The organism is Streptomyces sp. CRCS-T-1 (assembly GCF_024442335.1).
GTDB classification, from domain to species: Bacteria; Actinomycetota; Actinomycetes; order Streptomycetales; family Streptomycetaceae; genus Streptomyces; species Streptomyces koelreuteriae.
The window spans coordinates 3,712,212-3,823,805 of sequence record NZ_CP101651.1 but is presented as its reverse complement, the minus strand read 5'-3'; the positions used below and the strand labels follow the sequence as shown (position 1 = coordinate 3,823,805).

The 111,594-nt window shown below is 71.1% G+C and carries 108 protein-coding genes, 1 tRNA gene and 2 pseudogenes (2 of these 111 running past the window's edge); 65 read left to right on the top strand and 46 right to left on the bottom strand.

Translation table 11 applies throughout. The annotated features are described in order from the left end of the window. The 8 genes from lanKC to NNW99_RS17075 form a co-directional block, all read left to right on the top strand. Nucleotides 1-2,067: the 3' portion of a class III lanthionine synthetase LanKC gene (gene lanKC / locus NNW99_RS17110; protein WP_215120016.1), read on the top strand. 444 nt of this gene lie to the left of the window's left edge; 2,067 of the gene's 2,511 nt are visible here — the last part of the coding sequence; the start codon falls outside the window, past its left edge; it ends in the stop codon at nucleotides 2,065-2,067. Then, complete coding sequence (locus tag NNW99_RS17105; protein WP_215120015.1) at nucleotides 2,064-3,404, top strand: YcaO-like family protein; 1,341 nt, start codon at nucleotides 2,064-2,066, stop codon at nucleotides 3,402-3,404. The genes lanKC and NNW99_RS17105 overlap by 4 nt, the downstream gene beginning before the upstream one ends. A 73-nt stretch (nucleotides 3,405-3,477) precedes the next feature. Continuing rightward, nucleotides 3,478-4,362, top strand: a complete 885-nt coding sequence (locus tag NNW99_RS17100; protein WP_215120014.1) for an ABC transporter ATP-binding protein — start codon at nucleotides 3,478-3,480, stop codon at nucleotides 4,360-4,362. Continuing rightward, nucleotides 4,359-5,621, top strand: coding sequence for an ABC transporter permease (locus tag NNW99_RS17095; RefSeq protein WP_215120013.1), 1,263 nt, complete (start codon nucleotides 4,359-4,361; stop codon nucleotides 5,619-5,621). Before NNW99_RS17100 ends, NNW99_RS17095 begins: the two co-directional genes overlap by 4 nt. 77 nt (nucleotides 5,622-5,698) lie before the next feature. Beyond that, nucleotides 5,699-5,878, top strand: a complete 180-nt coding sequence (locus NNW99_RS17090) for a hypothetical protein (protein WP_215120012.1) — start codon at nucleotides 5,699-5,701, stop codon at nucleotides 5,876-5,878. 93 nt (nucleotides 5,879-5,971) lie between these two features. After that, the gene (locus tag NNW99_RS17085) at nucleotides 5,972-6,214 is read left to right on the top strand and encodes a hypothetical protein (protein WP_215120011.1); all 243 of its coding nucleotides are present in this window, start codon (nucleotides 5,972-5,974) and stop codon (nucleotides 6,212-6,214) included. 197 nt (nucleotides 6,215-6,411) lie between these two features. Continuing rightward, a complete protein-coding gene (locus tag NNW99_RS17080) occupies nucleotides 6,412-7,677 on the top strand; it encodes a C40 family peptidase (RefSeq protein WP_251057830.1) in 1,266 nt (421 codons plus the stop codon). Between the two features lie 84 nt (nucleotides 7,678-7,761). After that, a complete protein-coding gene (locus NNW99_RS17075; RefSeq protein WP_215120010.1) occupies nucleotides 7,762-8,463 on the top strand; it encodes a response regulator transcription factor in 702 nt (233 codons plus the stop codon). Here NNW99_RS17075 and NNW99_RS17070 read toward each other — a convergent pair whose 3' ends face one another. Next, the gene (locus tag NNW99_RS17070; protein WP_215120009.1) at nucleotides 8,464-10,110 is read right to left on the bottom strand and encodes a cell wall metabolism sensor histidine kinase WalK; all 1,647 of its coding nucleotides are present in this window, start codon (nucleotides 10,108-10,110) and stop codon (nucleotides 8,464-8,466) included. Between the two features lie 240 nt (nucleotides 10,111-10,350). Between NNW99_RS17070 and NNW99_RS17065 the strand changes: the two genes are divergently transcribed. Further along, the gene (locus NNW99_RS17065) at nucleotides 10,351-10,710 is read left to right on the top strand and encodes an SH3 domain-containing protein (protein ID WP_215120008.1); all 360 of its coding nucleotides are present in this window, start codon (nucleotides 10,351-10,353) and stop codon (nucleotides 10,708-10,710) included. 105 nt (nucleotides 10,711-10,815) lie between these two features. Here NNW99_RS17065 and NNW99_RS17060 read toward each other — a convergent pair whose 3' ends face one another. The 9 genes and pseudogenes from NNW99_RS17060 to NNW99_RS17020 form a co-directional block, all read right to left on the bottom strand. Beyond that, nucleotides 10,816-12,126 (bottom strand): ABC transporter permease, encoded by a 1,311-nt coding sequence (locus NNW99_RS17060; protein WP_251057829.1) that lies wholly within the window; start codon nucleotides 12,124-12,126, stop codon nucleotides 10,816-10,818. Next, nucleotides 12,123-12,884 (bottom strand): ABC transporter ATP-binding protein, encoded by a 762-nt coding sequence (locus NNW99_RS17055; protein WP_215120007.1) that lies wholly within the window; start codon nucleotides 12,882-12,884, stop codon nucleotides 12,123-12,125. Before NNW99_RS17055 ends, NNW99_RS17060 begins: the two co-directional genes overlap by 4 nt. Then, the gene (locus NNW99_RS17050; protein ID WP_215120006.1) at nucleotides 12,881-14,188 is read right to left on the bottom strand and encodes a peptidoglycan-binding protein; all 1,308 of its coding nucleotides are present in this window, start codon (nucleotides 14,186-14,188) and stop codon (nucleotides 12,881-12,883) included. The genes NNW99_RS17055 and NNW99_RS17050 overlap by 4 nt, the downstream gene beginning before the upstream one ends. A gap of 2 nt (nucleotides 14,189-14,190) precedes the next feature. Next, nucleotides 14,191-14,769, bottom strand: coding sequence for a hypothetical protein (locus NNW99_RS17045; protein WP_215120005.1), 579 nt, complete (start codon nucleotides 14,767-14,769; stop codon nucleotides 14,191-14,193). 167 nt (nucleotides 14,770-14,936) lie between these two features. Then, the gene (locus NNW99_RS17040; RefSeq protein ID WP_215120004.1) at nucleotides 14,937-16,133 is read right to left on the bottom strand and encodes a pyridoxal phosphate-dependent aminotransferase; all 1,197 of its coding nucleotides are present in this window, start codon (nucleotides 16,131-16,133) and stop codon (nucleotides 14,937-14,939) included. Between the two features lie 769 nt (nucleotides 16,134-16,902). Then, the gene (locus tag NNW99_RS17035; RefSeq protein WP_215120003.1) at nucleotides 16,903-17,412 is read right to left on the bottom strand and encodes a hypothetical protein; all 510 of its coding nucleotides are present in this window, start codon (nucleotides 17,410-17,412) and stop codon (nucleotides 16,903-16,905) included. A 518-nt stretch (nucleotides 17,413-17,930) separates the two neighbouring features. Then, a complete protein-coding gene (locus NNW99_RS17030; RefSeq protein WP_215120002.1) occupies nucleotides 17,931-18,605 on the bottom strand; it encodes a YdcF family protein in 675 nt (224 codons plus the stop codon). A 5-nt stretch (nucleotides 18,606-18,610) separates the two neighbouring features. Next, nucleotides 18,611-18,856: pseudogene (locus tag NNW99_RS17025) on the bottom strand (GntR family transcriptional regulator); the annotation flags it as partial. 85 nt (nucleotides 18,857-18,941) lie between these two features. Continuing rightward, nucleotides 18,942-19,433 (bottom strand): hypothetical protein, encoded by a 492-nt coding sequence (locus NNW99_RS17020; protein ID WP_215120001.1) that lies wholly within the window; start codon nucleotides 19,431-19,433, stop codon nucleotides 18,942-18,944. Between the two features lie 300 nt (nucleotides 19,434-19,733). On the opposite strand from NNW99_RS17020, the gene NNW99_RS17015 reads away from it, so the two are divergent. The 18 genes from NNW99_RS17015 to NNW99_RS16930 all read left to right on the top strand — a co-directional run bounded on the left by NNW99_RS17015 (nucleotide 19,734) and on the right by NNW99_RS16930 (nucleotide 38,512). Further along, the gene (locus NNW99_RS17015) at nucleotides 19,734-20,012 is read left to right on the top strand and encodes a hypothetical protein (protein ID WP_215120000.1); all 279 of its coding nucleotides are present in this window, start codon (nucleotides 19,734-19,736) and stop codon (nucleotides 20,010-20,012) included. 553 nt (nucleotides 20,013-20,565) lie between these two features. Beyond that, nucleotides 20,566-21,096: a DUF2617 family protein gene (locus NNW99_RS17010; protein WP_215119999.1), complete on the top strand. Its 531-nt coding sequence runs from the start codon at nucleotides 20,566-20,568 to the stop codon at nucleotides 21,094-21,096. Nucleotides 21,097-21,214: 118 nt separating this feature from the next. Continuing rightward, complete coding sequence (locus tag NNW99_RS17005) at nucleotides 21,215-22,870, top strand: polyamine aminopropyltransferase (protein ID WP_215119998.1); 1,656 nt, start codon at nucleotides 21,215-21,217, stop codon at nucleotides 22,868-22,870. A 99-nt stretch (nucleotides 22,871-22,969) separates the two neighbouring features. After that, on the top strand, nucleotides 22,970-23,833 hold the full coding sequence (locus tag NNW99_RS17000; protein ID WP_215119997.1) for an SRPBCC domain-containing protein: 864 nt from the start codon (nucleotides 22,970-22,972) through the stop codon (nucleotides 23,831-23,833). A gap of 51 nt (nucleotides 23,834-23,884) precedes the next feature. After that, nucleotides 23,885-24,673: an aldose 1-epimerase gene (locus NNW99_RS16995; RefSeq protein ID WP_215119996.1), complete on the top strand. Its 789-nt coding sequence runs from the start codon at nucleotides 23,885-23,887 to the stop codon at nucleotides 24,671-24,673. Nucleotides 24,674-24,683: 10 nt separating this feature from the next. Further along, a complete protein-coding gene (pyrE, locus tag NNW99_RS16990; RefSeq protein ID WP_030245666.1) occupies nucleotides 24,684-25,232 on the top strand; it encodes an orotate phosphoribosyltransferase in 549 nt (182 codons plus the stop codon). Nucleotides 25,233-25,399: 167 nt separating this feature from the next. Continuing rightward, a complete protein-coding gene (fbaA, locus tag NNW99_RS16985) occupies nucleotides 25,400-26,431 on the top strand; it encodes a class II fructose-bisphosphate aldolase (protein ID WP_215119995.1) in 1,032 nt (343 codons plus the stop codon). Between the two features lie 77 nt (nucleotides 26,432-26,508). Then, nucleotides 26,509-27,978, top strand: coding sequence for an MFS transporter (locus NNW99_RS16980; protein WP_215119994.1), 1,470 nt, complete (start codon nucleotides 26,509-26,511; stop codon nucleotides 27,976-27,978). Nucleotides 27,979-28,071: 93 nt separating this feature from the next. Beyond that, nucleotides 28,072-28,485 (top strand): DUF3151 domain-containing protein, encoded by a 414-nt coding sequence (locus NNW99_RS16975; RefSeq protein WP_184594398.1) that lies wholly within the window; start codon nucleotides 28,072-28,074, stop codon nucleotides 28,483-28,485. Nucleotides 28,486-28,637: 152 nt separating this feature from the next. Beyond that, the gene (locus NNW99_RS16970; RefSeq protein WP_215119993.1) at nucleotides 28,638-29,468 is read left to right on the top strand and encodes a tryptophan 2,3-dioxygenase family protein; all 831 of its coding nucleotides are present in this window, start codon (nucleotides 28,638-28,640) and stop codon (nucleotides 29,466-29,468) included. Beyond that, a complete protein-coding gene (gene kynU / locus NNW99_RS16965; protein WP_215119992.1) occupies nucleotides 29,461-30,651 on the top strand; it encodes a kynureninase in 1,191 nt (396 codons plus the stop codon). The genes NNW99_RS16970 and kynU overlap by 8 nt, the downstream gene beginning before the upstream one ends. A 311-nt stretch (nucleotides 30,652-30,962) precedes the next feature. Next, the gene (locus NNW99_RS16960) at nucleotides 30,963-31,829 is read left to right on the top strand and encodes an alpha/beta hydrolase (protein WP_215119991.1); all 867 of its coding nucleotides are present in this window, start codon (nucleotides 30,963-30,965) and stop codon (nucleotides 31,827-31,829) included. Nucleotides 31,830-31,992: 163 nt separating this feature from the next. Beyond that, on the top strand, nucleotides 31,993-33,099 hold the full coding sequence (locus NNW99_RS16955) for an alpha/beta hydrolase (RefSeq protein WP_215119990.1): 1,107 nt from the start codon (nucleotides 31,993-31,995) through the stop codon (nucleotides 33,097-33,099). After that, the gene (locus NNW99_RS16950; RefSeq protein WP_215119989.1) at nucleotides 33,092-34,300 is read left to right on the top strand and encodes an acyltransferase; all 1,209 of its coding nucleotides are present in this window, start codon (nucleotides 33,092-33,094) and stop codon (nucleotides 34,298-34,300) included. The genes NNW99_RS16955 and NNW99_RS16950 overlap by 8 nt, the downstream gene beginning before the upstream one ends. Further along, nucleotides 34,293-35,723: a sensor histidine kinase gene (locus tag NNW99_RS16945; protein ID WP_215119987.1), complete on the top strand. Its 1,431-nt coding sequence runs from the start codon at nucleotides 34,293-34,295 to the stop codon at nucleotides 35,721-35,723. The genes NNW99_RS16950 and NNW99_RS16945 overlap by 8 nt, the downstream gene beginning before the upstream one ends. After that, on the top strand, nucleotides 35,720-36,403 hold the full coding sequence (locus NNW99_RS16940; RefSeq protein ID WP_215119985.1) for a response regulator transcription factor: 684 nt from the start codon (nucleotides 35,720-35,722) through the stop codon (nucleotides 36,401-36,403). Before NNW99_RS16945 ends, NNW99_RS16940 begins: the two co-directional genes overlap by 4 nt. Before the next feature lie 106 nt (nucleotides 36,404-36,509). Further along, nucleotides 36,510-37,850 carry a sensor histidine kinase gene (locus NNW99_RS16935; protein WP_215119983.1) on the top strand — a complete coding sequence of 447 codons (1,341 nt, stop codon included), beginning with the start codon at nucleotides 36,510-36,512 and terminating at the stop codon, nucleotides 37,848-37,850. Beyond that, nucleotides 37,847-38,512, top strand: a complete 666-nt coding sequence (locus NNW99_RS16930) for a response regulator transcription factor (RefSeq protein WP_215119982.1) — start codon at nucleotides 37,847-37,849, stop codon at nucleotides 38,510-38,512. The genes NNW99_RS16935 and NNW99_RS16930 overlap by 4 nt, the downstream gene beginning before the upstream one ends. Nucleotides 38,513-38,585: 73 nt before the next feature. Here the strand turns inward: NNW99_RS16930 and NNW99_RS16925 are convergent, their stop codons facing one another. Then, the gene (locus NNW99_RS16925) at nucleotides 38,586-38,789 is read right to left on the bottom strand and encodes an SH3 domain-containing protein (RefSeq protein ID WP_251057828.1); all 204 of its coding nucleotides are present in this window, start codon (nucleotides 38,787-38,789) and stop codon (nucleotides 38,586-38,588) included. 227 nt (nucleotides 38,790-39,016) lie between these two features. Here NNW99_RS16925 and NNW99_RS16920 point away from each other — a divergent pair, with 227 nt between their 5' ends. Together NNW99_RS16920 and NNW99_RS16915 are read left to right on the top strand one after the other, a co-directional pair. Beyond that, nucleotides 39,017-40,090 (top strand): RNA-guided endonuclease TnpB family protein, encoded by a 1,074-nt coding sequence (locus tag NNW99_RS16920; RefSeq protein ID WP_215119981.1) that lies wholly within the window; start codon nucleotides 39,017-39,019, stop codon nucleotides 40,088-40,090. Nucleotides 40,091-40,335: 245 nt separating this feature from the next. Then, nucleotides 40,336-41,553: a cytochrome P450 gene (locus NNW99_RS16915; protein ID WP_215119980.1), complete on the top strand. Its 1,218-nt coding sequence runs from the start codon at nucleotides 40,336-40,338 to the stop codon at nucleotides 41,551-41,553. Here NNW99_RS16915 and NNW99_RS16910 read toward each other — a convergent pair. The 3 genes from NNW99_RS16910 to NNW99_RS16900 are packed head-to-tail and all read right to left on the bottom strand — an operon-like array spanning nucleotide 41,537 to nucleotide 44,323. Continuing rightward, a complete protein-coding gene (locus NNW99_RS16910) occupies nucleotides 41,537-41,761 on the bottom strand; it encodes a hypothetical protein (RefSeq protein ID WP_229873076.1) in 225 nt (74 codons plus the stop codon). The two genes, NNW99_RS16915 and NNW99_RS16910, sit on opposite strands and share 17 nt — an antisense overlap. Nucleotides 41,762-41,807: 46 nt before the next feature. Further along, entirely contained in the window at nucleotides 41,808-43,412 is a 1,605-nt protein-coding gene (locus tag NNW99_RS16905; RefSeq protein ID WP_215119979.1) for an ABC transporter permease, read from the bottom strand. Then, nucleotides 43,409-44,323: an ABC transporter ATP-binding protein gene (locus NNW99_RS16900; protein ID WP_215119978.1), complete on the bottom strand. Its 915-nt coding sequence runs from the start codon at nucleotides 44,321-44,323 to the stop codon at nucleotides 43,409-43,411. The genes NNW99_RS16905 and NNW99_RS16900 overlap by 4 nt, the downstream gene beginning before the upstream one ends. Nucleotides 44,324-44,397: 74 nt before the next feature. On the opposite strand from NNW99_RS16900, the gene NNW99_RS16895 reads away from it, so the two are divergent. Next, nucleotides 44,398-44,895 carry a GbsR/MarR family transcriptional regulator gene (locus NNW99_RS16895; protein WP_215119977.1) on the top strand — a complete coding sequence of 166 codons (498 nt, stop codon included), beginning with the start codon at nucleotides 44,398-44,400 and terminating at the stop codon, nucleotides 44,893-44,895. 53 nt (nucleotides 44,896-44,948) lie between these two features. Next, nucleotides 44,949-45,548, top strand: a complete 600-nt coding sequence (locus NNW99_RS16890; RefSeq protein WP_215119976.1) for a Uma2 family endonuclease — start codon at nucleotides 44,949-44,951, stop codon at nucleotides 45,546-45,548. 1 nt (nucleotide 45,549) lies between these two features. Here the strand turns inward: NNW99_RS16890 and NNW99_RS16885 are convergent, their stop codons facing one another. Beyond that, a complete protein-coding gene (locus NNW99_RS16885; protein WP_215119975.1) occupies nucleotides 45,550-46,416 on the bottom strand; it encodes an acylglycerol kinase family protein in 867 nt (288 codons plus the stop codon). Between the two features lie 185 nt (nucleotides 46,417-46,601). Here NNW99_RS16885 and NNW99_RS16880 point away from each other — a divergent pair, with 185 nt between their 5' ends. Then, a complete protein-coding gene (locus tag NNW99_RS16880; RefSeq protein ID WP_215119974.1) occupies nucleotides 46,602-47,885 on the top strand; it encodes an adenylosuccinate synthase in 1,284 nt (427 codons plus the stop codon). Nucleotides 47,886-47,928: 43 nt separating this feature from the next. On the opposite strand, the gene NNW99_RS16875 is transcribed toward NNW99_RS16880, so the two are convergent. From NNW99_RS16875 to NNW99_RS16860, 4 genes are all read right to left on the bottom strand, one after another. Beyond that, nucleotides 47,929-48,315 (bottom strand): hypothetical protein, encoded by a 387-nt coding sequence (locus NNW99_RS16875; RefSeq protein ID WP_215119973.1) that lies wholly within the window; start codon nucleotides 48,313-48,315, stop codon nucleotides 47,929-47,931. A 33-nt stretch (nucleotides 48,316-48,348) separates the two neighbouring features. Further along, nucleotides 48,349-48,999 (bottom strand): hypothetical protein, encoded by a 651-nt coding sequence (locus NNW99_RS16870; protein WP_215119972.1) that lies wholly within the window; start codon nucleotides 48,997-48,999, stop codon nucleotides 48,349-48,351. A 139-nt stretch (nucleotides 49,000-49,138) separates the two neighbouring features. Then, the gene (locus tag NNW99_RS16865) at nucleotides 49,139-49,837 is read right to left on the bottom strand and encodes a GntR family transcriptional regulator (RefSeq protein WP_215119971.1); all 699 of its coding nucleotides are present in this window, start codon (nucleotides 49,835-49,837) and stop codon (nucleotides 49,139-49,141) included. 137 nt (nucleotides 49,838-49,974) lie between these two features. Further along, complete coding sequence (locus NNW99_RS16860) at nucleotides 49,975-51,330, bottom strand: aspartate aminotransferase family protein (RefSeq protein ID WP_215119970.1); 1,356 nt, start codon at nucleotides 51,328-51,330, stop codon at nucleotides 49,975-49,977. 188 nt (nucleotides 51,331-51,518) lie between these two features. Between NNW99_RS16860 and NNW99_RS16855 the strand changes: the two genes are divergently transcribed. The 4 genes from NNW99_RS16855 to NNW99_RS16840 all read left to right on the top strand — a co-directional run bounded on the left by NNW99_RS16855 (nucleotide 51,519) and on the right by NNW99_RS16840 (nucleotide 56,202). Then, nucleotides 51,519-52,124, top strand: coding sequence for a type 1 glutamine amidotransferase family protein (locus tag NNW99_RS16855; RefSeq protein WP_215119969.1), 606 nt, complete (start codon nucleotides 51,519-51,521; stop codon nucleotides 52,122-52,124). Beyond that, on the top strand, nucleotides 52,121-52,579 hold the full coding sequence (locus NNW99_RS16850) for a MarR family winged helix-turn-helix transcriptional regulator (protein WP_215119968.1): 459 nt from the start codon (nucleotides 52,121-52,123) through the stop codon (nucleotides 52,577-52,579). Before NNW99_RS16855 ends, NNW99_RS16850 begins: the two co-directional genes overlap by 4 nt. A 79-nt stretch (nucleotides 52,580-52,658) precedes the next feature. Further along, the gene (locus NNW99_RS16845; protein ID WP_215119967.1) at nucleotides 52,659-54,527 is read left to right on the top strand and encodes a serine/threonine-protein kinase; all 1,869 of its coding nucleotides are present in this window, start codon (nucleotides 52,659-52,661) and stop codon (nucleotides 54,525-54,527) included. Nucleotides 54,528-54,654: 127 nt separating this feature from the next. Then, nucleotides 54,655-56,202: a substrate-binding domain-containing protein gene (locus NNW99_RS16840; protein ID WP_215119966.1), complete on the top strand. Its 1,548-nt coding sequence runs from the start codon at nucleotides 54,655-54,657 to the stop codon at nucleotides 56,200-56,202. Nucleotides 56,203-56,369: 167 nt separating this feature from the next. On the opposite strand, the gene NNW99_RS16835 is transcribed toward NNW99_RS16840, so the two are convergent. Then, nucleotides 56,370-57,128 (bottom strand): SLATT domain-containing protein, encoded by a 759-nt coding sequence (locus NNW99_RS16835; protein WP_215119965.1) that lies wholly within the window; start codon nucleotides 57,126-57,128, stop codon nucleotides 56,370-56,372. 268 nt (nucleotides 57,129-57,396) lie between these two features. Between NNW99_RS16835 and NNW99_RS16830 the strand changes: the two genes are divergently transcribed. The 3 genes from NNW99_RS16830 (at nucleotide 57,397) to NNW99_RS16820 (ending at nucleotide 59,117) form a co-directional block, all read left to right on the top strand. Beyond that, nucleotides 57,397-57,738 carry a YbaB/EbfC family nucleoid-associated protein gene (locus NNW99_RS16830; protein ID WP_215119964.1) on the top strand — a complete coding sequence of 114 codons (342 nt, stop codon included), beginning with the start codon at nucleotides 57,397-57,399 and terminating at the stop codon, nucleotides 57,736-57,738. A gap of 127 nt (nucleotides 57,739-57,865) precedes the next feature. After that, nucleotides 57,866-58,465: a recombination mediator RecR gene (gene recR / locus NNW99_RS16825; protein ID WP_003991835.1), complete on the top strand. Its 600-nt coding sequence runs from the start codon at nucleotides 57,866-57,868 to the stop codon at nucleotides 58,463-58,465. After that, complete coding sequence (locus NNW99_RS16820) at nucleotides 58,458-59,117, top strand: DUF5063 domain-containing protein (RefSeq protein WP_215119963.1); 660 nt, start codon at nucleotides 58,458-58,460, stop codon at nucleotides 59,115-59,117. The genes recR and NNW99_RS16820 overlap by 8 nt, the downstream gene beginning before the upstream one ends. 9 nt (nucleotides 59,118-59,126) lie before the next feature. Here NNW99_RS16820 and NNW99_RS16815 read toward each other — a convergent pair whose 3' ends face one another. Then, nucleotides 59,127-59,963 (bottom strand): PhzF family phenazine biosynthesis protein, encoded by an 837-nt coding sequence (locus tag NNW99_RS16815; RefSeq protein WP_215119962.1) that lies wholly within the window; start codon nucleotides 59,961-59,963, stop codon nucleotides 59,127-59,129. A gap of 152 nt (nucleotides 59,964-60,115) precedes the next feature. Between NNW99_RS16815 and NNW99_RS16810 the strand changes: the two genes are divergently transcribed. After that, nucleotides 60,116-60,655 carry an SgcJ/EcaC family oxidoreductase gene (locus tag NNW99_RS16810; protein WP_215119961.1) on the top strand — a complete coding sequence of 180 codons (540 nt, stop codon included), beginning with the start codon at nucleotides 60,116-60,118 and terminating at the stop codon, nucleotides 60,653-60,655. A 24-nt stretch (nucleotides 60,656-60,679) separates the two neighbouring features. On the opposite strand, the gene NNW99_RS16805 is transcribed toward NNW99_RS16810, so the two are convergent. Together NNW99_RS16805 and NNW99_RS16800 are read right to left on the bottom strand one after the other, a co-directional pair. Continuing rightward, nucleotides 60,680-62,020, bottom strand: a complete 1,341-nt coding sequence (locus NNW99_RS16805; RefSeq protein WP_215119960.1) for a HAMP domain-containing sensor histidine kinase — start codon at nucleotides 62,018-62,020, stop codon at nucleotides 60,680-60,682. Next, nucleotides 62,017-62,712, bottom strand: a complete 696-nt coding sequence (locus NNW99_RS16800) for a response regulator transcription factor (protein ID WP_215119959.1) — start codon at nucleotides 62,710-62,712, stop codon at nucleotides 62,017-62,019. The genes NNW99_RS16805 and NNW99_RS16800 overlap by 4 nt, the downstream gene beginning before the upstream one ends. A gap of 235 nt (nucleotides 62,713-62,947) precedes the next feature. Between NNW99_RS16800 and NNW99_RS16795 the strand changes: the two genes are divergently transcribed. From NNW99_RS16795 to NNW99_RS16780, 4 genes are all read left to right on the top strand, one after another. After that, entirely contained in the window at nucleotides 62,948-64,240 is a 1,293-nt protein-coding gene (locus NNW99_RS16795; protein WP_215119958.1) for an aspartate kinase, read from the top strand. Continuing rightward, nucleotides 64,240-65,325, top strand: a complete 1,086-nt coding sequence (locus NNW99_RS16790; RefSeq protein ID WP_215119957.1) for an aspartate-semialdehyde dehydrogenase — start codon at nucleotides 64,240-64,242, stop codon at nucleotides 65,323-65,325. Before NNW99_RS16795 ends, NNW99_RS16790 begins: the two co-directional genes overlap by 1 nt. Before the next feature lie 495 nt (nucleotides 65,326-65,820). Then, nucleotides 65,821-66,396: a SigE family RNA polymerase sigma factor gene (locus tag NNW99_RS16785; RefSeq protein WP_215124312.1), complete on the top strand. Its 576-nt coding sequence runs from the start codon at nucleotides 65,821-65,823 to the stop codon at nucleotides 66,394-66,396. A gap of 98 nt (nucleotides 66,397-66,494) precedes the next feature. Further along, nucleotides 66,495-67,532 (top strand): hypothetical protein, encoded by a 1,038-nt coding sequence (locus NNW99_RS16780; protein ID WP_215119956.1) that lies wholly within the window; start codon nucleotides 66,495-66,497, stop codon nucleotides 67,530-67,532. A gap of 43 nt (nucleotides 67,533-67,575) precedes the next feature. On the opposite strand, the gene NNW99_RS16775 is transcribed toward NNW99_RS16780, so the two are convergent. After that, nucleotides 67,576-68,358 carry an SURF1 family protein gene (locus tag NNW99_RS16775; protein ID WP_215119955.1) on the bottom strand — a complete coding sequence of 261 codons (783 nt, stop codon included), beginning with the start codon at nucleotides 68,356-68,358 and terminating at the stop codon, nucleotides 67,576-67,578. Between the two features lie 343 nt (nucleotides 68,359-68,701). Here NNW99_RS16775 and NNW99_RS16770 point away from each other — a divergent pair, with 343 nt between their 5' ends. Then, nucleotides 68,702-70,564, top strand: a complete 1,863-nt coding sequence (locus NNW99_RS16770) for a prolyl oligopeptidase family serine peptidase (protein ID WP_215119954.1) — start codon at nucleotides 68,702-68,704, stop codon at nucleotides 70,562-70,564. Between the two features lie 147 nt (nucleotides 70,565-70,711). On the opposite strand, the gene NNW99_RS16765 is transcribed toward NNW99_RS16770, so the two are convergent. Continuing rightward, nucleotides 70,712-72,619: a TrkA family potassium uptake protein gene (locus tag NNW99_RS16765; protein ID WP_215119953.1), complete on the bottom strand. Its 1,908-nt coding sequence runs from the start codon at nucleotides 72,617-72,619 to the stop codon at nucleotides 70,712-70,714. Between the two features lie 147 nt (nucleotides 72,620-72,766). Between NNW99_RS16765 and NNW99_RS16760 the strand changes: the two genes are divergently transcribed. From NNW99_RS16760 to NNW99_RS16750, 3 genes are all read left to right on the top strand, one after another. Continuing rightward, entirely contained in the window at nucleotides 72,767-73,879 is a 1,113-nt protein-coding gene (locus NNW99_RS16760; protein WP_251057826.1) for a permease, read from the top strand. After that, complete coding sequence (locus NNW99_RS16755) at nucleotides 73,876-74,589, top strand: TIGR03943 family protein (protein ID WP_215119952.1); 714 nt, start codon at nucleotides 73,876-73,878, stop codon at nucleotides 74,587-74,589. The genes NNW99_RS16760 and NNW99_RS16755 overlap by 4 nt, the downstream gene beginning before the upstream one ends. 64 nt (nucleotides 74,590-74,653) lie before the next feature. Continuing rightward, nucleotides 74,654-74,995, top strand: coding sequence for a hypothetical protein (locus NNW99_RS16750; RefSeq protein WP_215119951.1), 342 nt, complete (start codon nucleotides 74,654-74,656; stop codon nucleotides 74,993-74,995). Nucleotides 74,996-75,073: 78 nt separating this feature from the next. On the opposite strand, the gene NNW99_RS16745 is transcribed toward NNW99_RS16750, so the two are convergent. The 4 genes from NNW99_RS16745 to NNW99_RS16730 form a co-directional block, all read right to left on the bottom strand. After that, entirely contained in the window at nucleotides 75,074-75,586 is a 513-nt protein-coding gene (locus tag NNW99_RS16745; RefSeq protein ID WP_215119950.1) for a hypothetical protein, read from the bottom strand. Nucleotides 75,587-75,815: 229 nt separating this feature from the next. Further along, nucleotides 75,816-76,727, bottom strand: a complete 912-nt coding sequence (locus tag NNW99_RS16740; RefSeq protein WP_215119949.1) for a winged helix DNA-binding protein — start codon at nucleotides 76,725-76,727, stop codon at nucleotides 75,816-75,818. 283 nt (nucleotides 76,728-77,010) lie between these two features. Then, nucleotides 77,011-77,145, bottom strand: a complete 135-nt coding sequence (locus NNW99_RS16735; RefSeq protein WP_251058106.1) for a DUF397 domain-containing protein — start codon at nucleotides 77,143-77,145, stop codon at nucleotides 77,011-77,013. Continuing rightward, complete coding sequence (locus NNW99_RS16730; protein WP_215119948.1) at nucleotides 77,105-78,022, bottom strand: helix-turn-helix transcriptional regulator; 918 nt, start codon at nucleotides 78,020-78,022, stop codon at nucleotides 77,105-77,107. Before NNW99_RS16730 ends, NNW99_RS16735 begins: the two co-directional genes overlap by 41 nt. 179 nt (nucleotides 78,023-78,201) lie before the next feature. Between NNW99_RS16730 and NNW99_RS16725 the strand changes: the two genes are divergently transcribed. Beyond that, on the top strand, nucleotides 78,202-78,642 hold the full coding sequence (locus NNW99_RS16725; protein WP_215119947.1) for an ATP-binding protein: 441 nt from the start codon (nucleotides 78,202-78,204) through the stop codon (nucleotides 78,640-78,642). A 47-nt stretch (nucleotides 78,643-78,689) separates the two neighbouring features. Here the strand turns inward: NNW99_RS16725 and NNW99_RS39135 are convergent. The 4 genes and pseudogenes from NNW99_RS39135 to NNW99_RS16710 all read right to left on the bottom strand — a co-directional run. Further along, nucleotides 78,690-78,923, bottom strand: a pseudogene (locus NNW99_RS39135) (hypothetical protein); the annotation flags it as partial. Beyond that, nucleotides 78,924-80,636 (bottom strand): hypothetical protein, encoded by a 1,713-nt coding sequence (locus NNW99_RS16720; RefSeq protein ID WP_255986507.1) that lies wholly within the window; start codon nucleotides 80,634-80,636, stop codon nucleotides 78,924-78,926. Nucleotides 80,637-80,832: 196 nt separating this feature from the next. Further along, nucleotides 80,833-81,687, bottom strand: a complete 855-nt coding sequence (locus tag NNW99_RS16715) for a GNAT family N-acetyltransferase (protein ID WP_370869141.1) — start codon at nucleotides 81,685-81,687, stop codon at nucleotides 80,833-80,835. 517 nt (nucleotides 81,688-82,204) lie between these two features. Further along, a complete protein-coding gene (locus NNW99_RS16710; protein ID WP_215119944.1) occupies nucleotides 82,205-82,495 on the bottom strand; it encodes a hypothetical protein in 291 nt (96 codons plus the stop codon). A 421-nt stretch (nucleotides 82,496-82,916) separates the two neighbouring features. Here NNW99_RS16710 and NNW99_RS39130 point away from each other — a divergent pair, with 421 nt between their 5' ends. The 5 genes from NNW99_RS39130 (at nucleotide 82,917) to xerC (ending at nucleotide 87,576) form a co-directional block, all read left to right on the top strand. Further along, nucleotides 82,917-83,309: a GIY-YIG nuclease family protein gene (locus NNW99_RS39130; RefSeq protein WP_370869202.1), complete on the top strand. Its 393-nt coding sequence runs from the start codon at nucleotides 82,917-82,919 to the stop codon at nucleotides 83,307-83,309. After that, on the top strand, nucleotides 83,306-84,583 hold the full coding sequence (locus NNW99_RS16705) for a DNA sulfur modification protein DndB (RefSeq protein WP_215119942.1): 1,278 nt from the start codon (nucleotides 83,306-83,308) through the stop codon (nucleotides 84,581-84,583). Before NNW99_RS39130 ends, NNW99_RS16705 begins: the two co-directional genes overlap by 4 nt. A 279-nt stretch (nucleotides 84,584-84,862) precedes the next feature. Beyond that, nucleotides 84,863-85,870 (top strand): DUF3631 domain-containing protein, encoded by a 1,008-nt coding sequence (locus NNW99_RS16700; protein ID WP_370869140.1) that lies wholly within the window; start codon nucleotides 84,863-84,865, stop codon nucleotides 85,868-85,870. Nucleotides 85,871-86,086: 216 nt separating this feature from the next. Next, nucleotides 86,087-86,296 carry a helix-turn-helix domain-containing protein gene (locus NNW99_RS16695; protein ID WP_030235725.1) on the top strand — a complete coding sequence of 70 codons (210 nt, stop codon included), beginning with the start codon at nucleotides 86,087-86,089 and terminating at the stop codon, nucleotides 86,294-86,296. Nucleotides 86,297-86,370: 74 nt separating this feature from the next. After that, nucleotides 86,371-87,576: a tyrosine recombinase XerC gene (gene xerC / locus NNW99_RS16690; protein ID WP_215119941.1), complete on the top strand. Its 1,206-nt coding sequence runs from the start codon at nucleotides 86,371-86,373 to the stop codon at nucleotides 87,574-87,576. Between the two features lie 83 nt (nucleotides 87,577-87,659). Here the strand turns inward: xerC and NNW99_RS16685 are convergent. The 3 genes from NNW99_RS16685 to NNW99_RS16675 all read right to left on the bottom strand — a co-directional run bounded on the left by NNW99_RS16685 (nucleotide 87,660) and on the right by NNW99_RS16675 (nucleotide 89,744). Further along, nucleotides 87,660-87,733, bottom strand: a tRNA-Pro gene (locus NNW99_RS16685). A gap of 47 nt (nucleotides 87,734-87,780) precedes the next feature. After that, nucleotides 87,781-88,551: a Pr6Pr family membrane protein gene (locus tag NNW99_RS16680; RefSeq protein ID WP_215119940.1), complete on the bottom strand. Its 771-nt coding sequence runs from the start codon at nucleotides 88,549-88,551 to the stop codon at nucleotides 87,781-87,783. 266 nt (nucleotides 88,552-88,817) lie between these two features. Beyond that, nucleotides 88,818-89,744: a metallophosphoesterase gene (locus NNW99_RS16675; RefSeq protein ID WP_215119939.1), complete on the bottom strand. Its 927-nt coding sequence runs from the start codon at nucleotides 89,742-89,744 to the stop codon at nucleotides 88,818-88,820. Nucleotides 89,745-89,901: 157 nt separating this feature from the next. On the opposite strand from NNW99_RS16675, the gene NNW99_RS16670 reads away from it, so the two are divergent. Further along, nucleotides 89,902-90,366, top strand: a complete 465-nt coding sequence (locus NNW99_RS16670; RefSeq protein WP_215119938.1) for a GatB/YqeY domain-containing protein — start codon at nucleotides 89,902-89,904, stop codon at nucleotides 90,364-90,366. A gap of 79 nt (nucleotides 90,367-90,445) precedes the next feature. Here NNW99_RS16670 and NNW99_RS16665 read toward each other — a convergent pair whose 3' ends face one another. Further along, nucleotides 90,446-92,746 (bottom strand): transglycosylase domain-containing protein, encoded by a 2,301-nt coding sequence (locus NNW99_RS16665; RefSeq protein ID WP_215119937.1) that lies wholly within the window; start codon nucleotides 92,744-92,746, stop codon nucleotides 90,446-90,448. Nucleotides 92,747-93,154: 408 nt separating this feature from the next. On the opposite strand from NNW99_RS16665, the gene wblA reads away from it, so the two are divergent. Further along, nucleotides 93,155-93,493: a transcriptional regulator WblA gene (wblA, locus tag NNW99_RS16660; RefSeq protein ID WP_215119936.1), complete on the top strand. Its 339-nt coding sequence runs from the start codon at nucleotides 93,155-93,157 to the stop codon at nucleotides 93,491-93,493. A gap of 90 nt (nucleotides 93,494-93,583) precedes the next feature. On the opposite strand, the gene NNW99_RS16655 is transcribed toward wblA, so the two are convergent. Both NNW99_RS16655 and NNW99_RS16650 read right to left on the bottom strand, forming a co-directional pair. Then, the gene (locus tag NNW99_RS16655) at nucleotides 93,584-95,032 is read right to left on the bottom strand and encodes an ArsA family ATPase (RefSeq protein WP_215119935.1); all 1,449 of its coding nucleotides are present in this window, start codon (nucleotides 95,030-95,032) and stop codon (nucleotides 93,584-93,586) included. 70 nt (nucleotides 95,033-95,102) lie between these two features. Further along, entirely contained in the window at nucleotides 95,103-96,080 is a 978-nt protein-coding gene (locus NNW99_RS16650) for an ArsA-related P-loop ATPase (RefSeq protein ID WP_215119934.1), read from the bottom strand. A gap of 106 nt (nucleotides 96,081-96,186) precedes the next feature. Here NNW99_RS16650 and NNW99_RS16645 point away from each other — a divergent pair, with 106 nt between their 5' ends. The 4 genes from NNW99_RS16645 (at nucleotide 96,187) to NNW99_RS16630 (ending at nucleotide 98,593) form a co-directional block, all read left to right on the top strand. Next, a complete protein-coding gene (locus NNW99_RS16645) occupies nucleotides 96,187-96,345 on the top strand; it encodes a DUF4177 domain-containing protein (protein ID WP_097218487.1) in 159 nt (52 codons plus the stop codon). After that, nucleotides 96,345-96,806, top strand: coding sequence for a RidA family protein (locus tag NNW99_RS16640; protein ID WP_184594579.1), 462 nt, complete (start codon nucleotides 96,345-96,347; stop codon nucleotides 96,804-96,806). Before NNW99_RS16645 ends, NNW99_RS16640 begins: the two co-directional genes overlap by 1 nt. Before the next feature lie 72 nt (nucleotides 96,807-96,878). Beyond that, nucleotides 96,879-97,766, top strand: coding sequence for an NUDIX hydrolase (locus NNW99_RS16635; RefSeq protein WP_215119933.1), 888 nt, complete (start codon nucleotides 96,879-96,881; stop codon nucleotides 97,764-97,766). Beyond that, a complete protein-coding gene (locus tag NNW99_RS16630) occupies nucleotides 97,763-98,593 on the top strand; it encodes an MBL fold metallo-hydrolase (protein ID WP_215119932.1) in 831 nt (276 codons plus the stop codon). The genes NNW99_RS16635 and NNW99_RS16630 overlap by 4 nt, the downstream gene beginning before the upstream one ends. Before the next feature lie 83 nt (nucleotides 98,594-98,676). Here NNW99_RS16630 and NNW99_RS16625 read toward each other — a convergent pair whose 3' ends face one another. After that, entirely contained in the window at nucleotides 98,677-99,351 is a 675-nt protein-coding gene (locus NNW99_RS16625; protein ID WP_215119931.1) for a Crp/Fnr family transcriptional regulator, read from the bottom strand. A gap of 389 nt (nucleotides 99,352-99,740) precedes the next feature. On the opposite strand from NNW99_RS16625, the gene nth reads away from it, so the two are divergent. The 3 genes from nth (at nucleotide 99,741) to NNW99_RS16610 (ending at nucleotide 102,739) form a co-directional block, all read left to right on the top strand. Next, a complete protein-coding gene (nth, locus tag NNW99_RS16620; protein ID WP_251057825.1) occupies nucleotides 99,741-100,724 on the top strand; it encodes an endonuclease III in 984 nt (327 codons plus the stop codon). A 106-nt stretch (nucleotides 100,725-100,830) separates the two neighbouring features. After that, nucleotides 100,831-101,526: a CoA pyrophosphatase gene (locus NNW99_RS16615; RefSeq protein ID WP_215119929.1), complete on the top strand. Its 696-nt coding sequence runs from the start codon at nucleotides 100,831-100,833 to the stop codon at nucleotides 101,524-101,526. A gap of 13 nt (nucleotides 101,527-101,539) precedes the next feature. Continuing rightward, on the top strand, nucleotides 101,540-102,739 hold the full coding sequence (locus tag NNW99_RS16610) for a MarP family serine protease (protein WP_215119928.1): 1,200 nt from the start codon (nucleotides 101,540-101,542) through the stop codon (nucleotides 102,737-102,739). Nucleotides 102,740-102,804: 65 nt separating this feature from the next. On the opposite strand, the gene NNW99_RS16605 is transcribed toward NNW99_RS16610, so the two are convergent. The 5 genes from NNW99_RS16605 to acs form a co-directional block, all read right to left on the bottom strand. After that, nucleotides 102,805-102,987, bottom strand: coding sequence for a hypothetical protein (locus NNW99_RS16605; RefSeq protein ID WP_251057824.1), 183 nt, complete (start codon nucleotides 102,985-102,987; stop codon nucleotides 102,805-102,807). 127 nt (nucleotides 102,988-103,114) lie between these two features. Next, the gene (locus NNW99_RS16600; RefSeq protein ID WP_215119927.1) at nucleotides 103,115-104,056 is read right to left on the bottom strand and encodes an alpha/beta fold hydrolase; all 942 of its coding nucleotides are present in this window, start codon (nucleotides 104,054-104,056) and stop codon (nucleotides 103,115-103,117) included. Then, nucleotides 104,053-104,541, bottom strand: a complete 489-nt coding sequence (locus NNW99_RS16595) for a phage holin family protein (RefSeq protein WP_215119926.1) — start codon at nucleotides 104,539-104,541, stop codon at nucleotides 104,053-104,055. The genes NNW99_RS16600 and NNW99_RS16595 overlap by 4 nt, the downstream gene beginning before the upstream one ends. Nucleotides 104,542-104,582: 41 nt before the next feature. Next, the gene (gene nhaA, locus NNW99_RS16590) at nucleotides 104,583-106,019 is read right to left on the bottom strand and encodes a Na+/H+ antiporter NhaA (protein WP_215119925.1); all 1,437 of its coding nucleotides are present in this window, start codon (nucleotides 106,017-106,019) and stop codon (nucleotides 104,583-104,585) included. Between the two features lie 190 nt (nucleotides 106,020-106,209). After that, entirely contained in the window at nucleotides 106,210-108,165 is a 1,956-nt protein-coding gene (acs, locus tag NNW99_RS16585) for an acetate--CoA ligase (RefSeq protein ID WP_215119924.1), read from the bottom strand. A 294-nt stretch (nucleotides 108,166-108,459) separates the two neighbouring features. Between acs and NNW99_RS16580 the strand changes: the two genes are divergently transcribed. Together NNW99_RS16580 and NNW99_RS16575 are read left to right on the top strand one after the other, a co-directional pair. After that, nucleotides 108,460-109,074, top strand: a complete 615-nt coding sequence (locus tag NNW99_RS16580) for an RNA polymerase sigma factor (protein ID WP_215119923.1) — start codon at nucleotides 108,460-108,462, stop codon at nucleotides 109,072-109,074. Beyond that, nucleotides 109,071-109,739, top strand: a complete 669-nt coding sequence (locus tag NNW99_RS16575) for a hypothetical protein (protein WP_215119922.1) — start codon at nucleotides 109,071-109,073, stop codon at nucleotides 109,737-109,739. Before NNW99_RS16580 ends, NNW99_RS16575 begins: the two co-directional genes overlap by 4 nt. A gap of 142 nt (nucleotides 109,740-109,881) precedes the next feature. Here the strand turns inward: NNW99_RS16575 and NNW99_RS16570 are convergent, their stop codons facing one another. Continuing rightward, nucleotides 109,882-111,594 carry the 3' portion of a bifunctional SulP family inorganic anion transporter/carbonic anhydrase gene (locus NNW99_RS16570; RefSeq protein WP_215119921.1) on the bottom strand. It continues 654 nt past the right edge of the window, so 1,713 of the gene's 2,367 nt are visible here — the last part of the coding sequence; its start codon lies beyond the right edge, outside the window — the gene reads right to left on this strand; the stop codon is at nucleotides 109,882-109,884.

Here is a 111,594-nt window from a genome sequence, read left to right as displayed (position 1 = left end):
GATCTGCGCTGGCGGGAGGGTCCGCTCCACGTGCGGTACGGGGGCTTCGTACTGAAGACCACCCGGCTCAAGGACGGCACCCTCACCCCCGCGATCACCACCCCCGACGGCGAACTCGTCCCCGACGAGCGGCGCCCCGGGTTCCACACCCCGTCCTGGGTCACCATCCCCTCCTTCCTGCGGGAGGCACTCGCCGAACGGCGCGCCCGCACCCTCGGCGACTTCCCCTTCCGCGTCTACAAGGCCCTGCACTTCTCCAACGGCGGCGGCGTCTACCGCGCCGTCGACAAGCGGGACGGCAGCGAGGTCCTGCTCAAGGAGGCCCGCCCGTTCGCCGGCCTCGACGCGGCCGGCGACGACGCCGTGGCCCGCCTCGACCGCGAGCAGTGGGCGCTGTCCCGGCTCGCCGGGCTTCCGTCCGTCCCCGCGCTGAGGGACGTGCGCAAGGGGAACGAACACCACTTCCTGGCCCGTGACTTCGTCGACGGCACCCCGCTCACGGAACTCGTACGCCTGCGCCACCCCTACGGCACCACCGACAACACGCCGCGGGCCAGGGCGGAGTACGCGGACTGGGCGCTGCGCATCATCGACCAGGTCGCCGAGGCCGTGGCCGCCATGCACGAACGCGGTGTGGTCTTCGGCGACCTGCACCCGGGCAACATCCTCGTGGACTCCGACGACACCGTCGCCTTCATCGACATGGAGACCGCCACCCCCGCCGAGGAGATGCGCGCGCAGGCCATGGGCTCCCTCGGCTTCCGGGCGCCCGACCACCTCCGGGGCCCCGCAGTCGACCTGTTCGCACTGGACGTGCTCCGGCTGACGATGTTCGTCCCCATGCCGCACGTCGTGCCGTGGGGCACCGAGAAGATCCGCACCCTGATCGACACGGCGGTCCGTGACTTTCCCCTCCCCGAGTCCTTCGCCCGGCAGATCGAGCGCGGTCTCGGCGACGATGTCCTGGGCGCGCGGACGGAGTTCGGCGTGCGCTGGCCCGCCGCCGGGGAGGAGACCGGGAACCTGATCGCGAACATCGCCGCGTCCATCGTCGAGGCGGCCACCCCCGAGCGCACCGACCGCCTCTACCCGGGTGACGTCTCGCAGTTCATCGTCGCCGACGGCGGCGTGACCTTCGCGTACGGGGCGGCCGGCGTGCTCTGGGCGCTCCACCGTGCCGGTGCGGAGGTGCCCGCCGAGCACGTCGAGTGGCTGCTCGGCCAGGCCGGGCAGGTCACCGGCGACGGCCCCGGCTTCTTCACCGGCCTCGCCGGCATCGCGTACACCCTGGACGAACTCGGTCACCCCGGTGCCGCCGACGCGGTCATGGAGCGTGCCTTCGCCGGATGCGACGCCAATGTGGCGACGACCCTGGCGACCGGCCTCTCGGGCCTCGGACTGACGGCACTGCACCTGGCCGCCCGGCGGGGGGACGACCAGGGCCTGCGCCAGGCGCTCCAGCTCGCCGACCGGCTGCCCGACGCCCCGGCGCCCCAGCGCATCGGGCTGCTGCACGGCCGCTGCGGCAGCGCCCTCCTGCTGCTGCGCCTGTACGAGAACACCGGAGACGGCGACCTGTTGAAGCGGGCCGTGGCCGAACTCCACGCGGAGCTGGAGCTCATCGAGCGCGCGGACTTCGACGACCGTTTCCTCAGCCCCGGGCTGGAGGGTTCCGCCGGCATCGTGCTCGCGCTGCGGGCCGCGCTCCGGCACACTCCCGACGACGAGCGGATGCGCACCGCGGTGAAGAGGCTCGTCAATCTGCGGCGGGGCGGCTTCGCCACCTCGTGCGGCCTGCTGCACGGACGCGCGGGCGAGATCCTCGCCCTCGAGAACGGCGGCAGCGCGGCGGAGCGGGACGTCCTCGGCTTCCACCTCGAAGCCCTCGGCTGGGAGGCGATCGCCGCCGAACCCGGTCGCGTCGACTTCCTCGGCAACTACGGCTACCGCCTCTCCACGGACCTGGGCACCGGCTCGGCGGGTGTCCTCCTGTCCCTCACCGCCCTGCGGGACGGCATCCCGGCCCTGCCCTTCCTCGCCCCCGCGGTGATCGAGGCCCGGCGGTGATCGACATCCCGGCCACCCTCGCCCCCGCGTCGGGCATCGCCCTGCGCTACGCGGTGACGCCCCCGCACGACGGCGACCCGCTGTGGAGCAGCGCGGTCGAACTCCCCCCGGTGGAGGGCTTCACGGGCACGGTGGGCTCCGCGGGTTCCGGGACTTCGGCCGGGGCCCCGGGCCCGGCGGGGTCTGCCGGCTCCGCCACCGCCGGCCCGGGTGCCGTCCTCCTGGATCTCCCGCTGTCCTCCCGGTTCGCCGGGGCCAGCGGTACCTCCCGGGTCGATGCCCTGCTGCGCGGAGCGGGCGAGGCCGTGGAGCGGCGCGCTCTGCACCCCTCGGCCGCGTACCCCGCCCGCACGGGCACCGCGGCCGGCCTGGACGGCACGACGCTGTACGCGTACCACCCCGGCCACGCCCTGTCCCACCCGGACGCCGAGGCGGCGAGCCTGTCCTGGTACGAGGCCCGCGCCCTGGACTCGGACACTCCCGTCCTGGTCCCCGCGGACCTCGTCGACTGGCCCGCGCGCCGGGCCGACCTGTTCGACCCGAGCCCGTCCGGGGCGGCGGCGGGCGCGAGTCACGAGACCGCTCTCGCCGCCGCGATGACCGAGGTGACGGAGCGGGACGCCCTCACCGTCGCCTGGGACCGGCAGTTGCGCCTGCCCACGTACACCCCGTCGCCCGCCGACACCGGGCTGCGGGCGGTGTGGGAGCGGGCACGCGCGGCGGGGCTCACCCCCGTCCTCGCGCGTATCCCCACCGCCGTACCCGGCCTCTGGTGCATGACCGCCTGCCTGATCGACCCGGAGGGCCCGGGCGCCCTGGCCACCGTCGGCATGAAGGCGTCGACCCGGCCGGCCGAGGCCGCCGCCAAGGCGTTCCAGGAGGCGTGGCAGGTACGGGCCGCGTTGCGGGCGCTGCGTGCGCAGGGCGAGATGGGGCACCTCGGCCCGATCGTGACGGAGCACGACAGGCTCTCCCACATGCTGACCCGGCCCGCCTACGAGGCCGTACGCGACTGGGTCGCGGGATTCCAGGAGCCGGGCACGCTCCCGGCTCCGCCGCCCGCGCGGGACCTGGGCGCGGAGGAGATCCGGCGGGCCCTGACCGCCGACGGCGCGGGCCTCCTCGCCGTCGACCTCACCCCGCGCCTTCCGCAGGCCGTCGCCGCCATGGGCTGGCACGTCGTCAAGGTGCTGGCCCCCGGCTACCAGAACCTGCGGATGGACGAGACGCACCGCTGGAGCCGGCACCTGCCCCGGCTGGCCTCGGCGGCCGAACGGACCGGCTGCCCCGCCCGCCTGGACGACCCGCGGGAAGCGGCCCCGCATCCCTTGCCCTGACCCGGCGGTGGTCCGCCGCCGCTCGTTCCCCCCACCGTGAACCACCGAACAACCGAGCTGAGAGAAGACACAGATGCTGGAACTGGAAGAACTCGTACGAGACTTCGGCGATCACCGTGCCGTCGACCAGGTGTCCTTCCGGGTGTCCAGGGGCCGGTTGACCGGGTTCGTCGGCGGGAACGGCGCGGGCAAGACCACCACCATGCGCATGATCATGGGCGTACTGGCCACGAACCGCGGCGAGATCCGCTGGGACGGCGCCCCCGTCACCGCCGCAGACCGCAGGGACTTCGGGTACATGCCGGAGGAGCGGGGCCTCTACCCCAAGCAGACCGTCCTCGGCCAGCTCGTCTATCTGGCCCGGCTCCGTGGCCAGGGCAACGCCGAAGCCCGCCGTCACACCCTCGAACTGCTCGAACGCCTCGGACTCGCCGAGAAGAGCCAGTCCCGGCTGGAGTCCCTGTCCCTGGGCAACCAGCAGCGCGTGCAGATCGCGGCCGCCCTGCTCGGCTCCCCCAAACTGCTCGTCCTCGACGAGCCCTTCTCCGGACTCGACCCGCACGCCGTCGACACGATGGCCGAGCTGCTGCGCGAGTACGCCGCCGCCGGCATCCCGGTGCTGTTCTCCTCACACCAGCTCGACCTGGTCGAGCGGCTCTGCGACGACCTGGTGATCATGGCCTCCGGCCACGTCGTGGGCAAGGGCACCGCGGACGAACTCCGTCACCGCGACAGGCCCCGGTACCACCTGGTCACCGGCGCGCCCGCCGGCTGGGCCCGCGACGTCCCCGGCGTGACCGACGTCGAGGAACTCCCCGACGGAGCCCGCGTCGAGCTGGCCGCCGACGCCGATCCCGGCGAACTGCTGACCCAGGCCCTCGGCCGGGGAGCCGTGCACGCCTTCACCCCCCTCGTTCCCAGCATCGCCGACGTCTACCGGGAGATGACCTCCGCATGAGCACCGTGACCTCGAACCCCGCACACCGGGCCGAGACGTCGCCCGGCCCGAAGGGCACGCCGACGGCTCCCGGAACCGCGTCCCGTACGGCCACGCAGGCCTCCTGGCGGATCGTCGCCGCCCGCGAGATCTCGGTGAAGCTCACCAACCGCGGCTTCCTGGTGTCGACGCTGGTCACCCTCGCCCTGATCGTGGGCGCGCTCGGGCTCCAGCTCTACCTGGCCGACTCGATGGGGAAGATCACCGTCGCGGTGGCCGACCAGCAGTCCGGCCGGATCGCCGGCCAGGCCGAGGCGCTGGCCGTCCGGGCCGACCAGGACGTCGAGATCACCGTCCGGCAGCAGCCGTCCGCCGGCCAGGTGCGCGAGACCGTACGGTCCGGCGAGGCCGACGCCGGGCTGCTGTTCGAGGGCGGGCGCTGGGTCCTGCTCGGCGACACCGGGCAGAACGACATCGCCGCCACCTGGATCGGCGCCGCGGTGCAGACGAACGCCCTCGACCGGAACGCGCAGGCCGCCGGCACCAGCCTGGGCGCCCTCAGTGAGGGGGCGGAGGTCAAGCACGTCCTGCTCTCGGCCGACAAGACGCCCGAGGGCGCGGTCCGGATGACGACGTACTTCTTCGGCTTCCTCTTCTATCTGGCCGCGGTCCTGCTCGGTGCCGCGCTGGCGACCAGCGTCGTGGAGGAGAAGCAGAACCGCATCGTCGAGCTCATCGCCAGCTCCGTACCGCTGCGGTCCCTGCTCGTCGGCAAGATCGTCGGCTCCACGCTTCTGGCGCTCGCGCAGATGGCGCTGTTCTGCCTGGTCGGCGTCGGCGGCCTGATGTTCACGGGCGAGCAGGAGTTCCTCGCCGACATCAGCTCGGGCCTGGGCTGGTTCCTCGTCTTCTACGTCGTCGGCATCGCGGTCCTGGCCTGCCTGTTCGCCGCCGCGGGCGCGCTCGCCACCCGGAGCGAGGACATCCAGTCCACCACGACGCCGGTGAACGCGATCACCGCGCTCGTGTTCATCCTCGGCGTCACCGTGTCCGGCGGTGTGCGGGAGATCCTCTCGTTCATCCCGTTGACCTCGACCGTCACCATGCCGGCGCGCGTCCTGGCAGGAGAGACCGCCTGGTGGGAGCCGGCCGCCGCGCTCGTCGTGTCGATCGCCGCCGCGGTGTTCATCGTCGGGGTGAGCGGCCGCGTGTACCGCAGGGCGCTCCTGCAGACCGACCGCAAGCTCTCGTTCCGCCAGGCCATGAAGCTGACGGACTGACCCTCCCGCACCAACGGAACCGCCGGTCACACACGCCGGCACAGCCAGAAACCCAACCCCCCACGGAAGGAAAACCCATGACCGCCTCCCGCTCCACCACCACCCTCGCCGCCCTGCTGGCCGTCCTCGCCGGCGCCGAGGTGGCGCTGTTCGCCAGCGACGCCGCCGACGGTGTCCGCTACGGCGTCGGCGCCGCTCTCGCCGTCGGGATCCTCGTGGTGGTCGCCCGGCTCGCCAAGAGCGGCGACTCCCACTGACGGGCCCCCGCCCGTGTCCGGGGCCGGCCGGCCCGCCGTTCAGCCGGCCCCGGACTCCCCTCCCCCCCTTCCCTTCCTCATGCGGAGCCGTCCATGAACTCCCTCCACCAGGTGTCGATCACCGGTCCGTCCGGGGCGCCGCCAGAGACGGCAGCGATCCGTTTCGTATCCCTGCTCCCGGCCGGATGGCATGCCGAGGTCGACGGGTTCCAGGAGAATCTCGCCCGCCTCCACCTCACGGCCCCGCCCGGAACCACCACGTCCGAGGCCACCCGGACCGCCACCGACATCCTGTCCCAGCCCGGCCTCCAGGGCTGGCACCTCGCCGACGAGTGACACCCGGGCCGGTCGGCCCCCAGCACCTGATCTTCACGGAAGGTTCACAAGTTTGCTAAGTTGACCGCTGCGTGCGCGACTTCCACCGATCAGCAGGTGTTCCCGTGCGCTTTCGGACGGAAGGAGCGCCCTTTCCATGGCGTCGGAACGAACCTCGCGCCCCGAAGTGACCGACTTCGCGAACAAGGCCGACTCCGTTGGCGAGTGAGGGTGAGGGCCCGAGCCCTGACGAGGTCCAGCGGTGGGTCAACAAGCTCTACGACCGGGCCGAGAGCGACACGGGCAGATACAACGCGACCCGCGCCGCCTCGATCCCGCGCCGGCGGAGCGCGGTCACGCGTGGCCAGTCCCAGGAGGACGTGGAGCCCGCGGCCGGAACCTTTGCCCGCAAGTGGTTCGACTCCGCCCGTGCAGCGTTGGGCCCGATCGTGCCGGCGAGGCTGCCGGACAGCCGGTTGCCGGCCCGTCCCGAGCGCGCACCCGAGTCCGTGCGACCCGTGCGCCCGGCGGAACGTCCCGCGGAACCCCTCGCCCTCGAAGCACCCAAGCAGCCCGAGCCGCCCAAGCCGCTCACCGGTGTCGCGCGGGAGCTGACCATCGGAACAGCTCAGCCACCCGCCACGGGGTCCCTTCCGGAGATCCCCGCCCAGCGTGTCGCACCGGCTCTGCCGGGCGAGTCCCGCAGGGACGAGAGCGCCTGGCCGGGTGATGTACTGCCGGTCCTCGGCGGCGACGCGGCGGCATGGCCGCTGTACGAACCCGTACCGGCTCCCGTACCGGCTCCCGCCCTGGAGCCCAGCCCCCTGTCCGGGCCGCAGCTCACCATGACGCTGCCCACCGTCCCGGACCCCACCACGGCTCCTCACTACGCCTCCGCTCCACCGGCCGACCTGACCACCACGGCCTACGACGCGGGCCTCCCGGAGTTCTGGACGTCTGCCGTGGCAAGTCCGACTCCGACTCCAACCACGGCTCCCGCTCCGGCAGCCCCCACCGAGCCGGCCGCCGCACCCGCCTCCTCGGCTGGGTTCACCCCCGCCCCCTCCACGACGTTCGCCCCCGGCGCCTACGGCGGACCCTGGCCGTCGCCGGACAGCGGCCACCGCACCCGGGCCGAGCGAGTGATCGCCTTCGCCCGGGCCCAGGCAGGCAGGCCCTGCGTAACGGGCGCGGTCGGGCCGGGATCGTACGACGCCCCCGGCCTCACCCAGGCCGCGTGGAAGGCCGCCGGCGTCACGCTTCCCCGGACCACCCAGGCCCAGTGGGAAGCGGGAACGCAGGTCTCGCTCGCTGACGCCCAGGTCGGAGATCTGGTCTTCTTCCACGACGACCTCGGCCACGTCGGCATCTGGAGCGGCGACGGCATGATGATCCACGCCCCGGGTCCCGGAGCGCTCATCCGTGAGGAGTCGGTGTTCTTCGCCGGCCAGTCGGCGATCAAGGGCGCGATCCGCCCGGCCTAGTCCAGGGACCCGGAGGTGGGAATTCCGGGGGTGCGTTGGTATCAACGGTGATGGAATCGTGCCGGGCCTCGCTGGGGAGAATCGTTGAGCGCGCGCATCCTGGTCGCCGAAGACGACGAAAAACAATCTCGTCTCATCCGGATTTATCTGGAACGGGAAGGCAACGCCGTACAGGTCGTGGCCGACGGCAGGGCGGCGCTGGAACGGGCGCGTTCGACGGCGCTGGATCTCATCGTTCTCGATGTGATGCTGCCCCTCGTCGACGGCCTTGACGTATGCCGCATTCTGCGTGCCGAGGCCTCCGAGGTGCCGATTCTGCTGCTGACCGCCCGCAGTACCGAGGAGGACATGCTTCTCGGCCTCGATCTGGGGGCCGACGACTACCTCACCAAGCCCTACAGTCCCCGCGAACTCACCGCGCGGGTACGGGCGTTGCTGCGGCGCTCCAGGAAAGGCGGCGCGGCCGGGAGCGAGGTGCTGCGGGTCGGCGCGGTCGAACTGGACACCGCACGCTTCGAGGTCCGGGTGGCGGGCCGTCCGGTGGCGCTGACCTCCAAGGAGTTCTCAATCCTGGAGGCTCTGGCCCGCAAGCCGGGGCGGGTGTTCACCCGGGCCCAGATCATCGAGAGCGCCTTCGGCTACGACAGCGATGTACTCGAGCGCACGGTGGACGCCCATGTGCGCAACCTGCGCCGGAAGCTGGGGGACGACCCGGCCCGGCCACGCCATCTGGAGACCGTGTACGGCCGGGGGTACCGCCTGCTGGACGGCTCGGCCCCCAGCTGATCAGTCGGCCTCGGCCTCTGCGTCGGCCCGCGGCCGGGCCGTGGACAGCGCGACGGTGAAGGTCGTGCCGACGCCGACCGTGCTCTCCACGTCGATCGTCCCCTGGTGATCGGTCACGATCTGGCGGGCGATGGACAGCCCCAGGCCACTCCCTCCGGTGGCGCGGCCCCGGGCCGCGTCCGCCCGCCAGAAGCGGTTGAAGAGCTGCGGCAGGTCCTCGGCGGGTATGCCCTTGCCGGTGTCCCGTACCTGAATGATCGCGAGATCGCCGCTCCGGACCAGGGCGAGTGTCACCGTGCCGCCCGGGGCCGTGGCCCGCAGGGCGTTGCCGACCAGATTGCCGACGACCTGACGCACACGGTCGGCGTCGGCGACGACGTACACAGGCTGCGGCGCGTCCAGCCTCAGCGCGACACCCGCCGCGTCGGCCTGGGCGCGGTGGGCCGTGCCGGCGGCTTCGAGGAGCTCGCGCAGGTCGACGCGCGCGCGGTGGTAGGTGAGCGCACCGGCCTCGGCCAGCGCGAGAACCTGCAGGTCGTCCACGATCCGCTGCTGCAGCAGTGCCTCCTCGTGGAGGGAGTCGAGCAGCTCGGGGGTCGGTTCGACGATCCCGTCCCGCAGGGCCTCCAGATAGCCGCGCAGATTGGCCAGCGGGGTGCGCAGCTCGTGGGCGATGTCACCGGTGAGGCGGCGCTGGCGTTCCTCGCCGGCCTGTATGGAGTCCGCCATCCGGTTGAAGGCACGGCCGAGTTGGGCGATCTCGTCCCGGCCGGAGACGGGGACCCGCCGCCCCAGGTCTCCCTCGCCCAGCCCCCCGGCGGCCAGGGTCATGGCACGGACCGGGCGCAGCACGGCCCGGCTCAGGAGCAGGGCGCCGAGCACGGCCGCGAGGGCGACGCCGCCGGCGACGGCCACCGTGGGTGCCGCGGCCAGGGTGGGCGGGGACTCGTCCCGGACGCCGAGACGGATCTCCAGGCGGGGCGGGGCGGCGGAGCCCACGCGCTCGTTGAACACCCGCTGCAGGCAGGCGACGAACTGCCGCTCGGACTCGCATGTCCTGATCGCCTCCAGGTCCCGCGCGGTCCGCGGGTCCGGTTCGCCGGTCGGCTCCTGGCACTGTTCCGGCCGGCGCTCCGTGCGGATCCGCGGCACGCCGGTGTCGTCCGGCCAGGCCGTCACCTCGGCGCCCGCCCGGGTCAGACAGGCCGCGTACGCCGCTTCGGCGCGGTACTGGGCGATCGCTGTCGCCGTCAGCTTCATCGAGGTCCGCGGTAACTGTCCCGCGGGGATCCGCAGGAGGGGACGCGGGTCGACCAGCACCGGCGGCTGGCTGCTCACCGGGCGGGGGGCACGGCCCCGGAGCGCGTCGGAGTCGGCGAGCAGGACGCCGTTCTCGGTGGCGACCCGGATGCGCTGGCCGGTGTCCTCGGCCAGGCGGCTCACCGTCGGCGGGAGGCCCTCCCAGGTGGCGTGCGCGACCCCGTACGCGCGGAGGTCGCCGGTGATCCGGGAGACCTCCTGCCGTCCCGCGGTGACACTCTCCTGGACCTGGCGGTTCGCCTGACGCAGGGTCAGCCAGGCAGTGGCGGCGGTGGCCGTCATCGCGACCAGCATCAGCAGGCCGAGTACCCGGAGCCGGAAGCTCATCGCTTGGCCAAGAAGGCCGCAGCCGCAGAGTGGCGCATTGTCGCTCGTGGCATTTTCGGTCCCCCGTCGACAGAAATCGGACAGTTGTGGGCGGAATTCTTTCTTCAGGATTTTTGTGACTGCGATTGTACTGACGCCATTTGCACACCGATTGATGCAGTGGTGGCTGTTTTGCCCAGGTGCCACACGGTGCCCGGGGAAGCAGTGCCAACAGAAAATGGATTCATTGGGGGTACAGAAATGAAGCGTCGAATCGCGGCTGTCGTACCTGCTCTTGCGGCGGTGGCCATGGCCGTCCCGCTCGCCCTCTCCACCCCGGCCACCGCGGCCGCCTCCTGCGGCAGGACCGCCTCCGACCTGGACAGCAGCGCCTGGAACAGGACGGCCAGCGGCGCCAACGAGAGAAGCGGATCCAGCACCAACTGCGCCAGCAACGGCATCGCCTACAACACCCACCGTCTCGACTACCACTGCTACACGCGCATCGGGAACACCAGCGAGACCTGGACGTACCTCCGTAACGACACCACCGGTACGACCGGCTGGGTCCGCGACGACCTGCTGAGCGACGGCGGCAGCCTCACTTACTGCGGCTTCTAGTACGCCCGCCGGCACTCCCGCGGGAGCGCTGAGCAGGCCGGACTCATAGTGCGTCAGGGGCGGTCTCACCGAGGCCGCCCCTGACCTCTGCGACGGGCGGGCCGCTCAGGAGCCGGACAGGGCCTCCGTCGGTGACAGCCGGCTCGCCCGTACCGCCGGATACAGTCCGGCGATCATGCCGATGACGAGGGTGCAGCCGATCCCCGCCGCACTCGCCCACACCGGGACGACCGTCGGCCACTCGCGGCTGAGGGCGTAGACCGCCGTGATCGCGGTCCCCAGCACCGTCCCCCCGAGGCCGCCGATGAGCGACAGCAGCAGCGACTCCGTCACGAACTGGGTCCTGATCTGGCCGCGGGTCGCCCCCAGCGCCCGGCGCAGGCCGATCTCCGGGCGCCGCTCCAGGACCGAGATGACCATCGTGTTGCCGACCCCCACGCCACCGACGAGCAGGGCCACGCCACCGAGGCCGAGCAGCAGCCCGGTCAGCGCCGACTCGGTGGCCTCGCGGGCGGCGAGCGCGTCGGAGGGCCGGGAGACGCTGACCTGGCCCGGTTTCTCCGGGTACGCCGTGGCCGGCAGCACGGCCCGAACCTCCGCGACCTGGCTGTCCTCGGCGCGGACATAGACCGTGGACGGATGGCCGTCGAAGCGCAGGTACGTCCGGGCAGCCGGCCGGCCGACCAGCGCCGCGCTGTCGAGCTCCGGCGCGAGCGGTACGGGATCGAGGACGCCGACGAGGGAGAACCAGCGGCCGCCGAGCCAGACCCGGGTCCCCGGCGTGTACACGTCGAGCCGCCCGGCGGCCGTGGAGCCGAGCACGACCGCCGGGTACTTCTCGGTCGCGGAGTCCAGCCAGCGGCCTCGGCGGACGTGGCCGCCGACGGCCGGCAGCAGGTCCCTGTCGGCCGCGAGGACCTCGAGGGAGCCGGTGCGGCCGACGGCGATGTGCTCATTGCGGTAGATGTGGGCGGCGGTCGCGCCGGTGGCGGCGACCTGCCGCACGGGCGGGATGCGGCCGATCATCGCGACGGCCTCGTGGGGCAGCTTGGCCTCGGTGCCGTCGAGCGCGTCGCCGGGGGCGACCCGCAGCAGGTTGGTGCCGAGCGCGTCGAGCCGGCGGTCCACCTCCGACCGGCCGGAGCCGGAGATCCCGACCACCGCGATCATGGCGGCGACGCCGATCGCGATCCCGAGCGCGGAGAGGAAGACCCGCAGGGGACGGGTCCGCAGCCCGGTCCCGCCGAGTCGCACGATGTCCTGGGGATGGAGGCGGGCGGCCCGCAGCCCGCCGTCCGTGCCGGCGGCGGCACCGCTCGCCCGTCCGCGGCCCCGTCCGGCGCGCCTGCGAGGGCCGGACGGCGGGGTGGGTGGGGCGTCGTCCATGGGGAGGCCGTTCGTCGTACCGTCGGTCATCGGACCGCCTCGTTCGGCGCGTCCGTGGTCGTGGTGTCCGCCTCACCCCTCGCGTCGGTGGTCGTGGTGTCCGCCACGGTCGTGGTGTCCGCCACCACGCGGCCGTCGCGCATCTCGATACGGCGGGGCAGCCCGGCCGCGATCTCCCGGTCGTGGGTGATGATCACGACGGTGGTCCCGGCGGCGTGCAGCTCGTGCAGCAGACCGAGTACGGCCTCCCCGGAAGCGGAGTCCAGGTTGCCGGTCGGTTCGTCCGCCAGCAGGACCGCCGGTTCGCCGATCACCGCCCGGGCCACCGCCACCCGCTGGCGCTCGCCGCCGGACAGCTGGTGCGGCAGGTGGTGGACGCGGTGACTGAGGCCGACGCGTTCCAGCGCCACCGCCGCCCTGGCCCGGCGGCGGCGCAGCGGTACCCCGGCGTACAGCAGCCCGTCGGCCACGGAGTCCAGGACCGGAACCCCTACGGCCAGATGGAACTGCTGGAAGACGAAGCCGATCCGGGTGGCCCGAAGCGCCGACACCTCACGGTCCGTCAGCTTCGCCACGTCGTGGCCGTCGACCAGCACCCGCCCGGCGGAGGGCCGGTCGAGGCTGCCCATGAGGTTCAGCATGCTGGACTTGCCCGAGCCCGAAGGGCCGACGACCGCGACGAGTTCGCCGCGCCCGATGCGTAAGGTCACGTCCCGTACCGCCGCCACACCACCGGGGTACGTCTTGGAGACCCCGTCGAACTCCACGACCGCCGACGCCGCGCTCACTCGGGGATCCTCACCTTCATGCCCTCGCGCACCGCGCTTCCGCTCACTTCCACCCGGCCGTCCGCGAAGAGCCCGGTCTTCACCGCGACGAACCGGCCGTCCGCGGTCTCCAGGCCGTGGCCGCCCTCGGCCAGGGCGACCAGGGCGGCGACCGGGACGGTGAGGACGTCCGCCCGTTCCCGCCCCACGTACTCGACGGTGACCGGCGCGCTCTCCAGCCTTCCCACGGACTTCTGGTCCTTGACGGTGATGGTCACCGGAACCGTCGGTGCCCCGGAGCCTCCCTCCCCGCCTCCCTCCTCGGGGTCGGTCGCCTTCTTCCCCACCGAGGCCACCTCGCCCTTCACCGATGTCCCGTCGGGCAGCCCGATCGTGACAGCGGCGCCGCGCACGGCCCAGGAGTCCTCCGCCGCCGAGGCGTTGACGACGACCTTCCGGGACGTACCGGTGTACGTGAGGACGTCCTCGGTGACCGCCGAACCGAGCCGGACACCCGCGTGGCCGATCCGCACCTTGCCGGCGGAGTAGACGATGTCCCCGACGCCGACCGTGCCGGTCTGAGGAAGCCCGAGGGATTTCTGCCAGCGCTTGACCGCGCGGGCGGTGACGTCGGTGAACTCCTCGTCGATCGTGAAGCCGGTGTAGCCGAGAGCGGCGAGATTGCTCTCGAACTGCAGGACGTCCATCCCGCGCAGAGTGCTCCTCGCCCCTCCTGTCCCTGCCGTCCCTCCTGCCCCGACGTCGGCCGGCGCCGGGGATCCGGAGGGGGCCGGGGCCTCGGAGGTGCCGTCCGCGCGGCCCTGGGCGTCCCGCGTGCCCTGGGCGTCCCCCTCGTTCCCGGCGTCTTGCCGGGTGCCCGGGGTGCCCTGTCCGGTGCCCGTGGTCAGGCCCAGGTCCCGGTACATAGGCAGGGTCCCGTACAGCAGCACCACCGGCCGGTCGTCGACGCGCAGCAGAGTGCCGCCGCGCTCCACCGTCCTGCCCTCCGTGGGCAGCCAGGTCACGGTGCCCGTCGACTTGACCGGCAGCGGTATCTCAGTGCCATATCCCAACTGGCCGTCCACCGTGGTGCGTTCGGTCAGTGTCGCCCGGGTGACCGGGACGGTGGAGCCTGAGCGGGGCGGGGCGGAGGAGTCGTCCTGCCCCCCGCCTCCGCCGAGGCCCAGCGCACCGACCACGGCGACGGCCGCCACGACGACCAGAGCCGAGGCCACCAGGACCGTACGCCGTCCGTGCCGCCCGCGCGGCGGCGGTGCGGGAGCCGCCCCGCGCTCGTGATCGGTCTGCGTGACCGTCTCCGTCATCGTCAGCCCTTGCCCGCGGGCTGGTCCGCCGGGTCGCCGATGATCGGAGCGCAGACACGGGTGGCACGCTTGGCTCCCGCCGACGTCTGGTCCCACTCGGAGCCCTGCGCGGTCCCGTCGGGGCCGGGATCGGGGAAGTCGGGGGCGCCCTTCTTCTGCATGCAGTCGGCGTATTCCCGCTTGACCTTGATCTGCTCGGGGGTGAGCTTGGGCTGGTTGGCGTTCTCGAGGCTCTCGGGGACGGCCGCCACGAGCGAGGCGCACTTCTCGGAGGCGTTCAGGAACTTCGTGTCCTTCTTCAGCGCCGCGTTGTCGCCGAAGTCGACCTGCCCCTTGGCGTCCGGGTCGGGGGCGTCGACCCCGTTCTTCCGCAGGCACTTCACCCACTCGCGCTGGGCGTTCACGTACGCGGACACGTCGTCGCCACCGCCCGGGGCGGCCGCCTTGCCGGACGCCGAGGACGCCTTGTCGCCGCCGGCGGTCGGGACCTTCGGAGCGTCGCCCTCGCCGCCGCAGCCGGCCAGGGTGATGGCCATGACCGACGCCGTCACCACGGCCATCAGCACCCGGTTCGTCCTCATCGGTTCTCCCGCCTCCTGTCGGGCCCGACCGCGGGCGCGGCGGGCAGCCCGACCGTAGGCCGGAGGTGATGAAGAACCTTTGAAGAACCTGTTACCCGGTCATGCGGCCGCGCTGCGGGCGGGGCTCGACGTCACGGCCGCCGTCGACTCGCTCGGGGAAGGTGATGTCACGAAGCCAGGCCCCGCAGCCGAACGGCGGCCTCCTGGAGAACGTCGTCCTTCTTGCAGAAGGCGAAGCGGACCTGGCCGCGGCCGGCGTCGACGTCGTCGTAGAAGACCGAGTTGGGGATGGCGACGACGCCGCAGCGCTGGGGGAGGGCGCGGCAGAAGGCGTAGGCGTCCTTCTCGCCGAAGGGGGTGATGCCGGTGGTGATGAAGTATGTGCCCTTGGGCTGGTAGACCTTGAACCCGGCCGCCCGCAGGCCGTCTGAGAGCAGGTCACGCTTGCGCCGCAGGTCGGTACGGAGGCCGTCGAAGTACGAGTCCGGCAGCCCGAGCGCCTCGGCGATCGCGTACTGGAACGGGCCCGCCGAGACGTACGTCAGGTACTGCTTCGCCGAGCGCACGGCCGTGACCAGCTCCGGGGCAGCCGTCACCCAGCCGACCTTCCAACCGGTGAACGAGAACGTCTTGCCGCTGCTCGAAATGGTCACCGTGCGCTCGCGCATCCCCGGGAACGTCGCCAGCGGCACGTGCTCGGCCTCGTCGAAGACCAGGTGCTCGTACACCTCGTCCGTCACCACGAGCAGATCCCGCTCCACCGCCAGCTCGGCGATCGCGGCCAGCTCCTCACGGGTGAGGACCGTGCCGGTCGGGTTGTGCGGGGTGTTGATCAGCAGCAGACGGGTGCGGTCGGTGACGGCGTCGCGCAGCTCGTCGAGGTCGAGGCGGAAGCGGCCCTCGTCCTCGTGCGCACGCAGGGTGACCGGCACCCGGCGCCCGCCCGCCATGGCGATGCACGCCGCGTAGGAGTCGTAGTACGGCTCCAGCGCGATCACCTCGTCACCGGGCTCCACCAGCGCCAGCAGCGAGGCCGCGATGGCCTCCGTGGCCCCGGCGGTGACCAGGACCTCGGTGTCGGGGTCGTAGGCCAGGCCGTAGTACCGCTGCTGATGGGCGGCGATCGCGGCACGCAGCTCGGGAACACCGGGACCCGGCGGGTACTGATTCCCGCGCCCGTCCCGCAACGCCCGTACGGCCGCCTCCCTGACCTCCTCGGGCCCGTCGGTGTCGGGAAAACCCTGGCCGAGATTGATGGCGCCGGTGCTCAGAGCCAGGGCGGACATCTCGGCGAAGATCGTCGTCCCGAACTCGGCGAGCCGACGATTGAGGAGGGGGCGCGCACTGGAGGTCATGCCGGCCATCCTGCGCCGAAGCTCTGGACTTCCTCAACCCACCTTCGCCGGTGGCCACCTGCGGCGATGTTCCAGGCACCCTCTCTGACCTGCGGGTGGTCAGTCGACGTCTGTCATCGTCGGTCAACGTCGACCCCCCTCGCACGGCCCAGGGACGGCCCGGGACTCACCCACGAAGGAGGGACTCGGCCCCCGGGAAACCCGTGGTCAGGGAGGCCCCGCCCAGGGGCGGCCGGACGCGGTTGCTCTGGTTGCGGTACTCCGCTGCTGTACAGGAGCGAGGCATCGTCGCCCCTAGTGGAGCCGGAGTGTTGTCACAGCCACTTGTTAGATTGCCTGGTGGATAGAGACCGGTCAGAGAACCTTCGAGGTCCGCGGTCAAGAGGGGCGGGCATAAAGGTCCCCGGGAGCCACCTCGGGACTATGTTGCAGGCCGTAGATCCCCGCCCCTCTCATCCTCCATGAGGCCAGCGGTCGGCCCCCCACTGAACGGCGGTGCCGGGGGAACTCTCCCCAATGTCCCCAGGTGAGCTGCGGCGATCGGCGCTCTCAGCGTGGTTCACGTGCCCGTGGGCGCACCATGCCTGATAAGGGCAAGGTCCGGCCTCATCCTTATCAGGTCGATCGAGGTGGTCTCTCGACCGTGATGAACGTCCGCTGAGCCCTGTCCAGCTGCCGCCGAGGTTCGGCGTTGATCGGCGCCGTACGCCGTTGTTGGTGTCAGACGTTGGTGTCAGACGGCTTGCGCACCCTTGACAGTCTGGCTTTCACCGTCTGCTCACTCCGGGTGTGGCAACTCGTGCGGAAGTTCGCAAGCGTCCTGCTCCAGGTGCAGGTGACGGAGTTCTCGCAGCTCGGCGACGGGGAAGGGGTGCTGCATCCACTTCTTCCGATATCCGTCTTCGCCGTGCAAGCGCAGAACATCTTGCGCCGCTTCCACGACTACGTGAGCGAAGGCTGTGCGCGGCTGCTCTGAGCTCCACAAGAGGACGCCGTCATCGTCCGGCAGGTCGAAGCTCTTGAACATGTCGGGGAATCGGTAGATGCCGATCTCGACCCTTGTCTCACGGCTGCTGAGGACCCACCTCATCTCTGCGGGTTCCAGGTCGAACGAGAACCGCTGAGTAGCGTCAGGGCCGTACAACCCGGCAACGCCAACAAGCAGGTCAGCAAGAGCGTTGGTGCAGTAGCTCGGATCATCCCTGTGCTCCGCCCGACCATCGGTGATTCGGTACGTTGCCCAACCTGCTCCGGTCAGACTCCAACTGAACTGGAGATCACTCGACATCTGGCCCCTCCCCTGATCGTCTGCGGAGACCGTACATACCCTCCCTGACCCACCACTCTCCCCAGCTCCCATCCCGTCCGCCGTCGACCCACACGTCTGTGGAGCGGGCGTGGTTCATGGCGTCCAGGTGGAGCGCGCCACTGTACGAACGACCTGGACGCCATGGGCCGCGTCTGCTCGGCTCTGCCTGGGTCGATGGCGGACGGGACGGGAGCTCCCCGCGCACGCCACTACGGGCCCGCGGCCGGGAACGGTGCCCCCTCCATCCCGGTGCCGGCCGATCCCCCGCCGGAGGCACTGTTCTGACCCGCGGGCGTCATGTGCGGTGATCGACTCATGGCTACCGGCCCTATCCACGTGTGGGCGCGCGTCGGCGCAGCGCGGGCGGAGCGGGCCGAAGGCAGGAGCGGCGCCGGAGCGGAGCCGGGAAGCGCGCCCGGCGGAGCGGAGCGCAGCCGGGGCTTGAAGTAGGGAAAGTGCAGAACGAAGCTCAGGGCGGACTGTTGCCCGCCTTGGCATCACGTGCCAGGGCGGGCAGCAACGTCAGCTGGCATGAGTCGGCCAGTGAAGCCTTCGACGCACAGCCGCTCAAAGGCGGCTACGACGGTGGCTGGTACGTCCTGCTCGATGGCCAGACCCAACCCCGGGAAGACGAGCACTCGTTGCAGGGCGCCCACAATCATGTCGATCACGATGCGAGCGTCGCCGATGGAGCCGGCGTACTCCTCCAAGCCCATCGGTGTGGACGCGCACACCACTTCGACCTCAGGCCAGAGCTTCCGCATCATGCCGTACGAGCGCCGCTCCTCGTAGGGCTTGCTCACGAGCAGGACGGATGAGACCTTGATGCCGGCCTCTGCCAACACCGCCTTCGAGAACTCGATGTTCTCGCCGGTGTTCGTGGCGCGCGGTTCCAGGAGTACCGCGGACTCGGGCACCCCGAGCTGCAAGGCCCGCTCGCGGTAGTGCACAGCCTCACCGCGCGGCATGCGTGCCCGGGTCGTGGGGCTCGTGGCCCCCGTGAAGACGATGACCGGCGCCATGCCCCGGTGGTACAGCTCCGCTGTCACGTCAGCCACGCCGAGGTCGTGGCTGCCCAGTCCCACCGCCGCCGAACACGGCCGTGGGTCATGGTGCATGAAGTGGTAGTCCCACAGGAGTCGAGCATCCGCCCATGCTTGTGCCGAGATCATTCCTGTCACTTCCTGCCCTGTGCCGAGTCGGGAACCTTGAAGTCGTATCTCCCACGCGAAGTGAGAAGCCGAGTGAATGCCCACCGCGAACTCAACCACCGTGCCATCTGCGGGGAGCTGCAGGAGCTGCACCTCGGCCGTTGTCGGGACGCGGGCGAACAGGGCCTCTCTCATGTGGTCGATCTCGTAGCCGGCGTCGTAGAGGACCGGTATCCGCCGCCACGGCCGGCAGGGCCCGGGGTGGGATCTACTTCAAGCGCATCCACGTCCACGGACAGCCGTGCCTCGGACGTCCCGGCTTCATGCGGCGCGAGCGCGCTCGCTGTCAGCGGCTACTCACACGCGGCGTTCAGCCGGTGGCTGTAGGTCGTCTCGCATCAGCCGTTGCAGAGCATCCAGGTTCGCGAAGAACGGTCGTATGGCCTGCTGATACTGAGGTGAAGCGAAGTCCATGCCGTCCTCGGCGAGGATGTCGCGGGCGGCTCGCAGTTGCTCGTACACCGACTCAGCGGCCTGGTGGACGTGGTCAGGCGCAGCCAAGGCCACTTCTCGCAAGACGGACTTCGCATCCGAGTATTGCGGGTCGCTGAGAAAGGCATCGTGGATCGCCTGTCGTCGTGCGGGCCCGGCTTCGCCTCGGGCAGCCGCGACGGTCATACGGCTATGGGCTTGAGCCAGGGCAGTCAAGAACCGCGCATAGGCGGCTCGTTTTGCATCCGCCCACCGTTGATCTCTTTCCCGCCGGGAGCGGAAGACATCGGTGATCAGCGTTGCCCCGATCCCGAATAAAGCACCAGTTGCGGCAACCCCCAGAGTCCCCCACTCCATGTACGCAGAGTACGAGCCCTGTCACCGCGAGTCCAGATGGCCTTAACCAGAGCGACACCGGCCCGCACCCATCGCGACGAAGGATGGCCCGCTCACCTCAGTGAACAGGGTCGCCCTCGTTATTCGCCCCCCTGCGGGTCAACCGCGCCTCTGTACAGGCCAGGAGTCGTTCCCTCGACCGAACCCTCTGAACTTCCTCAACTCTGCTTTGGGGCATCAGAGCGCCGGGCATCCCCTGTTCACGCAAGAGCGAGGCGCCCACGGGGGGTCGCTTCGGGGGAAGGAAAGGAGGGTGACGTCATGGTTATCGGCATCATCCTGGCTGTGATCGCGTTCATCCTGGTCGCCGTGCTGGTGTCCGCGGTCCGCAGGGGCGGATCCGCGCGGTCGGGGCGGCGTGGGTCGTGGGCGTCCTCCGGTTCCGCGAGCAGCAGCGGCGGCGGCAGCTGGTGGGTCGGCGGGGGAGACTCCGGCTCGTCCGGCGGGTCGTCGTGCAGCAGTGGCGGTTCGTCCTGCGGAGGAGGGTCGTCCTGCGGTGGGGGCGGTGGTGGTGGGGGCTGCGGCGGCGGAGGCAGCTGACGGCAGTCGGCTTGCCTTCCGCACGGGAAGGCGCACCAACCGAACGCGGGGTCCGCACCTGAGCGACCCCGCGTTTCCCGTGCGGCGGATCCGTCGAACGTCTGTCGGGTGACTGGGTGAGGTCTCAGGCAACTTCGCATGCCTGTAGGACAAGCGCGTCCATGGGACGGCGTACTCGGGCGTGACTCCGGCAACTGCGCTTGTCAAAAGGGCTTTTCGGGGGGCCCTGCCGGGATCGGGCGCCTGTTCGTCGCGGCTTCGGGCGGGAGTGTCGGCGCACCGGCGCACGCCTCACCGTCACCGGCGCACGCCGTAGTTGAACAATTGAGCTGTAGAGCCCCCTGAGGGATGGAAACCCTACGAACTTGGGTAAAAACGCTGTGACGGCGCCACGGTTCATGATTCCCTCTAACCCACCGACGCAGCTCCTCGGACGCCCTGCGGACACCTCCCTGAAACCGGCCGACTGGGCTGACCCGGGCCGACATCCCCCGGAGCGACCGGGGCGCAGCGGACCCATCTCCCTCTCCTTGTGTGCTTGCGGAGCCGATCCATGCTCACGACCCTGAACACCTCCTACACCGACACGCGCGCGGCCGATCTCGCCTGGGCGCTGGGGCGCGAGCCGCTGCCCGCACTGGCCGCACTGGACCTCGAACTGACCGGCGCCAAAATGCAGTTGAGGCTCCTCGGCGCCTCCCACCAGGTCCTGCTGGAGGAGGAGCGGGGCATCTGCTCGGAGACGGTGGCCTGCATCCCGGGCAGCAGCACCCCGCTTCCGCTGGGCGTCGCCAAGCGGGTGGGCGACTGGGAGTACGAGTTCGCCGCCCGGGTCGAGGTCCTCTCGCCCGGATCCTTCGAGGGCCGCGCCCAGGAGTTGCTGGCCCTCGTCTCCGACCACCCGCACGGCCTCGCGGGCGTCTTCCCCGGCAGCCCGCACGCCTTCACGGCACTGCTGGCCCAGCATCACGAGGGGCAGGTGCACTGGCGGACCTGGCACGCGTACCCGCAGGACGGCCAGTTGGTGGCGACCCGTACGAGAGTCGGCGTACGGACGCCGGCGGCTGCCGCCGCCGCCAACTGAGGGCAGGGGGCGGGGCCGTACGAGGCAAACCCGTCTCGTGCCGACACCGGCCCCCTGTAAACCAGCACCACACGTGTGGGTGACGAACCGCAGTCGAGACGTGACGTAACGTCGCACCGTGATCGAGCCGCACGCGCCCGCCCCGCCCGGTTCCCCGCCGCCCCGGAGCGCCCCGGGCGGCCCCGGCGGCCCGGCGCCGCTGCCCGTCCGGCCGGGCACCGGACGGTTCCTGGTCCTCGCGGGCGTGTTCGTCTGTGCGGCCTGCGGACTCGTGTACGAACTCGAACTCGTCGCCCTCGCCTCCTACTTGATGGGCGACTCCGTCACGCAGGCGTCCGTCGTGCTGTCCGTCATGGTCTTCGCGATGGGCATCGGCTCCCTCGCCGCGAAGCGGCTGCGCGGACTCGCCGCGGCCGGATTCGGCGCCGTCGAGGCCACGCTCGCGCTCGTCGGCGGCTGCAGCGCGATGGCCCTGTACGCCGTGTTCGCCTGGACCGGCGACTGGGGCGGCATGTGGGCGAGCGGCCCCCGCTGCCTCCTGGTCGCCTTCTCCCTCGCCACCGGGCTCCTCATCGGCGCCGAGGTCCCGCTGCTGATGGAGCTGATCCAGCGCATCCGCCGCCAGGACGCGGGCGGGGCGGTGGCCGACCTGTTCGCCGCGGACTACGTCGGTGCCCTCGTCGGCGGCCTCGCCTTCCCCTTCCTCCTGCTGCCGTTCTTCGGCCAGCTCACCGGCGCGCTCCTCACCGGCGCCGTCAACGCGGTCGTCGGCGGGGCGCTGGTGCTCGGGCTGTTCCGCCGGGATCTGACCCGGCGCGCCCGCTGGCTGCTGCTGCTCGCCAACGCGCTCGTGCTCGCGATCCTCGCCTCGGCCGCCGTCCTCGTCGACGACTTCGAGCGGGCCGCCCGGCAGGCGATGTACGGCCATGACGTCCGCGTGGCGCTGCGCACCGGCGTCCAGGAAGTCGTCCTCGCCGGCGGCACACACGGCCGGCCCCTCGCCCTCTTCCTCGACGGCCGGCTCCGGGTCAGCGGACACGACGAACTCCGCTACCACGAGGCCCTCGTCCACCCCGCCATGACCGGGCCGCACGCGCGCGTGCTGATCCTCGGCGGCGGTGACGGACTGGCCGCCCGCGAGGTGCTGCGCCACCCCGGGGTGGACCGGGTCGACATCGTCGAACTCGACGCCGAGGTGGTACGGCTGGCCCGCACCGACCCGGGTCTGTCCGCGCTGAACCGGCACGCCTACGGTGACCCGCGCGTGCACGTGACGATCCAGGACGCCTTCGGCCGGCTGCGCGAAGCGCCACCGGCGGCGTACGACGTGGTCGTCTCGGACCTGCCCGACCCGGGGATCACGGCGAGTACGAAGCTGTACTCCGAGGAGTTCTACGGCCTCGCGCGGCGGGTGCTGGCCCCCGGTGGCCGGCTCGTGGTGCACGCCGGGCCGGTCGCGGCCGGGCCCCGCGTGTACTGGACGGTGGACTCCACCCTGCGCTCCGCCGGCTTCCGCACCGCCCCGTACGCCGCGGGCGGCCGCCGCACCGGCTTCGCCACCGGCCCCGACCGCACCCCCACCGACCACTCCCGGACCCCCCGCGACTGGGGCTTCCTCCTGGCCGCCCGCACGGACCCCCGGCCCCGCCTCGCCCCGGACGGGCCGCGCCCGCGGACCCTCACGGAGGCGTCCCTCGCGGCGGGGGAGCGGGCGGCGCGCGGGACGCGGATCGCGGGGCTGCCGGCGTCGACGCTGCCGCATCCGCGGTACTGAGGGGGCGGGCGGCGGAGGATACGCCGGGCGGACCCGGATCCGGAGGGAATCCGGGAGGTGGAGGTGCGTTCTGGTCCGTGCTGGGTAAAGTCCGTCCACATGGAGCACGAGGTGTTCGTTCCGGTTCCGGCCGAGCGGCTCAGGGAGGTGCTGGACGACCCCGCGCGGGTCGCCCGGGTGGTTCCCGGGCTCCAGCAGGACGCCGGCGCCGAGCCCGTCACCGGGCGGCTGAAGATCCGGGTCGGCAGTCACTCCGTCACCTACCGGGGTGCCGTACGGGTCTCCCGGCGGGACGACGGGGCCTACGCCGTGGAGGGCGAGGCGGAGGAGTCGCGCGGCAGCGGCTCGGTCAAGCTCGCGCTGCGGATCGCCCTGCGGGAGGCGGAGGACGGCTGCACCGTCGTCTTCGACGGCACAGCCTCGGCGGACGGACGGATCAAGGACCTGCCGGCCGACGCCGTCGAGAGCGCCGTCGCCCGGCTGCTGAACCGCTTCGCGGAACACCTGGCCGACGCGGCACCGAATACGACCACGTCCCTCGCCACCCAGGACTTCGAACCCCGGGCGACAACCGACCACGAAACGACCCCGGACGCGGACGATGAGCCTGTGCCTCCGGCGGGGGCCGACGAGAGCTCCACACCGGCCCCCGATGACGAGCCCCCGGCCCCGGCCCCCGATGACCAGCCCCCGGCCCCCGAACCCCCCGTCGGCCGGTCCGCCGAAGGGGCTGAAGGGGACGAGGACGCCGAGTCCATCGCCGAGGCGGCGCATGCGCGGCGGACGATGATCGGGCGGAGTGCCGAGGAGGTCGATCACGCGCCGCCGCGTGGGCGGTACGCGCCGGTGCCCGCGCCGCAGACCGTGTCGCCCCCGGCGCCGCTGCGCTGGGCGGCGCCCGCGGCGGCGCTGGCGGTGGCGTCGGCCATCGTCGCTGTGCGGGCCCTGCGCCGACGGCGCTGAAACGTCCCGGACCGCACGGTGCCCTCTTGATCACCGCAGTAGGGTCGTCCCGTGAGTGACGAAGACATCACGCTGACCGCGGGCGACGCGGAGGTGACCGTGCAGCCGGGCAACGGCGGCCGGGTCGGAGGGCTGCGGATCGGCGGCGTGGAGGTGCTGCGGCAGGGGGAGCGGTTCGGCTGCTTCCCGATGGTGCCCTGGTGCGGCCGGGTCCGCGACGGCCGGTTCCTGGACGGCGCCGCCGTACGGCAGATGCCGCTCAACGCCCCGCCCCACGCCATCCACGGCACCGTCCGCGACCACGCCTGGCGCACCGCCCGCACGAGCACGGACGAGGCCGTCCTCACGTACGAGCTGGTCGACCCCTGGCCCCACCCGGGCCGGGTCACCCAGGTCGTCGCCCTCGCCGAGGACGCGCTGACGCTCACCATGTCCGTCGAGACGTACGACTCGTCCTTCCCGGCGCAGATCGGCTGGCACCCCTGGTTCAACCGCAACCTGGGTGGCGAGGACGTACATCTCGACTTCGAACCCGCCTGGCAGGAGGAGCGCGGCGACGACCACCTGCCCACCGGCAACCGCCTCGACCCGAAGCCCGGCCCCTGGGACGACTGCTTCGGGATGCCCGGCGGCGTCGACGTCACCCTGACCTGGCCCGGGCAGCTGGAGCTGAAGGTGGCGAGCCGCGAGGAGTGGGTCGTCGTCTACGACGAGCAGGAGGCCGCCGTGTGCGTGGAGCCGCAGACCGGCCCGCCCAACGGCCTCAACACCATGCCGCGCCTGGTCACACCCCTGGAGCCGCTGGAGGCCACCACGACCTGGAGCTGGAGCCGCCTCTAAGCTGGGCGCCATGACGGACACACGCGGCGCGCTGCTGCAGCAGATCAAGGACAAGGCCGTGGTGCACGGCAAGGTGACCCTGTCATCGGGTCTGGAGGCCGACTACTACGTCGACCTGCGCCGGGTCACGCTGGACGGCGAGGCCGCGCCGCTGGTCGGGCAGGTGCTGCTGGATCTGACGGCGGAGCTGGACTTCGACGCCGTCGGCGGGCTCACCATGGGCGCCGACCCCGTCGCCGCCGCCATGCTGCACGCCGCCGCCGCGCGCGGGAAGCGCCTGGACGCCTTCGTCGTCCGCAAGGCCGCGAAGGCCCACGGCCTGCAGCGGCGCGTCGAGGGCCCGGACATCGCGGGCCGCCGTGTGCTGGTCGTCGAGGACACCTCCACCACCGGCGGCTCCCCGCTCACCGCCGTAGAGGCCGTGCGCGAGGCCGGGGCCGAGGTCGTGGCCGTCGCGACGATCGTCGACCGGGCGACCGGCGCCGCGGAGAAGATCCAGGAGGGCGCCGGGGTGCCGTACCTCTTCGCCTTCTCGAAGGACGAGCTCGGGCTGGACTGACCGGGACCTGACCGGGGGACCTGACCAGGGCGTGGACGGTGGCCTGGACCTTCCGGCCAAGTCTGGAAAGATGGGGCCGACGATGACGTCGCATCCCAAGGTCTAGGTCAGGGCCGTAAAGAACGCAGAACGCAGTACCCCAACCCGCAGATACAAGGAGCGGACGCATGCCCATCGCAACTCCCGAGGTCTACAACGAGATGCTGGACCGGGCGAAGGCAGGAAAGTTCGCCTACCCGGCCATCAACGTGACCTCCACCCAGACCCTGCACGCGGCCCTGCGCGGTTTCGCTGAGGCGGAGAGCGACGGCATCGTCCAGATCTCCACGGGTGGTGCCGAGTTCCTGGGCGGTCAGTTCAACAAGGACATGGTGACCGGCTCGGTCGCCCTGGCCGAGTTCGCGCACATCGTCGCCGAGAAGTACCCGGTGAACATCGCGCTGCACACCGACCACTGCCCGAAGGACAAGCTCGACGGGTACGTACGTCCGCTGCTGGCGCTCTCCCAGAAGCGCGTCGAGGCCGGTCTGAACCCGCTGTTCCAGTCCCACATGTGGGACGGTTCCGCCGAGACCCTGGCCGACAACCTCTCCATCGCGCAGGAGCTGCTGGAGATCGCCCGCGCCGCCAAGATCATCCTCGAGGTGGAGATCACCCCGACCGGCGGCGAGGAGGACGGTGTCTCGCACGAGATCAACGACTCCCTCTACACCACGGTCGACGACGCGATCCGCACGGTCGAGGCCCTGGGCCTGGGCGAGAAGGGCCGCTACCTGCTGGCCGCGTCCTTCGGCAACGTGCACGGCGTGTACAAGCCGGGCAACGTCGTCCTCCGCCCCGAGCTGCTGAAGGAGCTGAACGAGGGCGTCGCCGCCAAGTTCGGCAAGGCTGGTTCTCCGGGGCCCTTCGACTTCGTCTTCCACGGCGGCTCCGGCTCCACCGCCGAGGAGATCGCCACCGCGCTGGACAACGGCGTCGTGAAGATGAACCTCGACACGGACACCCAGTACGCCTTCACCCGCCCGGTCGCGGACCACATGCTCCGCAACTACGACGGTGTCCTGAAGGTCGACGGCGAGGTCGGCTCCAAGAAGACCTACGACCCGCGCACCTGGGGCAAGCTGGCCGAGGCGTCCATGGCCAAGCGCGTCCTCGAGGCCTGCGGCAACCTCCGCTCCACCGGCACGAAGATCAAGTAAGGCCCCGTTCTCGCGGCTTTCCCGCGGCTTGAGCCCGGCACCTCCTGTGGTGCCGGGCTCTTCCGTATGCTCCCTGCATGCCCGATGTCCGGCTGGCCTCCCCGCAGGGCCGATGGATCCTGCTCACCACCGTCCTCGGCTCCAGCATGGCCCTGCTGGACTCGACCGTCGTCAATGTCGCGCTGCCGCGCATCGGCCGGGACCTCGACGCGAACCTGTCCGCCCTGCAGTGGACGGTCAACGCGTACATGGTCACGCTGGCCGGGCTGATCCTGCTGGGCGGGGCGCTGGGGGACCGGTTCGGGCGCCGGAAGGTGTTCGTCGTCGGCGTGGTGTGGTTCGCGGTCGCGTCCCTGCTGTGCGGGATCGCGCCGAACGCGGGTGTGCTGATCGCCGCGCGTGCGTTGCAGGGGGTGGGCGGCGCACTGCTCACACCCGGGTCGCTGGCGCTGATCCAGGCGTCCTTCCACCCCGACGACCGGGGCCGGGCGGTGGGTCTGTGGTCCGGCTTCGGCGGGGTCGGCGCGGCGATCGGGCCGTTCGTCGGCGGCTGGCTGGTGGACGGGCCGGGCTGGCGGTGGGTGTTCCTGCTGAACGTGCCGCTGGCGCTGGTGTGCGTACCGGTGGCGCTGCGCCATGTGCCCGAGTCGGGCGGTGACGAGGCCCGTGGCCGGTTCGACGTACTGGGGGCGGTGCTGGGCGCGGTGGCGCTGGCGCTGCTGACGTACGCGCTGATCGAGGCCGGTGGTGAGGGCGGTTGGCCGGTGGCCGTCTCGGCGGTGGCCGGGGTGGCCGCGGCCGTCGCGTTCGTGGTCGTCGAGCGGCGGCGGGCCGAGCCGATGATGCCGCCGGACATCTTCGCGTCGCGGCAGTTCACTGCCGTCAACCTCGTCACGCTGTGTGTGTACGCGGCGCTCGGCGGGTTCTTCTTCCTGGCCACGCTCCAGCTCCAGGTCGTCGTGGGCTACTCCGCCCTCGCCGCCGGTACGGCGCTGCTGCCGACGACCGTGCTGATGCTGCTGCTGTCCGCGCGGTCCGGGGAGCTGGCCGACCGGATCGGGCCGCGGATCCCGCTGACGGTGGGGCCGCTGCTGTGCTCCGTCGGGATGCTGCTGATGCTGCGGGTGGGGCCGGGGGCGTCGTACTGGGCCGATGTGCTGCCGGCGCTGGTGGTGCTCGGGGTGGGCATGGTCACGCTGGTCGCGCCGCTGACGGCGACGGTGCTGGGCTCGGTGAGCGTCGTACGGGCCGGGCTGGCCAGCGGCATCAACAACGCGGCGGCCCGGGCGGCGGGGCTGGTGGCGGTGGCGGCGCTGCCGCTGCTGGCGGGGATGGGGGAGGAAGCGTACCGGGAGCCGGCCGCTTTCGACACGGCGTTCGGCAAGGCGATGGGGTGGTGCGCGGGGGCGTTGGTGGTGGGGGCGGTGATCGCGTTCGCGGTGGTGCGGAGGCCGCCGCCGGACTGCAAGCGGCCGGAGTGCAGGACGTTCGGGGGTGTCACGTCGCCTCCGTTGGAGGGGGAGCCGGTGCGGAAGCGGTTGTCGTAGCAGCCGTTGTCGTAGGTGCTGGGCGTTGTGCTGCTGTGGCTGGCCAGGGGCATGACTGCACGCCGCGAACGCGGATGGCGCAGACTTGACCTCATGTCCATTCACGAGAACCTTCTCGGGGGTCCGCCCCCGACTCACCTCCCCGACGACCCCGGGCCCCGGGAACTGCTCGCGTCGGGTACCGCGCCGGTCGACGTGGCCGCCGCGCATCCGACCTCCTCGCTCGCCTGGGCGCAGCTCGCCGACGAGGCGTTCGAGCGGGGCGCTGCCGTGGAGTCGTACGCGTACGCCCGCACGGGCTACCACCGCGGCCTGGACGCCCTGCGCCGCAGCGGCTGGAAGGGCCACGGCCCGGTGCCGTGGGAGCACGAGCCGAACCGCGGCTTCCTGCGCGCCCTGCACGCCCTTGCCCGCGCCGCGCAGACGATCGGCGAGCAGGAGGAGTACGAGCGCTGCTCCCAGTTCCTCAAGGACTCCTCGCCGACGGCGGCGCAGGTCCTGGGCTGACAGCGGTCTGTGCTCGCGAGGCCCGTCCGCTGAGCGGGCGGGCCTTGCGGTTCCGGGGGATTATTGCGGAGTATGCCCCTGGGGACCGGGGCCCCCGTGCCGGAATTCGGCAGGGGCGGACCGCTACCCGGAGTTATCTGCAGGAGACAGCGATGTCCCACGAGGCTCACGAGCCCGAGACCCCGCATCTCGATTTCGCCGGCACGACGCCGTACGAGGACTACGTCAAGGCGGACGTGCTCACCCACCTCCAGCACACCCTCTCCGACGACCCCGGAGAGATGGTCTTCCTGGTGACGACCCAGGTGATGGAGCTGTGGTTCACCGTCATCGTCCACGAGTGGGAGACGGCGGCCCGCGCACTGCGCGGCGACGACATCCCCACCGCGACCGCCGCGCTGAAGCGGTCCGTGCGTGAGCTGGAGGCGCTCAACGCCTCCTGGAGGCCGCTCGCCCAGCTCACGCCCGCCCAGTTCAACTCGTACCGCAGCGCCCTCGGCGAGGGCTCCGGCTTCCAGTCGGCGATGTACCGGCGGATGGAGTTCCTGCTCGGCGAGAAGTCCGCGTCGATGCTCGTCCCGCACCGGGGCGCCCCGCGTGTGCACGCCGAGCTGGAGAAGGCCCTGCACGAGCCGAGCCTGTACGACGAGGTCGTACGGCTGCTCGCGCGGCGCGGGTACGACGTCCCGGAGGCCGTGCTGGGGCGGGACGTGGCGAAGCGCTACGAGCCGTCGCCGGAGGTGGAGGCGGCCTGGACGGCCGTCTACTCGGGTGACGAGAGCGACGGACTGGCCCGGCTGGGCGAGGCGCTGAGCGATGTCGCCGAACTGGTGTGGCGCTGGCGCAACGACCATCTGGTCGCCACCCGCCGCGCGATGGGCTCCAAGACCGGCACGGGCGGCTCCGCCGGGGTGGCCTGGCTGGAGAAGCGGGCGCAGAAGAACGTCTTCCCCGAGCTGTGGACGGCGCGGTCCTATGTCTGAACTCGTGATGAGGGCCGAGAAGCTGGACGCCGCCGACGAACTGCGCGGCAAGCGGGACGGGTTCGTCCTCGACGAGGTCGTGTATCTGGACGGCAACTCGCTCGGCGCGTTGCCGGCCGTCGTGCCCGGGCGGGTCGAGGACGTCGTACGGCGTCAGTGGGGCGAGCTGCGCATCCGGTCCTGGGAGGAGAGCGGCTGGTGGACGGCGCCCGAGCGGATCGGTGACCGGATCGCCCCGCTGGTCGGGGCGGCGCCCGGGCAGATCGTGGTGGGCGACTCGACCAGTGTCAATGTCTTCAAGGCACTCGTGGGGGCGGTGCGCCTCGCCGGGGACGACCGCGACGAGATCCTCGTCGACGCGACGACCTTCCCCACCGACGGGTACATCGCCGAGTCGGCGGCGCGGATGACCGGCCGCACCCTGCGGCCGGTGACACCCGCGGAGGTGCCGGGCGCGCTGTCCGGCCGTACCGCGGCCGTCCTCCTCAACCACGTCGACTACCGCAGCGGCCGGCTGCACGACCTGCCGTCCCTGACGGCCGCCGTGCGCGAGGCGGGCGCGCTCGCCGTCTGGGACCTGTGCCACAGCGCGGGCGCCCTGCCGGTCGGGCTCGACGAGCACGGGGTGGACCTGGCCGTCGGCTGCACCTACAAGTACCTGAACGGCGGCCCGGGTTCACCGGCGTACCTGTACGTACGCCGGGAGCTGCAGGACCGCTTCGACTCCCCGCTGCCCGGCTGGAACTCCCACACCGAGCCGTTCGGCATGCGTCCTGCTTATGAACCGGCCTCCGGTGCACTGCGCGGCCGGGTCGGCACGCCCGACATCCTCTCCATGCTCGCCCTGGAGGCGGCCCTGGAGGTGTGGGACGGGGTGCCGGTCGAGGGGGTGCGGGCCAAGTCCCTCGCGCTGACGGACTTCTTCCTCGACTGCGTGGCGGAGTACGTGCCCGAGGGCAGGGTCGAGTGCCTGACGCCGGTGGCGCACGCGGAGCGGGGCAGCCAGATCGCCCTGCGCTGCGACGACGCCGGAGAGGTGATGAAACGGCTGATCGAGCGGGGTGTGGTCGGAGACTTCCGGGCGCCTGACGTGCTGCGCTTCGGGTTCACGCCGCTGTACGTGGGCTTCGCCGATGTGGAGCGGGCGGCGCGGGTGCTGGCGGAGACGCTGTCCCTCGCGTGAGCCGAGCGTGACGGACGGCCCCTGACGAACGGCCCCTGACGGACGGGCCGTGACGGACGGGCCTTGACGAACGGCCCCTGACGGACGGCCCCTGACGAACGGCCCCTGCCGCCGCGGGGGCCGTTCGTTTCCCAGCCCGTTCGTCGGCAACTCGCCCCAGACGCAAGGAAACGGCTGAACCGCCCCATCTTCACCCAGCGTGACATCCACGTGTCCGCGCATGTCACCCGCCTGGTACCGTCCCGGCCAACGGCCGACTTCTGACCTGGTCCGCCCGTACGTTCTCGCTCGTTTCGCTGGAAGGTTGGAGCATGTCGGACGACGTCGCAGCAGCACGGGCCGCTGCCGAGGAGAAGTCGGTGTTCTCCCACGAGCCCGTCGGCCCCGACGCCACCGCCGCCTACGGCGACCACCCCGACCAGGTGATCGACTTCTACGCCCCGCGCGCGGAGGCCGGCCCGGGCGGGCCCGCCCCGGTCGTCCTCGTGCTGCACGGCGGTGCCTGGCGGGCGCCGTACGACCGGCGTCACATCAGCCCGTTCGCGGACTTCCTCGCCCGTCGGGGACTGGCCGTGGCCAGTGCCGAGTACCGGTGCGGTGGCGAGAACGACTCCCTCGCCGGCCGCTGGCCCGACACCTTCGACGACGTGGCCGCCGCGCTGGACGCCCTCCCGGCGCTGGTACGGGAGCTGCTGCCGCAGGCCGACCCGCGCCGTACGGTCCTCACCGGCCACTCGGCGGGCGGGCACCTCGCGCTGTGGGGCGCCGCCCGGCACGTCCTGCCCGTCGACTCGCCCTGGCGCAGTGGCGGTTCGGCGGCGCTGCGGGGCGTGGTCGCCCTCGCGCCGATCGCGGACTTCGCGGTCGCCGACAAGCTGGACGTGTGCGGGGGCGCTGTGCGCCAACTCCTGGGCGGGGACGAGCACTTCGCCGAGCGGCAGCCGTACGCGGACCCGGCGCTGCTGCTGCCGACCGGCATCGCCACGGCCCTCGTCCAGGGGCGAGCGGACCTCGATGTGCCGCAGACGGTCGCCGAGTCGTACGCGGAGGCGGCGGCGAAGGCCGGGGAGATGGTGGGGGTGACGCTTCTGGAGGGTGTCGGGCACTTCCCGCTCATCGACCCTGCGGCGGACGCGTGCGCCGTCGTGGCTCAGGAGATCGAGCAACTGGCCTGGTGAGAGGCTTTCCTGAGGGAACCCGTGGGTGGTCCCCGGGTATACCCGTAGTACTTGAGAGCTACTCCGCAGGTGAGTTCCTTGGTGGGACGCGGACGACGCCTCCCGCTCCGTAACTTCCCTTCCGTGCAGACCCGATGGCCGGGTGCGCTGGAGGGGGACGACCATGGGGTCCGCATCGAGGTACCGCCGTGACGGCAGCCGTGACGGCAGCCGTGAGGGTGGCCGGGGCGACGGCGGCCGAAGCGACGGCGGCCGAGGCGACGGCGGCCGCAGCGACGGAGACGCGGGCGGAAACCGCCCCGGCCTTCGGCGTCGCCGCGGCCGATGGCGCAGAGCCGTGCTCGCCGCGCTCGTCACGGGTGCGGTGGTTCTCCCTCTGTCCGGCGCGGCCCGGCCGGAGATCCCCGCTCCCGCACCCGCCTCCCTCGCTCCGCTCAACGCGTCGACGCTGGACGAGGCGTACGCGGCCAACCGCGCCAACGCCGCCTCGGCGGCCCGGATGGCCGCGGGCCGTCACGAGCGGGCCCGGGCCGCGACGGACCGTTCCCTGGCCGCCCCGGCCCGGCATCTCCTCGCCTTCGACGGCCGCGGCCCCGGGCAGGTCACGGAGGTGCTGGGCGACCTCGCCCGGGCCGACCGGATCGCCGTCCTGGTCCCCGGCTCCGACACGAGCCTCGACACCTACGGCCGGTTCCACGCGGCCGCCGCCGCGCTGCACCGGCAGCTCGTCCGGAAGGCCCCGGCGGGCACGCGCACCGCGGTGGTGGCCTGGCTGGGCTATGAGACGCCGGGCACGGTCAGCACGACGGTCACCACGACCGGCAGGGCGGAGCAGGCGGCCCCGCGGCTGCGCGCCCTGGTCTCCGACCTGCGGGCCATAGCGGGTGACGGGCCGCGTATCTCGCTGCTGTGCCACTCGTACGGCTCGGTCGTCTGCGGGCGTGCCGCCGCCGGGCTCGCCGTCGACGATCTCGCGCTCGTCGGCAGCCCCGGCACCGGCGCGGACACCGCCGCCGGCCTGCGCACCCGCGCCCGCGTCTGGGCGGCCCTCGGCGGCGACGACTGGGTGGCGAACGTCCCCCATGTCAGCGCGGACCTGTTCGGCACCACCGTCGGCTTCGGCACCGACCCCGTCTCCCCGGCCTTCGGCGCCCGGGTCTTCGCGGCCGGCGACGGCGGCCACAGCGACTACTTCAGGCCCGGTACGACCTCCCTGGCCAACCTGACCCGGATCGTCCTGGGCGAGACCGAGGCGGTGACCCATGACTGACGTCGGCGTACGACGCCTCCGGCATCTGGTGCTCCACGGCGCCGACCGCGTCGGTACGGCCACCCCGGCCGGCCGGGACCGGGCCGTGGATGCCCTGCGCGCCGCCGCGGTGCTCGGTGTCGTCCTCGGCCACTGGCTGGTCACCGCCCTGGTCTCCGACGGCAGCGCCCTGCGCACGGCGAGCCCGCTCAAGGACATGCCCTGGCTGACACCCGTCTCCTGGCTGCTCCAGACCCTCGCCGTGTTCTTCCTGGTCGGCGGCCATGTTGCCACGCGTGGTTATGCCGCTGCCCGCGCCCGGGGCGTCCCGTACCACCGCTGGCTGACGGGCCGTCTGACCCGGTTGTTCAAGCCGGTCGCGGCCGTCCTCGGCCTGTGGACGGTCGCCGGGTGCGCGCTGCTGCTGTCGGGCGCCGAGTTCGGGACGGTCCGCACCCTGGTCAAACTGGCGCTGTCACCCTTGTGGTTCCTCGTGGTGTTCGCCGTGCTGACGGCGGCGACCCCGTTGCTGACCCGGCTGAACCCGCTGTGGCCGCTGGCCGTCGTACTGCATGTGGACCTTGTGCGGTTCGGCCTGGGTGGCCCCGCCTGGCTGGGCTGGGTGAACGTGGTGGCGGGCTGGACGGTGCCCTACACCCTGGGCGCGGCCTGGACCCGGGGCGAGCTGGAGGGCCGTCGGGCGGGCTGGGTGCTGCTCGGCTGCGGTGCGGCGGCGACCGCCGTGCTCGTCGTGTTCGCCGGCTACCCGGCGTCGATGGTCGGCGTCCCGGGCGAGGGCATGTCCAACCTGGACCCGCCGTCGCTGGCCGTCGTCACCTTCGGCCTGGCCCAGTGCGGTCTCGCCCTGCTGCTGCGGGAGCGGCTGCGCCGCGCGATGCGCCGGCCCGTGGCCTGGGCGGCGGTGGCGCTCGTCAACCTCTCGGCGATGACCCTCTTCCTGTGGCACCAGACGGCCCTGATGGCCACGACGGCCACCGGCCTCCTCGCGGGGCGGCTCCCCGGGCTGCACACGCGGCCCGACGGTCTGGACTGGGTCGGGGTCCGGCTTCTGTGGTTCCCGGTGTTCGCCCTGGCCCTCGCGGTCTGCTGCGCCGCGTTCCGCTCCTTCGAACGGGCCGGCGACCCGGGCCGCCGGTCGCGGGTGGTGCGGGCGCACCGTCCGTCCGGCCGGGGGACAGCGGCCAAGGCCCGCCATGTCTAGGCTGGCCCGCGTGACGGACACGGGGGTGGGCCGCGCGCTGCGAGCGCGCGTCGGGGGTTGGCTGCGCGTGCTGCGCGAGGACCTGTGGACCGTCCGGGCGGATCCGCTGCCGCCCTCCACCTGGCTGCGCTGGCTGCCGCACGGGCTGGTGTGCCTGGCCGCGTTCGGCGTCCTGGTCGGGGCCATGGGCGACCTGGTGGACAACGGCCACCTGAGCCCCGGAGCGGCGTTCCTGGTCGCGGGCGGGCAGGCCGGGGCCATGATTCTCGGGATGTGGCGGCCGGTCCCGGGGTGGTGGCTGTCCACGGTGAGCTGGGTGCTGGGCGCCGTTGTGCTGCACGGCCGGCTGGGCGCCGACGCCGAAACCTACACCTGGCCCTGGACGGCGGCCGGGATCATCTCCCATCTGTTCGTGCTGTTGCTGCTCGCGCTGCGCGTGCGCACCCGCGCGGCGGTGGAGGCGCTGGCCGTGACGGTGGTGCTCACCTCCGTCCTCCAGGGCTGGTGGTCGGCCGGTGTGCGCTACGACGCCACCGGCGCGATCGCGATCCCGCTGTCCGCCGTCGTCGTGCTCGTCGGCACCGCCCTGCGGGGCCGCCGCGAGGCCCGTGCGGAACTCGTCGAGCAGACCACGCTCACCGCCGAGGAGCGCACCCGGCGCACCCTGCTGGAGGAGCGCAGCCGTATCGCGCGGGAGCTGCACGACGTGGTGGCCCATCACATGTCGGTCATCTCCATCCAGGCGCAGGTCGCCCCGCATCTCGTCGAGAACCCGCCCGACGAGCTGAAGGAGAACCTCGCGGGCATCCGGCAGAACGCGGTGGAGGCGCTGACCGAGCTGCGCCGGGTGCTGGGCGTGCTGCGCTCGGAGCAGCCCGGGCCGGGGGAGGAGCCTCTCGGCCCGGGCGGCGGCAACGCCGCCCACGCCCCGCAGCCCACCCTCGACCGGCTCGACGCGCTGGTGGAGAACACCCGGGCCGCCGGCCGCGAGGTCACCACGGAGATCAACGGCGAGCGGCGCCCGCTGCCGCCCGGCGTGGAGCTGTCGGCGTACCGGATCGTGCAGGAGGCCCTGAGCAACGTCCTGCGGCACGCGCCCGGCGCGAGCGCCAAGGTCCGTCTCACCTACCGGTCGGACGGGCTGGAGGTGGAGGTGGTCAACTCCCGGCCGACGGGGCCCGCGTCGCCCTCGAAGGGAGCGGGGCACGGACTGCTCGGCATGCGCGAGCGGGTCGCCATGCTCGGCGGCACCATGACCGCGCACCCCTGGCACTGGGACGGCTTCAAGGTCACCGCGTTCCTCCCGGACACCCCGCCCGCCGACGCGACACCGGGCAGCGACCAGATCACCTACTACTTCCCCGATCCCGATCCCGATCCCGATCCCGATCCAGATTCCGACCTTGAGGCAGGAACCCCATGACGAGCGGCAGCGGCGGACCCATCCGGGTTCTCATCGTCGACGACCAGGCGATGGTCCGGCAGGGCTTCACCGTGCTGCTCGGCACCCAGCCCGACATAGAGGTCGTCGGCGAGGCGAAGGAGGGCGCGCAAGCCGTCGCGAAGGCCGCCGAGACCTCCCCGGACGTCGTCCTGATGGACATCCGCATGCCCGGGGTCGGCGGTATCGAGGCCACCGAGCTGATCACGGCCGCCCACCCGGACATCAGGGTGCTGGTGCTGACCACCTTCGACCTCGACGAGTACGTGTACGACGCGCTGCGCGCCGGGGCCTCCGGGTTCCTGCTGAAGGACGCGTCGTCGGAGCAGCTCGCCGAGGCGGTCCGGGTGGTGGCGGCCGGGGAGGCCCTGCTCGCCCCGGTCATCACGCGCAAGCTGATCGCCGAGTTCTCCCGGCTGGACGGCCGGCCCCGCTCCCCGCTCAAGGAACGCGTCGGCGATCTGACCGAGCGGGAGACGGAGGTGCTCGCCCTGATCGCCCAGGGCCTGTCGAACGGGGAGATCGCCCGGCATCTGTTCGTCGCCGAGCAGACGGTGAAGACGCATGTGGGCCGGATCCTGGTGAAGCTGGGGCTCAGGGACCGGACGCAGGCGGCGGTGTTCGCGTACGAGTCGGGGCTGGTGCGGCCGTCGGGGTACTGAGGCACCGCGCCGGGACCCGCCGTCCCCGTAGTACCTGAGAGGGAGGCTGAGGAACCCCTCTCACTGGGGACGACCTGGACCCGGGGGGAGGCCTACCTTTCTGTACGTGACCGAGACGACTCACCTCCAGAGCACGCCACCGGGGGCCGGGGCCAAGCCGCACAGCCCGGAGTACCGGGTGGCGGTGGACTCCCTGCGCGGGCTGCGGCAGGACCTCATCCAGGACGCCTTCGCCTACCGGCCCCTGCCGGGCCGGCGCACCGACGGGCGTTTCGCCCGGCGGCTGCCCGGCCGCCTGCGGGAGTACACGGCCTGGACGCCGCACGCGCTGATCGTCGCTGCGGCCCTGATCACCGTGGCCTTCGCCACCGTCGACTCCGGCGGACCCGCCGCGCTGATGGGCCTGTTCTGCGCGGTCCCGGTGCTGCTGACCATGGTGCGGCCCGTGGCGGCGTTCTGGGCGTCCATGATCTCCACCCTGGTCGTGGCCCTGGTCGGCAGCCACTGGGGCGAATGGCCCTGGGCGGCCGGCAGCTTCGCCTGCCATCTGATCGTGCTGACGGTGGTGGCGATGCGCACCAGGCCGCGCACGGCCGGGTGGATGTGGGCGCTGACGGCGCTGTACGCCGTGATCGCGGACAGCGGCATCGGCCCGACCTCCATGTACGGCAGCAACTCCGGCGCCATGCTGATCATCTCGGCGCTGATCCTGCTCTGCGTCACCGTCCGGCACATCCGCCGGGACGCCGTGCAGGAGGTCACCGCCCAGCAGACGGTCACCGCGCACGAGCGCTCCCGCCGCACCCTGCTGGAGGAGCGCACCACGATCGCCCGCGAGCTGCACGACGTCGTCGCCCACCACATGTCGGTGGTCGCCATCCAGGCGGAGGCCGCGCCCTACCGCGTGGAGAACCCGCCGCCGGAGCTGGAGAAGGCCTTCGCCACGATCCGGGAGAACGCGGTGGCGGCCCTGACCGAACTGCGCCGCGTCCTCGGCGTCGTCCGCGCCGAGGACTACGAGGCCCCGGACGCCCCACAGCCCACGCTCGCCGAGTTGGACGGGCTGCTGGCCAATGTGCGCGACGCCGGGCTGAGCGTGGACAAGGCGGTGACCGGGGCGGTGCGCGAACTGCCCCAGGGCGTGGAGCTGTCGGCGTACCGCATCGTGCAGGAGGCGCTGAGCAACACCCTGCGGCACGCGCCGGGCGCGACCGCCCGCGTCGAGATCGGCTACGTTCTCGGCGGGCTGGGCCTGCGGATAGTCAACGGCCCGCCGCCGAACCCCAGCCTGATCAAACCCTCGCCCGGCGCCGGACACGGAGTCACCGGTATGCGGGAGCGCGTGTCGATGCTGAACGGCGAGATGACGGCGGGCCCGGTGGACGACGGAGGCTACGAGGTGGCGGTGTTCCTGCCGGTCGCCCTGCCGGACGAGGGTGACGCATGACCATTCGCGTACTGATCGCGGACGACCAGATGATGGTGCGCGAGGGCTTCTCGGTCCTGCTGAATGCGATGCCGGAGATCGAGGTCGTCGGCGAGGCGGTGAACGGCCGGGAGGCCGTCGCGAAGGTCCGCGAACTCGCTCCGGACGTCGTGCTGATGGACATCCGCATGCCCGAGCTGAACGGCATCGAGGCGACCCGCGAGATCGTCGCCGCCGACAGTGAGGCGAAGGTGCTGGTGCTCACCACCTTCGACCTCGACGAGTACGTGTATCAGGCGCTGCGCGCGGGAGCCTCCGGCTTCCTCCTCAAGGACGCCTCGGCCCGCCAGCTCGCCGAGGGCGTGCGGATCGTGGCCGCCGGGGAGGCGCTCCTGGCCCCCTCGGTGACCAGGCGGCTGATCACCGAGTTCTCCAAGCTCTCCGAGACCCCGCGCCTCATGCCCTCCGCGCGGGCGGCGTACGGGGACCTCACCGAGCGGGAGACGGAGGTGCTGGTCCTGATCGCGCAGGGGCTGTCGAACGCGGAGATCGCCGGGCGGCTGGTGGTCGCCGAGTCGACGATCAAGACGCATGTCAGCCGGATCCTGGTGAAGCTGGGCCTCAGGGACCGCACCCAGGCGGCGGTGTTCGCGTTCGAGGCGCGGCTGGTGACGCCCGGCTAGCCGGCGCGGGCACCGGCGGGACGCCGCCCCGCGGGCCCTCGGGCACCGGGGCGACAGACCCTGACGGACCGGATCAGTCCAGCTGCATCGGCGTGCAGTCGCTGACGTACGACTTGGAGACCCAGCCGGTGGTGCCCTTGGCGATGCCGCTCTTGGACTTCGTGCCGAGCTTCAGCTTGATCCAGGAGCCCTTGGTGGCGAGCTTCTTGCCCCAGTCGTCCTTGTGGAGGATGCCCTTGGACGCGTAGCCGGTGCCGGCGCCCGTGCGGAAGTTCACCTGATTCTGGCGAGGATGTCCCGGCGTTCGCGCCGGGGAGGAATCGCCTCCTGTCGTCGTGGAGCGGAGCGTCGCCGCAGCGGGCCTGTCCCCGGGGGCGCGGAGCGCTCACACGGCCGCCCGACGGAGCCAGGGAAAGCGAACAATCGTCCTGAAGGTCACAGGTTGTGGTGACCTGCGTGGAACGGGGGATCGTGTGTGTGGTTGCCGTACTAAGGTCCGATGCCATGCAGCTGGTGGTGCAGGTGAAGCTGCTGCCGACGCCCGAGCAGGCGTCGGCTCTCACCGCGACCCTGCGCGCCTGCAACCAGGCCGCCACGCATGCTGCGGCGATCGCCCACGCCAAGAACCTCACCGACCGCAACGGCCTGCAGCAGGAGGTCTATGCGGAGCTGAAGGCGGTCTTCGGGCTGTCGGCGCAGCCCGCGGTGAGGGTGGTGAAGAAGGTCGTGGACGCCTACACCACCCTCAAGGCCAATCTGCGGGCCGGGAACCTCGGCAGGCCGGGCTCCAAGCGGCGCATCAAGGCCGAGTCCAAGCCGGTCACCTTCCGGCCCCGGGCGGCCCAGCCGTTCGACGACCGTTGCCTGTCCTGGCAGTTGGACCAGCAGACAGTGTCGGTCTGGACGACCGCCGGACGCCTCAAAAAGGTGCGCTTCGCCTGCTCCCCCGAGACCCTCAAGCTGCTGGCCGCGCACCGCAGGGGCGAGTCGGATCTGATCGAACGCGACGGCACCTTCTACCTGATGGCGACCTGTGACGTTCCCGAGGCCGGGCCGTACGAGCCCGAGTACTTCGTCGGTGTCGATCTGCGGGCCAAGCTGCAGAAGAAGCGCACCAAGTCCGCCCGGCGCCGCCTGAAAGAGCGACGGCGACGCGAGCAGCGGCATGTGAAGAACACCAACCACATCATCGCGAAACGCATCGTGACCGAGGCTCAACGCACCTCGGCCGGGATCGCCCTGGAGGACCTGGGCGGTATCCGGCACAGGGCACGGCTTCGCAAGCCCCAACGGGTCACGCTCCACTCCTGGGCCTTTGCCCAGCTCGGAGAGTTCATCGCGTACAAGGCACACCGCCAGGGCGTGCCCGTGGTCCACGTCGATCCCGCCCACACCTCGCAGACCTGCTGCGAGTGCGGGTACATCGACAAGAGAAACCGGGTCGACCAGGCCCTGTTCGTCTGCCGGAACTGCGGGGTCGTTGCCCACGCGGACCGGAACGCTTCCCACAACATCGCCCATCGTGGCGCTGTGGTGTGGAACGCGGGGCGTGAGTCACGCGTCCCTGCCGCCCCCTGAGGGGTGTCTGGACGGAAGAGTCCACCCGGCAGCCAGCTGGGCACTACCTCCAAGCCCGGTCCTTCAGGACCGGGACAAGTTGACGCCGCTGCCCTTGTGGACGTAGACCTAAGTTTTTTCCTTACGAAAGACTCGTGCCGCTCAGACGGCAGACCCAGCTTAACGATCTTGAACCCGGCGCTTCATCCGCCCGTCCCGCCGGAACACCCCTGGTCGGAGACGGGGATCCGGGCTAGCGTCCGTCCATGGCGACTGCTTTCGACCTCGCGTTCGACCCATGGGACCCGGCGTTCCTCGCCGACCCGTACCCCGCCTATGCCGAGCTGCGGGCCAAGGGCCGCGTGCACTACTACGAGCCCACGAACCAGTGGCTCGTCCCGCACCACGCGGACGTCTCGGCCCTGCTGCGCGACCGGCGCCTCGGCCGGACGTATCAGCACCGCTTCACGCACGAGGAGTTCGGCCGCAGCGCGCCGCCGGGGGAGCACGAGCCGTTCCACACGCTCAACGACCACGGCATGCTCGACCTGGAGCCGCCGGACCACACCCGGATCCGGCGCCTGGTGTCGAAGGCGTTCACACCGCGCACGGTGGAGCGGCTGAAGCCGTATGTGCGGGGCCTGGCGGACGAACTGGCGTCGGCGCTGGTGGAGTCCGGCGGAGGGGATCTGCTCACGGACGTGGCGGAACCCCTCCCGGTCGCGGTGATCGCCGAGATGCTCGGTATCCCGGAGTCCGACCGGGCCCCACTGCGCCCCTGGTCGGCGGACATCTGCGGGATGTACGAGCTGAACCCCTCCGAGGAGACGGCGGCGAAGGCGGTGCGGGCGTCGGTCGAGTTCTCCGACTACCTGCGCGAACTGATCGCGGCCCGCCGCAAGGAACCGGGCGACGACCTCATCTCGGGCCTCATCGAGGCACACGACGAGGGCGACCGCCTCACCGAGCAGGAGATGATCTCGACGGCGGTCCTCCTGCTGAACGCCGGCCACGAGGCCACGGTGAACTCCACGGTCAACGGCTGGTACGCCCTCTTCCGCAACGAGCCCCAACTCGCGGCCCTGCGCGCCGACCCCACCCTCGTCCCCACCGCCGTCGAGGAACTGATGCGCTACGACACCCCGCTCCAGCTCTTCGAACGCTGGGTCCTGGACGACATCGAGATCGCCGGCACGACGATCCCGCGCGGCGCGGAGATCGCCCTCCTCTTCGGCTCCGCCAACCACGACCCGACGGTCTTCGAGAACCCCTCCCACCTCGACCTGACCCGCACGGACAACCCCCACATCTCCTTCAGCGCCGGCATCCACTACTGCATCGGCGCCCCCCTGGCCCGCATCGAACTGGCCGCGTCGATGGGCGCGCTGCTGGAGAAGGCCCCGACCCTGCGCCTGACCGCTGAGCCCGATCGCAAGCCGAACTTCGTGATCAGGGGGCTGGAGGGGCTCAGCGTCGCGGTCTGAGACGCCGGAGCAGGGCCCAGGCCGTCAGGGCGGCGGCGACCCCGCCGAGGATCGCCAAGGGCAGTTCGGCGTAGAGCACGCTCCAGTCCGGGGCCGCCTCGAACCGCCAGAGCCGCTCCCTGACGCCGACGGCCCACACCGCGAGTCCCGCGCCCGCGCCGACGGCCGCGGTCAGGCAACCGGCAGCGGCCTGCGTACGTTGTCCCATGCCCGGCATGGACGTACGCGGGCCGCTCGGCAGTTCCCGCCGCCGCTCAGGTCGTCATGTCCCGCCGCCGCAACCCCGCCAGCCCCCCGGCCACCAGCACCACGGCCAGCCCCAGCAGGGCCAGGACCGGCGCCCACTCCATCTCCCCGCCGGGCAACTTGGGCAGATGGCCGAAGGGAGACAGGTCCAGCACCGTCTGTGGCATGTCCAGGGCGGGTCCGACCCAGCCGATCAGCAGGACCGCGCCGGCCACGCCCCACGACGTCGCTGCCGCCCGGGGCAGGACGCCGGTCAGCAGGACCGTGAGGCCGCCGATCACCCAGATCGCCGGGAGCTGCACGAGGCAGGCGCCGAGGATCGGGGCGATGTCCTTGCCGTAGCCGAGGGCGAAGCCCAGGCCGGCCAGCAGCATCAGGAGCGCCGCGCCGCCGAAGGCGATCACCAGATGCCCGGCGGCCCACCGCAGTCGCCCGACCGCGTTCGCCAGGACCGGTTCCGCACGGCCCGATGTCTCCTCGCCGTGCAGGCGCAGCACCGATGCCACGATGTACAGGGCCGCGACCAGCCCGAGCATGCCCACCATCGACGCCAGGAACGCGTCCGTCAGGCCGGACTGCCCGCCCATCCGCTCGAAGATCCGCCGGGCACCGGCGTTGCCGCCGACCAGGTCGGCCGCGCCCTCGGTCATGCCGCCGTAGACGACCCCGGCGAGGAGGAAGCCGACGCTCCAGCCCAGCACACCGCCCCGCTGCAACCGCCAGGCCAGTGCGCCCGCGCTGCCCAGGCGGCCGGTCGCCGGGCCGGGGCGGGTGGGCAGGAAGCTCATGCCGATGTCCCGGCGGCCCGCCAGCCCGTAGGCCACCGCGCCCTGGAGCAGGACCGCCCCGGCGAGCAGCGCCAGCACCCACCAGCGTTCGTCCGCGTACGGCCGCAGGTTCTCCAGCCAGCCCAGCGGCGAGAGCCACGTCAGCGGCGACGAGCCGTCGTCGGTCGCCGAGTCGCCCGCCGCACGCAGCACGAACGCCGTGCCCAGCACCGCCGCCGTCAGCCCCCGGGCCAGCCGCGCGCTCTCCGTGAGCTGGGCGACGATCGCCGCCATCGTCGCGAAGACCATCCCGACCCCGGCGATCCCGAGGCCCAGCGCCAGGGCCCCGGCCGCACCCTGCCCGGCCAGTCCGGCCGTCACCAGCAGGGCCAGGACCGCGTTCGCGACCGCCGCCGCCAGCAGGGCCGCCGTCAGGGAGGCCCGGCGGCCCACCATCCCGGAGGCGACCAGCTCCTGACGGCCGCTCTCCTCCTCGTCCCGGGTGTGCCGTACGACGACCAGCAGGCTCGTCACGGCGGCCAGGGCGCCCGCGTAGACGCCGACCCGCCAGGCCGTCAGGGCACCGATCGAGTCGCCGAAGACCGGGCCGATCATCGCGCGCAGCGAGGAGTTGCCGGCCATCTGCCGGATCAGGTCGGCGCGTTCGCCCGGGGTGCCGTACAGGCCCTCCAGCGTGCCCGGCATGGAGAGGACCATCAGGACGTTGACCCCGGTCCACACCGGGATCATCAGCCGGTCGCGGCGCAGCGCGAACCGCAGCAGCGTGCCCGTCCCGGCCAGTTGGCGTGCGCTGCCGGGGCGCGCCGCGAAGGCGAAGGTCGTCATCGGGCCGCCGCCTCTGCCGTCTCGTCCGCCTCGTCCTGGTAGTGCCGCAGGAACAGCTCCTCCAGCGTCGGCGGCGTCGACGTCAGCGACCGCACACCCGACTCGGACAAGGACCGCAGTACGGCGTCCAGCCGGTCGGACTCGACCTGGAGCCGGACGCGGCGCCCCTGGACGTCGAGGCCGTGCACCCCGGGCAGATCCGCCAGCCCGTTCGGCGGCCCGGCGAGTTCGGCCGTCACACTCGTACGTGTCAGATGGCGCAGCTCGGCGAGCGACCCGCTCTCGACCGTACGGCCCTTGCGGATGATGCTCACCCGGTCGCACAGCTCCTCCACCTCGCTGAGGATGTGGGAGGAGAGCAGGATCGTGCGCCCCCGGTCGCGCTCCTCGGCGACGCACCGCTGGAAGACCTCCTCCATCAGCGGATCCAGGCCCGAGGTCGGCTCGTCCAGGATCAGCAGGTCGACGTCCGAGGCGAACGCGGCGACCAGGGCGACCTTCTGCCGGTTGCCCTTGGAGTACGTACGGCCCTTCTTGGTGGGGTCGAGTTCGAAGCGCTCGATCAGCTCCGCCCGGCGCCGGGGATCGAGACCTCCGCGCAGCCGGCCGTAGAGGTCGATGACCTCGCCGCCGGAGAGGTTGCGCCACAGCGTCACGTCGCCCGGGACGTAGGCGATACGGCGGTGCGCCTCGACCGCGTCCGTCCACGGGTCGCGGCCGAGCACCTGCGCGGCGCCCGAGTCGGCGCGCAGCAGGCCGAGCAGCACACGGATGGTGGTGGACTTGCCGGCGCCGTTGGGGCCGAGGAAGCCGTGGACCTCGCCGGAGGCGACCTCCAGATCGAGCCCGTCGAGAGCGTGCGTCCGCCCGAAGGACTTGTGCAGTCCGGAGACGGTGATGGCCTTCGTCATGCTTCAGAACGTACGCTTCTTTCAGAAATTTGTGAAGTTAAGGAAGCGTATGAATCGCGGATAGGGTGAGCCGTATGACGGATTCAGCAGGGAGCGGCCGGGACGCGGAGGCCGTGTCGAGGTTCGTGGAGTCCTTCGCGGCGCAGCTCGTCGAGGCCGGCATGCCCCGGATGCCCGCCCGGGTCTTCGCCGCGCTGCTCGCCTCCGACGAGGGCTCGCTGACCTCCGCCGAGCTGGGCGACCAGCTGCAGATCAGCCCCGCGGCGGTGTCCGGCGCGGTGCGCTACCTGGCCCAGACGCACATGGTCTCGCGCGAACGCGAGCCCGGTTCCCGCCGCGAGCGCTACCGGGTCCACGGCGAGCAGTGGTACGAGGCCCTCGCCAACCGCGAGGCCGTCCTCAAGCGCTGGGAAGGCGCCCTGCGCGAGGGCGTCTCCAGCCTCGGCCCCACCACCCCGGCGGGCCGCCGCCTCTCCGAGACGCTCGCGTTCTTCGAGTTCCTCGAGGGTGAGGTCGAGGCGATGATGGCGCGCTGGCGGGAGCACCGGGAGAAGACGTTCGGACCGGAGTGACCATCCGACTACACTGAGTGGCGTCTGGTCCATGTCGAAGGGGAGGGCGCATCATGACACTCATGGCAGAGCGACCGGTGATGAGCGGCACCAGGCCCCGCAGCGACTTCGAGGAACTCCTGGACCTTCTCGACGAGCTGAACGTGCCCGACGGCTACAAGGCCGAGATCGTCAGGGGGAGCATCGTCGTGTCGCCGTGGTCGAAGGGGTACTACCTCAATGTCATGGAGTTGGTCTGTGACCAGTTGCGACCGCACCTGCCCGCCGGGCACAGAATCAGTTACGGGCCCTTTCTGTACGTCTTTCCTGGCTCCGAGTCCGCCTACGGCCCCGACATTCACGCAGCCCACCATCACGCTCACCGGACCACGAGCAATCACCTCGACGGCGAAGCCCTGTCCTTCGTAGCCGAGCTGACCTCCCCCTCCACCCGGACCGACGACCTCACCGACAAGGCCGAGGTGTACGCCAGGGCGGGTGTCCCCGTCTACCTGGTCCTCGACATGCAGGAGCAGCAGGCCATCGTCTACGGCTCCCCGTCGGCGAAGGGCTACGAGCTCCGGCTCTCCAAGCCCTTCGGCGAGAAGCTCGACATCCCGGACCCCTTCGGCTGCACCCTCGACACCACCGGATTCCAGGCCCCCGAGAGCTGACTCACGACACCGCCGCCGGCACCGTCAGCCCCCAGGCCCCCTCCCGTACCCTCCACGTCCGGGTCCGCACCGGCCCCGACACCGCCGTGTCCGCGCGATAGCGGAAGTGGGCTCCCGAGACGGTCACCGTGCGGCCCTGGGCGAGGAGGGGGGATGCCTCGGCGCCGACGGACGCGGGGCGGATCTCCACCGAGGCCGTTCCGGAGGCCGTGGGGGACACCGACACCGCCTCCACCGGCTGGTTCAGGTCGACGAGGGTCTCCCCGTCCACCTCGACCCGCAGCCGGGACGGCCCGGGCTCCGGCCCGGCGGTGAGCCGGGACGGGCGGCCGGCCGGTACCAGGGTCCGGACCAGGGACTGGCAGGTCCGCAGCCACGGACGGCCCGAGGCGTCCTCAGGATCCTCGGCCGCCGGGAAGGGCGACAGGGGCGGTATGCGCAACGCGCCGAGCACCACCCCGTCGCTGTCGTCGACCATCAGGTCCATCCGCCGCTCGACCCCGTCGAGCACCGCCCGCGCCGCCGCCACCGTCCCCGTCGGCACCCCCAGCGAGCGAGCCAGGGACATGACATCCCCGACCGGCACCACCGACAGCGCGCATCCGGCCAGCTCCCGGTGCCGGTGCAGCAGCGACACCGCGCGGATCAGCGCCCGGTCGTCGCCGACCACCACGGGCCGCCGCGAGCCCCGCCGGGCCAGCGCCCGGGCGAACTCCTCCGGTCCCTCCGGCAGGCACACCTTGGTGCCGGCACCCCCGCTGAGCACGTCTTTCGCGATCCGTACGGACTCGTTGTCCGTCCGGCGGGCGACCGGGTCTATGACCACCAGCAGCTGCTCGGACGTCGGAGAAGTCGCCACCTCGGCCATGCCTCGCTTCCTCGGGTAGCATCTTTGTGCAAGAGCCCCTTGCGCTATTGCGCCAGGGGCTTCGTCTATTCCGGGGCATCCGGTCCGACGGTTGGCGGCCAACGGCGGTCGCGGTGCACGCGGTGGTACACCGCCGCGTTCGCCCTCGACCATGGACATGCCCCGCCCGGAAGGGGTGTACGCGCGTGCCCGCACTTGTGCTGCTCGGTGCTCAGTGGGGTGACGAAGGCAAGGGAAAGGCCACCGACCTGCTCGGTGGATCCGTGGACTATGTAGTGCGCTACCAGGGCGGCAACAACGCCGGCCACACCGTCGTCGTCGGCGACCAGAAGTACGCACTGCACCTCCTCCCTTCCGGAATCCTGTCTCCCGGCTGCACGCCGGTCATCGGTAACGGTGTCGTCGTCGACCCGTCGGTCCTGCTCTCCGAGCTGAGCGGTCTGAACGAGCGTGGTGTCGACACCTCCAAGCTCCTGCTCAGCGGCAACGCGCACATCATCACGCCGTACAACGTCACGGTCGACAAGGTGACGGAGCGCTTCCTCGGAAAGCGCAAGATCGGCACCACCGGGCGCGGCATCGGCCCGACCTACGCGGACAAGATCAACCGCGTCGGTATCCGTGTGCAGGACCTCTACGACGAGTCGATCCTCACGCAGAAGGTCGAGGCGGCCCTCGACATCAAGAACCAGGTCCTCACCAAGCTCTACAACCGGCGCGCGATCGCCGTGGACCAGGTGGTCGAGGAGCTGCTGGCCTACGCCGAGAAGCTCCGCCCGTACGTCGCCGACACGGTCCTGGTCCTGAACCAGGCCCTGGAGGACGACAAGGTGGTCCTCTTCGAGGGCGGCCAGGGCACGCTGCTCGACATCGACCACGGCACGTACCCCTTCGTCACCTCCTCGAACCCGACCGCGGGCGGCGCCTGCACCGGCGCCGGCGTGGGCCCGACGAAGATCAGCCGGGTCATCGGCATCCTCAAGGCCTACACGACCCGGGTCGGCGCCGGCCCGTTCCCGACGGAGCTCTTCGACGAGGACGGCGAGGCCCTGCGCCGCATCGGCGGCGAGCGCGGTGTCACCACCGGCCGTGACCGTCGCTGCGGCTGGTTCGACGCCGTCATCGCCCGGTACGCCACCCGCGTCAACGGCCTGACGGACTTCTTCCTCACCAAGCTCGACGTCCTCACCGGCTGGGAGCAGATCCCGGTCTGCGTGGCGTACGAGATCGACGGCAAGCGCGTCGAGGAGCTCCCGTACTCCCAGACCGACTTCCACCACGCGAGGCCGGTCTACGAGATGCTGCCGGGCTGGAACGAGGACATCAGCAAGGCCAAGTCCTTCTCCGACCTGCCGAAGAACGCCCAGGCCTACGTCAAGGCGCTGGAGGAGATGTCGGGGGCCCCGATCTCCGCGATCGGTGTGGGCCCGGGCCGGGACGAGACGATCGAGATCAACTCGTTCCTGTAGGACGCCTGCTGCTGCGGCCGGTGACCCGAGGGGCGACCCTCGGTCACCGGCCGAGCTGTGCCGACAGCTCCCGGACGAGGTGATAGCCGCCGGCCAGGTCGATGCCGGTGCGCTCGCGGAGCAGCTTGACGGCCTGGATGTCCGCGTCGCGCCTCTCCTGGCGCAGCACGCCCGTCAACTCACCGACCAGCGCGGCGTCCGCCTCCCGCAGGGCGTCCAGGGCCTGGCGGTGCGTGGTGGGCAGGGTGCCGCCCTCGACCAGCAGGTCCAGGGCCACGGAGCCCGTGTGCAGGTTCAGACTCGAACTCTTGCGCAGACGGCGGATCGCCCGGGCCGTCCGGCCCTCGCCCGCCAGTGCCTTCGCCTCGTCCTGCGCCTCCTGCTCGACCGTGGTGATCACCGCGGTCAGGCGGGCTTGCTCACTCGTCATGGACGTACCTTCCGATCAACGGCCGCTCCGCCCTCAACTGAAGACGATCATCGACCCCTGCGCCAGACTCCGCGTCACGGCCGCGTGCAGCCCGAGCCAGACGTGCCGTTCGCGGGCGAACGGGCTGGGGTCGTACGGGGCGGGGACGGCGGGTTCCTCCAGCTCCGTGGGGGCCAGGGGCGCCTGGGGCGCGGCCGGCGGGTTGGCCGGGTCGATGCCGAGGGCGGGGGCGACCGTCTCCAGCTCCCGCAGCAGGGCGTGCGAGGAGCCCAGCGGGCCGCCGCCCGCGAGGAGATCGTCGTCGGCGAGCGGGTTCGGGAAGTCGACGGGGACGTACGCGCCCGCGTGGTCGTAGTGCCACACGAGGTGCGACTGCTGGGCCGTCGACTCGAACATCTCCAGCAACTGCTCGTAGTCGCCGCCGAGTTCGTCCACGGGCGTCACCGGCAGTCCGCACACCTGGAGCAGATAGGCGCGGCGCAGGAAGTGCAGCGCGTCGTAGTCGAAGCCCGCGACCGGGGCGACCTCGCCGGACAAGCCCGGCATGTACTGGTACACCGGCACCGGCGGCAACCCGGCCTCGGCGAGCACCTTGTTGTATTGCGCGAGTTCCTCGGCGAAGGGGTTGTCCGGCGTGTGGCACAAGACGTCGACGAGCGGTACCAGCCACAGGTCACAGGCCAAAGAAGGCTCCTCGCTCAGCTCAGCGGTCGGGTGGCGTCGGGTAGCACGGTGGTCAGTCAGGGCAGGGTATCGGTGCGGCCCGGCAGAGGCTCCTGCCGTGCATGTCCCATACCCATACGGACAGCCGCGACGCAGACCGTCAGCAGGCGAGGCGCTCGATCAGGGCGAGCGAGTGGGAGTTGTAGCCCGAGATGATCGACCGGGCGGTGACGGTGTCCTGGGCGGCCAGGGCGTCGACCAGCGAGGTGTGGCCGGCCCACAGCTCGCCGCGCAGATCGGGGAGCCGGCGCAGATGCTGCACCGCGCCCACCCAGGTCTGCACGCGCAGCCGGTGCAGGAAGTCGCCCAGGTAGGGGTTGCCGAAGAGGGCGGCGAGCTCGCGCCAGTAGCGCAGGTCGTAGCCGATGAGGACGGTGAGGTCACCGGCCGCGGCGGCCCGCTGGGCCTCCTCGCCGCGCCGCCTGACCCCGGCGAGCACGGCGGCTATCCGGGGGTCGTCGGGCTGGAGGGAGTCGCGCTGCCCGGAGGTGAGGGCGTGGAACATCCCCTCGATGACCAGGTCACGGGCCTCGATCATGCCGCGGAAGTCCTCGGCGGAGTACTCGTGGACCCGGAAGCCGCGGTGCTGGTCGGCGTCGAGGAGTCCCTGCGCGGAGAGGTCGACCAGGGCCTCGCGCACCGGCGTCGCGGACACCCCGTACTGCTCGGCGATCTCCTTGACCGTGAACTCCTGACCCGGCTGGAGCCTTCCGGCCAGCACCTCGTCACGAAGCGCGTCCGCGATCTGCTGGCGCAGGGTGCTGCGCGTCACGGCGCCGTTGCCGGTACTGCCGGGCATGGTCAGGGCGTCTCCCTCGTCGCGTTCGGGTGGCGTGCACGTATATGTCTACGAGCACGCCACCTTACGCGTTCGAATGAGGCCCGAGGTTGTCGGTTACTGACGGGTTTACAGGTGTTTACTCCGTGTACCGCTGTTCACGCCGTGTACTCGTCCGCCACCGACAGCGCCGTGTCCAGAACCGCGAGGCCCTCCTTCAGCTCCGCCTCGCTGATGTTGCAGGGCGGCACCACATGCGTGCGGTTCATGTTCACGAACGGCCACAGCCCGCCGCCCTTCGCGGCGGCGGCGAAGGCGGCCATCGGCGCGTTCGCCTCCCCGGCCGCGTTGTACGGCACCAGCGGCTCGCGCGTCTCGCGGTTCCGCACCAGCTCCAGCGCCCAGAACATGCCGGCGCCGCGCACCTCGCCGACGCTCGGGTGCCGCTCGGCGAGCGCGGCCAGCTCCGGCCCGAGGACGGACGCGCCCAGCCGGGCCGCGTTCTCGACGACGCCCTCCTCCGCCATGACGTCGATCGTCGCGACGGCGGCAGCGCAGGCCAGCGGGTGCCCGGAGTAGGTCAGACCGCCGGGGTACGGCCGCTTCCCGAAGGTCTCCGCGATCGCGCCGGAGATCGCCACACCGCCCAGCGGTACGTAGCCGCTGTTCACGCCCTTGGCGAAGGTCAGCAGGTCGGGGGTGACGTCGAACAGGTCGGCCGCGAACCACTCACCGGTCCGTCCGAAGCCGGCCATGACCTCGTCCAGGACGAAGACGATCCCGTACTTGTCGCAGATCTCACGCACACCGGCGAGGTAGCCGGGCGGCGGGACCATGATCCCGGCCGTGCCCGGGATGGTCTCCAGGATGATCGCCGCGACGGTCGAGGGCCCCTCGAAGGCGATCGTCGTCTCCAGGTGCTCCAGCGCCCGCGCGCACTCCTGCTCCTCGGTCTCGGCGTAGAAGCGGGAGCGGTAGAGGTAGGGCGCCCAGAAGCGCGCGACCCCGGCCGTGCCGCTGTCGGAGGCCCAGCGGCGCGGGTCGCCGGTGAGGTTCACGGCCTGCTGCGTGCCGCCGTGGTACGAGCGGTACGCCGAGAGCACCTTGGGGCGGCCCGTGTGCAGACGGGCCATGCGGATGGCGTGCTCGACGGCGTCGGCGCCGCCGTTGGTGAAGAAGATCTTGTCCAGGTCGCCGGGGGTCCGCTCGGCGATCAGCCGTGCCGCCTCCGACCGCGCCTCGATCGCGAACGCGGGCGCGAACGTCGTCAGCTTCGCCGCCTGCTCCTGGATCGCGGCGACGACCTTGGGGTGCTGGTAGCCGATGTTCGTGTAGACGAGCCCACTGGAGAAGTCCAGGTAGCGGCGGCCGTCGTAGTCCCAGAAGTGCGACCCCTCCGCGCCGGCGACGGCGAGCGGGTCGATGAGCTCCTGTGCGGACCAGGAGTGGAACACATGGTCACGGTCGGCGGCCTTGACGGCGGCACCGGCTTCGGGGTTCGGCTGAGGGGTCATGCGGGCGAGCGTAGGCATGCGGGACGCGGGCTGGAAATCGGCGTCGTGTGTGAGGTCCGGGGGTTTCCGCGACAGGTTGTCGACGGGGAGGTGTCACACGGAGGACCTTCCCCGGGTACGGAGGGGGTATTGACAGCATGCTGCCTAATCGACAGTATGTTGTCATACACGGAACTCCAGGAGGAGCCATGAGCGCCAAGCCCGTCCATCTCGCCGTCTACGACACCCTCGCCGACTGGGAGACCGGCCACGCCACGGCCCACCTCGCCCGCGCCGGCCACACGATCCGCACGGTCGGCCCGACCACGGCCCCGGTCACCAGCATCGGCGGCCTGCGCGTCCAGCCCGACATGGCGCTGGACGACGTACGCCCCGAGGACAGCGCGCTGCTGATCCTCCCGGGCGCCGACCTCTGGGACACGAGCGGCGACCTCGCGCCCTTCGCCCGCAAGGCCCGGGCCTTCCTGGAAGCGGGCGTACCGGTCGCCGCGATCTGCGGGGCCACCGCCGGACTGGCCCGGGAGGGCCTGCTCGACGACCGTGACCACACCAGCGCGATCTCCTTCTACCTGGCCGCGACCGGCTACGCGGGCGGCGAGCGCTACGTCGAGACCGACGCCGTCACCGACGGCCCCCTGGTCACGGCAGGCCCGACCGAACCGGTCGCCTTCGCCCGGGAGATCCTCCGGCTGCTCGGGGTCTACGAGGGTGAGGTGCTCGACGCCTGGTACCGGCTGTTCCACGACTCCGACCCGGCGGCGTACGCGGTGCTGGAGAAGGCCGGCGCGCTGTGAGCCGGGAGCGCCAGGACCTGTTCAGCCGCAGCGCCCTCGGAGTGTTCCGGCTCAACGGCCAGTTCCTCGCCGTCGCGGAGGAACTGGCCCGGCCCGCCGGGCTCACCGCCGCCTGGTGGCAGGTGCTCGGCGCGGTCCTCGGCGAGCCGCTGCCCGTCTCCGGCATCGCCCGCGCCATGGGCATCACCCGGCAGAGCGTGCAGCGCATCGCCGATCTGCTGGTGGAGCGCGGCCTCGCCGAGTACCGGCAGAACCCGGCGCACCGCCGCGCCAAGCTCCTCGCGCCGACCGAGGAGGGGCGCGCGGCGGTCGCCCGGATCGACCCCGGGCACGCGGCCTACGCCGACCGGCTGGCCGAGGCGTTCGGGGAGGCGGAACTGGCGGAGGCGGTGCGGCTCTTGGAACGCCTGTCCACCGTGCTCGACCAGGTGGGTCCGCCTGTTACGGAACCGTAGAGTTCGCCCAGGTCACCCCGCCCCGCCCCCGCACTATTCTCGATCTGTTGCTCACGTGTGGGGGGAAGGCGGCTGAGCGATGGAGAAACTGGGGCCCGGGGATCCCGTACGGATCGGTGCCTACCGGCTGCTGGCGCGGCTCGGCGCGGGCGGGATGGGGCAGGTGTATCTGGCGCGCTCGGAGCGGGGCCGTACGGTCGCCGTGAAACTCGTGCGCGAGGAACTGGCCGCGCAGGAGGAGTTCCGGGAGCGGTTCCGGCAGGAGGTGGGGGCCGCAAGGCGGGTCGGCGGCTACTGGACGGCGCCGGTGCTGGACGCGGACACCGAGGCGGCGGTGCCCTGGGTCGCCACGGGGTACGTCGCCGGGCCGAGTCTCCAGCAGGTCGTCGGGCACGACCACGGTGCCCTGCCCGAGCGGACGGTCCGCATCCTCGCGGCCGGGCTCGCGCACGCGCTCAAGGACATCCATGCCGCCGGCATCGTCCACCGCGACCTCAAGCCGTCCAACGTGCTGGTCACCATCGACGGCCCGCGCGTCATCGACTTCGGTATCGCACGGGCCCTGGAGACCGTGACGGACGGCGGGCTCACGCGCACCGGGGCGCTCGTCGGATCGCCCGGCTTCATGGCGCCCGAGCAGGTGCGGGGCGACCGCATCACCCCGGCCTGCGACGTCTTCTGCCTCGGCTCCGTCCTCGCCTACGCCGCGACCGGCGCCCTGCCCTTCGGCACCGCCAACAGCGGTGTGCACGCGCTGATGTTCCGCATCGCCCAGGAGGAACCGGACCTGACGGGCGTCCCCGAGGGCATCGCCGACCTGGTCCGCGACTGCCTCCGCAAGGACCCCACCACCCGCCCGACCCTCGACCGCGTCCTGGAACGCACCGGCGCGGACGACACCGTGGCCGACGGCCGAGCCCTCGACCCCTGGCTCCCGGGCGCACTGGTGGCCCAACTGGGACGACACGCGGTGCGCTTGCTGGAAACAGAGGATCCAGAAACCCAAGGGGCGCGGGGCCCTGACATGGGCGGCTCCGCCGCGTGGGCGCGACCAGCCCCCACCGCCCCGCAGCCGGAAATCGGTCCCGGTACCACCCCCGAACACGCCCCGACCACCGACGAATCGTCGCCGACCCCTGCGCCGCAGGCACCCACCGCCCCACCCCCACCGGGTCCGCCAGGCGAGGGCCCACCGCTGAACCACCTGCCCACCATGGTCGCGAGCCAGGGCGTACCGCCCGGCCCACAGGCACCACCCCCGTACCCGGCCTACGGCTACCCCCAGCAACACCCCCAACTCGGCTCCACCCCGCCCTACGGCCCACCTCCCTACGGTCCGACGCCGTACGGCACGCCCCCGCCCTACGGCCCGCCACAGGACCCGCCCCGCAACGGCCGTTCCACCGCCCTGCTCGTCGTGATCGCCCTGGTCGTCGCGCTGGCCGCGGGCGGCTCGGTGTACGCGCTGATGCAGGGCGGCGAGGGCGACAAAGCCGACGACCGCCCCACCCCCACGCAGGGCACCGGCGCCCCCACGGACTCCGGCCAGCAGACCTCGCAGCCGGACACCACCGCCTCCTCCCCGGCCGACGGCGCCATCCCCACGGCGTACCTCGGCACCTGGTCCACCACCATCGACAACGCCGACGGGCAGCACACCCGCTCCCTGACGATCCAGCAGGGCGAGCCGGGCGACACGGTCCTGTCCCTCGTGGCCGACGGCCCCACCAAGGGAGGCGGCACCTACCACTGCGTGTTCGAGGGCGAGCTGACCGACGACCCGGGCTCCGACGGCCCGTTGAGGATCGGCCCGTCCACCGTGACGGTCGGGCAGCCGCGCTCCGCCTGCACCCCGGGCGAGGCCACCGAGGTCACCCTCCTGACCGACTACACGCTCCAGCGCGTGAACACGAGCAGCGGGGAGCGGCTGACGTACTCCAAGGAATGACCAACTACCGGTTCCCCCGAGGTCGTTGAACGTCCGGCGAATTCAAGCCGACGAAATCCGGATACCCGCTCGTACAGCCGTACGGTGACCAGACGATCGAGTCCGGGCGGCGGCGGGGGCACCCACGGTGGAGTGGTTGAGCGCGGAGAACCTCGTGGCCGTGGCGACGGCCCTGCTCGGCATCATCGCCTCGGGCGTCATGGTCTGGTACGAACGCCGGGTGCCGCGCCGCAAACGGGTGGGCTACCGCGTGCAGATGGACAACGCCATCGGCGACGACGTGCGCTCGGGCCGCGCCAACCGCCGTCTCGGCCTGTTCGACGAGGCCCCGGACATGTCCGACGCGACCCTGGTCCTGCTGCGCATCGAGAACGACGGCTCGCAGGGCATCGACCGCGACGACTACACCGGCCCCGAACTGCACGGCCTGACCGCGGTGTTCGCGGGCCGTACCGTCCGGGGGGTCTCGGTGACCCAGCCGTCGGACACCGACCACCTCATGGACCACTTCACCGCGGCCCGCGGCTTCGCCTACGACGGCAACACCCTGCGCATCCCCCGCGTTCCGCTCAACCGGGGCGACCACTTCAAGCTGCTCGTGCTGCTCGCCGGCGGCGATGTCGGCGACGAGATCCGGCTGGTGGGCGGCCTGCGCGACGGCGAGGTGCACCCCAACCGCAGCGCCACGCCGGACGACAAGCCGCCGCTGTTCAGCCGGGCGGCGCGGCTGATCACCCTCGCGCTCACGGTGAGCGTCGTGACCCTGGCGGCGATCGTCGTCGTCCAGGACGACACCCCGCCCCCGATCGGCTGCGCGAGCGGCACCCTCACCCTCACCGGCTCGACCGCCTTCGCGCCCGTCCTGCGCGAGGTGGCCGCCAAGTACGAGCGGGACTGCGGCGGCGACCCGGTCATCGAGGTGGACGCCCACGGCTCGACGGCCGGGATCCGGGAGCTCGCGGCGGCCGGCGACCGGGCGGTACGGGAGGGGCGGGGCTCCCCGCCGGTGGTGGCCCTGTCGGACGGCCCCAAGCCGGCCGGCCTGCCCGCGCTGCGCGAGAACCGGGTGGCGGTGTCCGTGTTCGCGCTCGTCGTCAACGACGACGTGAGGCTGAAGAACCTGTCCACGGCGGACGTACGGCGTCTCTACCGGGGCGAGATCCGCAACTGGAAGCAGCTCGGCGGCCCGGACCTGCGCGTGCACCTGGTCAGCCGGGACGCGGGGTCCGGGACGCGGCAGGTCTTCCAGCGCCGGGTGCTGGGCCGGGGCGAGATCGCCAACTCCTCCGTCGACTGCGTCCACAAGGACGACCCGACGGCGGCCGTCATCCGCTGCGAACTCGACTCCACGGAACAGGTGCTGACGACGGTCGCCGGCCTCCCGGGCGCCGTCGGCTACAGCGAACTCAACCTGGCCGCCCGCGCGAAGGGCCTGCACTCCCTGCGCCTGGACGGCGACCCCGCCTCCGTCGACGCCATCGAACGCGGCACGAGCGACTACCCCTACCGCGAGATCGAATACGCCTACACCTACGGCCGCCCCCCGGCCGACTCCTTGGCATCGAGCTTCCTGACCTACCTGTCCCGAGGCAACGGCCAGGACGTGACCCGCACCCACGGCCACATCCCGTGCTGGACCCCGGAGGGTCTCGTCCTGTGCGCGGAGGCCACCTAGGTCCTGTCCTAGCTGCGGGCATGCGTGCCGCTAAGGGCGGCACGGGTGGGCGGTGGGGGTCCCCCCGCTCGAGCGAAGCCGAGAGTGGGGGAGGCACCTCGTCGCGCCGAGTTGCGCACCCACCCGCCCCCAGCGACAACGCCGAGCACCAGAAACCCCCGGCCAGCTCACCGCGGCTCCGGCGGCCGCTGCCGCGGCATGTTCGGCCGCGCCCCACCCCCCGGCGGCGGCACGGAGAACCGCCCGTTCACACCCCCCACCTCAGCCCCCCGCCCCCCACCGGACAACACCACCGCCTGCATCCCCACCGGCGCACCCCCGGCCCGGAACTCGCCCATCCAGTCCCCGGTCTCCACCCGGACCAGCTCACTCATGTCCTCGCTGAACCTCCGCAGCACCCCGAGACACCGCTCGGCGGCCTCCGCGGCCGTCCCCTCCGCCGGCCCCAGCACCTCCCGCACGCACTCCGCCGCCCAGTCGAACTGCAACGCCTGCAGCCGCCGCTGCACGGCCTGCGCGGTGGCCACGTCCCGCATCCAGCCCGACGTCACCCCGAAGTACCGGTCGACGGCCACACACGCCACCCCCAGCAGCAGCGCCAGACACCCCCAGGGCGCGACCCCGCCGGCGACCCCGGTCAGATCCAGCAGGGGCAGCGCGACGCCGGTGACCGCCCCCACCGCGGCCCCGCAGCGCAAGCCCCGCGCGCACCGCCGCTTCCACACCCGGTCCTCGAGATACCAGGCCGCCGTCCGCAGCGCCCCGCGCTCCACCCACCGGTACAGCTCGTCCAGCCGGGCCGCCGGCTCACCCCAGTCCCCGTGCGGAAAGGCCCGCCCGGTCAGATCGCCCGGCCGCGGCCGGGACGCCCCCTCGCCCCGTCCGTCCTGAGGCGGCACCTCGGGCTGCATCTCCGGCTGACCCACCCGGCACTCCCTACTGACCACGAACGACCACGCGCGGTCCCAGCCGACTCACACTGCGCGACGAACGACCCACCTGCCGCGCCGGACCCTTCCTACCCCCCAATGGGTGGCGAAGACGCAGCTTTCGCCACTTTTCCGCCCGGAAGTATTCCTTGATCCGGTATAGGGCGCGAGGGGGACTCACTCGAAAGAGTGCTGGGGCGACGGCAGGCCTGACCACGTAGGCTCGTGCCGAACGGGAAAACCCGTACCGAGCAAGGAGCTGATCGTGATTCCCGGTGGTGGCCAGCCCAATATGCAGCAGTTGCTCCAGCAGGCCCAGAAGATGCAACAGGACCTGGCACAGGCACAGGAGGAGCTGGCGCAGACGGAGGTCGACGGGAAGGCGGGCGGTGGCCTGGTGACCGCGACCGTCACCGGCGCCGGCGAACTGCGCGCCCTGAAGATCGACCCGAAGGCGGTCGACCCCGACGACACCGAGACGCTGGCCGATCTCGTCGTGGCGGCGGTCCAGGCGGCCAACGAGAACGCGCAGGCGCTCCAGCAGCAGAAGCTGGGCCCGCTCGCGCAGGGTCTCGGCGGCGGCGGAATCCCGGGCCTGCCGTTCTGAGACGCCCGCCGCCTTCCTCGGACGGGCGGCGGACAACTACCGTACGTACGGAAAGGCCGTACGCGACGACCGACCTCGAAGACCGCGAATTCCTCGAAGGTCTCGGAGTTCCAAGAAGGGCAGTCCGTTGTACGAAGGCGTGGTCCAGGACCTGATCGACGAGCTGGGGCGGCTGCCCGGCGTCGGTCCGAAGAGCGCCCAGCGGATCGCCTTCCACATCCTCCAGGCCGAACCGACGGACGTACGGCGCCTCGCCCAGGCCCTCATGGAGGTCAAGGCGAAGGTCCGCTTCTGCGCGACCTGCGGCAACGTCGCGCAGGAGGAGCTGTGCAACATCTGCCGCGACACCCGGCGCGACCCCGCCGTCATCTGCGTGGTCGAGGAGCCGAAGGACGTCGTGGCGATCGAGCGGACGCGTGAGTTCCGGGGCCGGTACCACGTCCTCGGCGGCGCGATCAGCCCGATCGACGGGGTGGGGCCCGACGACCTGCGCATCAGGGAGCTGCTCGCCCGGCTCGCCGACGGCACGGTCACCGAGCTGATCCTCGCCACGGATCCGAATCTCGAAGGCGAGGCGACCGCCACGTACCTCGCCCGCATGATCAAGCCCATGGGCCTGAAGGTCACCCGCCTGGCCAGCGGCCTCCCGGTGGGTGGCGACCTGGAATACGCGGACGAGGTCACCCTCGGCCGCGCCTTCGAGGGGAGACGACTCCTAGATGTCTGACGCCACGCTGCACGCGACCGACCAGAACCCGGACGATTTCGCGGTCCAGATCGCGGACCAGGTCGAGAGCTTCCTGGTCGCCGTCACCGAGGTCGCGAAGGGCGACGAGCCGGAATCGGCCGTGCCCTTCCTCCTCCTGGAGGTCTCCCAACTCCTCCTGGCCGGCGGCCGTCTCGGCGCGCACGAGGACATCGTGCCGGACGAGCGCTACGAGCCCGACTCGGGCCCCGAGCCGGACGTCGACGAACTCCGCGAGAACCTGGCCCGGTTGCTGGACCCGATCGACATCTACTCCGAGGTGTTCGACCCCTACGAGCCCCGCAAGGCCCCGGTCCCGGCCCGGATCTCCGACGACCTCACGGACGTCATCACCGACCTGCGCCACGGCATGGCCCACTACCGCGCGGGCCGCACCACGGAGGCCCTGTGGTGGTGGCAGTTCTCCTACTTCTCCAACTGGGGCTCCACCGCTTCCGCCACCCTCCGCGCCCTCCAGTCGGTCCTCGCCCACGTCCGCCTCAACCAGCCCCTCGCCGAACTCGACGGCCTGGACACGGACCAGGGCATCGGCGACGACACCCTGGAGTTCGAGGCGGGCAGGGTCATGGCGGAGGAGATCGGCGGCCCGCTGGGGATGCGCCCGGCCACGTAGCGCGGCCGCTCAGAGCCGTACGGCCGGGCCGGTCACGGCGATTCCGGTGTCCTGCTCCGCCGGCACCGTCACCGTGATCGTGCTCGGCCGCCCCATGTCCCCGCCCTGGTGGACCGTCAGGGTGGCCGGGGTCGGTACGAGGCCCAGTTCCCGCAGGTAGCCGCCGAAGGCGGCCGCCGCCGCTCCCGTGGCCGGGTCCTCCATCACACCGCCCGGCGGGAACGGGTTGCGGGCGTGGAAGACGGTGTCTGACTCCCGCTGGACCAGGTCGATCGTGGTCCAGCCCGTGCGGGCCATGAGGGTGCCGAGGTCCGCCATGTCGTAGTCCAGATCGGCCAGTCGCTCCCGGCTCGCGGCGGCGAGGACCGGGTGCCAGGCCCCGGCGAAGGCCGCCCGGGGCGGCAGCGCCGGATCCAGGTCCGCCTCGGACCAGCCCAGGATCGCCAGCAGTTCGGCCAGGTCGCCCTCGTCGATCGGTGCCGTACGGGGCACCACGCTCACCAGAGTCGCCACCAGGATGCCGTCCGCCGACCGCTCGGTGGCGACGGTGACCGGTCCCGCCGCGGTGCGCAGCAGCAGCCGCCCGGTGCCATGCCGCTCCGCGTGGGCCACGGCCGTGGCGATCGTCGCGTGTCCGCAGAACGGCACCTCGGCGAGCGGGCTGAAGTACCGCACGTCCAAGGCGTCGTCGCCGGACGCCACCACGAACGCCGTCTCGGAGTAACCGACTTCGGCCGCCGTCGCCAGCATCGTCGCGTCGTCGGCCCCGGTGGCGTCCAGCACCACGCCTGCCGGGTTGCCGCCCCGGGGATCCGTGCTGAAGGCCACGTACCGCAGAATCTCCATGCGCAGACGGTAGCGCCCGGCCCCCTGGTCCCACCGCGTGAAATTGGGGGCATCCTGCATCCCCCCTGTACGTCCGCTGCACAGCCCCTAACCGGTGGAACGCGAGTCTGGAGTCACTTCAGCAACTCCACTCGATCCCACCGGAGATGACAATGAACCGCCGTCCCGCGGACCGTCCCGCAGCCGCCTCCATACGTAAGCGTGTCGCCGTCGTCACCGGCGTGGCCGTTCTCGCCGCCGGTACCTTCGCCGCCGGTGCCGGGGTCGCCGGGGCCGAGTCCGGGAGCAAGCCGGGCAGGACGGTGACCAAGGCGCAGGTGCTCGGGCTGTTCGACCAGTGGAACGCCGCGTTGCAGACCGGTGATGCGAAGAAGGTCGCCGATCTGTACGCCAAGGACGCGGTGCTGCTGCCGACCGTCTCCAACAACGTGCGTACCGACAGAGCCGAGATCGTCGACTACTTCGAGCACTTCCTGAAGAACAAGCCGCACGGGAAGAAGATCGAGTCCGTCGTCAACATCCTCGACCGGAACACCGTGATCGACACCGGCGTGTACGAGTTCGCGCTCACCGACCCGAAGTCGGGCGAGAAGAGCGACGTCAAGGCGCGCTACACCTACGCCTACGAGAAGCAGCCGAACGGCACGTGGCTGATCGTGAACCACCACTCCTCGAAGATGCCCGAGGGGTGAGCCCCTGTAAGCCCCTGAAGGGCCTCAGCCGCCGGACCGGTGGGGCGCCGCCCGTAGCGTGATCGTCACGCACAGGCCGCCGCCCGGGGCGTCCGTCAGCGCCACCGTCCCGCCGTCGTCCGTCGCCAGTTGCCGGACGACGGCGAGGCCCAGGCCCGAGCCGGACTTCCCGGTCAGGCCCTGGCCCCGCCAGAAGCGGTCGAAGGCGCGGGACTTCTCGGCGTCCGACATGCCGGGCCCCTCGTCCAGCACCGACACCCCCACCACATCGCCCCCGGGGTCCACGCGGACGGTGATCGTCCCGCCGTCCGGTGACACCTCCAGGGCGTTGGAGAGCACGTTGTCCAGCATCTGGTCCAGATGACCGGGGCTGGCCAGCACAGACGGCCGGCCGTCGATACTCCCCCTGAGCGCGATGGTGACTCCGCGCTCATCGGCGGCCGGCCTCCACACGGCGAGCCGTTCCCGCACCAGGTCCATCAGCGGCAGCGGCTCGGCCGCCGTCACCTTGGCCTCGGCCCTGGCCAGCACCAGCAGGCCGTTGACCAGGCGGTTCATCCGTACGACCTCGGCCGTCGCCTGCTCCACGTCCTCGCGTACGAACTCGTCGTCCACACCGTCCGCGATGTTGTCCAGGGACAGCCGCAGCGCGGTGAGCGGGGTGCGCAGCTGGTGGGACGCGTCCGCCACGAAGATGCGCTGGGCCGCGATCAGCGTGTCCAGGCGTTCCGCGCCCTGGTTGAGGGTGCGGGCGAGGGTCTGGGTCTCGGGCGGCCCGGTCACCGGGGAGCGGGCCGTGAGGTCGCCGTCGCTGAACTTGCTGGCCATGTCGTTGAGCTGGCGCAGCGGCCGGGTGATCCGGCGGGCGGCGAACGCGCCGATCGCGGCGGCCGCCGCGAGCACGACCACCGCCAGCCCGGCCCGGAAGCCCCAGATCTGCCAGAGCCGCGTGGTCATGTCCGAGGTCGAGTAGACGATCCGCACGGCCGCGTCCCCCCGCGCGGGGACGGTGACCTGCAGATGCTCGCCCCAGACGAAGTCGGACCCCCAGTCCGTCGTCACCTCGTCCCGCTCCGTGGCCCGGGTCAGCGCCTCGTCCGCGGCGGGCTCCGGCAGCTTCGGGTCGCAGGCGGCGGTGGGGGTCGCCTGTACGTCGCCGTACGCCCTGGCCACCTCGGTGAGGGCCTCGCAGGAGGCGCCGGTGCCGTTGCTCAGCAGCAGCGCCATCGTGTTGGCCTCGCGCAGGACGGACTGTCTGGTGTCGTCCCGCAGCTGCTTGGTGAGGGTGAAGGCGACCGGCACCGTGAAGAGGAAGATGGCCACCGCGACCAGCAGGATGTAGCTCCGGATGAGCTGCCGGTTCATGAAGCCCCGTCGTCCTTGACGATCTCCAGCCGGAAGCCCACCCCACGCACCGCCTCGATCGCGATCGCCCCGGCGAGCTTGCGCCGCAGCGCCGCCACGTGCACGTCCAGCGTCTTGGTCGGCCCGAACCAGTTCGCGTCCCAGACCGCTTCCATGATCTGCTCGCGCGACATCAGCGCCCCGGGCTCCTCGGTGAGGAAGGCCAGCAGGTCGTACTCCTTGGGCGCGAGGGCGACCTCCTCGCCGTCTAGGCGCACCCGGGCCGCCTTGCGGTCGATCGTCAGGCGGGTGCCGTAGCGGTCGGGGCCCGGCGCGGGGGCGCCCGCCGCGGGCGTACGGGCCTGGGTGCGGCGCATGACCGCCCGTATCCGGGCGATGACCTCCCGGACGCCGAACGGCTTGGAGACGTAGTCGTCCGCGCCGAGCTCCAGGCCCACCACCCGGTCCGTCTCGTCGCTGCGGGCGCTGATCACGATGATCGGGACGTCGCCGCGCCCGCGCAGCGCCTTGCAGACGTCGAGGCCGTCGGTGTCGGGCAGCCCGAGATCCAGCAGGACGACGTCGTAGGGGCCCTCGTGCCGCAGCGCCGCCGCGCCCGTGGTCACCCATTCGACCTCGAAGCCGTAGCGCCTCAGCCCGCGGCGCAGGGACTCGGCGACCGGCTCATCGTCTTCCACCAGAAGTACGCGCACAGCCGAACCTTAGTGCTTGAAAGTTGGCTTACCGGCGTCGGTCGGGGGACGATTGTGACGCCGGGCACTTTCTCGCGTGGCCTGTGTCCAGGTGGGCATGAGCAGGTCTGAGCGAGTACCCCGGAAATCTCATCATGCGATATCGCGGAAGGGATTTTCGGACGCTCGATAGACTGAGCCGACCGCGGTACGAATGCGTATGAGCGGATAGAGACGGATTGAGCGAGGAGCGCACGTGGGCCTTGTCGTGCAGAAGTACGGAGGCTCCTCCGTAGCCGATGCCGAGGGCATCAAGCGCGTCGCCAAGCGAATCGTGGAAGCGAAGCAGAACGGCAATCAGGTGGTTGCCGTGGTTTCCGCGATGGGCGACACGACGGACGAGCTGATCGATCTCGCCGAGCAGGTATCCCCGATCCCTGCCGGGCGCGAGCTCGACATGCTGCTGACCGCCGGAGAGCGGATCTCCATGGCGTTGCTGGCCATGGCGATCAAAAAGCTGGGCCATGAGGCCCAGTCGTTCACCGGCAGCCAGGCAGGTGTCATCACCGACTCGGTCCACAACAAAGCGCGCATCATCGATGTCACGCCGGGCCGGATCAAGACCTCGGTGGACGAGGGCAACATCGCGATCGTGGCCGGTTTCCAGGGCGTCAGCCAGGACACCAAGGACATCACCACCCTCGGCCGCGGCGGCTCCGACACCACGGCGGTGGCCCTGGCCGCCGCCCTCGAAGCCGACGTGTGCGAGATCTACACCGACGTCGACGGCGTGTTCACCGCCGATCCGCGTGTGGTGAAGAAGGCCCGGAAGATCGACTGGATCTCCTTCGAGGACATGCTCGAACTGGCGGCGTCCGGATCGAAGGTGCTGCTCCACCGTTGCGTGGAGTACGCCCGGCGGTACAACATCCCGATCCATGTCCGGTCCAGCTTCAGCGGACTCCAGGGCACCTGGGTCAGCAGCGAGCCAGTTGTTCGAAAGACGCAGCAGCAAGGGGAAAAGCAGGTGGAGCAGGCTCTCATCTCCGGTGTCGCGCACGACACCTCCGAGGCCAAGGTCACGGTCGTCGGTGTGCCCGACAAGCCGGGCGAGGCGGCTGCGATCTTCCGCGCGATCGCCGACGCCGAGATCAACATCGACATGGTCGTGCAGAACGTGTCCGCGGCCTCCACGGGCCTGACGGACATCTCCTTCACGCTCCCGAAGACCGAGGGCCGCAAGGCCATCGGCGCGCTGGAGAAGAACAAGTCCGGCATCGGCTTCGACTCGCTGCGCTACGACGACCAGATCGGCAAGATCTCCCTCGTCGGCGCCGGCATGAAGACGAACCCGGGTGTCACGGCCGACTTCTTCGGCGCGCTGTCCGACGCCGGTGTGAACATCGAGCTGATCTCGACCTCCGAGATCCGCATCTCGGTCGTCACGCGCGCCGACGACGTGCCCGAGGCCGTCCGTGCCGTGCACTCCGCCTTCGGGCTCGACTCCGACAGCGACGAGGCTGTCGTCTACGGAGGCACCGGCCGCTGATGGCCCACCTCCGACAGGACGCCCGGACCGGCAGGTCCGGGCGTCCGACGCTTGCCGTGGTGGGCGCGACCGGAGCCGTCGGCACGGTCATGCGCCAGATCCTGTCCCAGCGGGCCGACGTCTGGGGCGAGATCCGGCTGATCGCCTCCCCCCGCTCGGCCGGCCGCAAGCTGGCCGTGCGCGGCGAGGAGACCGAGGTCATCGCGCTCACCGAGGAGGCCTTCGACGGGGTCGACGTCGCCATGTTCGACGTCCCCGACGAGGTCGCCGAGCGGTGGGCGCCGCTCGCGGTCGCCAAGGGCGCGGTGGTCGTCGACAACTCCGGCACGTTCCGGATGGACCCGGACGTGCCGCTCGTCGTGCCCGAGGTCAATCCGCACGCCGTGCGGATGCGGCCGCGCGGGATCATCGCCAACCCCAGCTGTACGACGCTCTCCATGATCGTGGCCCTGGGCGCGCTGCACGCCGAGTTCGGGCTGCGCGAGCTCGTCGCCTCCTCGTACCAGGCGGTCAGCGGCGCCGGGCGGGCCGGCGTGGCCACCCTGCGCCAGCAGCTCTCCCTGGTCGCCGGCACGGAACTGGGCACCGGCCCCGGTGACGTACGGCGGGCCGTGGGGGACAACACCGGGCCGTTCCCGGAGCCGGTCGCGCTGAACGTCGTGCCCTGGGCCGGTTCGGCGCGCGAGGACGGCTGGTCCTCCGAGGAGCTGAAGGTGCGGGACGAGTCCCGCAAGATCCTCGGCCTGCCCGATCTGCCGGTGGCCATCACCTGTGTCCGGGTGCCGGTGATCACCACCCACTCGCTGACCGTGCACGCCCGCTTCGAGGGCGAGGTCACCGTCGAGGGGGCCCGCGAGATCCTCGCGACGGCGCCCGGTGTCGTGCTGTTCGACAACCCGGCCGCCGGGGAGTTCCCGACCCCCGCCGATGTCGTGGGCACCGACCCCACCTGGGTCGGGCGGGTGCGGCGGGCGCTGGACGACCCCACGGCGCTCGAACTCTTCGTGTGCGGGGACAACCTGCGCAAGGGCTCCGCGCTCAACACCGCGCAGATCGCCGAGGTGGTGGCCGCCGAGCTGGCCTGACCGCCGCGCAGCGAAAAATCCTCCGGCCGCCGGGTGGGCGGTTTGTAGGATCTGTGTGCGACATGTGAGCTGATCGATGGTCCGGACCACTTGTCCGGGGCGCTTCGGCATCAGAGGATTTATCTCCCCGTCCTCCGCAACCGTGCGGAGGGCGGGGAGCGTCTTTGCGGTCGCACTTAGGCCGTGCAAGCGCTTCATCAGGCGTGGGGACGCCTGGAACCGGGCGTGGGGACGTCCGTTCACAATTGGACATAGGGGAAGAGCGGGACGCATGAGGGCATTTGACGCACCATCTGTTGTGCAGCCTGACGCGGGTAGACCGTCGACGGCGACGGTCGGCGTGAAAGTGACGCCCGGCACGTACAACCCTCACCGGGGTGAGCGTGTCCAACAGGCGTGGCAGAGGTACTCGACTTCAGCACGGCACGCGGCACGGTCCTGCGACCGCCCCGTCCGGCGGCTCTACGACCCCGCATGGCCGGTACGCCCGGTGGCATGCCGGTGATCGCGCCCGTGCCCGCGGCGCGGCCGGCCCGCATACCGAACCAGCGCGACGGTGCCGAGGACGAGGCGGCGGCCGGCACCACCGTCGACCACCTCACCGAGACCTACCGGGCGCACTACCGCTCGCTGCTGGGTCTCGCCGCCCTCCTCCTCGACGACACCGCCTCCTGCGAGGACGTCGTCCAGGAGGCCTTCATCCGGGTCCACTCGGCCCGCAAGCGGGTCCGCGACCCCGAGAAGACCCTGGCGTACCTGCGGCAGACGGTCGTCAACCTCTCGCGTTCCGCGCTGCGCCGCCGCATACTCGGCCTGAAGCTGCTGTCGAAGCCCATGCCCGACATGGCCAGTGCCGAGGAAGGCGCCTACGACCAGCTGGAGCGCGACTCCCTCATCAAGGCGATGAAGGGGCTGCAGCGCCGCCAGCGCGAGGTGCTGGTGCTGCGCTACTTCGCGGACATGACCGAGGCGCAGGTCGCCGAGACCCTCGGGATATCGCTGGGCTCGGTCAAGGCGTACGGCTCGCGCGGCATCGCGGCGCTCCGGCTGGCCATGGAGGCGTCGGCATGAGCGCCCCGGACAGCGCGGGACGTGACGGGCCCGACCGGCACGAACCGGCCAGGCCGCACAGGCAAGATCCGAAGCAATCGCACGCTGGGAACGCAACTGTGAACCACGGCCCCGACGACCAGAGCCCCGAGGGGTTCGACTCGGACGAGCTGGACCTGCGCTCGATGCTGCACCAGGTGGTGCAGGAGGTGGAACCGCGCGACGGCACGCTGGAGTACCTCCGCAAGGCGGTGCCCCAGCGGCGGACCCGCAAGCGGCAGGCCGTCGTCGGCATGGCCGCCGCCTGCCTCTTCATCGGCACGGCCATCCCCGCGCTCGTGCACGTCTCCAACTCCACCGGCTCCGAAGCCAACCCGTCCGCCATCGGCCACGCCTCCGAGACCCAGGGCGGCGCGAGCCAGGGCAAGGGACCGGACGGCGGGGAGAGCACCTCGGGCGGGACCTCCGGCAAGCCCGAGGGCAAGGACAAGGACGAGAAGAAGAAGGAGGACAAGGGCAAGGGCACCGGCGCCGCCACCGGCGCGACCCAGGGCGCCGACCCCTCCTCCACCACCGCCGCCGGCATCGCGGCGTGCACCGCGGCCCAGCTCGGCCCCGCCGCCGGAAGCAGCGCCGCCCCCGACTCCACGGGCGCGGTCTACGGCTCCTTCCGCGTCACCAACGTCTCCGCGGCGAGCTGTACGGTCACCGGCCCCGGCTCGGTGAGCGCGCTGCCGCAGGGCACGGCCGACATCAGCAAGGTCAGCACCGCCCGGCACGCGGCCGGGGACGCGGCGGCGGGCCTGCCCGACCCGTCCCTGGAGTCCGCCCAGCTCGTGCTGGCGCCCGGAGCCGCCTACGACGTGAAGTTCGCCTGGGTCCCCACGGAGACCTGCCCCACCCCCGGCGGCAGCGTCGGCGGCCCCGGCGACCCCAGCCCCGAACCCACCCCGTCGGGCGACACGACGGAGACGGGCGGCACCTCCACCGGCGGCGACACGGGCACCGCCCCGCAGCTGGCCACGGAGGAGGGCACGACCGACGGCAGCGTGGCGGTGACCTACACGCCGGGTACGGGCTCGGGCGCGAGCTCGGTCACGGTGTCCAACGCGTGCGCGGGGACCGTGTACTGGACGGGCGTGCTGCCGGGAGCGTAGGGCCGCGGACCGGCCCGGTGGTCGAGTGGTCGGGTGGTCGCCGTCAGGCGACCACGCGCTCCTCTTCCTCCTGGACCAGGCCCAGCTCCGCGTCCCGGGCGAACTCCACCTCGCGCCGCAGCAACCGGAACCACATGAAGATCACGAACCCGACGAAGGCGAACCACTCGGCGGTGTAGCCGAGGTTCTGGAACGCCTTCAGGTCCAGCCCCGAGTCCGGCGGGGCGCTCGCGGGCACCGCCTTCATACCCGAGTCGCCCTTGGCGAGCGTGACCCACGCGTCGTACACGTCGTACGGCACCAGGTTCACCAGGGACGCCGCGCTGATCGCCCCGGTCTGCCCGGACGGCAGCCCGCCCTGCGCGCTGACGCCGTTGTCGCCCGGGGTCTCGGACGCCTGGAGCGCCCCCGTGACCGTGACCTCACCGGTGGGCGGGGCGGGGGCCTCGGCCGCGTCCGGGGAGCCGGGCAGCCAGCCGCGCACGACCGGCAGCGCCTCGCCCGAGTCGGTGCGCAGCAGTGTCAGGACGTAGTAGCCCTGCTTGTCGTCGAGCTCCCGGCCCGGCACCAGCAGCTGCTTGCCGTAGCGGCCGGTCGCGGTGACCTGCTTGCCGGACGTCGCCTTGGTCACCGGCAGCATCTTCGCCAGCGGCCGGGGCGCCTCGTGCCGAGCCTCGGCGACCTGCTCGGTCGCGGTGCGATGGTCCTGCACACGGTCCTCGAACCGGCCCAGCTGCCAGGACCCCATGAAGATGCAGAAGGGGATGGACAACAGCACGAAGACGTTGATCCCCCACCATCGGGGCGTCAGCAGAAACCGGTACACACCCCAAAGGTACGGGGCTGCCCGAAGGGTCCGGACTGCGGGGTGGGCGCCGGTCGGCGGCGCTCGGCGCTCGTGGGGCCCGGGTCAGAAAGCGGTGACTGTGGATATTCGGCCGTCGGCCTTCCACGGCGAATCCCCGGGCCTCTCGTACCTCACGGAGTCCCGGACGTCGGCCGCGGACCGGAACCTTCCGACGGTCCTGCGTAGATCGGTCATGTCGAGCAGTGTGCACGCAGCCACTGACAATCCGCCCTGACCTGCCGGGAAGGGGGATCGGTGGAGGTTATCCACAGGCTGGGGGCCTCGGCAGCGCGATGTCGGTTCGGGCGGGCAGTATGGGGCCATGACTGAGAGCAACGCGTCCGATGCGCGGGACCAGCGGGATCAGCACGAACAAGTGGGACAGGCGGGACAGCAGGAGCGGATGCCGGACTGGGAGAAGCGCTTTCGGGCGCCCCGGGTGTCCCTGCCCGACTGGGCGGAGGACGCGCCGGACCGCTCCCTGTTCGTGTCGAACGCGACAGGGACGTACGAGCTGTACGCCTGGGACAGGTCGACGGGCGACCAGCGCCAGGTGACGGACCGGCCGAACGGCACGACGGACGGCGTGCTGTCCCCGGACGGCGCGTGGATCTGGTGGTTCGACGACAAGGACGGCGACGAGTTCGGCGTATGGCGCCGCCAGCCCTTCGCGGGCGGCGAGGACGAACCGGCCGCCGCGGGCCTGGAGGCCTCCTACCCGGCGGGCCTCGCCCTCGGCCGCGACGGGCGCACGGCGGTCGTCGGCCGCTCGACGGACGAGGACGGTACGACGATCCACCTCGTCCGCACCGGCGAGGACCCGGTGGAGATCTACCGGCACCGCGAGTCCGCCGGCGTCGGCGACCTCGCCCACGACGGTTCGCTCATCGCCGTCGAGCACACCGAGCACGGCGACGCGATGCACTCGGCCCTGCGCGTCCTGCGCCCCGACGGCACCCCGGTCGCCGACCTCGACGACACCGAGGGCGGCACACGCGAGCTGGGCCTGGAGGTCCTCGGCTTCGCCCCCGTCGACGGCGACACCCGCCTCCTCATCGGCCACCAGCGCCGAGGCCGCTGGGAGCCGCTGGTGTGGGACGTGGCCACGGGCGAGGAGACGGACCTGGCGCTGGAGCTGCCCGGCGACGTCAGCGCCGAGTGGTACCCGGACGGCACCGGCCTGCTCATCGTGCACGGCTTCGAGGCCCGCAGCGAGCTGTTCCGCTACGACCTGGCGAGCCGCGCCCTGACGGAGATCCCCACCCCGCCCGGCACGGTCTCCGGCGCCACGGCCCGGCCCGACGGCAGCGTGGAGTACCTGTGGTCCTCGGCCGCCGAACCGTCGGCGCTGCGCTCCACGACGGGCGGTGTCGTGCTCGACCCGCCCGGCATGAAGTCCCCCGGCTCGGTGCCCGTGGAGGACGTGTGGGTGGAGGGCCCCGGCGGCCGTATCCACGCCCTGGTCCAGAAGCCGCAGGGCACCACCGGCCCGCTCCCCACGGTCTTCGACATCCACGGCGGCCCGACCTGGCACGACAACGACTCCTTCGCGGCGGGCCCGGCGGCCTGGGTCGACCACGGCTACGCGGTGGTCCGCGTCAACTACCGCGGCTCGACGGGCTACGGCCGTGCCTGGACCGACGCCCTGAAGCACCGCGTGGGCCTCATCGAGCTGGAGGACATCGCCGCGGTCCGTGAATGGGCCGTCACCTCCGGCCTCGCCGACCCCGACCGCATCGTCCTCACCGGCGGCTCCTGGGGCGGCTACCTCACCCTCCTCGGCCTCGGCGTCCAGCCCGACGCGTGGACGCTGGGCATCGCGGCGGTCCCCGTCGCCGACTACGTCACGGCGTACCACGACGAGATGGAGGCGCTGAAGGCGATGGACCGCACCCTCCTCGGCGGCACACCCGAGGAGGTCCCCGACCGCTTCGAGGCGTCCTCTCCTCTGACCTACGTCGACGAGGTCAAGGCCCCGGTCTACATCTCGGCCGGCGTCAACGACCCCCGCTGCCCGATCCGCCAGATCGAGAACTACGTCAAACGCCTGGAGAAGCGGAGCGCGATCCACGAGGTGTACCGCTATGACGCCGGGCACGGGTCACTGGTGGTGGACGAGCGGATCAAGCAGGTGCGGCTGGAACTGGAATTCGCGGAGAGGCACCTGAGGGACGTTCGCTCCTAGTCCGCAGTCCGCGGGCATGCGTGCCGCTAAGGGCGGCACGGGTGGGCGCGGGCGGCACCCCGCTGCGCCGGGTTGCGCCACGCCCCGGCCTCAGCGCCAACGCCGGGCACCTTGTAGCGCCGAGCCGTGCAGGGACACCGCTCGGCGTCACGCCCCCGCCCGCTCCCGCCTCCTCCGCCCCAGCAACTCCGCCAGCCCCCGCCGAGTAGCCGCCAGCACCACCCGATCCCCGGCCCCCAGCACATACGTAGGAGGCAGATCCCACACCAGCCCCGAGGCCGGCGCACCCTCCTCACCCACCGTCTCGCCCTCGTCCCGCCGCCCCCCAGGAGGTGCCGTATTGAGCGCCAGCACCCGCCAGGCCCCCGCCCGGAACGCCTCCGCCACCGTCCGCCCCTCCAACTGCGGATGCCCGGCCACCTCCACCTCCGCGAACAGCAGCACCCGCCGCTCCACCGGAATCGCCCCCAGGATCTGCCGCCCCATCATCGCCCCGGCGAACGCGGGCGCGGCCAGATGCGACACACTCCGGCTCCGGGTCAGGGCGAACGGATGCGCGGCCCGCATCGTCCGGTACACGGCGGTCGCGAAGTCGTCGTCGTACAGCCGCAGTACGACCCGCAGATCGGGCCGCACGGACCGCGCGTACAGCGAGGCCTCCAGATTCGTCGTGTCCGCACTGGTCAGCGCCAGCAGCGCGTGCGCCCGATGGATCTTCGCGGCCTCCAGCACCCCCTCCTGCGTGACATCCCCGAGCACCACCGGCACCCGCAGCCGTCGCGCCGTGGCCATCCCCCTGGCCTCCGGGTCGGACTCGACGCACACCACGGGAATGTGCAGCTCCCGCAGCCGCGTCAGCACCCGCGTCCCGATCTTGCCGAGCCCGAGCAGCACCACATGCCCGCCGAGCCCCCGCGGCGGCTTGCGCAGGGTGGACGCGCTGCGGAACGTACCGAGGGCCTCCAGCACCGCTGCCAGCAGCACCGGCAGCAGCAGCAACCCGACCAGCCCGGACAGCAGTTGCAGGACCTGCCGCCCGGTCGAGGCGTGGTACGCGGGATCGTTGATGCCGAAGAGATCGAGGAGCGTGACGTAGGTGGCGTACAGCGGATGCTCCCCGGTCACGAAGATGAACGCGACGGCGAGCGCGAGCACACACCCGACCAGCCCCGCCAGCGACCACCGCAGCCGCCGCGAGAACAGCGAGGCGAACGGCGGCACACCACCGCCCCGCCCGGAGGACAGGGACGGCCCGGAGTACGACACCTGCTCCAGGACGACGGTCCCGCGCCCGGTCGCCGACGCCACCGCCATCTCGTCCGGCAGCAGTTGAGGCCCGTGCTCCCCGCTGCTCTCGGAACCGTCGGCGCCGGCCGGGTCGTTGCTCGTCGCGGAGAGCAGCGCCAGGGTGCACAGCCCCGGGTCGGCCACCTCGCCCGGCCCCGGCGGCTGCCGCTCCACGGCGCGCAGAACGAGTCCCTCCGTCTGGACGACCTTGCTGGTGCCGACGAGGGCGGTGGCGGCCAGCGCGGGCGCGGCCGTGTCGGCGTCGGACAGCACGGTCGTCGACGCGTCGAGGCGCGAACCGCCGCCGTCCGGCCCCGTCCCGGAGGCCACCGCCGCCGTCTGGTCGAGCAGTTCCTCGATGTGCTGCCCCAACCGCCGGTTGTAGAGACGCAGTACGAGTCTCAGGCGGGGGTTGATCCGGCGGGCGGTGAGCGCGGCGCGGATGTTGGTCTCGTCGTCGTCGTACACGAGCGCCAGAGCCGCCGCCCGGTCAGCGCCCACCTCGGTGAGCACGGCCTCGGTGAGCTCGGCGGCCTCCACGACCTGTTCGGTCGCGGCCGGTTCGGCGACACCGCCCGTGCCCGCCCGGTTGACGGCCGCGCTGACCCGGTCGAACAGCGCAGCCGAGGCGGCCCGGGCCCGTCCGACCACCGGCTGCCGCACCCGGCGCCCCGACGGCGGCACGACGAGCGTGACCTGTTCGCCGTAGACACCCCGGAGTTCGGCGGCCAGCCGATGGGCGAGCCCGTCGTCACCGCATACGACCATGTGTGTGGCCGGTTCACCTGGCTGACCTTGATTCGGAACGCTCCCCACAAGGGAGAAGACTGCCTCACCGGGACGGCTGGTTCCAGAAGGGAACCGAGGTGCGTGAACACCCGGGCCCGTCCGTCCGTACCGAAGGGGAGGCAAGGCATGCCCATGCGCACCACCGGAGGTACCGGGCCCGTGGCCACCACGAAGACCGTCCCGAGGGAGAGCGGCGAGCACGGGGACCTCAAGGCGACCCGAGGCCGGAAAGGCCGGGAAGGCCGGGAAGCCGGGGCCGACCGGAAAGACGGCAGCGCCTCGGACGAGGGCAGACACCTCAATCCCGCCCTCCTGCTGACCCTTCTGCTGGTCACGGCGGTGATGTTCCAGGACCCGATCCGCGGGGCCCTGGCCGCGCCCGTGATGCAGAGCTGGATGACGGTCTTCGTGGCGGTCATGGTCCAGGCGCTGCCGTTCCTGGTGCTCGGCGTGCTGCTGTCGGCGGCGATCGCGGTGTTCGTACCGCCGTCGTTCTTCGCCCGGGCCCTGCCGAAACGCCCCGTCCTCGCGGTCCCGGTCGCGAGCGCGGCGGGCGCGGTGCTGCCGGGCTGCGAATGCGCCTCGGTGCCGGTCGCCGGAGCGCTGGTGCGCAGAGGCGTCACCCCCGCGGCGGCGCTGGCGTTCCTCCTCTCCGCGCCCGCCATCAACCCGATCGTCCTGACGGCGACGGCCGTGGCCTTCCCCGGCGACCCGGAGATGGTCCTGGCCCGTTTCGTCGCGAGCCTGCTGGTGGCCTGCGCGATGGGCTGGCTCTGGCACCGCCTCGGCCGCACGGACTGGCTGCGCCCCCCGGCCAGGGCGTCGTACGAGGGCCAGAGCAAGGGGGCCGCGTTCTGGGGCTCGGTGCGCCACGACGTGACGCACGCCGGCGGCTACCTGGTGATCGGCGCGATGGCCGCCGCGACGCTGAAGGCGGTGGTGCCGGCGGAATGGCTGGGCGTGGCGGCCGGACACCCCGTGTGGTCGGTCCTGTTCCTCGCGGCGCTGGCCGTCCTGCTCTCCATCTGCTCGGAGGCGGACGCGTTCGTGGCGGCGTCCCTGACCCAGTTCTCACTGACGGCCCGCCTGACGTTCCTCGTCGTCGGTCCCATGATCGACCTGAAGCTGTTCGCGATGCAGGTGGGCACCTTCGGCCGCGCCTTCGCCCTGCGCTTCGCGCCCGCGACCTTCGCCCTGGCCGTCATCGTGTCGGCCCTGACAGGAACGGTCCTGCTGTGAACCGCCTGGCCCAGAGCGCCCTCCTCTTCCTCCTGGGCGCCACGCTCCTGCACTCCGGCATGACCGACCTCTACCTGCGCTACGTCAAGGAGGGCCTGCGCCCCCTGGTCCTGCTGGCGGGCGCGGTACTGATCGCGACGGCGGCGGCAACGCTCTGGTACGACCGCCGAGGCAGGGCCCAGGCCCACGATCACCAGCACCACCACGAACCCCGCGTCACCTGGCTCCTCACGCTCCCGGTCCTGGCCCTGATCCTGGTCGCCCCGCCGGCCCTGGGCTCCTACAGCGCGTCCCACACCGGCACGGCCCTCCAGAAGCCGTTCGGCTTCGCGGACCTCCCGGCCGACGGCCCCCTCCGCCTGGGCGTCGCCGACTACGCGGGCCGAGCGGTCTACGACGACGGCCGCTCCCTCCGCGACCGCGAACTGAAGATCACCGGCTTCGTCACACTGGACCGCGCCGGTACCCCCTACCTGGTCCGCATGGGCCTCAACTGCTGTGCGGCGGACGCCCAGCCGGTCAAGATCGCCCTGACCGGCGACATCCCCCCGGTCCTGAGCCCGGACACCTGGCTGGAGATCACCGGCCGCTACACCCCGCGCCGCACCAAGGACCCGGTCAACAACGGCCCCGTCCCGTACCTCGAGGTCACCCGCGCCAAGCCGGTCCCCACCCCGCACGACCCCTACGACGAAACGTGGAACACCTGAACCGGCGTACTGAAAGCCCCATTTCCGGGTACTCGTGAATCCCGCTGATCAGCGAGGGGGACGCATGACCACACACAGAGGCGAGCTCCGCACCGAGGCCCGCGAGGACCTCGTGAAGGCCGACAGCAGAGCCGAACTGACCCTGGCGACCCTCGGCGCGGCCCTGACCGCACTGCTCGGCGCGATCGCCGCCGGCGTCATCGCACCCACCCAGTACGCCGTGATCCCCCAGCTCCTGGTCTGGGCAGGCTGCGCGGCCTGCGCCCCGTCCCTGGTCCTCCTCGGCCTGGCCGCGAGGCCCCACACCGTCTGGGCCAAGTACCGCTGCATACGGCGGGGGATGGCCTGGGGAGCGGTCTTCCTCACGCTCACCTTGGCGGGAACGCTGGCCGGGGCGCTCACGTAGAGGCTGCACCGGGGGCTGCGCCGAGCCCTCCCCATGGAAGAACTCGGCACAGACACGGCGGGTCAGAGGGTCAGACGGTCAGACCGAGCGGCTCGCCTTGAAGCCGTAGTGAATGACGTCCTTGCCGTCCTCGTCCCAGTTGAGACGCAGGGCCCCGTCGGCGTAGGCGCTCTTGCCGCCGACCTTCTTCTTGATCGTGGAAGACGTCCACGAACCGTTCCCGCTGCCGTCCATGGCGGCCAGCTTGGACCGGATGCCGAAGTCCTTCTTCAGCAGGACGGTGTCCGCGCCCGCGTCGGCGTGCTTGAGGTACAGCCGGAACCCGGCGCTGTCGAAGGTCTCCGACAGATCGGTCCCGGAGTACCACGGCGGAGCGTCCCAGCTCACCTTGGCCTTGGCATAGACATAACTGCCGGACCGGGCCACACAGTTCTTGACGGTGAAGTCCCAGTTGTCGCCCCAGGGACCGGTGTACCCCGCGTCGTCGATGGTCTTCGAGCTCTCGCTGCACTTCCAGCTCAGCGCGGCCGCCGGTGAGACGGACAGCACGGACGCCCCGACGACGGCGGCACCGACCAGCGCGACCGACATGAACTTCCTGCCCACGGCCGACTGCCGCGAAGGCGCTGTGCGACGCAGATTCACTTTCAGTTTCCCCTCGTTGTGGCGTTGCGATCTGCCCACGCATGAGCAGATAACGATCACCCTACAACGTGTTCGCGACCGCACATGATCGAAGTGGTCGGGGAGGGAGGGTAGTTGGCAGATGCAGGCAGTCCTGCGGGAGCGGAACGACTACGACCCGGATCCGCGCACCGGCTCAGCCGGCCGCACGGAGACGGCCCTCGGCCGGGCGATTGCGGCAGTCCCGGCAACGGCCGGCTTCCGCCGCACGGAATCCCCGGTCGCAGCCGTCGCAGTTCCGCATGGGCACGACCGCCGGACGTACGGGCGGTTCGGCGCCCCTGGTCGGTACCGGCAGGGGAGTCTCCTTGAGCCGGTAGGCGAGGACGCCGACCGGACGCGTCAGGAAGTGCTCCGGGAGCCGTGCGGTGAGGTGATCCGTGATCTGCGTGGGCAGGAGGCCTGCCGCGAGCCACCGGGTGACGGCCGGGGCGAGGCGGGCGGTTTCCTGCGCGGACAGGATGAGGCGGGGGTCGACTCGGCGCAGGGCGGTGAGTACGGCGACGGCTCGGGGGTCGGCGTCGGCGAGCGGAATCGGTGCCGCTGCTGCCTCTGCCTCTGCCTCTGCCTCTGCCTTCGCCTTCGCCTTCGCCGGTACGGGTGCGGCCGCCACCGCTTCTTCCGTAGGCGCAGCCGCGGCGGCATGCTTCCGGGCCCGGGACGGCTTCGGCGGCTCGGGCGGTCCGTCGCCGACGGCCCCGCCGGGCACGTCGTAGAAGTACGTCCGCGTACGCACCTGCCCGCCGGACGTCCGCTCACGGCGACGCTCCAGGTAACCGGCCTCCTCCAGCTCCCGCAGCGCCCGCGAGATGAGGATCTCGCCCTCGCTGAAGTGCCGGCACAGGGCGGCGATGCTCACGGGGGAGCCGTCGGGCAGGGAGGAGATGTACGCCGCGACACCGACCGTGACCGCGCTGCCGCGTCGCTGCGCGAGGGCATTGGAGATCACGGTGAAGTCGGCGGTCAGCCGGGTGCGTACGTGGATCACGCCGGAGGTCGTTGCTCCGGCGTCGGCGCGCAGGCGCGCGTTAGACTGCGGCTCAGCCATCGGGAAGAGGTTCGCTTCCTGATCGGTCAGGCCCTCGATCGGGATGCCAGTCCCGGCCGGGGGCCGTCGTCTGTGTGAGGTTGTCGCGGCGAACGTAACGGCCCACATCCCGCACCCGCAAGCCGGTCACCCGGACGGGTGACGCAGGCCAACTGGCCAGGGAGGGAGGGTGGGTGGGTAGTTCTTTCCCCCGGTTCTTTCAGGAGGTCAGCGGCCCGCCGGACCCTCGCGAACAAGGGCCCGGTGAGCCCGGAAGGCGGACGACGACCGGAATCCGGCTGCCTCAGGAACGGTCGCGCCCGGCCTTCAACTCGCCTATGAAGGCGCTCCAGGAGCCGGCTTCGAAGCACAGCGCCGGACCGTACGGCACCTTGCTGTCACGAACCGGGACGACGGCCCTTCGGAACCCGTCGGCCACCTCCACGCAGTCGCCCCCCTCCTGATTGCTGTAGCTGCTCTTGCGCCAGACGGCGCCGTTCAGATCGAGACGGGACGTTCGCTCCACGGTGGTTGTCCTCCATCACGGATCGGATCATGTCGAGCGACATGAGCGGCGGCAGAGCTGCCGCCCGCAGCCGATCGTAAGTCAGCGCGAATCCCCTGACCTCGTCCGGATCCTCGATGAGTTGGCCGTAGTGCGCGCCTTCCGTGTAGGCGATCTCCGAGCCGTCCGGCATGGTGAGAACTGTGAGCGAGCCACCCATGACCTCGTGCTCGCCCTGGTCGAACGGCAGTACCTGCACGGTGATGTGAGGTTCTGTTCTGGCCGTGAGCAGTCGCGCCAACTGCTCCCGCATCACCACCTGGCCACCGACGGGGCGCCGGAGCACAGCCTCGTCGAGGACCACCCACAACTCGGGGCGATCGCTTGTTCCGAGGCGCTCCTGTCGTCCCATACGAAGGGCGACGCGCTCTTCCAACTGCTCCTCGCTGCCGAGCGTCCGACCGACTCTCAGTACCGCCCGCGCGTAGTCCTCTGTCTGCAACAGACCAGGCACCACATGAGCCGCGTACTGCCTGATGACCACCGCCCGGGCCGAGTACTCCATGAACTTCCGCGACCAGTCCGGAAACGCCTCGCGGTACACGAACGGCCACAACTCGACCAGCAGATCATCCGCACCGAGAGCCGCGTCCAGCGCACGCGCCAGCTCCAGCGTCGGCTTCGCTCCGGACGCCCGCTCGATCTGCGTGATCCGCGTGCTCACCACATGCGCCCTGCCTCCCAGCTCGGCCTGGGTCAGCCCGGCCGCCGTACGGAGCCTGCGTACCCGTACGCCGAAGAGCGCGGCCATCGACGCACGGGGGTCAATTCCGTTGGCCAAAACATCACTTCCGTTCCTTACGGGGTGAAAAGTAAGGCTGTGTCACCTGTCGAGCGTAGGGCGACCGGGCGACCCTTGAACACGGAACGTGATGACTCACGTACGCCACGAAGGCGCCCCGCGCTCGACAGACAAGGACGGACCCGCCCGTGCCGACCGGAACGACCACCCCAGAACTCCGTTCATTCACAGCCCAGTTCGTCTCCTCAACGCGAGGCGCGCGGCTGGCCCGGCGTCTGGCGGTGAGGCGTATGAAGGAGTGGGGCTACCCGCCGGCGTCCGACGCGTCCTTCACGCTCGCCCTCGTCGTCGGCGAACTCGCCGCGAACGCCGTACAGCACGGCCGGATCCCCGGACGCGACTTCACCCTCCGGCTCACCCTCGACGCGGCCGCCGGCCTGGTGTGCATCGAGGTCGCGGACGCAGCCTCCGCGAAGCGCCCGCCCACCGCCCCACCCTCGTCCTGCCCCGAGGGCGAGTCCGGCCGGGGGCTGCTCCTGGTGGATGCCCTGGCCGTGCGGTGGGGGGTGGTACCTCGTCGGCCGGTGGGCAAGACGGTGTGGGCGGAGGTGTCTGTCGACGGCGGCTGACTACCGAGGTGTGCCGCGCCCGGGCGGGTCACACAACGACGTCAGAGGCGCTGCGAGACCAGGATGCGGTGGCCGTCGCCTATGCCGAGGACGCCCCTGGCGAAGAGTTTGGTACTCACAGGCGGTCAGCAGCGCGTCCCGCATCCGTGGGTCTCGCCGCCGTTTCTCGGGCGCTGCCAGGGCGTCCGTCTCGCAAGCTCCACTCAGCCGCCCGGTGGCCCCGCTGGCCCGCAGTTCCCGAACCCCAGTCCGGGACTGCCGGGCCCGCGATCGGTCCGTACCTACTCGGCATCGCAGGTCGTGGCCTCGGATGCAGTCGGTTCGGTAGACCTCGTGCCCGTACTCTCGCCCGTCCTGCCCGCCTCGATGGAGGCGTGACGCCGGCGCAGAAGCTCGTCGCGTTCGACGTCCGGGATCGCCATCGACTCGGCAAGCACGGCGGCGAGCGCGTCCACGTGAGCGTTCTCCATGTCAGCCTGGAAGAGCCACCGGATGTTCTCGTCGCGGGTGATGAGGTCGATCGCCAAGCGCGCGCTTCTGTCCTGCGTGGTCGTTGCTCGGACGTATCGCACGTGGTCGATCGGGATGACCTGACGGATCTCGGCCTGCTCGAGGAACGCGTTCGTCCGGGCCGTGATGATGCGGCGATCCGTGACGGCGACCAGTGTCCGTGCCGCAGCCTTGTCCCTCGCCGCCGCCAACTTCTCCTTCGCTCCGCCGAGGATCGCGGAAACGGGACCGAGGGCATCGAGCTGGTCGGGGAAACCGAGGACACGGAGGGTCTCACCGTCATCGAGGAGCCATCGCAGGATGCGAAGGTGCGGCTCGAGATCCAGCGATTCGGGTGCGCAGACGACGTCCGGGGCCTCGAGCGGAGGGGCCGGTGGATGGAGAGCATCGGCAAGAGGCTCGACCGCCTCCAGAAGACGGGCCGAGGATTCGCGGGCTGCCTTCACGTCCTTCCGCTTGCCCGGCAGCGGCCATGCGTCGGGTCCGGGGAGCTCGGCGATGATCCGCAACTCCCGCGTCAGCGAGTCGACAAGGCTCGTCGCCTCGGCGAGAGCGGAGTCGAACTCCGCGCGGGTGTCACGCGCGATGACCTCGGCGTACTGCGCCTCGGCGGGGTCATCGAGTCCAGCGGCTCTCGCCCTCGCGGCACGGAGCGCGTGATACCCGGTCCATGCCTTGAGAGAGGACAGGAGGGCGTAGGCGTCGAAGGCGATCGCCTCGGCGTTCGTCTGCAGATACTCGCGGTGACTGCGCGCGTCGGCCCGACCGATCTGCTTGACGTGGTCGCCGACGTTCCCCCGGTAGAGCTCGAGCTGCTTCTGCAGCAGCGCTCCACTGCCCGCGACGTCCTCCCACAAGGACGTCGGGACTGATTCGATCTCTCGCGCCTGGTCGACCGCGCGATCGATGGCGGCGACGAGCCCCGTCAGTTCGGCCCACTGATCCTTGCGGATGGTGGTGAGAACCTGACTCGTCACCGCGAGGTTGGTTCTGACGAGCCCCGAGACCTCACTCAGCATCATCTGCAGGGCGACCATGGCCAGCGCCGGCCCGACCGAGGCCGCGGTCTGCGCCTTGCTCACCGCATTGACGGGGTAGAAGCGGGCCGCGTGCAGGATGCGGCCAGGCACCATCACCGTCCCGAGGTTTGCGCCGTCCTTGACAGCGAGCGTCGCTCCGCTCCTCAGCAGAGCCTGCGCCGTGTCGCCGATCCTGTAGAGCCCCTGCACGCTGGCGAACGCGTTTCCGAGATTGCCGACCACGGTCGCCGCGTTCCCGATCGAGGCGAGGACCGCTGAGATCTGCTTGCGGTCGGCAGCCGGCACGATCCCGAAGTCGATCAGATCGGGCTTCAACTCCGGCGGAACCTCACCGGCGACGACAGCCACCCCTGGGAGCACCTCCACCAGGACCGTCGACCCGTCCTCAACAGCTGAGTCGGCGGCACCACTCCGGCCGCTCTCCTCAGGCTCGTCGATCTCCATCGAGTCCGAAGGGTCCCCCATGCGATCTCCTCCCCGCGGGCGCACGCAACGGCCGGACGTCGTCGGCGTTGAGTGCCGAAGTCTACGGCTCAACACCCCCCGGTTCAGCCCGAATCCACCGGACTGACTCTGCCCCGCGGAACCTCTCCCCGCGGAGCTGACGCGGGCGGTCCCCCCCCGTATGCGGGCCGCAAATTTACGACCGCGCGGGTTGGTTGGCGATCAGCAGGGTGACGTCGGCAGGGCGAAAGCCCAGGCGGTGGTAGATGCGAGCGACGCTGTCCTGCGCATAGGCGAGAAAGATTGTGCGCACTCCGTGGTCGCGGGCGTGGGTGGCCAGCGCCGCCGTGACAGCTGCGGCCAGACCCTGGCGACGAGCGGTGGGGAGGGTGCCAACGCCACCGATCTCGGTGGTGCCGTCGGCTGGGTGGTAGTGGCCGACGGCGAGCGGGGTGCCGTCCGACGCGAGGGCAGCAATGAGTGTCTTGTGCCCGGCGCGGACAGTGGGGCGGGTGCTCTCGATTGTGCCGTCCGCGGTCACTTCCTCAGCCGCTACTGCCAGTTCCGCATGGCCTGCGGCACTCGCAACAGTGCCCTCCGCGGCGAAAGCCAGTCGAGGCAGAGCAAGAACCGCAGGGAGTGCTGGGTCGTCGGCCGTCAGCACTCGGATCGTGACGCCGTCCGGCAACGGCTGCGGAGGGATAGGGAGGTGCGGGTCGAGGGCCATGAGCGGGCGTTCCGCCACCGGCAGGCCGGCGGCCTCAATACGGGCGCGCAGAGTTGGGGCTGCCCCGGCGAGCCACTCGAAAGCCTCCGGTACGCCGAGTTCACACTGCCGAGCACATACCCGTGCGATGTCAGCTGCGGTGACCATCCCGGCGCTCTCCGCGGTGGGCTGAGCATGACTCGGGCCGCCGTAGTACGGGGCTCCCGGTTCCTTTCGTACGAACAGCCGTAACGGGCCGAACTCTTCGGCATCGGCGAACAGCAGCGGCACGGTGGCGTAGTACTGCTCGATACGAGCACACAGCGAGTCGCTCATACGGCGCATCCCACCACGGAGCAGCGGCACACCGCACCCGAAAACGAACCCGGAGGAACTCGTCCACATGGATCTTCACTCCGGCCACGTCGGGCTGGTACCCGAGGGGGGCACCTCAGGGGCCCACCCGGTGCCGGTCACCGGCACCGCACTGCAATGGAGGAGCTGGGTTGCAAAGAGAGCGCCGCGTCCCGCTGACCGCCTCTCAAGATCACACCCAGCTGACACCCAGAAGCCCACGAAAACGAGTCAGGGGCCTGATCCACTTTCGCGGATCAGGCCCCTGACCTGGTGTTTCAACTGTCGGGGTGGCGGGATTTGAACCCACGACCTCTTCGTCCCGAACGCGATCAGGCGCCTTGTGACCCTGGTTTGGGGCCGCTGACCTGCCTGTTGCCCTCCATGACAGTCCATGACTGTCCGGGACAGTCATGCGGCTGCTGCTGCGTTTGGCCCCCTGTTTGGCCCCCGGCTCTGGTATTGCCCGAAGGCCGAAGGGCAGGCCTCACGCCGTTCGCCAGATCGGTTAGTCGTCGTCCTCGTCGAAGTCGTGACCGTTGCTTGCGGCCTTGGCCCCGTCAAGAAGGCCGTGGGCGTAAGCCGCCGCGTTCGCCCTACGTGCGGAGTTGTGTGTCGCGACGAGGGTGACGACGACTGTGCCCACTACGGTGACAGCAAAGCCGCCGGCCGCTACGGCAATCTGCTTCCAAGACGGCCCGGACCTGACGGGGCCTGCTTCGGCTTGAGCAGCCTCGCTGGCTACAGGACCGGAGGCCTCGGACGCCATCTCTTCACCGTTCTCCGGGACCTTGCTCATCAGGCTGCACCTTCCAACTGCCCTGGCAGCCAGGCCGATACGGCTGCTTTCTGATCGCTCTCCCCCGCATTCTGGGCCATTCGCCCCGTGAGGCACCACCTGGTTCGGTCAGGTCGATCCAGCCTGTCACCAGTCACTGGGGTGGAACTTGCCCTTCCGTTCGGACGGCTGGCACTCCCAGGGCGGGCCCTCCGTGACCTTGCTACGACGTCACTGACCTGCACGTGCATTCCTCGGGACTGCCTGTCGTCGTCCAGGACGATCCGTGGACGAGTGCGTCGTCTGGCCCCCTCTTTGGCCCCAGTGTGGGGCGGTGGGGAGCATGTGACTGACCGTCTGTTTGTGGCCAGAGCTTGTCAGTTTGCAGAAACAGTGTCATGGTGAAGACGTGTCAGAAGTTTGTACAAGCAATCCCGAGGTGATGATGGCAGCGGGCGGTACGGGCGCCGAGGTGCGTGACGAGAACGCGCTCCTTGAAGCTCCCGCTCTGGCAGTAGATGGTTCGGTCCCCTATTGGCCGAGTCAGTGTCTGGCGGTGCCGAGGCGGGGTGGCGTGTACGTCATCCATGACATGCGAGGCTCCCTGTACATCGGCCGAAGCGACTGCTTGTACGACCGCTTTCACGCTCACTACGAGTACAGCCACAACCAGCGGCTCCGCCGTGCACTCCGACGCCCAGCCGGGTGCATTCACTTCTCATGGGTGCTCGCTCACGGCGAGCACCAGAAGGCTCTTGAACAGCGCCTCATTCGCGACCTGCACCCCCTGTGCAACCACATCCGATACACCACCACCAAGGAGGGGTCATCATGACGACCACTGTTCCGGCGATCAAGAGCAAGATGGGCTCCATCGAGTACTACAACGCCAAGCTGCGCGCCGCAGACCTTGCCGCTATCGCCCGGGCGGCGAGCAAGGGTGACGACTGGGCCAACCTGAGCATCGAAGAGCGGCTGCAGCGGGCACTCAATGACAAGCGAGTCCGTGAGGAGATCGTGCCTTACCTCGCGAACGCGGAGGACCGCTTCTTCGGCTCCATCATCGTCCTGATTTACGAGCCTAAGGTCTTCGCCTATGAGTCGTTCGGTAAGTGGCTCAACGGCGAGACGCCAGCGGCGTACAACGAGGTCATCCAGCAACTGGGCGTCCTGACCATCGATGGAGGCGACCTTATCGTCCTGGATGGGCAGCACCGATGGTCAGCGTTGCGGGCCCTCATCAACCGCGTGAACGACAAGGGACAGGAGATTACCGGTCCGTTCGTCGGCGATGTGAGGGAGGACGAGCTGGCCGTGATCTTCATCCCGTTCTATGGATCGGAGACCACTCGGCGCATCTTCAACAAAATCAACCGGTCAGCCAAGCCCACTGGGCGCAGCGACAACATCATCACCAGCGAGGATGACGGGTACGCCATCCTTACCCGCAAGCTCGTCGCGGCCGGGGAACCCCTCAGTGTTGCAGACTCCAAGGGCGAGCTCATCGTCAACTGGAGGAGCAACACCCTGTCGGACCGGAGTTCCCAAATCACCACTGTCAGTGCCGTATACGAGACCGTCAAGGCGATCTGCAAGGAGAACGGCTTCCACTTCGAGGAAAAAGAGCGCGTCGTCCGCCCGAGCGACCATGAATTGGACGCTGCTTACGACCATGTGGCGCAGTGGTGGACCAGCCTCCTTGAGCACCTCAGCGTCTTCAAGGAAGCCGTCGATGCACCGGACCTCATCTCCACGCTTCGCAAGAACGAAACCGACAACCTGCTGCTAAAGCCCGCAGCGCAAATCGCGGTAATGCGCGGGCTCCTCATTGCCACTCGACGCTACGGTCTTAAGAACGTCCAGGCGATCAAGCGGCTCAACAAGATCAACTGGGACATGCACTGCCCGCTGTGGCGCGACGTGCTCATCTCTGCAGGAGATCGAATCGTCGCCCGAAACGAGAACTACGCTCGTACGGCGGAACTCATCGCCTACCTGCTCGCGGGGAGTAGTGCGAACTACACCGATGAAGACAAGGACCGCCTCCGCGAGAGCCTTGCAGAGTTCAAGAACGATTCGGCCTACGAGCTGCCCAAGCCCGTGGCCTAGTGAGTTTAGACCGCTCCGAAGAAGGGGGCCGCTCCATGAGCGGGCCCCCTTGGTGCGTTGCGGGAGTCCAACGCTCAAGAAGCTCCAGTTAAGGTGCTCGTGACCTACTAGCGGGGCATGAAGCCCGGCTTCTGCTCGGCAAGCGAGTGAAGCCGCGCAAGGTAGTCCTGAGCCGCTGATTCGGAGCTGTACCGGCGTCGCATCTCGGCAGCGAGTTCCCGGCTCGTCATGATGAGCGACGGCACCGACTGGCGGTCCCCTTCGAGAGCCCGCTCCCCCATGATGAGTGCCTGCTCCAAGTCACCCTCACGCGCTGCCGTGACTCCCAGCGTGACCCTCGCCCTCGTGCCGCAACCGATGGTCGCGGTCAACGCCTCCGCCTCCGCGCTCTTCCGCGCGGTGTCCGGGATGGAGGGACGGCCCACGATCCTGTTCGACGAGATCGACACCGTATTCGGGCCCAAGGCCGGAGAGAACGAACAGCTCCGCGGCTTCCTGAACGCAGGTCACCGCCGCTCCGGCGTCATGTGGCGCTGCGTGGGCGACGGCTCCAACCAGCAGGTACAGGAGTTCCCGTCGTTCTGCGGGGTCGCGGTCGCCGGACTCGGCTCACTGCCGGACACGATCCTCACGCGCTCGGTCATCGTCCGCATGCGCCGCCGCGCGCCGAACGAGCGGGTGGAGCCGTTCCGGCAGCGCATCCACGAGAAGGAGGGCCACGCGCTGCGCGACCGGCTCGCCGCATGGGCGCAGTCCGTCCGTCACCTGGTCGACGGGGTGTTCCCGGAACTACCGGAGGGCATCAGCGACCGGCCCGCGGACGTGTGGGAACCCCTGCTCGCCGTGGCCGACGCGGCAGGCGGGGCGTGGCCGGTGCGGGCCCGCGCCGCCTGCATCGAGCTGGTCAACGCGGCCAAGACCAGCGACAAGGGCAGCATCGGCATCCGCCTGCTCACGGACCTGCGTGACTACGTGTTCAACGGCATCGACCGCCTGCCCACCGTCGCCATCCTCGACAGGCTCCACAGCCTCGAAGAGGCGCCGTGGGCGGACATGAGCGGCAAGCCGCTCGATGCCCGCGGGCTCTCTCGGATGCTGCGGGAGTACATGACCGCGGACAACACCCCCATCGCGGCCCGCAACATCAAGGCAGGCGGCAGTGTGATGAAGGGCTACTACGCGACCGATCTGCACGACGCATGGCAGCGATACTGCCCACCCCCCGCGGAAAGTGCGCTACTTCCGCTACCTCCGCTACCGGGCAGCTCAGAGGCGGTTTCCGGGTAGCGGCAAGCCGCTCTGCATCCGCTACCCAACGCCCAATCCGCTACCCGCCCCGCGGTCACGATTCCGGGGCCGGTAGCGGCTCCATCCGCTACTCGCACCCTTATCCGCTACTTCGATCATGCCCCTGACCAGGGCGGTAGCGGAGGTAGCGGAAGTAGCGGACCTGACAGGAAGGGGGCCACCGCCCCCGGAACCCTGCCGAGGAGGCACCGCCGCATGGCCACCGTCGCTGAACCCGCCGAACAGCTCCTCTACCGGCCGGAAGAGGCCGCCAAGGCTCTCAGGATCGGACGCTCGATGGTCTACGAGGAGATACGCCTCGGACGACTTCAGACCGTCCGCATCGGCCGTCGCCGTCTCGTACCGCCGGAGTACATCGAGCGGTACGTCGAACTGCTCAAGCGCGAGGCAGAAGCCACCGCCTGAACTACCCACCACCCCAGTTCCACAGGGCCGCGCCTGTCAGGGCGCGGCCCTGTCTCATGGAGGCACAACAGAAGATGACCGAGACCCCGAAGCGTGCCCAAAGGGCTGGCCACGGTGCGGACACGATCTACTGGGACCCCGTCAAGAAGAGCTACGTGGGGGCCGTTTCCCTGGGGTACGCCCCGAACGGCAAGCGCCGTCGACCGAAGGTGTACGGCAAGACGAAGACCGAAGTACGCCAGAAAATCCGTGATTTGAAGAAGGAGGTGCAGACCGGCGTCAAGGCTCCGGCCAACTACACCGTGGCCGACGCGGTGAACGACTGGTTGGAGCGCGGGCTTAAGGGGCGCGACGAGAAGGGCACCATCGGCAAGAACCGCTCGATGGCGAACAAGCACCTGATCCCGTTCATCGGCAAGGCCAAGCTGAAGGAATTCAGCGCGGACGACGTTGACGACTGGTTGGACGACAGGGCCGAATTCCTCGCGACGCGAAGCCTGCGTGACCTGCTCGCCATCCTGCGCCGCTCCATCGCCCACGCTCAGCGCAGGGACAAGGCTGCGCGGAACGTCGCCCTACTCGTCACCGCTCCGGAGGGGCGCCCCGGCCGACCGAGCAAGGCACTGAACCTGGAGCAGGCGAAAGCCGTGCTCACCGCCGCGCGCCCGTCACGGCTGTACGCCTACCTCGTGCTCTCGCTGCTCAGCGGTGTGCGCACGGAAGAGGCGCGGCCCCTCACCTGGGATCACGTCTTCCTGGAGACGACGGACGGCATCCCGCCTCACGTCGCCGTGTGGCGTTCGGTGCGCAAGCACGGTGAGACCAAGACCAGGAAGAGCCGCCGGACCATCGCTCTGCCGAAGCAGGTGGTCGACGTCCTCGAAGAGCACATGCGATGGCAGAAGCAGGAGCGGGCATCGAGAGGGACGGAGTGGAGCCCGACCGGCCGCGTCTTCACGACTCGGAGCGGCGAGCCGCTTGACGCGGCCAACGTCCGGCGAGACTTCAAGGCCATCGTGAAGAAGGCCGGACTAAAGCCGGAGTGGACGCCGAGGGAACTCCGGCACAGCTTCGTGTCCCTGCTCTCCGACCACGGCATCCCCCTGGAGCGGATCGCGCTCTTGGTCGGTCACAGCAGTCAGGCGACCACAGAGGCGGTCTACCGCAAGCAGCTCCGGCCCGTGATCACGCAGGGTGCCGAAGCGATGGATGACATCTTCGCCGAAGATCAGGAAGGGGAGGACGCGGAGGGCGACGAAGAGGGCGACGCAGTGGCCTGATCAAATTCGTTTGGCCCCCCGTTTGGCCCCCCAAGCACGACAGAGGGCCATTCGCAATCATGCGAATGGCCCTCTGACCAGCGTCGGGGTGGCGGGATTTGAACCCACGACCTCTTCGTCCCGAACGAAGCGCGCTGCCAAGCTGCGCTACACCCCGATGTCGCTGCTGTCGCGGCGACGACGTTTACTTTAGCCCACCGGTGGCTAGAGACGAAATCCGGTTTTCCAGGGGTGCCGGAGGGGGTTCGGGCGGGCGTGGTCGAGGGCTACGAGGAGGACCGCCAGGGCGTAGAAGGCGAGGCCGAGGAGGAGGGCGTTGCCGAGGACCTTCTTGTAGCCGTCCTGGTCGACGTCCAGGAAGGGGTAGAGGTAGCGGCCGGACGAGCCCGGGAGGAGCAGTTCGCCTCGGATGAGGGAGAAGGCCAGGTAGGCCAGGGGGTAGAGCAGCCAGGTGCTGGCCTGGCGCAGGTGCAGGCGGCCCGGGGGCGTGAGCAGGAGCCAGTCCAGTACGGCCGCGATCGGGGTCACCGTGTGGAGGGTCACGTGGGTCAGGGCCTGCCAGCCCGTCTGGTGGGCCGCTTCGCCCGTGAGGGAGAAGGGGCTGGCCTCGTTCGCCAGGAGCAGGTGGTAGGCCAGGGCCGCGATCACGACGTAGAGCGTCGTCGCGCCCAGGACGGCTCCCGGGAGGGGGCGGGCGGCCGTCCAGGCGCGGCGGGCCGAGAGGGCCATGACCAGCGCCAGCAGGATGTTGCTCTGGATCGCGAAGTAGCCCAGGGCCCGGGTCGGGTCGCCGAGGAGCAGTTCGAGTGTCACGCCGGCGGCCGCCGCGGCGGCGACCAGCAGGCGGAAGGCCGCGGCCGCGGGGCGGCGGACCGGGCTGACGACGGCCGTGGCCGGGACGGGGGAGGGCTTCAGCGCGGGCCTGCCCGGTATCGCGGGCAGGTCCGGGATGTCCCTGGGTATCGGGGCGGTCATGCCCCCACGCTGGCAGAAACGGACATAGGGGGCGATGTGGGCGGGGCTGTGTGGGTTAGTCGCCCGTCACCCCGCCGGTCCGGCCGCGAGCCGCGCCATTCTCGCCGCTCCAGCCGCTCCAGCCGCTCCAGCCGCTCCAGCCGCTCCAGCCGCTCCGGTCACTCCGGCCGCTCCAGCCACCCCGGCAGCCACTCCGGCCGCTCCAGCCCCTCCGGCCGCGAGACGCGCCTTTCTCGCCGCTCCGGCCACTCGGGCCGCGAGCCCCGCTACTCCCGCCCCACCAACGTCAGCAACGTCGCCTCCGGTGGGCACGCGAACCGTACCGGTGTGTAGCGGCTCGCGCCGCAGCCCGCCGACACGTGCAGATACGACGTACGGTCCTCCACCGTGTGCGTCGACAGGCCCTTCACCCGGTCCGTGTCCAGGTCGCAGTTGGTGACCAGGGCGCCGTAGAAGGGGATGCAGACCTGGCCGCCGTGGGTGTGGCCGGCCAGGATCAGGGGGTAGTCGTCGGCCGTGAAGGCGTCCAGGGAGCGCAGGTAGGGCGCGTGGACGACGCACATCGAGAAGTCGGCGGAGTCGGACGGGCCGCCGGCCACCTGCGCGTAGCGGTCCCGCTTGATGTGCGGGTCGTCCAGGCCCGTCAGCTCCAGCGAGACGCCCTCGATCTTGAGCGTGCCGCGGGTGTTGGTCAGGTTGAGCCAGCCCGCCGCGTCGAAACCGTCGCGCAGGTCCTCCCACGGGTTGTGCACCACACCCACGGCCGGGGCGTTGCCGTTGAGGCCGTGGCGGCCCTGGGCCCTCTCCAGCAGGTAGCGGGCGGGATTGCGCAGGGTGGGGCCGTAGTAGTCGTTGGAGCCGAAGACGTACGCGCCCGGGAACTCCATCAGGGGGCCGAGCGAGTCCAGGACCTCCGGGACGCCCTCCGGGTCGGAGAGGTTGTCGCCCGTGTTGATCACGAAGTCGGGGCGCAGGCCCGCCAGGGACCGCAGCCAGCGCTGCTTCTTGCGCTGGCCGCCGACCATGTGGATGTCGGAGACCTGCAGCACACGCAGGGGGCGCATCCCGGGGGGCAGGACCGGGACGGTCACCCGTCGGAGGCGGAAGGAGCGGGCCTCGAAGCCCGCGGCGTACAACAGACCGGCGGCACCAGCCGCCGCGATTCCCAGGGGGACTCCGTATCGCGCGCGCATACGACCATCGTCTCAGACCCCGGACGCCGACCCTGCCGGGCGCTGCCCGAAATCCCCTCGCGGCACCGGTGCTTCGACCGGCCTCCCGCCCGAAGTCCGGCCACCGGCCCGCAAAACAGGGGGCGTCCTTCCTCCCGCACCTGCGACAATCAGCCCCATGACCACGCTCAAGTCGAAGCTGCAGGATGACCTCAACGTTGCGATCAAGGAGCGCGACGAGCTCCGCTCCTCGACGCTCCGGCTGACGCTCGCCGCGATCACCAAGGAGGAGGTCGCGGGCAAGGAGAAGCGCGAGCTCTCCGACGACGAGGTGCAGAAGGTGATCACCCGCGAGGCCAAGAAGCGCCGCGAGGCCGCCGAGGCCTTCGCGCAGGGCGGTCGTGCCGAGAGCGCCGAGCGGGAGAAGGCCGAGGGCGAGGTGCTCGCCGAGTACCTGCCCAAGCAGCTGTCCGACGACGAGCTCCAGCAGATCGTGGCCCAGGCCGTCGAGGAGGCCAAGGCCGCCGGGGCCGAGGGGCCGCGGGCCATGGGTGCCGTCATGAAGATCGTGAACCCGAAGGTGGCCGGGCTGGCCGAGGGCGGCCGCGTCGCCGCCGTGGTGAAGAAGCTGCTCGCCGGCTGACCGGATCACCTCACAGGGGTGGCCCCCGACGTCCCGTCCAGGACATCGGGGGCCACCCCTGTTCGCTCACATCGGCGGCTCAGCCGAACCGCCCACCATTGCCATTGCCCCCGCCGTTGTCCTGCCCCCGGAAGAAGCCCTCGGGGAGGGAGAACGACGGCGTGGGAATGGGCTGGCCGCCCCCGCCGCCGTTGTTGTTGCCGCCGACCAGGCCGCCGATGAAGCCGCCGTTGCCGTTGCCGTTGTCACCGTCGTCGCGGTCGCCCTCGTCGCCGTCTTCGTCGCCGCGGCCCTTGTGGTTGCCGTCCGGGATGTGGACGTCGTTGAACTGCTCGACGGGCTTGCCCTCCAGCGCGCCGGACATCATGTCGCGCCAGATCGGACCGGGGACCTCACCACCGAAGACCTTGCCGTACGAACGGCCGCCGATGGTGATGCCGGACATCTTCCGCTTGTGCGCCGGGTCGCCGACCCACACCGCGCCGGCCATGTTCGGGGTGTAGCCCACGAACCAGGCCGCGTAGCGCTCGTCGGTCGTACCGGTCTTGCCCGCGCTGGGACGGCCGCCGAGGCCCGCCTTCGAGCCCGTACCGTCCTCGACGACGCCCTTCAGCAGCGCGTTGATCGTGTCGGCGGTCTTCTCCGACATCGCGCGCGAGCAGGTGGACTTCGGGACCTCCAGCGACTTGGTCTTGTCACCGACCCGCTGGCTGACCGACTCGATGGCGATCGGCGTGCAGTACATGCCGCGCGCGGCGAAGGTCGCGTACCCGTTCGCCATGGTCAGCGGGGAGACCTCCTGGGTGCCGAGGGCGATGGACGGCACCTGCGGCATCTTGTCTCCGTCGGCCCGCTGGACGCCCATCTTCTTCGCCATCGTCGTCACCGGGCAGATGCCGATGTCGCTGATCATCTGGACGTAGTAGGTGTTGACCGACTTGGCGGTCGCTTCCTTCATGTCGTACGGGCCGACCTCCGAGCTGTTCTCGTTCTCCAGCTTGGCGGGGTTGTTCCGGTCGTTGACCCACCTCTTGCCGTCGCAGGCGGAGACGGGGCTGGGGTAGGCCATCTGGTACGGCGAGGAGTACACCTTGTTCGCCGCCATGCCGTCCTCGAGGGCCGCGGCGGCCACGATCGGCTTGAACGTCGAACCGGGCTGGTAGCCCATGCCGCCGCCCATGTCGTCGTCGGCGGACAGGTTGAGGGTCGTCTCGCCCTTCTTGATGTCGACGCCGTACGGACGTGACTGGCCCATGGCGAGGATCTTGCCGGTGCCGGGCTGGACGATGCTGGCGGCGGTGGCCACCTCGTCGCTCTGGTAGACGTGGTCCTTGATGGACCGCTGCGCCGACTTCTGGGCCGCCGCGTCCATGGTGGTGCGGATGGTGAGGCCGCCCTGGTTCCAGATCTTCGCCCTGGCCTCCTTGGTCTTGCCGAAGACCTTGTCGTTCAGGAAGACCTCGCGCACGTAGTCACAGAAGAAGCCCGCGCCCTTGACCGCCGTGATGCAGCCGTTCCTGGGCTTGCTGACCTTGAGGCCGAGCGGTGCCTTCATCGCCTCGGCGGCCTGCGGCCGGGAGATGTCGCCGACAGCGGCCATGCGCTGGAGCACGATGTTGCGGCGCTTGGTGGCCTCCGCCTCGTCGTTGACCGGGTCGTACCGGCTGGGCGACTGGACGATGCCGGCGAGGAGGGCCGACTCCTGGATGTTGAGGTCCTGGGCGGACTTGGAGAAGTAGCGCTGGGCCGCGGCCTCGACGCCGTAGGCCTGCTGGCCGAAGAACGTGATGTTCAGGTAGTTCTCGAGGATCTTCTTCTTGCCGAGCTCTTCCTCGACCTGGATCGCGTACTTCAGCTCGCGGATCTTGCGGCCGATGGTCTGCTGGGTGGCCTGCGCGACCTTCGTCGGGTCGTCGCCGGCCTCCTCGACGAAGACGTTCTTCACATACTGCTGCGTCAGGGTCGAGGCGCCCTGGGAGACCTCGCCGCTGCGCGCGTTCTTGTTGAGGGCGCGCAGGACGCCCTTCAGGTCGACCGCGCCGTGCTGGTAGAAGCGCGAGTCCTCGATCGCGACGATCGCCTTCTGCATGTACGGCGAGACGTCCTTGAGCGGGACCACCGTGCGGTCGCGCGAGTAGACCGTGGCGATCTGGCCGCCGTCGGCGTCGAGGATCGTGGTGCGCTGGCTCAGCGGCGGTGTCTTCATGTTGGCGGGGAGCTCGTCGAAGCTCTCGACCGAGCCCTTCGCAGCGAGCCCCAGCGCGCCCACTGCGGGCAGCGCGATGCCGGCCAGTACGGCTCCCGCGAGGACACTGACACCGAGGAACTTGGCGGCCTGCTGCGCAGGAGACAGACCACCGCCCGAGCTCTTCTTTGGCATGAGGGCAGCCTACGTTCTCATTCGCCGGACAGGCGTATATGCCTTGGCCTAAGCTGCTCTCAACTGTCACAGCAGTGAGGCCACGTATCAATACGTCCGGCGACCCCGAATCGTTCCGGGTGTTCCCCAACTTTTTTGGTGGGGTCGTGTCCGAATCCGCCTTGTGTGTCATACGGCGTCCGTTGTGACGCAACATAACTGTCCTGGTTTGCCGGGAAAGTTACGTATGTCGCCAGCTCACTCCCCCGGGTGATCTGCCGCTTACCCATAGTCCGTTCGGGCCATTCAAGATTGGGCCCGAAGGGGGTGTTGCGCTGTGCCCACCTTCCGTAACGTCCTCAACTGGCGGCGGTGAATATGCCGCTGCCGCCGTGGGGGAGCCTCGATTCGGGAGAGGACGGCGCCGGTATGGGCTGGGTAGTCGACTGGAGTGCGCAGGCGGCCTGCCGCACTACCGATCCGGACGAACTGTTCGTTCAGGGAGCAGCGCAGAACAGGGCCAAGGCGGTGTGCACCGGATGTCCGGTGCGTACGGAGTGCCTGGCCGACGCGCTCGACAATCGCGTCGAGTTCGGCGTGTGGGGAGGCATGACGGAGCGGGAGCGCCGCGCACTGCTGCGCAGGCGTCCCACGGTGACGTCCTGGCGCCGGCTGCTGGAGACGGCGCGCAGTGAGTACGAGCGTGGCACGGGTGTCGTGTCCCTCGACGACGACGAGATCTACGAGAACTACGCCGCGGTGGGGTGAGCCCGGGTCGGCTGAGTCCCTGTGGGCTGAGCTGCGATGAGCTGACTCGCGATGAGCTGAGGAGTTCCGGTCGAGGGCCCGTACGGGCCCTCAGGCATCTCGGCCGGGCGACTCCGGCTCGGCAGGGTCGGGAAGCTCGCGTTCGTTCGCCGCGAGCCGGTCGCCGATGTCGCGGAGTCCCGCGAGGTCGTGCACATCGCCGGGCAGCGCGGCCACTTCCGTCACGGCCACCTCGGGGTGGAGCGCGGTGAAGCGGTCACGCGTGCGCTGCTCACGGGAGAGCAGCTGCATGCGCTCGGCGTGCAGCCTCAGCAGGCCTGCCGTGAGCTGGTCCACGGATCGCTCGGCGTCTTCGGCGTTCTCGGCGTCTGCCGTGTCCTCGGCGTCATCTGCGTCCTCGGTGGGGGAGCCACCCTCGGGGGCCGATGCCGACGCCGGTTCTGGAGTCTGAGCTGGGGTCTGAGCTGGGGTTTCGGACGTGGAAGAGGCTGAACTGTCGTATGCGTCGGGGGAGTTACGAAGTCCAGCTTTCCCGCCCTCCTGATCCACAATGCGGGGCTCTTCAAGATTTTCCGCGGCGGCGAGCGCCCGCTCGGCCGACAGCCGGTCGGCCCCGCTGCCGTGGACCCGGTTGAGCACCAGACCGGCGAGCGGCATGTCCTCCGCGGCCAGGCGCTCCACGAAGTACGCGGCCTCGCGCAGCGCGTCCCGCTCCGGGGCCGCGACCACGAGGAAGGCCGTCCCGGGCGCCTGGAGCAGCTTGTACGTCGCGTCAGCGCGGGTGCGGAAGCCGCCGAACGTCGTGTCCATCGCGGAGACGAACGTCTGGACGTCCTTGAGGAGCTGACCGCCGAGCAGCTTGCCGAGGGTGCCGGTCATCATCGACATCCCGACGTTCAGGAACTTCATCCCGGCGCGCCCGCCCAGCTTCGCCGGCGCCGTCAGCAGCCGGATCAGCCGCCCGTCCAGGAACGACCCGAGCCGCTTGGGCGCGTCCAGGAAGTCCAGGGCCGAGCGGGACGGCGGGGTGTCGACGACGATCAGGTCCCACTCGTCCCGGGCCCGGAGCTGCCCGAGCTTCTCCATCGCCATGTACTCCTGCGTGCCCGCGAAGCCCGCCGAGAGCGACTGGTAGAAGGGGTTGCCCAGGATCGCGGCCGCCCGCTCGGCGTCCGCGTGCACCTCGACGATCTCGTCGAAGGTGCGCTTCATGTCGAGCATCATCGCGTGCAGCTCGCCGCCCGCGGAGTCGTCGATGCCCTTGACCCGGCGCGGGGTGTTGTCCAGGGAGTCGATGCCCATGGACTGGGCGAGCCGGCGGGCCGGGTCGATGGTGAGGACGACCACCTTGCGGCCCCGCTCGGCGGCGCGCAGGCCCAGGGCCGCCGCGGTCGTGGTCTTGCCGACCCCGCCCGAGCCGCAGCACACCACGATCCGGGTCTTCGGGTCCGCCAGCAGCGGATCGACGTCGAGCAGGGCGGCGGGGGCCATGCGGGGGCGGGCCGGGTCGTGCGTGTGGGCCGGGTCCGGACGACTCATGACATCCCCTGCTTCCGACTCATGACGGGCCTTGCCTGTGTGTCCTCACTCATGACGCGTGTGCCCCGGCTCATGACACGCCCTGCCCGCGCAGCTCGCGGGCCAGCGCGTACAGCCCCGCCAGGTCCATGCCCTCGGCGAACAGTGGCAGTTCGTGCAGCGGCAGGCCCAGCTCGGCGAGCACCGCACGCTGCTCGTGCTCCAGCGCGTACCGCTCGCCGTACTCCTCGGCCTGGGTGAGCAGCGGGTCCACCAGCCGCTCGGCGTGCCCGCCGCGGCGCGCCCCGCCGAGCCCGGCGGACGACAGCGAGCGCGCGACAGTGGAACGCGTGGCCGTCCGGACGAGTTCCAGATCGGTCTCGTCCAACACCTCCGGGCGCACCATGTTCACGATGATCCGCCCGACCGGCAGCCGCGCCGACCGCAGCTCGGCGATGCCGTCCACGGTCTCCTGGACGGGCATCTCCTCCAGAAGCGTCACCAGGTGCACGGCCGTCTCGGGCGACTTCAGCACCCGCATCACGGCCTGTGCCTGATTGTGTATCGGGCCGATCTTGGCGAGGCCCGCGACCTCGTCGTTGACATTGAGGAAGCGGGTGATGCGGCCGGTGGGCGGCGCGTCCATCACGACGTAGTCGTAGGTGAACCGTCCGCTGCGCTCCTTGCGCCGCACCGCCTCGCACGCCTTGCCGGTGAGGAGTACGTCCCTCAGGCCCGGCGCGATGGTGGTGGCGAAGTCGATCGCGCCGAGCTTCTTCAGGGCCCGTCCGGCGCTGCCCAGCTTGTAGAACATCTGGAGGTAGTCCAGAAGGGCCAGTTCGGGGTCGATGGCAAGCGCGTACACCTCCCCGCCCCCTGGAGCGACGGCGATCTTCCGCTCCTCATAAGGCAGCGCTTCAGTTTCGAAGAGCTGCGCGATGCCCTGGCGGCCTTCGACCTCGACGAGAAGCGTCCGCTTCCCCTCCGTGGCCAAGGCCAGCGCTAGGGCTGCGGCCACCGTGGTCTTGCCGGTTCCGCCCTTGCCGCTGACGACCTGGAGCCTGCTCACGTATTCGAGCCTAACCAGTCGGCGTCCGGACTACTCCGGAGGCTGTGGACAACCGCCGCAGTGGTCGGCCGCCTGCCCCTGTCCGCCAGGGGCTAGAGTCGGCCGCATGACCAAGTGGGAATACTCAACCGTGCCGCTGCTCGTCCACGCCACGAAGCAGATTCTGGACACCTGGGGCGAGGACGGCTGGGAGCTCGTCCAGGTCGTGCCCGGGCCGAACAACCCCGAGCAGCTCGTGGCCTACCTGAAGCGGGAGAAGCAGTAATGGGCGCCGTCGAGGCGAAGCTGGCCGAGCTCGGTCTGACCCTGCCCGACGTCGTCCCGCCGCTGGCCGCGTACCAGCCGGCCGTGCAGAGCGGGCCGTACGTCTACACCGCCGGGCAGCTCCCGATGGTGGACGGCAAGCTTCCGGTCACCGGCAAGGTCGGCGCGGAGGTCACCCCGGAGGAGGCCAAGGAGCTGGCGCGCACATGCGCGCTGAACGCCCTGGCCGCGGTCAAGTCCGTCGCCGGTGACCTGGACCGCATCGCGCGCGTGGTGAAGGTCGTCGGCTTCGTGGCCTCGGCCTCGGACTTCACGGGCCAGCCCGCGGTGCTGAACGGCGCGAGCGAGCTGCTCGGCGCGGTCCTCGGCGACAAGGGCGTGCACGCGCGCAGCGCGGTGGGTGTGGCGGTGCTGCCGCTGGACGCCCCGGTGGAGGTCGAGATCCAGGTGGAGCTGGCGTAGCTTCCCCGCGAGGGACGCCGCCCTCTCAGGGGCCACTCGAACATCAGCCCGTCACGGGATAGCCTCGCGCCCATGGCGAACGGTCAGTGGTATCCCCCGGAGTGGCCGGACCGCATCCGCGCACTGGCGGCCGGCACACTCACGCCGGTCACCCCGAAGCGCGCGGCCACCGTCATGCTCCTGAAGGACACGGGCACCGGCCCGGTCGTCCACATGCTGCGCAGACGCGCCTCCATGGCCTTCGCCGGGGGCGCGTACGCGTATCCGGGCGGCGGCGTCGACCCCCGGGACGACGACCAGCAGGTCCGCTGGGCGGGCCCCACGCGCGCGTGGTGGGCGGAGCGGCTCGGCGTCGACGAGACCGAGGCCCAGGCGATCGTCTGCGCGGCCGTACGGGAGACGTACGAGGAGGCGGGCGTCCTGCTCGCCGGGCCGGCGCCCGACTCGGTCGTCGGCGACACCACCGGGGCCGACTGGGAGGCGGACCGCGCCGCCCTGGTCGCCCGGGACCTGTCCTTCGCCGAGTTCCTGGACCGCCGCGGCCTGGTCCTGCGCTCCGATCTGCTCGGCGCCTGGACCCGCTGGATCACCCCCGAGTTCGAGGCCCGCCGCTACGACACCTGGTTCTTCGTGGCCGCCCTCCCCGAGGGACAGCGCACCCGCAACGCCTCCACCGAGGCGGACCGTACGGTGTGGATCGCCCCGGGCGAGGCGGCGGCCGGCTACGACCGGGGCGAGCTGCTGATGATGCCGCCGACCCTCGCGACCCTGCGCCAGCTCACGCCGTACGACACGGCCGCCCGGGCGCTCGCGGACGCCCCGGGGCGTGATCTCACGCCCGTGCTGGCCACCGCCCGTCTCGTGGACGGGGAGATCGTGCTCTCCTGGCCGGGCCACGACGAGTTCACCAAGCACATCCCGACCCTCCCGACCTCTCCGACCGGTGGAGCCAGCGCATGACGGACGCAGCAGCCCTTCCCGGCCAGCCCCGGGGCGGTGTCCTGACGGGCCCCGCCACCGCGCGGGCCGTCAACGTCCTGGCCCCCAACCCGTCGGCGATGACCCTGGACGGCACGAACACCTGGATCCTCTCCGAGCCCGGCTCGGATCTGGCCGTGGTGGTCGACCCGGGCCCGCTCGACGACGGGCACCTGCGCCATGTCGTCGACACGGCCGAGCAGGCCGGCAAGCGCGTCGCCCTGACGCTGCTGACCCATGGCCACCCCGACCACGCCGAGGGCGCCGGACGCTTCGCCGAACTGACCGGCACGCGCGTGCGTGCGCTCGATCCGGCCCTCCGGCTGGGTGACGAGGGCCTGGCCGCCGGGGACGTGATCACCGTCGGCGGACTCGAACTGAAGGTCGTACCGACCCCCGGCCACACCGCCGACTCCCTCTCCTTCCACCTCCCGGCGGACCAGGCCGTCCTGACCGGCGACACGATCCTCGGCCGCGGTACGACGGTCGTGGCACACCCCGACGGCCGCCTCGGCGACTACCTGGACTCCCTGCGGCGCCTGAGGTCCCTCACGGTCGACGACGGCGTCCACACGGTCCTCCCGGGCCACGGGCCGGTCCTGGAGGACGCCCAGGGCGCCGTCGAGTACTACCTCGCCCACCGGGCCAAGCGCCTCGCGCAGGTGGAGACGGCCGTCGAGGACGGCTACCGCACCCCCACCGAGGTCGTCGCCCACGTCTACGCGGACGTGGACCGCTCCCTGTGGCCGGCGGCGGAACTGTCGGTGCGGGCGCAGTTGGACTATCTGGACGAGCACGGGCTCATCTGACCCCTGATGTGCCCTGGTACGACGTCGGGCCCTGTCTCGCGAGGAGACAGGGCCCGATGACGTACGGCACGCGCGGGTGCGCGTCAGCGCGAGCGCTTGGCGAGGCGCTCCACGTCGAGCAGGATCACCGCGCGGGCCTCCAGGCGCAGCCAGCCGCGCTGGGCGAAGTCCGCCAGCGCCTTGTTGACCGTCTCGCGGGACGCGCCGACCAGCTGGGCCAGCTCCTCCTGCGTGAGGTCGTGGACGACGTGGATGCCCTCCTCGGACTGCACGCCGAACCGGCGCGAGAGGTCCAGCAGGGCGCGGGCGACGCGGCCCGGGACGTCCGAGAAGACGAGGTCGGACATCGCGTCGTTGGTCTTGCGCAGCCGACGGGCGACCGCGCGCAGCAGCGCCGTGGCCACCTCGGGGCGGGCGTTCAGCCAGGGCTGGAGGTCGCCGTGGCCGAGACCGAGCAGCTTGACCTCGGTCAGCGCGGAGGCCGTCGCGGTGCGCGGGCCCGGGTCGAAGAGCGACAGCTCGCCGATGAGCTCGCCGGGGCCGACCACGGCCAGCATGTTCTCGCGGCCGTCCGGGGACGTGCGGTGGAGCTTGACCTTGCCCTCCGTGACCACATACAGGCGGTCGCCGGGGTCCCCCTCGTGGAACAGCGAGTCGCCGCGCGCGAGGGTCACCTCACTCATGGAGGCGCGGAGCTCCGAGGCCTGCTCGTCATCGAGCGCCGCGAAGAGCGGGTTGCGCCGCAGAACGTCGTCCACGAGTTCTCTCCTTGTCGACCTGCTCAGGGGACCGGGATCCCCCTTGTATCAAGGCACCGAAGTGCCCATTTTGCCGGACGGTCCAAACAGTGTGATCTGTCACAAGGATGCCGCACAGGTGTCCCGGGGTACGCGGCAGGGGTCCAATTGGGCGCCGATCTTCAGGGCCCGGGGCAGATGTCAGTGCCACGGCTTAGGCTGGCCGGGTGTCCAAATCGCCGGTGAGAGCACAGGCCGAGGGGGCTGCGCGGGTGGTTGTACGTCGCGATTCCGCTGTGGGCGAACAGAGCCCCGATGGCGGTAGGAAAACGGCGAAAGCGACAGAGAGGGCGGCGTCTTCAGGCAAGTCGACGTCGGCCAAGAAGGCTGTCGCCAAGAAGGCCGGGGCCGTGAGCAAGAAGGCCGCCGCGAAGAAGGCGGCACCTGCCGAGAAGGCGTCTGCGAACAAGGCGGCACCCGTGAAGAAGACGGCATCCGTGAAGAAGGCGGCATCCGTGAAGAAGGCGCCTGCCGCCAAGAAGGTCACCGTCGCGCCCAAGAAGGCCACCGCCCGCGTCAAGGGGACCGGCCCCGCAAAGGCCGTCGTCCATCCGCCGGGTGACGAGTCACGCACCGCGCTGGTCCGCAGAGCCCGCCGTATCAACCGCGAGCTCGCCGAGGTCTTCCCCTACGCCCACCCTGAGCTGGACTTCGACAACTCCTTCCAACTGGTCGTCGCCACCGTCCTGTCCGCCCAGACCACCGACCTGCGCGTCAACCAGACGACACCCGCCCTGTTCGCCAAGTACCCCACCCCCGAGGACCTGGCCGCCGCCAACCCGGAGGAGGTGGAGGAGATCCTCCGCCCGTGCGGCTTCTTCCGGGCCAAGACGAAGTCGGTCATAGGGCTGTCCAAGGCCTTGGTGGAGGACTTCGGCGGTGAGGTCCCGGGGCGGTTGGAGGATCTGGTCAAGCTGCCCGGCGTCGGCCGCAAGACCGCGTTCGTCGTGCTCGGCAACGCCTTCGGGCGGCCCGGCATCACCGTGGACACGCACTTCCAGCGTCTGGTGCGCCGCTGGCAGTGGACCGGGGAGACCGACCCGGACAAGATCGAGGCCGACATCGGCGCGCTCTTCCCGAAGAGCGACTGGACGGACCTCTCGCACCACGTGATCTGGCACGGCCGGCGTATCTGCCACGCCCGCAAGCCCGCCTGCGGCGCCTGCCCGATCGCCCCGCTCTGCCCGGCGTTCGGCGAGGGCGAGACCGACCCGGAGAAGGCGAAGAAGCTGCTCAAGTACGAGAAGGGCGGCTTCCCCGGCCAGCGGCTGCGGCCCCCGCAGGCGTATCTGGACGCGGGCGGCAAGCCGGCGCCGCCGCTGGGGGCCGGATGAGCTGCCCGATCAGGGGATCGAGCTGCCCGATCGGGGGATCGCGGCCGTTCGCGGAACGATCTCGGACCCGCCGCGCGTTGGAAGCGGCAGGACGACGGGGGTGGCGATGACGCGTGCGAGCAACACACAGGGCGGGCCTGTGACGCCGAGCAAGGAGGGCCTGCCCGCCTGGCTGGACCCGGTGGTGCGTGCCGTGGAGACGGTCCGGCCGCGGCAGCTCAGCCGCTTCCTGCCCCCGGAGGACGGCGCGGGGCGACAGTCCGCCGTGCTGATCCTGTTCGGGGAGGGCGAGCGCGGGCCCGAGTTGCTGCTCATGGAGCGCGCGAGTTCCCTGCGCTCGCATGCCGGTCAGCCCTCGTTCCCCGGCGGCGCCCTCGACCCGGAGGACGGTGACCCGCAGGGTGACGGCCCGCTGCGGGCCGCCCTGCGCGAGGCGGAGGAGGAGACCGGCCTCGACCCCTCGGGCGTCCAGCTGTTCGGCGTCCTGCCCAGGCTGTACATCCCGGTCAGCGGCTTCGTCGTCACCCCGGTGCTGGGCTGGTGGCGCGAACCGAGCCCGGTCGGCGTCGTCGATCCGAACGAGACCGCCAGGGTCTTCACCGTCCCCGTGGTGGATCTCACGGATCCCGCCCACCGCGCCACCACCGTCCACCCCAGCGGCCACCGAGGTCCGGCATTTCTGGTCGAATCCGCCCTTGTCTGGGGTTTCACGGCCGGAATCATCGACCGGCTGCTGCACTTCGCGGGCTGGGAGCGGCCCTGGGACCGCGAGAAGCAGGTCCCGCTCGACTGGCGCGCATGACAGGGTGGCCTCCGTGAACGTGCTGGACATCTTGTTGCTGGTCGCCGCCGTGTGGTTCGCGGTCGTCGGGTACCGCCAGGGATTCGTCGTCGGCATCCTGTCGGTGATCGGCTTCCTGGGCGGCGGTCTCGTCGCGGTCTACGTACTGCCCGTCATCTGGGACGCGCTCACGGACAACGCGGAGGTGAACACCACCGCCGCCGTCGTCGCGGTCGTCGTCGTCATCGTCTGCGCCTCCGTCGGCCAGGCCCTCACCACCCACCTCGGCAACAAGCTGCGACGGCACATCACCTGGTCCCCGGCCCGGGCTCTCGACGCCACCGGCGGCGCCCTGGTCAACGTCCTGGCGATGCTCCTGGTCGCCTGGCTGATCGGCTCGGCCCTCGCGGGCACCACCCTGCCGACGCTCGGCAAGGAGGTCCGCAACTCCAAGGTGCTGCTGGGCGTCTCCCAGGCCCTGCCGGACCAGGCCGCCACCTGGTTCGCCGACTTCTCCTCCGTCCTCGCGCAGAACGGCTTCCCGCAGGTCTTCAGCCCGTTCTCCAACGAGCCCATCACCGACGTCCGGCCGCCGGACCCCGCCCTCGCGGGCAGCCCGGTGGCGAGCCGCGCCCAGCGCTCCATCGTCAAGGTGATGGGCACGGCCCCGAGCTGCGGCAAGGTCCTGGAGGGCACCGGCTTCGTCTTCTCCGACCGCCGTGTGATGACCAACGCGCATGTGGTGGGCGGCGTCGACGAGCCGACCGTGCAGATAGGCGGCGAGGGCAGGAAGTACGACGCCACGGTCGTCCTCTACGACTGGCGGCGCGACATCGCCGTACTCGACGTGCCGGACCTCGAGGCGCCCGCGCTGCGCTTCTCCACCGAGGACGCGAGCAGCGGGGACGGCGCGATCGTCGCGGGCTTCCCGGAGAACGGGGCGTACGACGTGCGGGCCGCGCGCGTGCGGGGCCGCATCAAGCCCAACGGCCCGGACATCTACCACCGCGACACGGTCCGCCGCGACGTCTACTCCCTCTACGCGACCGTCCGCCAGGGCAACTCCGGCGGCCCGCTGCTCACCCCCGAAGGCAAGGTTTACGGGGTGGTCTTCGCCAAGTCCCTCGACGACGCCGAGACGGGGTACGCGCTGACCGTGGACGAGATCCAGGAGGACATCACCAAGGGGCGCAGCGCCAACCAGCAGGTGGACAGCGACAGCTGCGCGCTCTAGGAGCGGCTGAGCGGCACAGCGGCCTGCGGTGGGGTGGTCGGGGCGTCACTCGCGCGGGTGGCGCCTCAGTCGCGGGTGTGGCGCAGTCGTACGGAGACCCAGCGGGCCCGGCGGCGGAGGATACGCGGGATCCCGACCCGGGGATCCGCGGTCACCATCTGCGGTGCGCCGCTTCTCCGGTGGGGGTTCGAACCGCCCGCCGAGCGGCGATTGCGGCTTGCGTCACTGTAGTCGTGCGTCCAGCCCATACCCCGACCTGTGCCCCCGCCCCATGGTCGATAACCGCTCCCGGGGCGCCCAATTGGCCTATGCGCCGGGCAATTGGCCGTCTCTCGGACAAGCGTTCACGTGCGGATACCGGGCGGGGTCGTCCGGTCACCGATCGGGTTCGGGATCCTTGAGCCAGTTGATGAGCTCCGAGGAGAACGCGACCGGGTCCTCCTCGTGCGGGAAGTGGCCGAGACCGTCGAACAGGCGCCAGCGGTAGGGGGCTTCGACGTACTCGCCGGAGCCGGCCGCGCTGCGCGTGCGCATCACGGGGTCGAGCGAGCCGTGCAGGTGGAGGGTCGGCACGCGCACGGGCCGCTTCATGCGGCGGTTGAACTGGATGCCGTCCGGGCGGGCCAGGGAGCGCACCATCCAGCGGTACGGCTCGACGGCGCAGTGCGCGGCGGAGGGGATGCACATGGCCCGGCGGTAGGTCTCCAGGGCCTCGTCCTCCGGCGGGCGCGGCCCGGACCAGTCCTGGATCAGCTCGGCCACCAGCGCCCCGTCGTCGGCGGTGAGCTGCCGCTCCGGGATCCAGGGCCGCTGGAACCCCCAGATGTGTGAACCGGCGCGCGTCTGCTTGACGTCGCGCAGCATGGCCGAGCGCCAGCGCCGCGGATGCGGCATGGAGGCGACCGCCAGCCGCCGCACCAGCTTGGGGCGCATCGCGGCCGCCGTCCACGCGAGGTATCCGCCCAGGTCGTGGCCGACCAGCGCGGCGTCCGGCTCGCCGAGGGAGCGGATGACGCCGGTGACGTCGAGCGCGAGGTTGGCGGGGTCGTAGCCGCGCGGTGTGCGGTCGCTGCCCCCGACGCCCCGCAGGTCCATGGCGACGGCCCGGAAGCCCGCGTCGGCGAGCGCCGTCAGCTGGTGCCGCCAGGACCACCAGAACTGCGGGAAGCCGTGCAGCAGCAGCACCAGCGGCCCGTCGCCCAGCTCGGCGATGTGGAAGCGGGCGCCGTTGGCGGCGACGTCGCGGTGGCTCCAGGGGCCGTCCAGAAGAACGGCCGAGGCCGGCTGTGCCGAGGGTGGTGTGGCGGGGTCCGTCATGACGACGAGCGTGCCACAGGCTCGAGGGCCTCGTGGACCCGGTCCTGCGGCAGCTCCGGACGCGGGTGCGGCTTGGCCTTCTGCAGGACGACCGCGGTCTCCTTCATCGAGGCGGCGACCTTCTGCGGGCCCTTGCTCTTCTTGGCTTTCTTCGCGAAGGTCACGCCGATCAGCGCCAGCACGACCGCGACCAGCACGTTCGCCGCGAAGGACAGCAGGAAGCAGATCGCGAGGTTCCAGTGGCTCCAGGTGCGGATGCCGTACGCCAGCGCGAAGTTCAGCATCGGCAGGGAGAAGATCAGCACCGCGCCGGCGGCCGAGAAGGCGCCGCCGCTGGTCGCGCCGCGTTTGACGTCCTGCTTGAGCTGCGCCTTCGCCAGCGCGATCTCGTCGTGCACCAGCGCCGACATTTCCGCCGTCGCCGAGGCGAACAGCTGGCCGATGCTGCGTTCGGCGCCGACCGGGCTGCCGTCGGGTGCGCTCATCGCGGTCTCTCCCTCTCCGTCTTTTGTACCGTCTCGTCAGATCATGCCGGACCGTCGTGGTCCTCGCCTGCCCCGCCCGGTACTTCGGCAAGCTCGTGGCGCGCTGCTGCCTTCTCCTGGGCGATCCGGCGGTGTTCCGCGGCCTTGGCCTCGTAGCGGGCGGCCAGGCGCAGGTGGTACGCCGGGTCGTCCTCCTCGTAGATGTCGGGGATGCCGTCGAGGTCTTCGTCGCGCTCCTCGTCCTCCCACAGACGGCGGTACTTGGCGTTCCGTATCTTCAGCAGGACGGTCGCCAGGATCGCGGCGATGAGGGAGCCCAGCAGGACGGCGGCCTTGACCTCGTTCGTCATCGTCTCGTCGCCGGCGAAGGCGAGTTCGCCGATGAGCAGCGAGACCGTGAAGCCGATGCCGGCGAGGCTCGCCACCGCGAACACGTCCGCCCAGGCGAGATCGTCGCTGAGCGAGGCCCGGGTGAAACGGGCCGTCAGCCAGGTCCCGCCGAAGATGCCGAGCGCCTTGCCGACGACCAGCCCGAGGACGACACCGAGGGTCTCCGGCGAGGCGAACACGTCCGCGAGCGCTCCGCCGGAGACGGAGACGCCGGCGCTGAACAGCGCGAACAGCGGTACGACCAGGCCCGCCGACAGGGGGCGCACGAGGTGCTCGATGTGCTCGCCGGGGGAGTGGCTCTCGCCCTCCTTGCGGTGGCAGCGCAGCATCAGGCCCATGGCGACGCCGGCGACGGTGGCGTGGACGCCGCTGTTGTACATCAGCGCCCAGACGACGAGCGCGAGCGGCACGTACACGTACCAGCCGCGTACGCCCTTGCGCAGCAGCAGCCAGAAGACGCCCAGGCCCACCACGGCGCCGCCGAGCGCGGCGAAGTTCAGGTCGGCGGTGAAGAAGACGGCGATGATCAGGATCGCGAAGAGGTCGTCGACGACGGCGAGCGTGAGCAGGAAGGCCCGCAGCGCGCTCGGCAGGGAGGTGCCGATGACCGCGAGCACGGCGAGCGCGAAGGCGATGTCGGTGGCGGTCGGCACGGCCCACCCGGCCAGGGAGCCGCCGCCGGTGACGTTGGTGACGGTGTAGACGAGCGCCGGTACGGCCATGCCGCACAGGGCGGCGACGACCGGGAGCGCGGCGGCCTTGGGGTCGCGCAGGTCGCCCGCGACGAGCTCGCGCTTGAGTTCGATCCCGGCGACGAAGAAGAAGATCGCCAGCAGCCCGTCGGCGGCCCAGTGCGCGAGGGAAAGGTCGAGCCCGAGCGCGGCGGGGCCCAGCTTGAAATGGGCGACGCTCCCGTAGCTGTCGCCCAGCGCCGGGATGTTCGCCCAGAGCAGTGCGGTGACCGCGGCGGCGAGCAGCAGGACACCGCCGACGGTCTCGGTGCGCAGCGCGTCCGCCACGTAGGTCCGTTCGGGCAGCGACAGCCGTCCGAGGACCTTGCGGGGTGTGGAGGAGCGGGGCGCGGTCACGGGGGGACCTCCGGTTTCTGGGCAGGACGCGACTACCTGCCGACCAGACTTCCCGGCACCCCTATGAGCTGCGTTTTGTTTAGCTTACCTAAGTGTGCGGTGGGGTGCACGGAGTGGCCTTCATCATGCCGCGAGGGGCACCCGCAGCGCGTGGCTGCCGGGTGCCCCTCGTCCGTTCCGGTATCCGGACTCAGTCCTCGCTGGGTGCGGCGGGCAGCTTGGACTGGATGAGGTCCATGACCGTGGAGTCGGTCAGCGTGGTCACGTCACCGAGCTGGCGGTTCTCCGCGACGTCCCGCAGCAGACGGCGCATGATCTTGCCGGAGCGGGTCTTGGGCAGCTCGGCCACCGGCAGGACCCGCTTGGGCTTGGCGATCGGGCCGAGGGTGTTGCCGACGTGGTTGCGCAGCTCGGCGACCAGGTCCTCGGTCTCGGCGGCCGTACCGCGCAGGATCACGAACGCGACGATCGCCTGCCCGGTCGTCTCGTCCGCCGCGCCGACCACGGCGGCCTCGGCGACCGTCGGGTGGGAGACGAGCGCGGACTCGACCTCGGTGGTGGAGATGTTGTGCCCCGAGACGAGCATGACGTCGTCGACCCGGCCGAGCAGCCAGATGTCGCCGTCGTCGTCCTTCTTGGCGCCGTCACCGGCGAAGTACTTGCCCTCGAAGCGCGACCAGTACGTGTCGATGAACCGCTGGTCGTCGCCCCAGATGGTGCGCAGCATCGACGGCCACGGCTCGGTGAGGACCAGGTAGCCGCCACCGCCGTCGGGCACCTCGCGCGCCTCGTCGTCGACGACCGTCGCGGAGATGCCGGGCAGCGGCGTCTGCGCGGAACCGGGCTTCGTCGCGGTCACGCCCGGCAGCGGGGTGATCATCATCGAGCCGGTCTCGGTCTGCCACCAGGTGTCCACGATCGGGGTGCGGTCGCCGCCGATGTTCTTGCGGTACCAGATCCACGCCTCGGGGTTGATCGGCTCGCCCACCGAGCCCAGCACGCGGAGGCTGGACAGGTCGAACTTGGCGGGGATGTCGTCGCCCCACTTCATGAACGTACGGATCGCGGTCGGCGCGGTGTAGAGGATCGTCACGCCGTACTTCTGCACGATCTCCCAGAAGCGGCCCTGGTGCGGGGTGTCGGGCGTGCCCTCGTACATGACCTGGGTGGCGCCGTTGGCGAGCGGGCCGTAGACGATGTACGAGTGGCCGGTGACCCAGCCGACGTCGGCCGTGCACCAGTACACGTCCGTCTCCGGCTTGAGGTCGAAGACGGCGTGGTGGGTGTAGGCGGTCTGCGTGAGGTAGCCGCCCGAGGTGTGCAGGATGCCCTTCGGCTTACCCGTGGTGCCCGAGGTGTAGAGGATGAACAGCGGGTGCTCGGCGTTGAAGGCCTGCGGGGCGTGCTCGGCGCTCTGCCGCTCCACGACCTCGTGCCACCACACGTCGCGGCCCTCGGTGAAGGCGACCTCCTGGCCCGTGCGGCGCACGACCAGCACGTGCTCGACGATGCCCGCCTTCTCGACGGCCTCGTCCACGGCCGGCTTGAGCGCGGAGGGCTTGCCGCGCCGGTAGCCGCCGTCGGAGGTGATGACCACGCGCGCGTCGGCGTCCTGGATGCGGGTGGCGAGCGCGTCGGAGGAGAAGCCGCCGAAGACGACCGAGTGGGCGGCGCCGATCCGGGCGCAGGCCAGCATCGCGACCGCGGTCTCGGGGATCATCGGCATGTAGACGGCGACCCGGTCACCGGCCTGAACTCCCAGCTCCAGCAGGGCGTTGGCGGCCTTGGAGACCTCGTCCTTGAGCTCGGCGTAGGTGATCGCGCGGCTGTCGCCGGGCTCGCCCTCGAAGTGGATGGCGACCCGGTCGCCGAGCCCGGCCTCCACATGCCGGTCGACGCAGTTGTAGGCGACGTTGAGCTCGCCGTCCTTGAACCACTTGGCGAACGGCGGGTTCGACCAGTCGAGCGTCTCGGTGGGCTCCTTGGCCCAGGTCAGCCGGCGGGCCTGCTCGGCCCAGAAGCCGAGCCTGTCAGCCTTGGCCTGCTCATACGCCTCCGCGGTGACGTTGGCGCCTGCGGCCAGGTCGGCGGGGGGTGCGAACCTGCGCTCTTCCTTGAGCAGGTTGGCCAGGCTTTCGTTGCTCACGGCATCTGCCTTTCCCAGGGTGTCCGTTGTGTCCCAGGCCACAGCTCATCAGACCCGGGGGTGCGATGACAAGGGCCGACCGTCGATTGGTTTAGACCTCTTGGCGGGTCGGTTTCTACGGCGGGGGTCATCCGTACCCACGGACGCCGACCAGGCCGGGTTCATCCTCTGTAACGCCTCTCACAGTCCGGCCCAACTACAGGTGAAGGCACACCGAGAGAAACCGAGAGAACCGCGTGACCGAGAGAACCGCGTGACCGAGAGAACCGCGAGTCCGAGAGAGAGGACAGCCGAGTGGACGGCATACGGGGCGGGCCCGCGGCGGCGGCCCACGACCCTCAGCTCTTCGAAGAGTTCTACCGGCGCCACGTGGACGCCGTGACGTCTTTCGTGGCCCGGCGTGTCCCCGACGTCCACACGGTGGCGGACCTGACCGCCGAGGTCTTCCTCGCCGCGCTCGACTCCGCCCACACCTACCGCCCCGGCCGGGGCGACGAGCGGGCCTGGCTGTACGGCATCGCACGCAACATCGTCTCCTCCGAGCGCCGTCGGGCCGCTCGTGAGACGGCCCGCGACCGCCGTATCTCGGGGCGGAGGTTGCTGGAGCCCGACGACATCGCGCGGCTCGAGGACAAGCTCGACGCCGAGAGTCCGGGGCGCCGGGCGCTGGCCGCCCTGGAGCGACTGCCGGAGGGTGAGCGGGCCGTCGTCGAACTCGTCGTCGTGGACCAGCTCACGGTGACCGAGGCCGCCGCCGCGCTCGGCATCCGTCAGGTCACGGCCCGGGTGCGGCTCCACCGGGCCCGCAAGGCCCTGCGGGCGGAGGCGGATCCGGTGCCGGAGGCCCCGCCCGGCGCATCCCTGTCGTACGTCACCGGCGGAGCCGGAGAATCCGGAGGAGAGGCATGACCACGAAGACCACGTTCGAGGACCGGCTGCTGGCCGAGCTGCAGCGCGAGATCGAGGTACGCGGGGCCGGCGGTCCCGCCGGGGCGGTCACCGGTCCCGCCGAAGCGGTCACCGGACCCGCCGGGGCGGTCGCCGCGCGACGCTCCCCGTTCGCGGCGGTGCTCACGGGGCGGCGGCTCGCCCTGGCCGCGGGCGCCTGCGCCGTGACCGGGCTGGTGCTGGTGCTCGTGCCGGGCTCACCGGGCGAGTCCCCGGCCTACGCGGTGGAGCGGCATGGCGACGGCAGCGTCACGCTCACCCTCACGGAGATCGAGATAGGTCCGGACGCCCAGCGTCGACTGGCCGAACGCCTGCGGGCCGAGGGCATTCACGTGACCATCGACAACCTCTCCTTCGGTCAGTCCTGCAAGCAGCCGCGCGGCAAGGTGCTGGACAGCAGCGTGGTGCGGGCATTCATCGGCGACAAGCCGTACGAGGGCGGCTCCGTGCCCGCCGAGCCGACCGACCCGGCCTTCCACCGGAACTGGCAGGTCACCCTCCGCCCCGGAGACTCCGTGGGCATGGAGAACACCAGCCGCAAAGATGGCAAACCCGGGCGCAGCTCCGAGTCGTTCTACGCGTTCAAGGGCAAGATCGCGCCTTGCGAGCCGGAGTCTCTGGGCTGAGGGCTGAGGACGCCGGCAGGCGGTGGGTGGCGGGCGGCGCACGGGGGTCGCCTGCCCACCTTCGCCCGACCCCGCTCCGGACAGGGGCCGTCGGGTGCGGACCGCCGCATCTCCCGGCTGCCGTGGGGACGGAGCCCCGCGCTCACGCCGGCAGGTCCGCCTCCCGCACGCGGTCGAAGACGCCGCCGTCCGGCTCGGTGAGCAGGTACGCCTCGGCCTCGCCCACATGGAAGTACATGCCGTGCAGCTCCAGTTCGCCCTCCTTCAGGGCGCGGGCGACCGAGTCGTAGGCGCGCAGATGCTCCAACTGCTGGACCACGTTGGTCAGGCAGAGCTGCTCGACCGCGCCCTCGGGCGGCCGTCCGGCCAGCCTGCCCCACGGCGGGCTGTCGTCGGTCACGCGCTCCAGGCTGGGCAGCCCGTGCCGCAGCCAGCGCTCGAGCGGGGTCCGGGTGCCGCCGGGTTCGGAGCTGAGCAGCGCCTGCATGGCTCCGCACCCGGAGTGCCCGCACACCGTGATGGACCGCACCTTCAGCACCTCCACCGCGTACTCGATCGCGGCGGCCACCGAGTCGTCGCCGCTCTCCTCGCCGGGCAGCGGCACGAGATTGCCCACGTTGCGCACGACGAACAGGTCGCCCGGACCGCTGGAGGTGATCATCGAGGTGACCAGTCGTGAGTCGGCGCAGGTCAGGAAGAGCTGCGAAGGGCGCTGCCCCTCGCGCGCCAGCCGGGCCAGTTCACTGCGCACCAGGGGTGCGGTGTTGCGCTGGAACGCGCTGATGCCACGCGCCAGTTCGTGCCCGCTGGCTCCGCCGGGGCCCGCCGGGTCCGGCTCGGGGCGGTCCGTCCCGTCCGGGGCGTGCTCGGAGTGGGGCACGGACCCGGGGCGGTCGCACTGGTGGTTGCGCCAAGGCGTCCAGGGCCGGCAACGGCAGTCGGTGAGGGCCTGGGGCTCGGAGACACGGGTGCCGGGATGACGTCCGGCGACCTCCACGCTGCCGCCCTGCGCGGTGTGCGTCTTCTGCCAGTCCTGCAAGGTCTCGTACGCCGCGTGGTCCATGAACGAACCGTCCAACTCGACGACGGCGTCGGCACCGTGGGGTACGAGATGCAGGGTCCGGCTGAGCCGTGGCACCGCGAGGAACGTCAACTGTCCTCTGACGTGTACGTGATGGACTCCTTCCGTCTCGTTGTGCGTGATGCGGGTGCGGGTGAGGCGGTGCAGGGCGACGCCGACGGCCATGGCGATGCCCAGCGCCACGCCCTCCAGGACGCCGAGGGACACGACGCCCAGGGTGGTGACGGCGTAGACCCACACTTCCCGGTGGCGAGTCACCGTGCGGATGTGGTTCAGGGACACCATCTGGATGCCGACGGCCATCACCAGGGCGGCGAGCGAGGCGAGCGGGATGAGCTCCAGGAGCGGGACCATCAGCAGGGCGGCGATCACTACGAGAACGCCGTGCAGCATCGTGGAGTTCCGGCTGACCGCACCCGCGTGCACATTCGCCGAACTCCGCACGGCCACACCGGCGATGGGCAGCCCGCCGAGCGAGCCGGAGACGATGTTCGCGGCGCCCTGTCCGAGCAGTTCGCGGTCGAGGTTGGAGCGCCCGACCCGGGTCGACAGGCCGGGACGTCCGGCGACCAGCTTGTCCACGGCGACCGCGCCGAGCAGCGACTGCACGCTGCACACCAGCGTGGTGGTGAGCACGGCGGCGACGAGGCCGAGCACGGGGCCCTCGGGCAGCCCGGCCAGGGCGTGGTTGCTCCAGGACGGCAGGTCGACCTTGGGCAGGCGCAGACCGGCGAGGGCGGCGGCCGCGGTGGCTCCGGCCACGGCGACGAGCGC

Bases quoted from the DNA above. Each gene is read 5' to 3' on its own strand.
- NNW99_RS17100 (WP_215120014.1), top strand. From the start codon at position 3,478: ATGCTGGAACTGGAAGAACTCGTACGAGACTTCGGCGATCACCGTGCC.
- NNW99_RS17095 (WP_215120013.1), top strand. From the start codon at position 4,359: ATGAGCACCGTGACCTCGAACCCCGCACACCGGGCCGAGACGTCGCCC.
- NNW99_RS17090 (WP_215120012.1), top strand. From the start codon at position 5,699: ATGACCGCCTCCCGCTCCACCACCACCCTCGCCGCCCTGCTGGCCGTC.
- NNW99_RS17085 (WP_215120011.1), top strand. From the start codon at position 5,972: ATGAACTCCCTCCACCAGGTGTCGATCACCGGTCCGTCCGGGGCGCCG.
- NNW99_RS17070 (WP_215120009.1), bottom strand. From the start codon at position 10,110: ATGAGCTTCCGGCTCCGGGTACTCGGCCTGCTGATGCTGGTCGCGATG.
- NNW99_RS17065 (WP_215120008.1), top strand. From the start codon at position 10,351: ATGAAGCGTCGAATCGCGGCTGTCGTACCTGCTCTTGCGGCGGTGGCC.
- NNW99_RS17060 (WP_251057829.1), bottom strand. From the start codon at position 12,126: ATGACCGACGGTACGACGAACGGCCTCCCCATGGACGACGCCCCACCC.
- NNW99_RS17050 (WP_215120006.1), bottom strand. From the start codon at position 14,188: ATGACGGAGACGGTCACGCAGACCGATCACGAGCGCGGGGCGGCTCCC.
- NNW99_RS17045 (WP_215120005.1), bottom strand. From the start codon at position 14,769: ATGAGGACGAACCGGGTGCTGATGGCCGTGGTGACGGCGTCGGTCATG.
- NNW99_RS17040 (WP_215120004.1), bottom strand. From the start codon at position 16,133: ATGGCCGGCATGACCTCCAGTGCGCGCCCCCTCCTCAATCGTCGGCTC.
- NNW99_RS17035 (WP_215120003.1), bottom strand. From the start codon at position 17,412: ATGTCGAGTGATCTCCAGTTCAGTTGGAGTCTGACCGGAGCAGGTTGG.
- NNW99_RS17030 (WP_215120002.1), bottom strand. From the start codon at position 18,605: ATGATCTCGGCACAAGCATGGGCGGATGCTCGACTCCTGTGGGACTAC.
- NNW99_RS17020 (WP_215120001.1), bottom strand. From the start codon at position 19,433: ATGGAGTGGGGGACTCTGGGGGTTGCCGCAACTGGTGCTTTATTCGGG.
- NNW99_RS17015 (WP_215120000.1), top strand. From the start codon at position 19,734: ATGGTTATCGGCATCATCCTGGCTGTGATCGCGTTCATCCTGGTCGCC.
- NNW99_RS17010 (WP_215119999.1), top strand. From the start codon at position 20,566: ATGCTCACGACCCTGAACACCTCCTACACCGACACGCGCGCGGCCGAT.
- NNW99_RS17000 (WP_215119997.1), top strand. From the start codon at position 22,970: ATGGAGCACGAGGTGTTCGTTCCGGTTCCGGCCGAGCGGCTCAGGGAG.
- pyrE (WP_030245666.1), top strand. From the start codon at position 24,684: ATGACGGACACACGCGGCGCGCTGCTGCAGCAGATCAAGGACAAGGCC.
- fbaA (WP_215119995.1), top strand. From the start codon at position 25,400: ATGCCCATCGCAACTCCCGAGGTCTACAACGAGATGCTGGACCGGGCG.
- NNW99_RS16980 (WP_215119994.1), top strand. From the start codon at position 26,509: ATGCCCGATGTCCGGCTGGCCTCCCCGCAGGGCCGATGGATCCTGCTC.
- NNW99_RS16975 (WP_184594398.1), top strand. From the start codon at position 28,072: ATGTCCATTCACGAGAACCTTCTCGGGGGTCCGCCCCCGACTCACCTC.
- NNW99_RS16970 (WP_215119993.1), top strand. From the start codon at position 28,638: ATGTCCCACGAGGCTCACGAGCCCGAGACCCCGCATCTCGATTTCGCC.
- kynU (WP_215119992.1), top strand. From the start codon at position 29,461: ATGTCTGAACTCGTGATGAGGGCCGAGAAGCTGGACGCCGCCGACGAA.
- NNW99_RS16960 (WP_215119991.1), top strand. From the start codon at position 30,963: ATGTCGGACGACGTCGCAGCAGCACGGGCCGCTGCCGAGGAGAAGTCG.
- NNW99_RS16955 (WP_215119990.1), top strand. From the start codon at position 31,993: ATGGGGTCCGCATCGAGGTACCGCCGTGACGGCAGCCGTGACGGCAGC.
- NNW99_RS16950 (WP_215119989.1), top strand. From the start codon at position 33,092: ATGACTGACGTCGGCGTACGACGCCTCCGGCATCTGGTGCTCCACGGC.
- NNW99_RS16945 (WP_215119987.1), top strand. From the start codon at position 34,293: ATGTCTAGGCTGGCCCGCGTGACGGACACGGGGGTGGGCCGCGCGCTG.
- NNW99_RS16940 (WP_215119985.1), top strand. From the start codon at position 35,720: ATGACGAGCGGCAGCGGCGGACCCATCCGGGTTCTCATCGTCGACGAC.
- NNW99_RS16930 (WP_215119982.1), top strand. From the start codon at position 37,847: ATGACCATTCGCGTACTGATCGCGGACGACCAGATGATGGTGCGCGAG.
- NNW99_RS16920 (WP_215119981.1), top strand. From the start codon at position 39,017: ATGCAGCTGGTGGTGCAGGTGAAGCTGCTGCCGACGCCCGAGCAGGCG.
- NNW99_RS16915 (WP_215119980.1), top strand. From the start codon at position 40,336: ATGGCGACTGCTTTCGACCTCGCGTTCGACCCATGGGACCCGGCGTTC.
- NNW99_RS16910 (WP_229873076.1), bottom strand. From the start codon at position 41,761: ATGGGACAACGTACGCAGGCCGCTGCCGGTTGCCTGACCGCGGCCGTC.
- NNW99_RS16905 (WP_215119979.1), bottom strand. From the start codon at position 43,412: ATGACGACCTTCGCCTTCGCGGCGCGCCCCGGCAGCGCACGCCAACTG.
- NNW99_RS16900 (WP_215119978.1), bottom strand. From the start codon at position 44,323: ATGACGAAGGCCATCACCGTCTCCGGACTGCACAAGTCCTTCGGGCGG.
- NNW99_RS16895 (WP_215119977.1), top strand. From the start codon at position 44,398: ATGACGGATTCAGCAGGGAGCGGCCGGGACGCGGAGGCCGTGTCGAGG.
- NNW99_RS16890 (WP_215119976.1), top strand. From the start codon at position 44,949: ATGACACTCATGGCAGAGCGACCGGTGATGAGCGGCACCAGGCCCCGC.
- NNW99_RS16885 (WP_215119975.1), bottom strand. From the start codon at position 46,416: ATGGCCGAGGTGGCGACTTCTCCGACGTCCGAGCAGCTGCTGGTGGTC.
- NNW99_RS16875 (WP_215119973.1), bottom strand. From the start codon at position 48,315: ATGACGAGTGAGCAAGCCCGCCTGACCGCGGTGATCACCACGGTCGAG.
- NNW99_RS16865 (WP_215119971.1), bottom strand. From the start codon at position 49,837: ATGCCCGGCAGTACCGGCAACGGCGCCGTGACGCGCAGCACCCTGCGC.
- NNW99_RS16860 (WP_215119970.1), bottom strand. From the start codon at position 51,330: ATGACCCCTCAGCCGAACCCCGAAGCCGGTGCCGCCGTCAAGGCCGCC.
- NNW99_RS16855 (WP_215119969.1), top strand. From the start codon at position 51,519: ATGAGCGCCAAGCCCGTCCATCTCGCCGTCTACGACACCCTCGCCGAC.
- NNW99_RS16845 (WP_215119967.1), top strand. From the start codon at position 52,659: ATGGAGAAACTGGGGCCCGGGGATCCCGTACGGATCGGTGCCTACCGG.
- NNW99_RS16820 (WP_215119963.1), top strand. From the start codon at position 58,458: ATGTCTGACGCCACGCTGCACGCGACCGACCAGAACCCGGACGATTTC.
- NNW99_RS16815 (WP_215119962.1), bottom strand. From the start codon at position 59,963: ATGGAGATTCTGCGGTACGTGGCCTTCAGCACGGATCCCCGGGGCGGC.
- NNW99_RS16810 (WP_215119961.1), top strand. From the start codon at position 60,116: ATGAACCGCCGTCCCGCGGACCGTCCCGCAGCCGCCTCCATACGTAAG.
- NNW99_RS16805 (WP_215119960.1), bottom strand. From the start codon at position 62,020: ATGAACCGGCAGCTCATCCGGAGCTACATCCTGCTGGTCGCGGTGGCC.
- NNW99_RS16790 (WP_215119957.1), top strand. From the start codon at position 64,240: ATGGCCCACCTCCGACAGGACGCCCGGACCGGCAGGTCCGGGCGTCCG.
- NNW99_RS16785 (WP_215124312.1), top strand. From the start codon at position 65,821: ATGCCGGTGATCGCGCCCGTGCCCGCGGCGCGGCCGGCCCGCATACCG.
- NNW99_RS16770 (WP_215119954.1), top strand. From the start codon at position 68,702: ATGACTGAGAGCAACGCGTCCGATGCGCGGGACCAGCGGGATCAGCAC.
- NNW99_RS16765 (WP_215119953.1), bottom strand. From the start codon at position 72,619: ATGGTCGTATGCGGTGACGACGGGCTCGCCCATCGGCTGGCCGCCGAA.
- NNW99_RS16760 (WP_251057826.1), top strand. From the start codon at position 72,767: ATGCCCATGCGCACCACCGGAGGTACCGGGCCCGTGGCCACCACGAAG.
- NNW99_RS16750 (WP_215119951.1), top strand. From the start codon at position 74,654: ATGACCACACACAGAGGCGAGCTCCGCACCGAGGCCCGCGAGGACCTC.
- NNW99_RS16745 (WP_215119950.1), bottom strand. From the start codon at position 75,586: ATGTCGGTCGCGCTGGTCGGTGCCGCCGTCGTCGGGGCGTCCGTGCTG.
- NNW99_RS16740 (WP_215119949.1), bottom strand. From the start codon at position 76,727: ATGGCTGAGCCGCAGTCTAACGCGCGCCTGCGCGCCGACGCCGGAGCA.
- NNW99_RS16730 (WP_215119948.1), bottom strand. From the start codon at position 78,022: ATGGCCGCGCTCTTCGGCGTACGGGTACGCAGGCTCCGTACGGCGGCC.
- NNW99_RS16720 (WP_255986507.1), bottom strand. From the start codon at position 80,636: ATGGAGATCGACGAGCCTGAGGAGAGCGGCCGGAGTGGTGCCGCCGAC.
- NNW99_RS16715 (WP_370869141.1), bottom strand. From the start codon at position 81,687: ATGCGCCGTATGAGCGACTCGCTGTGTGCTCGTATCGAGCAGTACTAC.
- NNW99_RS16710 (WP_215119944.1), bottom strand. From the start codon at position 82,495: ATGAGCAAGGTCCCGGAGAACGGTGAAGAGATGGCGTCCGAGGCCTCC.
- NNW99_RS39130 (WP_370869202.1), top strand. From the start codon at position 82,917: ATGATGGCAGCGGGCGGTACGGGCGCCGAGGTGCGTGACGAGAACGCG.
- NNW99_RS16705 (WP_215119942.1), top strand. From the start codon at position 83,306: ATGACGACCACTGTTCCGGCGATCAAGAGCAAGATGGGCTCCATCGAG.
- NNW99_RS16700 (WP_370869140.1), top strand. From the start codon at position 84,863: ATGATGAGTGCCTGCTCCAAGTCACCCTCACGCGCTGCCGTGACTCCC.
- NNW99_RS16695 (WP_030235725.1), top strand. From the start codon at position 86,087: ATGGCCACCGTCGCTGAACCCGCCGAACAGCTCCTCTACCGGCCGGAA.
- xerC (WP_215119941.1), top strand. From the start codon at position 86,371: ATGACCGAGACCCCGAAGCGTGCCCAAAGGGCTGGCCACGGTGCGGAC.
- NNW99_RS16680 (WP_215119940.1), bottom strand. From the start codon at position 88,551: ATGACCGCCCCGATACCCAGGGACATCCCGGACCTGCCCGCGATACCG.
- NNW99_RS16675 (WP_215119939.1), bottom strand. From the start codon at position 89,744: ATGCGCGCGCGATACGGAGTCCCCCTGGGAATCGCGGCGGCTGGTGCC.
- NNW99_RS16670 (WP_215119938.1), top strand. From the start codon at position 89,902: ATGACCACGCTCAAGTCGAAGCTGCAGGATGACCTCAACGTTGCGATC.
- NNW99_RS16665 (WP_215119937.1), bottom strand. From the start codon at position 92,746: ATGCCAAAGAAGAGCTCGGGCGGTGGTCTGTCTCCTGCGCAGCAGGCC.
- wblA (WP_215119936.1), top strand. From the start codon at position 93,155: ATGGGCTGGGTAGTCGACTGGAGTGCGCAGGCGGCCTGCCGCACTACC.
- NNW99_RS16655 (WP_215119935.1), bottom strand. From the start codon at position 95,032: ATGAGTCGTCCGGACCCGGCCCACACGCACGACCCGGCCCGCCCCCGC.
- NNW99_RS16645 (WP_097218487.1), top strand. From the start codon at position 96,187: ATGACCAAGTGGGAATACTCAACCGTGCCGCTGCTCGTCCACGCCACG.
- NNW99_RS16640 (WP_184594579.1), top strand. From the start codon at position 96,345: ATGGGCGCCGTCGAGGCGAAGCTGGCCGAGCTCGGTCTGACCCTGCCC.
- NNW99_RS16635 (WP_215119933.1), top strand. From the start codon at position 96,879: ATGGCGAACGGTCAGTGGTATCCCCCGGAGTGGCCGGACCGCATCCGC.
- NNW99_RS16630 (WP_215119932.1), top strand. From the start codon at position 97,763: ATGACGGACGCAGCAGCCCTTCCCGGCCAGCCCCGGGGCGGTGTCCTG.
- NNW99_RS16615 (WP_215119929.1), top strand. From the start codon at position 100,831: ATGACGCGTGCGAGCAACACACAGGGCGGGCCTGTGACGCCGAGCAAG.
- NNW99_RS16605 (WP_251057824.1), bottom strand. From the start codon at position 102,987: ATGGGCTGGACGCACGACTACAGTGACGCAAGCCGCAATCGCCGCTCG.
- NNW99_RS16600 (WP_215119927.1), bottom strand. From the start codon at position 104,056: ATGACGGACCCCGCCACACCACCCTCGGCACAGCCGGCCTCGGCCGTT.
- NNW99_RS16595 (WP_215119926.1), bottom strand. From the start codon at position 104,541: ATGAGCGCACCCGACGGCAGCCCGGTCGGCGCCGAACGCAGCATCGGC.
- NNW99_RS16575 (WP_215119922.1), top strand. From the start codon at position 109,071: ATGACCACGAAGACCACGTTCGAGGACCGGCTGCTGGCCGAGCTGCAG.